Annotated in this window: 105 protein-coding genes, 5 tRNA genes, 1 other RNA gene, 1 pseudogene and 1 riboswitch (2 of these 113 running past the window's edge); of the genes and pseudogenes, 57 read left to right on the forward strand and 55 right to left on the reverse strand. The window is 62.4% G+C overall.

The annotated features are described in order from the left end of the window. Positions 1-432: the end of an anaerobic glycerol-3-phosphate dehydrogenase subunit GlpC gene (glpC, locus tag C3F36_RS00830; RefSeq protein ID WP_104454263.1), read on the forward strand. 771 nt of this gene lie to the left of the window's left edge; the window shows 432 of its 1,203 coding nt (coding positions 772-1,203); the start codon falls outside the window, past its left edge; it ends in the stop codon at positions 430-432. 317 nt (positions 433-749) lie between these two features. Here glpC and C3F36_RS00835 read toward each other — a convergent pair whose 3' ends face one another. Beyond that, a complete protein-coding gene (locus C3F36_RS00835) occupies positions 750-2,135 on the reverse strand; it encodes a type I secretion C-terminal target domain-containing protein (protein ID WP_104454264.1) in 1,386 nt (461 codons plus the stop codon). On the opposite strand from C3F36_RS00835, the pseudogene C3F36_RS00840 reads away from it, so the two are divergent. From C3F36_RS00840 to C3F36_RS00880, 9 genes and pseudogenes are all read left to right on the forward strand, one after another. After that, positions 2,094-2,471: pseudogene (locus C3F36_RS00840) on the forward strand (4Fe-4S dicluster domain-containing protein); the annotation flags it as partial. The gene C3F36_RS00835 and the pseudogene C3F36_RS00840 overlap by 42 nt on opposite strands. Before the next feature lie 87 nt (positions 2,472-2,558). Further along, a complete protein-coding gene (nrfD, locus tag C3F36_RS00845; RefSeq protein WP_052815439.1) occupies positions 2,559-3,512 on the forward strand; it encodes a cytochrome c nitrite reductase subunit NrfD in 954 nt (317 codons plus the stop codon). A 306-nt stretch (positions 3,513-3,818) separates the two neighbouring features. Beyond that, the gene (gene nrfE, locus C3F36_RS00850) at positions 3,819-5,780 is read left to right on the forward strand and encodes a heme lyase NrfEFG subunit NrfE (protein WP_104454265.1); all 1,962 of its coding nucleotides are present in this window, start codon (positions 3,819-3,821) and stop codon (positions 5,778-5,780) included. Next, on the forward strand, positions 5,777-6,376 hold the full coding sequence (locus tag C3F36_RS00855; protein ID WP_104452990.1) for a DsbE family thiol:disulfide interchange protein: 600 nt from the start codon (positions 5,777-5,779) through the stop codon (positions 6,374-6,376). Before nrfE ends, C3F36_RS00855 begins: the two co-directional genes overlap by 4 nt. Then, positions 6,373-7,563 (forward strand): heme lyase NrfEFG subunit NrfF, encoded by a 1,191-nt coding sequence (gene nrfF / locus C3F36_RS00860; RefSeq protein ID WP_104454266.1) that lies wholly within the window; start codon positions 6,373-6,375, stop codon positions 7,561-7,563. Before C3F36_RS00855 ends, nrfF begins: the two co-directional genes overlap by 4 nt. 350 nt (positions 7,564-7,913) lie before the next feature. Further along, positions 7,914-8,834, forward strand: coding sequence for a serine hydrolase (locus C3F36_RS00865; RefSeq protein ID WP_029314613.1), 921 nt, complete (start codon positions 7,914-7,916; stop codon positions 8,832-8,834). Between the two features lie 160 nt (positions 8,835-8,994). Beyond that, positions 8,995-9,135 carry a DUF2256 domain-containing protein gene (locus tag C3F36_RS00870; protein WP_080944260.1) on the forward strand — a complete coding sequence of 47 codons (141 nt, stop codon included), beginning with the start codon at positions 8,995-8,997 and terminating at the stop codon, positions 9,133-9,135. Then, positions 9,135-10,655 carry a cryptochrome/photolyase family protein gene (locus tag C3F36_RS00875; RefSeq protein WP_104454267.1) on the forward strand — a complete coding sequence of 507 codons (1,521 nt, stop codon included), beginning with the start codon at positions 9,135-9,137 and terminating at the stop codon, positions 10,653-10,655. Before C3F36_RS00870 ends, C3F36_RS00875 begins: the two co-directional genes overlap by 1 nt. A 153-nt stretch (positions 10,656-10,808) precedes the next feature. Next, positions 10,809-12,062, forward strand: a complete 1,254-nt coding sequence (locus C3F36_RS00880) for a D-amino acid dehydrogenase (protein WP_042882483.1) — start codon at positions 10,809-10,811, stop codon at positions 12,060-12,062. A gap of 77 nt (positions 12,063-12,139) precedes the next feature. On the opposite strand, the gene C3F36_RS00885 is transcribed toward C3F36_RS00880, so the two are convergent. Further along, positions 12,140-13,264, reverse strand: coding sequence for an HPP family protein (locus C3F36_RS00885; RefSeq protein WP_104454268.1), 1,125 nt, complete (start codon positions 13,262-13,264; stop codon positions 12,140-12,142). Between the two features lie 177 nt (positions 13,265-13,441). Between C3F36_RS00885 and C3F36_RS00890 the strand changes: the two genes are divergently transcribed. Beyond that, on the forward strand, positions 13,442-14,554 hold the full coding sequence (locus C3F36_RS00890) for a glycosyltransferase family 9 protein (protein WP_104454269.1): 1,113 nt from the start codon (positions 13,442-13,444) through the stop codon (positions 14,552-14,554). A gap of 93 nt (positions 14,555-14,647) precedes the next feature. On the opposite strand, the gene metE is transcribed toward C3F36_RS00890, so the two are convergent. Next, positions 14,648-16,912 (reverse strand): 5-methyltetrahydropteroyltriglutamate--homocysteine S-methyltransferase, encoded by a 2,265-nt coding sequence (gene metE, locus C3F36_RS00895; protein ID WP_039041274.1) that lies wholly within the window; start codon positions 16,910-16,912, stop codon positions 14,648-14,650. A gap of 161 nt (positions 16,913-17,073) precedes the next feature. On the opposite strand from metE, the gene C3F36_RS00900 reads away from it, so the two are divergent. Next, positions 17,074-18,009, forward strand: coding sequence for a LysR substrate-binding domain-containing protein (locus C3F36_RS00900; protein ID WP_043156436.1), 936 nt, complete (start codon positions 17,074-17,076; stop codon positions 18,007-18,009). A 73-nt stretch (positions 18,010-18,082) separates the two neighbouring features. Here the strand turns inward: C3F36_RS00900 and C3F36_RS00905 are convergent, their stop codons facing one another. Both C3F36_RS00905 and C3F36_RS00910 read right to left on the reverse strand, forming a co-directional pair. Beyond that, positions 18,083-18,889, reverse strand: coding sequence for a siderophore ferric iron reductase (locus C3F36_RS00905; protein WP_442778394.1), 807 nt, complete (start codon positions 18,887-18,889; stop codon positions 18,083-18,085). A 62-nt stretch (positions 18,890-18,951) separates the two neighbouring features. Beyond that, positions 18,952-21,096, reverse strand: a complete 2,145-nt coding sequence (locus tag C3F36_RS00910) for a TonB-dependent siderophore receptor (protein ID WP_104454271.1) — start codon at positions 21,094-21,096, stop codon at positions 18,952-18,954. A 426-nt stretch (positions 21,097-21,522) separates the two neighbouring features. On the opposite strand from C3F36_RS00910, the gene C3F36_RS00915 reads away from it, so the two are divergent. The 3 genes from C3F36_RS00915 to C3F36_RS00925 all read left to right on the forward strand — a co-directional run bounded on the left by C3F36_RS00915 (position 21,523) and on the right by C3F36_RS00925 (position 24,603). Continuing rightward, positions 21,523-21,819 carry a hypothetical protein gene (locus tag C3F36_RS00915; RefSeq protein WP_104454272.1) on the forward strand — a complete coding sequence of 99 codons (297 nt, stop codon included), beginning with the start codon at positions 21,523-21,525 and terminating at the stop codon, positions 21,817-21,819. After that, the gene (locus C3F36_RS00920) at positions 21,819-22,958 is read left to right on the forward strand and encodes a sensor domain-containing diguanylate cyclase (RefSeq protein WP_104454273.1); all 1,140 of its coding nucleotides are present in this window, start codon (positions 21,819-21,821) and stop codon (positions 22,956-22,958) included. The genes C3F36_RS00915 and C3F36_RS00920 overlap by 1 nt, the downstream gene beginning before the upstream one ends. 76 nt (positions 22,959-23,034) lie before the next feature. Next, on the forward strand, positions 23,035-24,603 hold the full coding sequence (locus tag C3F36_RS00925) for an EAL domain-containing protein (protein ID WP_158656057.1): 1,569 nt from the start codon (positions 23,035-23,037) through the stop codon (positions 24,601-24,603). Here the strand turns inward: C3F36_RS00925 and C3F36_RS00930 are convergent. Both C3F36_RS00930 and C3F36_RS00935 read right to left on the reverse strand, forming a co-directional pair. After that, positions 24,600-25,499, reverse strand: coding sequence for an AraC family transcriptional regulator (locus C3F36_RS00930; RefSeq protein ID WP_104455980.1), 900 nt, complete (start codon positions 25,497-25,499; stop codon positions 24,600-24,602). The genes C3F36_RS00925 and C3F36_RS00930 overlap by 4 nt on opposite strands. Positions 25,500-25,615: 116 nt before the next feature. Next, the gene (locus C3F36_RS00935; protein ID WP_104454275.1) at positions 25,616-26,515 is read right to left on the reverse strand and encodes a LysR family transcriptional regulator; all 900 of its coding nucleotides are present in this window, start codon (positions 26,513-26,515) and stop codon (positions 25,616-25,618) included. 100 nt (positions 26,516-26,615) lie between these two features. On the opposite strand from C3F36_RS00935, the gene C3F36_RS00940 reads away from it, so the two are divergent. The 3 genes from C3F36_RS00940 to C3F36_RS00950 all read left to right on the forward strand — a co-directional run bounded on the left by C3F36_RS00940 (position 26,616) and on the right by C3F36_RS00950 (position 29,864). Continuing rightward, complete coding sequence (locus C3F36_RS00940) at positions 26,616-27,254, forward strand: NAD(P)-dependent oxidoreductase (RefSeq protein WP_104454276.1); 639 nt, start codon at positions 26,616-26,618, stop codon at positions 27,252-27,254. A gap of 331 nt (positions 27,255-27,585) precedes the next feature. Continuing rightward, the gene (locus C3F36_RS00945) at positions 27,586-28,608 is read left to right on the forward strand and encodes an isopenicillin N synthase family dioxygenase (RefSeq protein WP_104454277.1); all 1,023 of its coding nucleotides are present in this window, start codon (positions 27,586-27,588) and stop codon (positions 28,606-28,608) included. Between the two features lie 92 nt (positions 28,609-28,700). Beyond that, positions 28,701-29,864, forward strand: a complete 1,164-nt coding sequence (locus tag C3F36_RS00950) for a trans-sulfuration enzyme family protein (protein ID WP_104454278.1) — start codon at positions 28,701-28,703, stop codon at positions 29,862-29,864. An 84-nt stretch (positions 29,865-29,948) separates the two neighbouring features. Here C3F36_RS00950 and folD read toward each other — a convergent pair whose 3' ends face one another. Next, positions 29,949-30,806, reverse strand: a complete 858-nt coding sequence (gene folD / locus C3F36_RS00955) for a bifunctional methylenetetrahydrofolate dehydrogenase/methenyltetrahydrofolate cyclohydrolase FolD (RefSeq protein ID WP_010674955.1) — start codon at positions 30,804-30,806, stop codon at positions 29,949-29,951. Positions 30,807-31,009: 203 nt separating this feature from the next. Between folD and C3F36_RS00960 the strand changes: the two genes are divergently transcribed. The 4 genes from C3F36_RS00960 (at position 31,010) to katG (ending at position 34,016) form a co-directional block, all read left to right on the forward strand. Further along, a tRNA-Pro gene (locus tag C3F36_RS00960) sits at positions 31,010-31,086 on the forward strand. A 36-nt stretch (positions 31,087-31,122) separates the two neighbouring features. Further along, positions 31,123-31,199: transfer RNA gene (locus C3F36_RS00965), tRNA-Arg, on the forward strand. 46 nt (positions 31,200-31,245) lie between these two features. Continuing rightward, positions 31,246-31,321 (forward strand) — tRNA-His (locus C3F36_RS00970). Positions 31,322-31,841: 520 nt separating this feature from the next. After that, positions 31,842-34,016, forward strand: a complete 2,175-nt coding sequence (katG, locus tag C3F36_RS00975) for a catalase/peroxidase HPI (protein ID WP_104454279.1) — start codon at positions 31,842-31,844, stop codon at positions 34,014-34,016. 100 nt (positions 34,017-34,116) lie between these two features. Here the strand turns inward: katG and C3F36_RS23545 are convergent, their stop codons facing one another. After that, positions 34,117-35,316, reverse strand: a complete 1,200-nt coding sequence (locus C3F36_RS23545; RefSeq protein WP_199769639.1) for a DeoR family transcriptional regulator — start codon at positions 35,314-35,316, stop codon at positions 34,117-34,119. 271 nt (positions 35,317-35,587) lie between these two features. Here C3F36_RS23545 and C3F36_RS00990 point away from each other — a divergent pair, with 271 nt between their 5' ends. Next, the gene (locus tag C3F36_RS00990; RefSeq protein ID WP_104454281.1) at positions 35,588-35,914 is read left to right on the forward strand and encodes a hypothetical protein; all 327 of its coding nucleotides are present in this window, start codon (positions 35,588-35,590) and stop codon (positions 35,912-35,914) included. Further along, positions 35,911-36,426, forward strand: a complete 516-nt coding sequence (locus C3F36_RS00995) for a phosphoribosyltransferase (protein ID WP_042863965.1) — start codon at positions 35,911-35,913, stop codon at positions 36,424-36,426. The genes C3F36_RS00990 and C3F36_RS00995 overlap by 4 nt, the downstream gene beginning before the upstream one ends. A 216-nt stretch (positions 36,427-36,642) precedes the next feature. On the opposite strand, the gene C3F36_RS01000 is transcribed toward C3F36_RS00995, so the two are convergent. Together C3F36_RS01000 and C3F36_RS01005 are read right to left on the reverse strand one after the other, a co-directional pair. After that, positions 36,643-36,730 (reverse strand) — tRNA-Ser (locus C3F36_RS01000). Positions 36,731-36,978: 248 nt separating this feature from the next. After that, positions 36,979-37,434 carry a YbjN domain-containing protein gene (locus C3F36_RS01005; RefSeq protein ID WP_160839247.1) on the reverse strand — a complete coding sequence of 152 codons (456 nt, stop codon included), beginning with the start codon at positions 37,432-37,434 and terminating at the stop codon, positions 36,979-36,981. Positions 37,435-37,589: 155 nt separating this feature from the next. On the opposite strand from C3F36_RS01005, the gene C3F36_RS01010 reads away from it, so the two are divergent. Beyond that, entirely contained in the window at positions 37,590-38,927 is a 1,338-nt protein-coding gene (locus tag C3F36_RS01010) for a flavohemoglobin expression-modulating QEGLA motif protein (protein ID WP_010674988.1), read from the forward strand. 70 nt (positions 38,928-38,997) lie between these two features. Here the strand turns inward: C3F36_RS01010 and C3F36_RS01015 are convergent, their stop codons facing one another. Both C3F36_RS01015 and C3F36_RS01020 read right to left on the reverse strand, forming a co-directional pair. Then, the gene (locus tag C3F36_RS01015; RefSeq protein WP_010674989.1) at positions 38,998-39,579 is read right to left on the reverse strand and encodes a thymidine kinase; all 582 of its coding nucleotides are present in this window, start codon (positions 39,577-39,579) and stop codon (positions 38,998-39,000) included. 85 nt (positions 39,580-39,664) lie between these two features. Beyond that, complete coding sequence (locus tag C3F36_RS01020; RefSeq protein WP_041211545.1) at positions 39,665-41,245, reverse strand: Na+/H+ antiporter NhaC family protein; 1,581 nt, start codon at positions 41,243-41,245, stop codon at positions 39,665-39,667. A gap of 87 nt (positions 41,246-41,332) precedes the next feature. Then, a riboswitch (Lysine riboswitch) is annotated at positions 41,333-41,504 on the reverse strand. Positions 41,505-41,821: 317 nt separating this feature from the next. On the opposite strand from C3F36_RS01020, the gene C3F36_RS01025 reads away from it, so the two are divergent. Beyond that, positions 41,822-42,220, forward strand: a complete 399-nt coding sequence (locus C3F36_RS01025) for an H-NS family histone-like protein (protein WP_010674991.1) — start codon at positions 41,822-41,824, stop codon at positions 42,218-42,220. 79 nt (positions 42,221-42,299) lie between these two features. On the opposite strand, the gene C3F36_RS01030 is transcribed toward C3F36_RS01025, so the two are convergent. The 5 genes from C3F36_RS01030 to C3F36_RS01050 all read right to left on the reverse strand — a co-directional run bounded on the left by C3F36_RS01030 (position 42,300) and on the right by C3F36_RS01050 (position 45,208). Beyond that, positions 42,300-42,863: a cob(I)yrinic acid a,c-diamide adenosyltransferase gene (locus C3F36_RS01030; protein ID WP_104454282.1), complete on the reverse strand. Its 564-nt coding sequence runs from the start codon at positions 42,861-42,863 to the stop codon at positions 42,300-42,302. After that, positions 42,860-43,090: a DUF3820 family protein gene (locus C3F36_RS01035; protein ID WP_039038687.1), complete on the reverse strand. Its 231-nt coding sequence runs from the start codon at positions 43,088-43,090 to the stop codon at positions 42,860-42,862. The genes C3F36_RS01030 and C3F36_RS01035 overlap by 4 nt, the downstream gene beginning before the upstream one ends. A 1-nt stretch (position 43,091) precedes the next feature. Then, positions 43,092-43,763, reverse strand: a complete 672-nt coding sequence (queE, locus tag C3F36_RS01040) for a 7-carboxy-7-deazaguanine synthase QueE (RefSeq protein WP_010674994.1) — start codon at positions 43,761-43,763, stop codon at positions 43,092-43,094. A 61-nt stretch (positions 43,764-43,824) separates the two neighbouring features. Beyond that, positions 43,825-44,532 (reverse strand): 7-cyano-7-deazaguanine synthase QueC, encoded by a 708-nt coding sequence (queC, locus tag C3F36_RS01045; RefSeq protein ID WP_010674995.1) that lies wholly within the window; start codon positions 44,530-44,532, stop codon positions 43,825-43,827. A 22-nt stretch (positions 44,533-44,554) separates the two neighbouring features. Beyond that, positions 44,555-45,208: a tRNA-uridine aminocarboxypropyltransferase gene (locus C3F36_RS01050; protein WP_174722086.1), complete on the reverse strand. Its 654-nt coding sequence runs from the start codon at positions 45,206-45,208 to the stop codon at positions 44,555-44,557. On the opposite strand from C3F36_RS01050, the gene rrtA reads away from it, so the two are divergent. Then, complete coding sequence (rrtA, locus tag C3F36_RS01055) at positions 45,174-45,752, forward strand: rhombosortase (RefSeq protein WP_223915160.1); 579 nt, start codon at positions 45,174-45,176, stop codon at positions 45,750-45,752. The two genes, C3F36_RS01050 and rrtA, sit on opposite strands and share 35 nt — an antisense overlap. Before the next feature lie 86 nt (positions 45,753-45,838). On the opposite strand, the gene pyrF is transcribed toward rrtA, so the two are convergent. The 6 genes from pyrF to cmk form a co-directional block, all read right to left on the reverse strand. Continuing rightward, entirely contained in the window at positions 45,839-46,537 is a 699-nt protein-coding gene (gene pyrF, locus C3F36_RS01060) for an orotidine-5'-phosphate decarboxylase (protein ID WP_052816464.1), read from the reverse strand. A 121-nt stretch (positions 46,538-46,658) separates the two neighbouring features. Beyond that, positions 46,659-47,825 (reverse strand): lipopolysaccharide assembly protein LapB, encoded by a 1,167-nt coding sequence (gene lapB / locus C3F36_RS01065; RefSeq protein ID WP_104454283.1) that lies wholly within the window; start codon positions 47,823-47,825, stop codon positions 46,659-46,661. A gap of 9 nt (positions 47,826-47,834) precedes the next feature. Continuing rightward, positions 47,835-48,119: a LapA family protein gene (locus C3F36_RS01070; protein ID WP_104454284.1), complete on the reverse strand. Its 285-nt coding sequence runs from the start codon at positions 48,117-48,119 to the stop codon at positions 47,835-47,837. Positions 48,120-48,275: 156 nt separating this feature from the next. Then, a complete protein-coding gene (gene ihfB / locus C3F36_RS01075; RefSeq protein ID WP_005299934.1) occupies positions 48,276-48,560 on the reverse strand; it encodes an integration host factor subunit beta in 285 nt (94 codons plus the stop codon). Between the two features lie 92 nt (positions 48,561-48,652). Beyond that, positions 48,653-50,323, reverse strand: coding sequence for a 30S ribosomal protein S1 (rpsA, locus tag C3F36_RS01080; protein ID WP_010675001.1), 1,671 nt, complete (start codon positions 50,321-50,323; stop codon positions 48,653-48,655). A gap of 93 nt (positions 50,324-50,416) precedes the next feature. Beyond that, a complete protein-coding gene (gene cmk / locus C3F36_RS01085) occupies positions 50,417-51,109 on the reverse strand; it encodes a (d)CMP kinase (protein ID WP_041215039.1) in 693 nt (230 codons plus the stop codon). Between the two features lie 263 nt (positions 51,110-51,372). Between cmk and ribA the strand changes: the two genes are divergently transcribed. Next, a complete protein-coding gene (gene ribA, locus C3F36_RS01090; RefSeq protein WP_010675003.1) occupies positions 51,373-51,966 on the forward strand; it encodes a GTP cyclohydrolase II in 594 nt (197 codons plus the stop codon). A gap of 66 nt (positions 51,967-52,032) precedes the next feature. Here the strand turns inward: ribA and C3F36_RS01095 are convergent, their stop codons facing one another. Further along, a complete protein-coding gene (locus C3F36_RS01095; RefSeq protein ID WP_103260270.1) occupies positions 52,033-52,935 on the reverse strand; it encodes a LysR family transcriptional regulator in 903 nt (300 codons plus the stop codon). Between the two features lie 93 nt (positions 52,936-53,028). Here C3F36_RS01095 and C3F36_RS01100 point away from each other — a divergent pair, with 93 nt between their 5' ends. Continuing rightward, a complete protein-coding gene (locus C3F36_RS01100; RefSeq protein WP_104454285.1) occupies positions 53,029-54,282 on the forward strand; it encodes an MFS transporter in 1,254 nt (417 codons plus the stop codon). Here the strand turns inward: C3F36_RS01100 and C3F36_RS01105 are convergent. From C3F36_RS01105 to C3F36_RS01125, 5 genes are all read right to left on the reverse strand, one after another. After that, positions 54,267-54,821 (reverse strand): VOC family protein, encoded by a 555-nt coding sequence (locus C3F36_RS01105; RefSeq protein WP_104454286.1) that lies wholly within the window; start codon positions 54,819-54,821, stop codon positions 54,267-54,269. The genes C3F36_RS01100 and C3F36_RS01105 overlap by 16 nt on opposite strands. After that, entirely contained in the window at positions 54,815-55,579 is a 765-nt protein-coding gene (locus tag C3F36_RS01110; protein ID WP_010675007.1) for a hypothetical protein, read from the reverse strand. The genes C3F36_RS01105 and C3F36_RS01110 overlap by 7 nt, the downstream gene beginning before the upstream one ends. Positions 55,580-55,732: 153 nt before the next feature. After that, positions 55,733-56,458 (reverse strand): oxygen-insensitive NADPH nitroreductase, encoded by a 726-nt coding sequence (gene nfsA, locus C3F36_RS01115; protein ID WP_010675008.1) that lies wholly within the window; start codon positions 56,456-56,458, stop codon positions 55,733-55,735. Between the two features lie 67 nt (positions 56,459-56,525). Beyond that, positions 56,526-58,088 carry an AbgT family transporter gene (locus tag C3F36_RS01120; protein ID WP_042880686.1) on the reverse strand — a complete coding sequence of 521 codons (1,563 nt, stop codon included), beginning with the start codon at positions 58,086-58,088 and terminating at the stop codon, positions 56,526-56,528. Between the two features lie 154 nt (positions 58,089-58,242). Further along, entirely contained in the window at positions 58,243-60,183 is a 1,941-nt protein-coding gene (locus tag C3F36_RS01125) for a putative bifunctional diguanylate cyclase/phosphodiesterase (protein ID WP_039038812.1), read from the reverse strand. A gap of 322 nt (positions 60,184-60,505) precedes the next feature. Between C3F36_RS01125 and C3F36_RS01130 the strand changes: the two genes are divergently transcribed. From C3F36_RS01130 to C3F36_RS01145, 4 genes are all read left to right on the forward strand, one after another. Next, a complete protein-coding gene (locus tag C3F36_RS01130) occupies positions 60,506-61,054 on the forward strand; it encodes a DUF2982 domain-containing protein (protein WP_227263729.1) in 549 nt (182 codons plus the stop codon). A gap of 83 nt (positions 61,055-61,137) precedes the next feature. Beyond that, positions 61,138-62,082, forward strand: coding sequence for a LysR family transcriptional regulator (locus C3F36_RS01135; RefSeq protein ID WP_039038698.1), 945 nt, complete (start codon positions 61,138-61,140; stop codon positions 62,080-62,082). Positions 62,083-62,128: 46 nt separating this feature from the next. Then, positions 62,129-63,151 carry a response regulator gene (locus tag C3F36_RS01140; protein ID WP_042016635.1) on the forward strand — a complete coding sequence of 341 codons (1,023 nt, stop codon included), beginning with the start codon at positions 62,129-62,131 and terminating at the stop codon, positions 63,149-63,151. 32 nt (positions 63,152-63,183) lie between these two features. Then, on the forward strand, positions 63,184-63,615 hold the full coding sequence (locus C3F36_RS01145; RefSeq protein ID WP_039038700.1) for a PAS domain-containing protein: 432 nt from the start codon (positions 63,184-63,186) through the stop codon (positions 63,613-63,615). A 63-nt stretch (positions 63,616-63,678) separates the two neighbouring features. Here C3F36_RS01145 and ltaE read toward each other — a convergent pair whose 3' ends face one another. The 3 genes from ltaE to C3F36_RS01160 form a co-directional block, all read right to left on the reverse strand. Beyond that, positions 63,679-64,695, reverse strand: a complete 1,017-nt coding sequence (ltaE, locus tag C3F36_RS01150; protein ID WP_042016636.1) for a low-specificity L-threonine aldolase — start codon at positions 64,693-64,695, stop codon at positions 63,679-63,681. 86 nt (positions 64,696-64,781) lie between these two features. Further along, positions 64,782-65,489 carry a short-chain dehydrogenase gene (locus C3F36_RS01155; RefSeq protein ID WP_104454288.1) on the reverse strand — a complete coding sequence of 236 codons (708 nt, stop codon included), beginning with the start codon at positions 65,487-65,489 and terminating at the stop codon, positions 64,782-64,784. Between the two features lie 75 nt (positions 65,490-65,564). Further along, entirely contained in the window at positions 65,565-65,972 is a 408-nt protein-coding gene (locus C3F36_RS01160) for a transcriptional regulator (protein WP_104454289.1), read from the reverse strand. A gap of 166 nt (positions 65,973-66,138) precedes the next feature. On the opposite strand from C3F36_RS01160, the gene C3F36_RS01165 reads away from it, so the two are divergent. Beyond that, positions 66,139-67,038 carry an aldo/keto reductase gene (locus C3F36_RS01165; protein ID WP_104454290.1) on the forward strand — a complete coding sequence of 300 codons (900 nt, stop codon included), beginning with the start codon at positions 66,139-66,141 and terminating at the stop codon, positions 67,036-67,038. Between the two features lie 69 nt (positions 67,039-67,107). Here the strand turns inward: C3F36_RS01165 and C3F36_RS01170 are convergent, their stop codons facing one another. Both C3F36_RS01170 and C3F36_RS01175 read right to left on the reverse strand, forming a co-directional pair. Further along, positions 67,108-67,386 carry an RNA recognition motif domain-containing protein gene (locus C3F36_RS01170; protein WP_029314670.1) on the reverse strand — a complete coding sequence of 93 codons (279 nt, stop codon included), beginning with the start codon at positions 67,384-67,386 and terminating at the stop codon, positions 67,108-67,110. Between the two features lie 212 nt (positions 67,387-67,598). Continuing rightward, the gene (locus C3F36_RS01175; protein ID WP_104453025.1) at positions 67,599-68,141 is read right to left on the reverse strand and encodes a hypothetical protein; all 543 of its coding nucleotides are present in this window, start codon (positions 68,139-68,141) and stop codon (positions 67,599-67,601) included. 174 nt (positions 68,142-68,315) lie between these two features. On the opposite strand from C3F36_RS01175, the gene mepA reads away from it, so the two are divergent. The 21 genes from mepA to nuoN all read left to right on the forward strand — a co-directional run bounded on the left by mepA (position 68,316) and on the right by nuoN (position 89,333). Beyond that, entirely contained in the window at positions 68,316-69,059 is a 744-nt protein-coding gene (mepA, locus tag C3F36_RS01180; RefSeq protein ID WP_104454291.1) for a penicillin-insensitive murein endopeptidase, read from the forward strand. 42 nt (positions 69,060-69,101) lie between these two features. Beyond that, positions 69,102-69,707 (forward strand): LemA family protein, encoded by a 606-nt coding sequence (locus C3F36_RS01185; protein ID WP_199769640.1) that lies wholly within the window; start codon positions 69,102-69,104, stop codon positions 69,705-69,707. Then, entirely contained in the window at positions 69,704-70,438 is a 735-nt protein-coding gene (locus C3F36_RS01190) for a TPM domain-containing protein (protein ID WP_041215026.1), read from the forward strand. The genes C3F36_RS01185 and C3F36_RS01190 overlap by 4 nt, the downstream gene beginning before the upstream one ends. A gap of 22 nt (positions 70,439-70,460) precedes the next feature. Further along, entirely contained in the window at positions 70,461-71,078 is a 618-nt protein-coding gene (locus C3F36_RS01195; protein WP_104454292.1) for a TPM domain-containing protein, read from the forward strand. Positions 71,079-71,368: 290 nt separating this feature from the next. Further along, a tRNA-Ser gene (locus tag C3F36_RS01200) sits at positions 71,369-71,456 on the forward strand. A gap of 55 nt (positions 71,457-71,511) precedes the next feature. Beyond that, a non-coding RNA gene (locus tag C3F36_RS01205) (RtT sRNA) lies at positions 71,512-71,640 on the forward strand. A 657-nt stretch (positions 71,641-72,297) separates the two neighbouring features. Further along, positions 72,298-73,056 carry a flagellar motor protein gene (locus C3F36_RS01210; RefSeq protein ID WP_039038709.1) on the forward strand — a complete coding sequence of 253 codons (759 nt, stop codon included), beginning with the start codon at positions 72,298-72,300 and terminating at the stop codon, positions 73,054-73,056. Next, entirely contained in the window at positions 73,034-73,909 is an 876-nt protein-coding gene (locus tag C3F36_RS01215; RefSeq protein ID WP_041211562.1) for a flagellar motor protein MotB, read from the forward strand. Before C3F36_RS01210 ends, C3F36_RS01215 begins: the two co-directional genes overlap by 23 nt. Before the next feature lie 256 nt (positions 73,910-74,165). Beyond that, positions 74,166-74,570, forward strand: a complete 405-nt coding sequence (locus C3F36_RS01220; protein WP_039038710.1) for an NADH-quinone oxidoreductase subunit A — start codon at positions 74,166-74,168, stop codon at positions 74,568-74,570. Between the two features lie 29 nt (positions 74,571-74,599). Then, entirely contained in the window at positions 74,600-75,274 is a 675-nt protein-coding gene (locus C3F36_RS01225; protein ID WP_010675028.1) for a NuoB/complex I 20 kDa subunit family protein, read from the forward strand. Positions 75,275-75,276: 2 nt separating this feature from the next. After that, the gene (gene nuoC / locus C3F36_RS01230) at positions 75,277-77,082 is read left to right on the forward strand and encodes an NADH-quinone oxidoreductase subunit C/D (protein WP_041211563.1); all 1,806 of its coding nucleotides are present in this window, start codon (positions 75,277-75,279) and stop codon (positions 77,080-77,082) included. A gap of 72 nt (positions 77,083-77,154) precedes the next feature. Beyond that, positions 77,155-77,694, forward strand: coding sequence for an NADH-quinone oxidoreductase subunit NuoE (nuoE, locus tag C3F36_RS01235; RefSeq protein ID WP_010675030.1), 540 nt, complete (start codon positions 77,155-77,157; stop codon positions 77,692-77,694). After that, positions 77,691-79,076 carry an NADH-quinone oxidoreductase subunit NuoF gene (gene nuoF / locus C3F36_RS01240; RefSeq protein ID WP_042016644.1) on the forward strand — a complete coding sequence of 462 codons (1,386 nt, stop codon included), beginning with the start codon at positions 77,691-77,693 and terminating at the stop codon, positions 79,074-79,076. The genes nuoE and nuoF overlap by 4 nt, the downstream gene beginning before the upstream one ends. Positions 79,077-79,133: 57 nt before the next feature. Beyond that, complete coding sequence (gene nuoG, locus C3F36_RS01245) at positions 79,134-81,863, forward strand: NADH-quinone oxidoreductase subunit NuoG (protein WP_104454293.1); 2,730 nt, start codon at positions 79,134-79,136, stop codon at positions 81,861-81,863. Then, positions 81,860-82,825 carry an NADH-quinone oxidoreductase subunit NuoH gene (nuoH, locus tag C3F36_RS01250; RefSeq protein WP_010675033.1) on the forward strand — a complete coding sequence of 322 codons (966 nt, stop codon included), beginning with the start codon at positions 81,860-81,862 and terminating at the stop codon, positions 82,823-82,825. The genes nuoG and nuoH overlap by 4 nt, the downstream gene beginning before the upstream one ends. A 90-nt stretch (positions 82,826-82,915) precedes the next feature. Then, entirely contained in the window at positions 82,916-83,458 is a 543-nt protein-coding gene (gene nuoI / locus C3F36_RS01255; RefSeq protein WP_010675034.1) for an NADH-quinone oxidoreductase subunit NuoI, read from the forward strand. A 9-nt stretch (positions 83,459-83,467) separates the two neighbouring features. Then, on the forward strand, positions 83,468-84,007 hold the full coding sequence (gene nuoJ, locus C3F36_RS01260; protein ID WP_069651388.1) for an NADH-quinone oxidoreductase subunit J: 540 nt from the start codon (positions 83,468-83,470) through the stop codon (positions 84,005-84,007). A gap of 79 nt (positions 84,008-84,086) precedes the next feature. Beyond that, the gene (gene nuoK, locus C3F36_RS01265; RefSeq protein ID WP_010675036.1) at positions 84,087-84,395 is read left to right on the forward strand and encodes an NADH-quinone oxidoreductase subunit NuoK; all 309 of its coding nucleotides are present in this window, start codon (positions 84,087-84,089) and stop codon (positions 84,393-84,395) included. Further along, entirely contained in the window at positions 84,392-86,239 is a 1,848-nt protein-coding gene (gene nuoL, locus C3F36_RS01270) for an NADH-quinone oxidoreductase subunit L (RefSeq protein WP_104454294.1), read from the forward strand. Before nuoK ends, nuoL begins: the two co-directional genes overlap by 4 nt. Before the next feature lie 69 nt (positions 86,240-86,308). Continuing rightward, the gene (nuoM, locus tag C3F36_RS01275; RefSeq protein WP_010675038.1) at positions 86,309-87,826 is read left to right on the forward strand and encodes an NADH-quinone oxidoreductase subunit M; all 1,518 of its coding nucleotides are present in this window, start codon (positions 86,309-86,311) and stop codon (positions 87,824-87,826) included. 43 nt (positions 87,827-87,869) lie between these two features. Beyond that, positions 87,870-89,333 carry an NADH-quinone oxidoreductase subunit NuoN gene (nuoN, locus tag C3F36_RS01280; protein ID WP_039038715.1) on the forward strand — a complete coding sequence of 488 codons (1,464 nt, stop codon included), beginning with the start codon at positions 87,870-87,872 and terminating at the stop codon, positions 89,331-89,333. Positions 89,334-89,601: 268 nt separating this feature from the next. Here nuoN and purL read toward each other — a convergent pair whose 3' ends face one another. Further along, positions 89,602-93,495: a phosphoribosylformylglycinamidine synthase gene (gene purL / locus C3F36_RS01285; RefSeq protein WP_104454295.1), complete on the reverse strand. Its 3,894-nt coding sequence runs from the start codon at positions 93,493-93,495 to the stop codon at positions 89,602-89,604. Positions 93,496-93,644: 149 nt separating this feature from the next. Between purL and mltF the strand changes: the two genes are divergently transcribed. Both mltF and C3F36_RS23960 read left to right on the forward strand, forming a co-directional pair. Continuing rightward, positions 93,645-95,138, forward strand: a complete 1,494-nt coding sequence (mltF, locus tag C3F36_RS01290; RefSeq protein WP_029314683.1) for a membrane-bound lytic murein transglycosylase MltF — start codon at positions 93,645-93,647, stop codon at positions 95,136-95,138. 175 nt (positions 95,139-95,313) lie between these two features. Beyond that, positions 95,314-95,439 carry a hypothetical protein gene (locus C3F36_RS23960; RefSeq protein ID WP_267893442.1) on the forward strand — a complete coding sequence of 42 codons (126 nt, stop codon included), beginning with the start codon at positions 95,314-95,316 and terminating at the stop codon, positions 95,437-95,439. 22 nt (positions 95,440-95,461) lie between these two features. On the opposite strand, the gene C3F36_RS01295 is transcribed toward C3F36_RS23960, so the two are convergent. The 19 genes from C3F36_RS01295 to iscR all read right to left on the reverse strand — a co-directional run. Next, entirely contained in the window at positions 95,462-95,692 is a 231-nt protein-coding gene (locus C3F36_RS01295; protein ID WP_039038718.1) for a zinc ribbon domain-containing protein, read from the reverse strand. A gap of 123 nt (positions 95,693-95,815) precedes the next feature. After that, on the reverse strand, positions 95,816-97,312 hold the full coding sequence (gene der, locus C3F36_RS01300) for a ribosome biogenesis GTPase Der (protein WP_010675045.1): 1,497 nt from the start codon (positions 97,310-97,312) through the stop codon (positions 95,816-95,818). Positions 97,313-97,386: 74 nt separating this feature from the next. After that, positions 97,387-98,571 (reverse strand): outer membrane protein assembly factor BamB, encoded by a 1,185-nt coding sequence (gene bamB, locus C3F36_RS01305; RefSeq protein ID WP_104454296.1) that lies wholly within the window; start codon positions 98,569-98,571, stop codon positions 97,387-97,389. Beyond that, on the reverse strand, positions 98,564-99,214 hold the full coding sequence (locus C3F36_RS01310) for a YfgM family protein (protein ID WP_039038720.1): 651 nt from the start codon (positions 99,212-99,214) through the stop codon (positions 98,564-98,566). Before C3F36_RS01310 ends, bamB begins: the two co-directional genes overlap by 8 nt. Positions 99,215-99,217: 3 nt before the next feature. Then, positions 99,218-100,495, reverse strand: coding sequence for a histidine--tRNA ligase (gene hisS / locus C3F36_RS01315; RefSeq protein ID WP_010675048.1), 1,278 nt, complete (start codon positions 100,493-100,495; stop codon positions 99,218-99,220). Positions 100,496-100,633: 138 nt separating this feature from the next. Next, entirely contained in the window at positions 100,634-101,764 is a 1,131-nt protein-coding gene (gene ispG, locus C3F36_RS01320) for a flavodoxin-dependent (E)-4-hydroxy-3-methylbut-2-enyl-diphosphate synthase (RefSeq protein ID WP_010675049.1), read from the reverse strand. 10 nt (positions 101,765-101,774) lie between these two features. Beyond that, positions 101,775-102,695: a RodZ domain-containing protein gene (locus tag C3F36_RS01325; RefSeq protein ID WP_104454297.1), complete on the reverse strand. Its 921-nt coding sequence runs from the start codon at positions 102,693-102,695 to the stop codon at positions 101,775-101,777. Continuing rightward, positions 102,685-103,476 carry a PilW family type IVa pilus biogenesis/stability lipoprotein TapF gene (gene tapF / locus C3F36_RS01330; RefSeq protein WP_104454298.1) on the reverse strand — a complete coding sequence of 264 codons (792 nt, stop codon included), beginning with the start codon at positions 103,474-103,476 and terminating at the stop codon, positions 102,685-102,687. Before tapF ends, C3F36_RS01325 begins: the two co-directional genes overlap by 11 nt. 11 nt (positions 103,477-103,487) lie before the next feature. Next, positions 103,488-104,591 (reverse strand): bifunctional tRNA (adenosine(37)-C2)-methyltransferase TrmG/ribosomal RNA large subunit methyltransferase RlmN, encoded by a 1,104-nt coding sequence (locus tag C3F36_RS01335; RefSeq protein ID WP_041213014.1) that lies wholly within the window; start codon positions 104,589-104,591, stop codon positions 103,488-103,490. Positions 104,592-104,758: 167 nt separating this feature from the next. Next, positions 104,759-105,187, reverse strand: a complete 429-nt coding sequence (gene ndk, locus C3F36_RS01340) for a nucleoside-diphosphate kinase (protein ID WP_045524435.1) — start codon at positions 105,185-105,187, stop codon at positions 104,759-104,761. Positions 105,188-105,464: 277 nt separating this feature from the next. Beyond that, positions 105,465-106,748 (reverse strand): aminopeptidase PepB, encoded by a 1,284-nt coding sequence (pepB, locus tag C3F36_RS01345; RefSeq protein ID WP_039038726.1) that lies wholly within the window; start codon positions 106,746-106,748, stop codon positions 105,465-105,467. Further along, the gene (pepB, locus tag C3F36_RS01350) at positions 106,745-108,046 is read right to left on the reverse strand and encodes an aminopeptidase PepB (protein WP_104454299.1); all 1,302 of its coding nucleotides are present in this window, start codon (positions 108,044-108,046) and stop codon (positions 106,745-106,747) included. The genes pepB (C3F36_RS01345) and pepB (C3F36_RS01350) overlap by 4 nt, the downstream gene beginning before the upstream one ends. Positions 108,047-108,203: 157 nt before the next feature. After that, entirely contained in the window at positions 108,204-108,542 is a 339-nt protein-coding gene (gene fdx / locus C3F36_RS01355) for an ISC system 2Fe-2S type ferredoxin (RefSeq protein ID WP_005299781.1), read from the reverse strand. Between the two features lies 1 nt (position 108,543). Then, positions 108,544-110,391 carry a Fe-S protein assembly chaperone HscA gene (gene hscA / locus C3F36_RS01360; RefSeq protein WP_104453035.1) on the reverse strand — a complete coding sequence of 616 codons (1,848 nt, stop codon included), beginning with the start codon at positions 110,389-110,391 and terminating at the stop codon, positions 108,544-108,546. 28 nt (positions 110,392-110,419) lie between these two features. Beyond that, positions 110,420-110,938: a co-chaperone HscB gene (hscB, locus tag C3F36_RS01365; protein ID WP_010675057.1), complete on the reverse strand. Its 519-nt coding sequence runs from the start codon at positions 110,936-110,938 to the stop codon at positions 110,420-110,422. Positions 110,939-111,128: 190 nt separating this feature from the next. Then, positions 111,129-111,452 (reverse strand): iron-sulfur cluster assembly protein IscA, encoded by a 324-nt coding sequence (gene iscA / locus C3F36_RS01370; RefSeq protein WP_010675058.1) that lies wholly within the window; start codon positions 111,450-111,452, stop codon positions 111,129-111,131. A 15-nt stretch (positions 111,453-111,467) separates the two neighbouring features. Continuing rightward, positions 111,468-111,851, reverse strand: coding sequence for a Fe-S cluster assembly scaffold IscU (gene iscU / locus C3F36_RS01375; protein WP_010675059.1), 384 nt, complete (start codon positions 111,849-111,851; stop codon positions 111,468-111,470). A gap of 54 nt (positions 111,852-111,905) precedes the next feature. Continuing rightward, positions 111,906-113,120, reverse strand: a complete 1,215-nt coding sequence (locus tag C3F36_RS01380) for an IscS subfamily cysteine desulfurase (protein WP_010675060.1) — start codon at positions 113,118-113,120, stop codon at positions 111,906-111,908. A gap of 52 nt (positions 113,121-113,172) precedes the next feature. Then, a protein-coding gene (iscR, locus tag C3F36_RS01385; RefSeq protein ID WP_025327241.1) for a Fe-S cluster assembly transcriptional regulator IscR crosses the window boundary here: on the reverse strand, positions 113,173-113,585 show its 3' portion. Its footprint extends 91 nt past the window's final position; 413 of the gene's 504 nt are visible here — the last part of the coding sequence; its start codon lies beyond the right edge, outside the window; it ends in the stop codon at positions 113,173-113,175.

The raw sequence follows: 113,585 nt of genomic DNA on the forward strand, positions 1-113,585 counted from the left end.
CACCTGCTGGAGCAGGACAACCACAAGGTGCGGGATCGCATCTCCCTGGTGACCCGCTTCCTGTGGAACGAGTTCGATCGGGGCAACAAACCGGCCATGAAGCCCCTCAATCTGCACATCGCCTACCACACCCCCTGCCACCTGGAGAAGATGGGGGGCGTCATCTACACCCTCGAGCTGCTGCGGGCCATCCCCGGCGTCAAGGTGACGGTGCTGGACTCCCAGTGCTGCGGCATCGCCGGCACCTACGGCTTCAAGTCCGAGAACTACGACACCAGCCAGGCCATCGGCCAGGGGCTGTTTGATCAGATAAACCGGCTCAAGCCCGATCTGGTCATCACCGACTGCGAGACCTGCAAGTGGCAGATCGAGATGAGCACGCCGTTTCGCTGCGAACACCCGGTGCACCTGCTGGCACGGGCGCTGGCCTGACCGCCATCCCCCCGGTCCGCCCATCATCCCGGGCACCGGCTTGGAAGCGACACTCCCCGGTCAATGCCTGCGCCCCCTCTGGCCCGGCATTGACCGGGATCGGCGCGGCAAGGCCCTGACGCCGCCCGGGCAGCCCGATGGGAGGCCCGGGCGGCGAATTCCTTTGGTTGTTTGAACCACCCACACAGTAAAAAGCAGCAACAACACCCACTCTGTTAAAAACCATCTCCCATTACCACCACCAGGAAATATCAAGCCAGCATATTCAGCCAAAAAAAGAGCCGGCATTCGCCGGCTCTTTGCATCATCTCACCCCATCAGGGGTGCTGGATGATCAGGCTGTGCTGATCCAGCATGGATTGCAGGATGTCGTGAGAGGAGGAGCCGCTCAGGTTCCAGCCACTCAGATCCACGTCCTTCAGGGTGATCTGCTGGGTGACATTGCCATCCCCCGCCGGGGAGACCGACAGGCTCACGTCACTCAGGCCGTTGCCGGTGCTGGTCACCGATGCCTGGAGATGACCCAGCAGGCCATCCACGCTGCTGTCGGTCACCCCCTTGAGCAGGTCCGCCAGATCGATCCTGTCCCCCTCCTGAGGACGGAAGTCGGTGATGGTGTCTATCGCCAGAGAGGCCGTCGTCCCCTCGTCACCACTGCCCCACACGAAGAGATCGCTGCCGGCGCCACCGGTCAGGATGTCGTTGCCCTGACCGCCCCGCAGCACATCATCTCCCATGCCGCCCAGGAGGCGATCATTGCCGGAGGAGCCGAACAGCCAGTCCCCCTGATCCGAGCCCAGCAGATCGTGACCGCTCTGGCTGTGGATGGTGATGGTCTCCGTGGCCGAGCTCAGGGTGCCGCCACCCAGGCTGGATTCGGCACTCAGGGTGAGGGCATGATCCCCCGCCGGCAGATCCTTGAGGTAGATGGGCACGGACTGGTCCATCGGCAGCAACCAGTCGTTGCCATCCGCGTGGCCGACGCTCTGGCCGTGCTCGTCCACCACCTGGGCGCTGCCGAGGTTCTGGATCCGCACCGACAGCTCACCCGGGGCCGGATTGACCACGCTGGCGCTGAGGTTGAGCGGCACCCAGGCCCCTTGCAACGCAAGGATATCGTGGGTGCCGACCCCCAATTGGGGATCGTCCGGCTCGGCCGTCACCTGGATGGCAATCTGGGCGCTGTCGGTCAGGACGCCACCGGCACCGGTATTGCCCTGATCCGAGGTGGTGATGCTCAGGTTGTCCTGACCCCAGAAGTCCCTGGCTGGCTCGTAGTGCAGGTTGCCTGCCAACAGACCGTTGAGATCATCGAGCGACCCGACCAGGGTCACCACGCTGGTCCCCGCCCCCTGCACCGAGACGGCGCCTGCCGCCCCCAGCAGGGTCAGCACACCGTGCTCCACCCGCAGCACCATGGAGATGGGCGCACTGCCAGCATCCACGTCCTTCACGCTGATCCCGGTGAGCGACAGGGAGCCATCCTCTTTCACCTGCAATGAACCCGGCACCTGGGTGACAGGGGCATCATTGACTGGCTCGACCTCGATGGGCAGCACGTCGGTATCGCTCAGGGGGCCACCGCTGCCGGTGTTGCCAAGATCATTGGTCACCATGGTCAGGGCATCCTGGCCATTGAAGTCCTGCTCGCCCTGATAGGTCACGCCCCCTGCGTGCACGTCTGCCCGACCGGTGCCTCCCATATCCGCAAGGAGGATGGCATCGTCGACGTCAACCCGGATCTTTGCGTCGGCTGCATGTACTGTCTGGCCGCCTGCCCCTATCAGGTGCGCTTTATCAACCCTGTGACCAAGGTGGCCGACAAGTGCGACTTTTGCCGCAGGACCAACCTGGCGGCGGGCAAGGAGCCGGCCTGCGTGGAATCCTGCCCCACCAAGGCGCTGGTGTTCGGCAATCTGGATGACCCGGACAGCCCCATCGCCAAACGGCTGGTAAAGGAGACCACCTATCGCTACAAGCAGGCACTCGGCACTTCGCCCAAGATGTACCGCGTGCCCAAAGGGGAGATAAAGTCATGACGATGCAAGAGGCATTTCACTTCCCTTCCCTTGTGTGGGGATTTGTCCGATCGCCATCTACCGCAGTAACAGAAGGAGGAATGGATCATGTTGCATGACGCATTTCACTTCCCTTCACTTGTCTGGGACTGGCCAATCGCCATCTATCTCTTTCTGCTCGGCATCTCCGCCGGGGCCACCAGCCTCTCGGTGCTGCTGCGCCGCAAGGGAGCCGGCAGCGAGAGCGGCATCATCAAGGCGACCGCCATTCTGGCGCCGGTGAGCGTGGTGCTGGGGTTACTGATCCTCATCTTCCACCTGGCCCGCCCCTGGACCTTCTGGAAGCTGATGTTCCACTACCAGTTCGACTCCGTGATGTCGATGGGGGTCATGCTGTTTCAGGTCTACATGGCGGTGCTGTTTGCCTGGCTGGCGGTGGTATTTCGGGCCGAGATCGAGACCTTGCGCAGTCACCTGCTGCAAGAGAAGTTCGCCTTTGTGGATGGTCTGATTGGCTGGCTCGCCCGCATCGAGCGGCTGCTGGCGCCGCTCTTGCTGCTGCTCGCCGTGCTCTTGGGGGCCTACACCGGCTTTCTGCTGTCGGCGCTCAAGACCTATCCGCTCTTGAACAACCCGGTGCTGCCGGTGCTGTTCCTCATCTCCGGCGTCAGCTCCGGCATCGCTTCCACCATCTTGCTGGCGGTCACCCTGTTCAAGGAGAACCATCACAGCCAGGGGGTGAGCTTTGTCCACCGCTTCGAGCGGCCGGTGCTGGCGGTGGAGGTGTTGCTGCTGGTCTGCTTCTTTACCGGCCTCTACTTCGGTGGCGGCCAGAAGGAGGCAGCCATGTGGGCCGCCATCGGCAGCGGCTTCTGGGCTCAGGTGTTCTGGCTCGGGGTGGTGGGCATCGGCATGCTGCTGCCCCAGTTGCTGGCCCTGCTGGCCCCCGCGCCGCTGCGGGCCAAAAACGGCTATCTGGTACTGGTCTGCAGCCTGACCCTGGTGGGGATCCTGCTGCTGCGCTACTTCGTGCTCTATGCCGGCCAGATGACGGTAGTTTAAAAATCGGTTCACGCTCCTGCTGCGAGGCCGTGATCAAGGCTCATGTGCTGCTCGGAATCCTCATGTATTCACATACACTCCGGTTCCTGCGCTGCTCTTTACCTTGCTGACAACCTCTCGCGACGGATAGTGAACCGGTTATTGAAAGCTGGGGATAAGCGCCAGCCGCCCTTCGGGTGACTGGCGCTTGTTTGTGGCGATGAGTTGTTGCGATTGGTTGTTGCCAGAAGGTGGATGTTATCCCTCAGCGCCGGTACGGTGCAGACGCTGCGGCATAACATAGACAAATGATTGACTGGAGGTTGTGTGCTGGCGGAGCTCGGCTATCTCTCACTGTTGCTGGCGACCGGGCTCGCCCTGCTGCAAGGGCTGCTGCCCTGGCTGGGGCTGCGGCTCGCCTCACGCCCGCTGCTCGGCTGCGCAACACCGCTGGCCATCCTGGTCGCGCTCCTGTTGGTGGCCGCCCTGCTGCTGCTCGCCAGCTGTTTTGGCCAGGATGACTTCACCCTGGTCTATGTGGCCCAGCACGCCAACAGCGCCCTGCCCCTTGGCTTCAAGCTGGCAGCGGTGTGGGGCGGCCATGAAGGCTCCATGCTCTTTTTCGTCTTTGCGCTGGGGCTGTGGGGCGCCCTGGTGGCCCTTTGCTCCAGGCGGGTCGATCCGCTGATTACAATCCGGGTATTGGCCATCATGGGGCTGATCGTCGGGCTGTTTGGCCTCTATACCCTGATCTTCTCCAGCCCGTTTGACCGCCAGTTCCCGGGGCCGCTGGAGGGACGCGATCTCAACCCCATGCTGCAGGACATCGGCCTCATCATCCACCCGCCCCTGCTCTATCTCGGTTATGTCGGCTTTGCGGTCAACTTCGCCTTCGCCATGGCGGCGCTGCACTCGGGTCGGCTCGATGGCGCCGTAGCCCACTGGAGCCGCCCCTGGGCGCTCGGCTCCTGGGTCTTTCTCACCGCCGGCATCGTGCTGGGTTCCTGGTGGGCCTATTACGAGCTCGGCTGGGGCGGCTGGTGGTTCTGGGATCCGGTAGAAAATGCCTCCCTCTTGCCCTGGCTGCTCGGCACTGCCTTGCTGCACGCCCTGGTGGTGTGCGAGAAGCGCGGCGCTTACGGCCACGCCGTGCTGCTGCTCTCCATCTTTACCTTTTCGCTGAGCCTGCTCGGTACCTTCGTGGTGCGCTCCGGGGTGCTCACCTCGGTACACGCCTTTGCGGTGGACCCCAGCCGCGGCCTCACCCTCTTGTTGCTGCTCGGCTTGCTATTGACCTGCGCCCTCACCCTGTTTGCCCTGCGGGCGGACATTCGCGCCCCCTATGCCCGCTTTGGCTTGCTGTCAAAAGAGGGACTGCTCGGCGCCGCCATCCTGCTGCTCAGCGTGGCCTGCACCAGCGTGCTGCTCGGCACCTTCTACCCCATGGTGTTCCAGTCGCTCCATCTGGGTTCACTCTCGGTGGGCGCCCCCTATTTCAATACCATCTTCGTGCCGCTGGCCCTCTGCCTGATGGCGCTCATGACCCAACTGCCGCGCCTTCGCTGGCAGCATCTGGCAGCCCAGCGCCGCATCAAGGTGCTGCTCCCATGCCTGTTCGGCCTGCTGGGGGGCGCCTTGCTGAGCCTAGCCTATCCCGAGCCGCTGCGGGCAAGCTGGCTGGGGCTTGCGGCCAACGTGCTGAGCCTCTGGCTGATGGCCAGCCTGCTGCTCCCGCTCTTGCAACCGGTCGCCCTGCGCGAGCTCACCCTCAATCGGTTCGGCAGCCTGCTGGCCCACCTCGGGGTGGCGGTGTGCGCCCTCGGCATTGCGCAGGTGAGTTACCACAGTCAGGAGGGGGGCGCGGTACTCGCCGCAGGCCAGCCCTATCGGCTCGGCGCCTTCGAGTTTCGCTATGAGGGGAGCGAGCCGATCATCGGCCCCAACTACACCGCCCAGCGCATCACGCTTAGCGTGCACAAGGACGGTAAAGAGGTTGCGCGGCTGACCCCGGAGCGGCGTCACTACAGCGTGCGCACCATGAACATGAACGAACCCGGGATCAAATGGGGAATGCTCGGTGATCTCTACGTGGTGCTTGGCGAGAAGATGGGACCCGGCGCCTATGCCATGCGGCTGCACCATAAGCCGCTGGTGCGCTGGATCTGGCTCGGCGGCCTGTTGATGATGACGGGCGGCGCCCTGCGCCTGCTCGCCCGCCGACCGCTGCTGGCTAGCCATCCTGCGTCAGCGACCGCCCCCTACCCTCGGCTTGAACAGGAGTCCTTATGAACGCCCGTTTGCGCCTGTTCGTGCCGCTCGTGCTCACCCTGGGGCTCGGCGCCCTGCTCTGGCTCGGCCTTGGCAACAACCCCTACAGCCAGGATGAGGCCGTCGCAGGGCGCACTCTGCCAGCCTGGCAGAGTGACGATCTGTTTGGCGGCGTCCCCATCCACACCGCGGCGCTCAAGGGGGAGCCCTTCGTGCTCAACGTCTGGGCCAGCTGGTGCCCCAACTGCCGCACCGAACATCCGCTGCTGGGTGATCTGGCCAGCGCCGTGCCCCTCTATGGCCTCAACTACCGGGACAAGGGAGATGCCGCCCGCGCCTGGCTCACCGAGGCGGGCAACCCCTATCGCGCCGTGCTGGCCGACCCCGACGGCCGACTCGCGCTGGAGCTCGGCGTCTACGGCACGCCGGAAACCTATCTCTTCGCCAGTGACGGCACCCTGCTGACCCGCCACACGGGTGAGCTCACCCGGGAAGTCTGGCAACGCCAGTTTGCCCCCCAGCTTGCAAAGGCCCGCAGCAACATCGCTAGCCAGCCCGAAGTGGAAAGAGAAGCGGAGAGAGAAGTAGAGAGACAAGTGCAGGAGAGCAAGCCATGAGCCGCCTCGGCCACGCCCTGATAGCGCCACTCTTGCTGGCCTTGAGCCTCGGGGCCCTTGCCAGCGGGGTCGACACCTATGAGTTTCGCCACCCCGAGCGGCAGACCCGCGCTCAGGAGCTGGCCCGCGCCCTGCGCTGCCCCCAGTGTCAGAACCAGAACCTGGTGGAGTCCAACTCCCCCATCGCCCGGGATCTGCGGCTCGAGGTCTACCGCTGGGTGGACGAGGGGCAGTCTGATGAGCAGGTGATCGCCCGCATGACGGAGCGCTTCGGCGATTTCGTGCGCTACGATCCCCCCTTCAAGCGCAGCACGGCGCTGCTGTGGGGCGGCCCCGCCCTCTTGCTGTTGCTGGCCCTCAATCGCCTGCGCAGGAGCCTGCATCGCCGGCAACCGGCGCGGGTGCCGCTTGTCGGCGACAGAGCCGAGGGGGTGCTCGCCCACGACCCCAGGGCCGAACTGAACCGGCTGATCATGGCCGAGCAGCAGGCGGGGCTTGCCCCCCACAGCCGCCTCTACCGGGAGCTGGAGCTGGCCCGCCTCGCCAACGCCACCCCAACCGCCGAGCAGGCCCTGCGCGAGCGGCTGGCCAAGGACCGCACCGCCCGTCCGCTGCCCTGGCTGCGCTCCTGGATGCTGTTTGGGGCCTTGCTGCTGGCGCTGATGGCCGGTATTTATGCCGGCACCGGCCGCTATCAGGCGTGGCAGGCGTATCAGGCGCGCCCCGATCCGCTGGCGGGATTGAGCCCGCGGGATCTGCAGGACAAGGAGCTGGGCGCCCTGCACCAGCGTCTGCAAGCCAACCCCGCCGATCTCGACGGCTGGGCGGCGCTCGGCCAGCTCTATCTCTATCGGGACGAGTACGACAATGCCCTGCTCGCCTACCAGCGCCTCGCCCTGCAAGAAGGGGGCGCCAGCGTGGCGACCCAGGCCGCCCAGGCCACCGTGCTCTACTACCAGGCGGGCCAGCAGCTCACCCCGGAGGCGCAGCGTCTGCTTGATAGCGCGCTCAAGCAGGACAAGGGTGAGGTGAGCGCCCTGATGCTGCTCGCCTCCGATCACTTCCTGCACGGCCGCTACTCCCAGGCCATCGCCCTCTGGCAGCAGTTGCTGGACGAGGAGCGCCCACGCATCAACCGGGTCGCGCTGATCAAGGCCATTCAGACCGCGCGAATGATGGGAGGATGACGCGGGGCAAAACGGCGATAATGCAGCGGACCATCTTCCCTGCCGGGCGCCGTTTTTATCGCCATGGTCGCCATTAACGACCCCTTCATCATCCCAAGGCGCCGAAAGGTGCAAAAAGAGTCGTCATCCCGCCCCTCGCCAGCATATAGTGCGCCCCCGTGGTGGCGTGTCTGCCATGGCCTGGCAGGCCTCTATGACTCCCTTTTGCGGGCCCAATAGCCCCGATGCGGGGGATTTCAAGGTGCGCTGGCCCATAAAATGGAAATATCCGGCCACCAGACGTTGTGAAGCGTCAATTACCGTCATATAACTTAGCCAAATGTCCCTGTGAGTCGTAGTAGAGTCAAATCATGAACCTTCGTCCTTTTCTTCCCTTGCTGCTCGGCGCCTTCCTCCTTCCCGCCAGCATGGAAAGCGCCCATGCCAACCCGTTTTCTGCGACCTCTTCTTCCACCAACAGCCTGCTCGAACCCCGCAGCAACCTGCCGCTGAGATCCGATGCCTACGTGGTCGTCAACCCGAAAACCGGCGAGACACTGGCAGAGCGCAACGCCAACCGGGTGATGTCCATCGCCTCCATCACCAAGCTGATGACAGCGCTGGTGGTACTGGATGGCAATCAGCGCCTCAACGAGACCCTCACCGTCACCATGGATGACGTGGACAGACTCAAGGGCACGGGGTCGCGCCTCGCGGTGGGCTCGCGCCTGAGCCGCGCCGACATGCTGCACATCGCACTGATGTCCTCTGAAAACCGCGCCGCCTCCGCCTTGGGACGGCACTACCCGGGTGGCCGCAAAGCCTTTATCGAGGCAATGAATGCCAAGGCCCGCATGCTCGGCATGTGGAGCACCCATTTCGCCGACAGCACCGGGCTCAACCCCCGCAACGTCTCCACCGCACACGATCTCGCCAAACTGGCTGCCGCCGCATCCACCTACCCGCTGATCCGCCAGTACACCGCCTCCGAGCAGCGTCTGGTACGCAACGGCAAGCGCCAGTTGCACTACCTCAACTCCAACCGCCTGGTACGGGAAGGAAGCTGGCCCATTCTGGTCTCCAAGACCGGTTATATCCGCGAGGCGGGGCGCTGCCTGGTCATGGGAACCCGGGTCAACAACGAGCCCGTGGTCATGGTGCTGCTTCACGCCAACACCACGGATGAACGGGTCGCCGATGCCAGAAAGATCAAGAGCTGGCTGGAAACCTCGGGCCGCATGACCCTGACGGCGCAGTCCACTCCCCAGCCCAGGCTCTTCAGCAGCCAGTAACGGCTACGAGAACAAGGGCCCCCAACCGGCAGGTGCGGGGGCCTTTTTCGTGAGTGGCAATCACCCCCTATTGCCTCTTTCTGCTCCCCCAGTGATCCCGACCGTATGGTGCTTCGTTAAGGAGGCAGAGAGAAACCAAGGGCATCAACAGGGCCGCCACATGCACCTCAAACCCCATCTTCCCGAGAAGATCTGTCCCGTCTGCCAACGTCCTTTTGCCTGGCGGCGCAAGTGGGCCCGCTGCTGGCAGGAAGTGCGTTATTGCAGCGAACGTTGCCGTCGTCGAAAGGAGCACCCCTGATGGAGCTGCGCCTCATTCTCGGGGATCAACTGAACGCAGGTCACAGCTGGTTTCGCACGCAGGATCCCGCTGTCTGCTACCTGATGGCGGAGCTGCGCCAGGAGACGGACTACTGCCGCCACCATCGCCAGAAGGTGCTCGCCTTCTTTGCCGCCATGCGCGCCTTCGCCGCCGCCCTCACCAAGGCGGGCCACCGGGTCTGCTACCTGACTCTCGATGAGAGCGCCCCCTGGCCCGATTTGCCGAGCTTGCTGGCGGCCCAGCTCGAAGCGCATCAGGCCGAGCGCTTCGCCTGGCAGAGCCCGGACGAGTGGCGCCTTGCAAGCCAGCTGACCCAGTGGGCCTCAGGCCTTGCCATCCCGACCGCTGAGGTGGACAGCGAACATTTTCTCACCCCCCGCGATGGCTGGCGACGCTACCCCCACAGCCGGATGGAGTTCTTCTACCGCGCCCTGCGAAAGCAGTACCGGGTATTGCTCGATGAGCGCGGCCAACCCCTTGGGGGGCGCTGGAACTTCGATGCCGAGAATCGCGCCAAATTGCCGGCGAGCCAACCCATCCCGGCGCCCCTCACCTTTGCCAACGAGGTGAGCGACATCGATGCCATGCTGACCCGCCACGGCGTCGCCACCATTGGCAGTGCCGATGCCGACGCCCTGCCCTGGCCCGTCACCCGGCGCCAGAGCCGCACACTGCTTGAACACTTCCTTGCACACTGCCTGCCCCACTTCGGCCGCTATCAGGACGCCCTGAGCGAGCGGGGCTGGAGCCTGTTCCACAGCCGCTTGTCGTTTTCCATGAACAGCAAGATGCTCCATCCCCTCGAGGTGATCCGCGCTGCGCAAGCTCACTGGCAGGCCAATCAGGCCACCATTTCCCTGGCGCAGGTGGAGGGGTTCATCCGCCAGATCCTCGGCTGGCGCGAGTTTGTCCGCGCCCTCTACTGGGAAAAGATGCCCGAGTATCGGCGCACCAACTTTCTCGGGGCCGAGCGCCCCCTGCCCGGTTTTTTCTGGAATGGAGAAACTAGCATGGCCTGCGTGCGTCACGCCCTTCGACAATCTCTGGAGCATGCCTATGCCCACCATATCCAGCGGCTGATGGTGACCGGCAACTTCGCCCTGCTGGCGGGGATCCACCCTGACGAGGTGGATACCTGGTATCTGGGCATCTATGTGGACGCCATCGAGTGGGTGGAGCTGCCCAACACCCGCGGCATGAGCCAGTTTGCCGATGGCGGCCTGATGGGCAGCAAGCCCTACGCCAGCAGCGGCGCCTATCTCGAGCGGATGGGTCACTACTGCAAGGGGTGTCACTATCAGGTGAAGGCCCGCAGCGGGCCGGACAGCTGCCCCTTCAACAGCCTCTATTGGCACTTTCTCTGGCGCAACCGGGACAAACTTGGCAACAACCCTCGCCTCGCCCTGCCTTATGCCAACTGGGATGGCCAAACCACAGAACAGCAGCAAGCCATCCTGACGACGGCAGAGCATCATCTGCTCCACCTGGAGCGGCTCTGAATCGACCGGATTTCATGCCAGAAAGTGAGCAAATGACAACATTGAGAGCCAGTTAACAAAATGTGAATAGCGATAACCACCAATGACATCGACACCAGTTGAATATCCTGTGGCGGCTGATTAAGGTGGAGGCCCCAGTCAAGGAGAGACAAGATGGACATAGTGGTACTCGGTGGTGGCGTGGTCGGTGTGACCAGCGCCTGGTATCTGGCCAAGGCCGGTCACAAGGTGACCCTGCTGGAGCGGCGTGACGGGGTGGCCCTTGAAACCAGCCATGCCAACGCGGGTCAGATCTCCCCGGGTTATGCTTCCCCCTGGGCTGCCCCCGGCATTCCCCTCAAGGCCGCCAAATGGCTGCTGCAAAAGCACGCCCCCTTCACGGTGCGGCCCACCTCGGACCCCTTCCAGCTGCGCTGGATGCTGAAGATGTTCGCCAACTGCACGCCGGCGGCCTATGCGGTCAACAAGGGGCGCATGGTACGGCTGGCCGAATACAGCCGCGACTGCATGAAGCAGTTGCGGGGCGAGCTGGCGCTCGACTACGAAGGGCGCCAGCTCGGCACCCTGCAACTGTTTCGCAGTCAGGCCCAGCTCGATGCCAGCCAGCGCGATATCGCCGTGCTCGAGGAGTACGGCGTCCCCTATCAGTCTCTGAATGCAGACGGCTGCGAGGAGGTCGAGCCCGCCCTGGCAAGGGTGCGTGGCAAGGTGGTGGGCGGCCTGCGCCTGCCGGGGGACGAGACGGGGGATTGCTTCCGCTTCACCCAGGCCCTGGCTGACGAGGCCCGCAAGCTCGGGGTGAGCTTCGTCTTCAACTGCGCCATCGACGAGGTCGAGATCGCGAAGGGACGCGCCGTGGCGGTCCGTGCCGGCGAGCAGCGCTTCCAGGCCGACGCCATCGTCTGTGCCCTCGGCAGTTATGGCACCGGCTTCCTGCGCCCCCTCGGAATTGAGCTCCCCGTCTACCCGGTCAAGGGGTACTCCCTCACCCTGCCGATGACGGATGCCGAGGGTGCCCCGCGCAGCACCGTGCTGGACGAGACCTACAAGGTCGCCATTACCCGCTTCGACGAACGGATCCGGGTGGGCGGCATGGCCGAACTCTCGGGCTTCAACCTGGCGCTCAACCCCAGACGCCACGATACCCTGGCCATGGTGGTGAGGGATCTCTTCCCCCAGGGGGGAAATCTGGAGCAGGCCACCTTCTGGACCGGGCTGCGCCCCATGACGCCGGACGGCACGCCCCTGGTGGGCCCAAGCCCCATTCCCGGGCTCTGGCTCAATACCGGCCACGGCACCCTGGGCTGGACCATGGCGGCAGGATCGGGCCAGTTGCTCAGCGATCTCATCTCGGGCAATACCCCGGATATCAGCGACGAGGGGCTCACCCTGGCCCGCTACGGCTAGGCATTGGCCACCGTCTGTGCAAGTCTGCGAAATAAAGAGGGCGTGCCTGGCACGCCCTCTTTTTTCTTGCCCCCTGGCTATGACGACACCGGGGTCGCCTCCTCGCTCGTCAGTCCGGGTTTCAGGGCCAGGGTGAACAGGGCCGCCACCATGTCGGACTGGGTGATGATGCCCACCAGCTGCTCCCCCTCCACCACCGGCATGTGGTGCAGCCCCCCGTCGGAGAAGGCCTCCACCAGATCGTAGAGAGGCTGGTAGCGCCGCGCCGTCTGCACCTCCCGGGTCATCAGATCCGCCACCTGCTGCTGCTCAAGGGCCTCCTTCGCCCTCGGCTGGTGACCCGCCCGGTCGATCATCAGGTCGTGCAGGGTGATGATGCCGACCAGCCTCTCCCCCTCATCCACCACCGGCAGCGCCTTGATCTGGTGGTGGGAGAGCAGATGCCACGCTTCCATGGCAAGCGCCTGTGGCGTCGTCACGACGAGATCCCGCGACATCACATCCTGGCAACGCACCGTCCCCACTCGCCCCCGCAGGGCGTGAAGCTGGGCCTCCTGCAGCAGCTCCTGCAGATCCTGGCGGCTGATGTCCAGCAGTTCCTCGTGTTTTTGCAGGGCAAAGTCGATGTCCTGGGTGACGAGTCGGGCACTCGGCTGGGGATCCGCCGTCTGGTGGCGATTGGGCGCCACCTTGCCGCCATGGGGATAACGACGCCCCAGAGCGCGGTTGTAGAGCAAGCCCAGACTCAGCAGCAACAGGGAGTTGAGCAGCACCGGCAGCAGCACGTAGCCGACCCCGAGCGCCCGGATCCCCTCGCCGCCGATGACGGCGGTCAAGGCCACGGCGCCGCCGGGCGGGTGCAGGCTGCGGGTGAGGAACATGGCGGCGATGGCCAGCATCACCGCCAGGGCCGAGGCGATAGCCATGTCCGGCACCAGGCTGGCACTCAATACCCCCATCAGGGCCGACACCCCGTTGCCCACAAGGATGGACCAGGGCTGGGCCAGGGGGCTGGCCGGGGCGGCAAACAGCAGCACGGCGGAGGCCCCCATGGGGGCGATGAGCCAGTGCACCTCGAGCCCCAACCCCCAGCGGCACAGCAAGGCGGTGCCGAGCAAGCCGATGAGGGCGCCAAGGGCGCCGTAACAACTCTCTTTGACGCTGGTATTGGTCGATACCGGCAAAAAATCCCTGAACTGCATGGTGCTCCCGCGGACGATAACATTTATTTCAAATGCGCAATTCTAGCCACTTTCCCCCGTCCCACACCAGCCCCCCGCTCCGCCATGGCCATCATCCGCACGCTTTTTCCCTTCTTAACATTGTCTTAAGAGTCCGCTGGCACCCTTTACGCCATCCCAACACTGGAGCCCAACGGTATGACTCACCTCAACGATGCCCTGCGCCGCTTCGACGGCCAACGCCGGGTCTGGACGGCGGGACTGGAGCGAACCCTGCTCGGCTGGCTTGCCAGTCGCAGCGCATTGCCGCCCTCTTCGCAGGCACCCCGCCGGATCCTGGTCATTCGCAGTACCAACCGCATCGGCAACAACCTCTTCCTGCTGCCCTTCCTGCACCAGCTTCATCGCGCCCATCCCCACGCAGAGCTGGAGCTGGTGTGCAGCCCCACCGCCCTGCTCCCCTTCCTGGCCGATCTGCCCCTGCGGCACATTCATCAGATCCGGTTGCAGGGCAGACACCTGCCGGGCGCCCTCTCGGCACTCTCGCGTCTGCGCCGCCAGCACTACGACAGGGTCTACGTCCCCTTCGCCTCCAGTACGGATCACTTCATCGCCGCCTGGGTACAGGCCCGGGAGAAATGCGGCTTCGACGATGGCCACGGGGATCTCATCTTCCCGCGTCCGCGGGCTGCGGACAGTGAGTGCCACTACGCCCACCAGCCCCTGCAACTGCTCGGCATACCGGGCAATCCGGCCGACCCCATCCCCCTTGGCAGCCTGTTGCAGGGGCCAAGCCCGGCCTTGAGTGCGCTGCGACGAGCCCATCCTGGCCGTCCCCTGATCGGCTTTTTCACCGGCGCCCGCAAGGGCAAGGGGCTCTCCCAGCCCCAGTGGCAGCGGTTGCTTGGGGATCTGCGCCGTCACAGCCCGGATGCCCTGCTGATCCAGCTCGCGGATCCCGCCGCCCCCGAGCACCTGCTCGGGGACGTGCACGTTTCCCTTGGCAACATGGGGGAGCTGGCCCGCTTCACGGGCGGCCTCTCCCTCTTCGTCAGCGCCGACACCGGTCCCCTGCACCTGGCTGCCGCCAGCGGTGTGCCCTGTCTTGGCCTCTTTACCCAGACCGACCCCGCCCGCTACGGGTGCCTGGGTGCCCAGCACCTCAATCTGGTGATCGAGGATCGCAATGCCATCCCCCTCGACCAACAGTGGCTGGCCGAGGCGCTCGCAAGCGCCCCTCACCCGGTGACGATGTCGGTTTCCCCCACCCGCTACCAGCCCGCCTCCCACCCCGCCCTGATCCCCCTCTAGGGAGCGGCCATGCAAAAAAGAGGGAAGGCTGTCGCCTTCCCTCTCTCGTCTTGGTGACACTCACCGGGCGCTCGTCCGGGTGAATGGAAGCCCTCAGGCCAGCTCGGCGCGCAGCGCCCGGGTCGCATCGACCATCACCTTCAGGGCTGCGGTGGTCTCTTCCCAGCCGCGGGTCTTGAGGCCGCAGTCCGGGTTCACCCAGAGCCGGTCTGCCGGGATTTGTTGTGCAGCCTTGCGGATGAGGTCTTCAATCCAGCCCTGGCTCGGTACGTTCGGCGAGTGGATGTCGTAGACGCCCGGGCCGATCTCGTTGGGGTAGTTGAAGCGCTCGAACGCTTCGAGCAACTGCATCTGGCTGCGGCTCGTCTCGATGGTGATCACATCCGCGTCCAGCGCCGCCACCGCCTCGATGATGAGGTTGAAGTCGCTGTAACACATGTGGGTGTGGATCTGGGTGCTGTCCACCACCGGGCTTGCGCTCAGGCGGAAGGCGCGCACCGCCCAGTCGAGATAGGCCTGGTGATCCTGCTTGCGCAGGGGCAGCCCTTCGCGGATCGCCGGCTCGTCGATCTGGATGATCTTGATGCCGGCGGCTTCCAAGTCAGCCACCTCGTCGCGAATGGCCAGGCCAATCTGCAGGGCGGACTGCTCGCGGCTCACGTCTTCCCGCGGGAAGGACCAGCAGAGAATGGTCACGGGGCCGGTCAGCATGCCCTTCACCGGCTTGTCGGTCAGGCTCTGGGCAAACTTCGTCCACTCAAGGGTCATGGGGGTCGGACGGTCGATGTCACGGGTGATCACCGGCGGCTTCACGCAGCGGGAGCCATAGCTCTGTACCCAGCCAAAGCGGGTGATGGCAAAGCCGTCCAGCAGCTCCCCGAAATACTCCACCATGTCGTTGCGCTCGGCCTCGCCGTGCACCAGCACGTCCAGCCCGATGGCCTCCTGGCGCTCAATCGCGTCCTTGATCTGGGCCTGGATGCCCGCCTCGTAAGCCTGGTCATCGATGCGCCCGGCACGCCAATCCTGACGCAGCACCCGGATTTCAGAGGTCTGCGGGAAGGAGCCGATGGTGGTGGTGGGCAGGAGCGGCAGCTTCAGATCCGAGCGCTGCGCGTCGGCACGCACCGGGTAGGCGCTCTGGCGATCGAAGTCACTGTTGGTCAGGCTGGCGAGTCGTGACTGCACCGCCTTCTTGTGAACCCGGCTGTCAGACTCCCGATCCACGATGGGCTGGCTGTAAGCCTCGATTTTGTCCAGGGCGCCGCCGTCCAGGTAGTCGGACAGCAGCCCCAGCTCATAGCACTTTTGCAGGGCGAAGGCGAACCAGCTGCGGGTCTGGGGATCCAGCTCGTGCTCCAGGGTCAAATCCACCGGGCTGTGCAGCAAGGAACAGGAGGAGGCCACCCAGAGGCGCTCGCCAAGCTTTTCTTTCAAGGCCTTGAGGGTCGGCGCCAGCTTGGCCAGGTTGGCACGCCAGACGTTGCGGCCGTTGATGACACCCGCCGAGAGTACCCACTGGGCCGGCAGGTGCGGGACCAGGGTCTCGAGCTGCTCGGGGGCAGCCACCAGATCCAGGTGCAGGCCGTCCACCTTCAGACTGGTGATGATGTCCCGCTGATGGGCCACGGACCCGAAGTAGGTGGTGAGCAGCAGCTTGCAGGGGCCGCTCAGGCGCTCATATGCCTTGAGGTAGGCCAGGCGCCACTCGTCCGGCAGGTCCAGCGCCAGGGCTGGCTCGTCGATTTGCACCCACTCCACCCCCTGGGCCGCCAGTTTGGCCAGGATCTCCTGGTAGACGATCAGCAGGCGATCCAGCAGTTCGAGACGGGAGAAGCCGCTCTCTTTCTCCTTGCCAAGCCAGAGGTAGGAGACGGGGCCCAGCAACACCGCCTTGACCGGCAGCCCAAGGGCCTTGGCCTCTTCCACCTCGTCAAAGAGCTGGCTCCAGCCCAGCTTGAAGCGCTGGTCACGGTAAAATTCCGGCACCAGGTAGTGGTAGTTGGTGTTGAACCACTTGGTCATCTCGGCAGCGGCCGCCGCCGGGCCGGTCGGCGCACGGCCACGGGCCACCCGGAACAGGGTGTCGAGGTCGGTGTCGCCGTGGCGGTGACGGGCAGGCACGGCGTCCACCAGCAGGCTGGTACCCAGCACCTGATCGTACCAGGCAAAATCCCCCACCGGCAGCAGGTTGACCCCGGCGGTACGCTGGGCCTGCCAGTGGCGCTCACGCAGGCTCTTGCCCACGGCGACCAGCTCGGCCTGGGTGGTTTCGCCACGCCAGTAGGATTCAAGGGCAAATTTCAGTTCGCGCTTGGCGCCGATACGGGGAAAGCCCAGGGTGTGTGCGAAGGTCATAGGTTCCATTCCTTATGCTCGTTTATCTGATGAGGATCTGGATTGTTTGGCCATCCAGATGTTTACACATCCAAAATGACAAGATAAGGTGGCCTTGGCTATTGAATCCTCTTCAACTGGCTCTCAAGAATTTCTCAACTGACGCACAAAGGAGCAGTGCCATGGTCGCGCCCACCCCATCCAGCCCCCCTCAGAGCAGCAATCTGGGCATCGATCTCAAACACCTGAAGACCATCAGCGCCCTGGCCGAGCAAGGGTCCCTGGCCGGGGCCGCACTCACCCTCAACCTCACCCAGTCCGCCCTCTCCCACCAGCTCAAGGAGCTGGAGACCCGCCTCAATCTGGAGCTGTTTCTTCGAAAAAGCCGCCCTCTGGTGCTGACGGCGGCAGGCCAGCATCTGCTGGCCCTGGCCCGTCAGGTGCTGCCCGCCCTGGCCCAGACCGAGCGCCAGCTGGTCGCCCTGCACAGCGGCGAGGCGGGCAGGCTGCATCTGGCCCTCGATTGCCACAGCTGCATCCAGTGGCTGCTCCCGCTGTTGCCGGACTTTCGCCGCCAGTGGCCCGGCGTGGATCTGGAGGTGGAGTCGGTGCCGGGTTTCGATGCCATCAGTGCCCTGCTTGGCGGCCAGCTCGACCTGCTACTCACCTCGGATGTACAGGCCCGCGGGGATCTTCATTTCGAGCCGCTGTTCGCCTTCGATCTCACCCTGGTGATGGCGCCGGATCACCCCCTCTGCCAGCAGCGGCGCATCACACCGGACGATCTGCGACCGGAGGTGCTGCTGGTCTACCCGGTGGAGCGGGCACGCATGGATGTGTTCAGCCGTTTCCTGCAACCGGCCGGGGTGGAGCCCGCCCGCTGCAAACCGGTGGACAACACCTCGGTCATGCTGCAGATGGCCGCCGCCGGGCTCGGGCTCGCCGCCCTGCCCCGCTGGGCCAGCGAGGAGTTCGTGCGCCAGGGCCTGCTTGAGGCGCGCCCTCTCGGGGAGGGCATTCGCCGCCACATGTATGGCGCCGTGCGCGCCGCCGACAAAGATCAGGCCTGCCTGCAGAGCCTGTTCGAGCGCATCCGCACCCGGATGGCGGCCCAGTAAGCCGGGCACAAAAAAGCCGCCAGGATCAGGCGGCTTTCATCACGGGTTGCCCGCGCAGACGAAGAGTCGGGTATCAGCATTCATCACCCCTCACCCCACCCAGCCTTCGCGGGCAGTTGCCACACAGTTCCCCATCCCGGCGCTTGTAGTGCAGGCAGCAGCGCTGGCGCACATAGCCCGGGAAGGCCTCGTCCCGGGTCAGGCCTGCTTCGCACCAGCCCGTCAGATGTGCCGACGGCAGGCCACAGGATTCAAGCCAGAGGGGAGCATGGGACCTCACCTCCTCCCGACTCACCTCCCCGAAGAAATCGGGCACCCGCACCAGGGCCGCCAGCAGATCGTCCGCCAGGAGCGGGCGCACGAAACCGGGGCGCAGCCGCTGCGCCGTCCCAAGGAGGGTGAACTGCCCCTGCCAGTGCGCCTGGAGTCGCTCCCCGGCCGTCTTGATCAACACGCCGACCTCCCCTTTGATCATGGGCTCGGCCGGCAGGGTAAAGCCCGACACCACGCCGGCCTCATGCCCCTGTCCCAGCCTGTCGAGGGCAGGCACGGCCTGATGGCGGTAGACGGCCACCATGGCGAGATAGATGGATTGCCAGCAGAGCATGCCCCAGCTGCGGGTGAGCCAGTAGGCGGGTCCCGCCTCCGGGTGTGCCTGCTGCCAGTGCGCATGGAGGGCTGCGGCCACCTCGGCCGACGTCGCTCCGGTGGCATCCGTCAGTGGCGGACGCACGTCACCGGCCGCCACCAGGTTCCCCTTGAGGGACGGGATCAGGCTGGCCGCCGCCGCGAACAGGGCCTGGTGATCCGAGACGAGGGCGCGTTCCGCGTCCGCTTTTTCCCGGCCAAGGCCGTGCTCCCGACCAAGGCTGCGCGGCACACCGCGCGCCCTCTCCTCGCCCATTCGTTGAAAGGGCCCCGGGCGCGTGCCGGGGCGCAAGGTCAGAATGCGTATTTGAGTCGCGCCTCCACGCTTCGTTCGGCCCCGAACCAGCAGTTGTTCTGGTCGTAGCAGGAGTAGTAGGTCTTGTTGAACAGGTTGCTGGCGCCAAGCGATACCCCTACCCCTTTCAGGCTTGCGCTGAGGGCGGCGAGATCGTAGGAGGCGGACATGTCCATCAGGAGGTAGTCCGGTACCTTGTCTGTGTTGGCGGCATCCATCTCGGCCTCCCCCACGTAGCGCAGGCCGGCGCCCACTCGCATCCCCTCGAGGTTGCCGCCGGGGTAGTAGTTGCTCCACAGCGACGCCATCTGTCTGGGGACCCAGACCGGCGTCTTGCCCTGCAACGTGGTGGTATCGCGCGTGATCTCCATGTCCATCAGGGTGTAGTTGAGGGCCAGATCCAGCTGGCTGGTGAGATCGGCTCTCCCCTCAAGCTCGATGCCCCTGGAGACCGTCTCCCCGATCTGCAGCTTGGGCCCGTAGACATTGTCCGGGTCCGTCACCAGGGCATTCTTCTTGGTGATGTGGAACGCCGACAGGGTCGCCGTCTTGCCCATGTCGTCGGAGAGGAACTTGACGCCCCCTTCCCACTGATGACCGGTCGCCGGTTTGAACGCCTGACCCTGCTTGTCCGCCCCCGGCACCGGCTCGAAACTCTCGGCATAGCTCGCATAGGGGGAGAAGCCGCCATCCAGCTCATAGATAGCGCCGACACGGAAGGAGAGGTTGTCCTGATCGATGTGGGCCAGGGACTGGCTGTCCGCCCCCTGATAAAGGGTCCGGCTGTCGGTGTCCATCCGGTAGCGGTCGTAGCGGGCGCCGCCGATGGCCACCAGCCGATCGAGGCGCACCTGATCCTGCAGATAGACGCCGGTCTGGGACTGACGGATCACCTTTTTATCCTGGTAGTTGAAAGTGAGTGCCTCTGGGACTATCTGGCTATGGTTCGGGTTGAAAATGTCGATGCTGGGCGCCGAGTAGTCGAGGGTATCCCGGTAGAGGATATGGGCATCCAGGTACTGGTAATCGACCCCGAGCAGCAGGTTGTGCTGGGCAGAGCCCGTCTGCACCTTGCCCGCCAGCTGGTTGTCGATGACAACGCCGCGAGAGTCTTCATCGGTGAGATAGGCGTTGCGGGCCAGGGTGCGGTTGTCCGCCGCCAGGGCCGCGTTGTAGGTGTTGCGCTGATAGGCGGACGCATCCATGTAGCGGGCATTTTGCAGCACCTGCCAGCGCTCGTTGAAGTCGTGGCTCAGCTTGTAGCCCAACAGGGTCACATCCCGGTTGTACTCGTTCCAGTTCTCGTCGCCAAGGAAGGTGTCGCTGCCAAGCTGCCCCAGGGGGTTGGACTTGGCCGAGCCTCTGGCGGGCACAGTGGTGTAGATCCCGGCCTCGGGATCCTTCTGGTAGTAAAGGTTGAGGTTCAGCAGGGTGCGCTCGCCGAGCTGCCAGTCCAGGGACGGCGCAAAGACATAGCGCTCCTCCTTCGAGGTCACCGCCTGGCCATCCTTCTCCCGGGCCAGTCCCACCAGCCGATAGGCGAGCTGCTCGTTGATGGCACCGGTGCTGTCGAGGGTCATCTCCTTGAGGGTGCCCGTGCCGGTCGCCACGCTCACGTTGTGCTTGCTCTCCCGCTGGGGGCGCTTGGCGATGAGGTTGACCATGCCGCCGGGGGGCATGCTGCCATAGAGCACCGATGTCGGCCCCTTGAACACCTCCAGCTGCTCGATGGCCACCGGATCGATCTGGGGTTGCAGGTTCCAGTCGTTGTACTGGAGCAGCAGGCCGTCATAGAAGTTCTGGTAGTTGTCAAAGCCACGGATGTTGAACAGATCCAGCCGATTGACCGCCCCGCCCCGCAGCTCGGTGTTGACGCCGGGCACGTAGCGCAGCGCCTCGCTCACCGAGCTGACACCGCGCAGCGACAGGGTCTCCCCATCCACCACCGAGATGGCCTGGGGCGTCTCGATGGGGTCGAGCCGGGTCTTGGTCGCGGTGTTGCGATAGGTCTGGCCGAGCACGGTCAGGGTCTCGTTGGCGGTGGCGGTATCCTGGCTTTCGGGCGCGGCGGCCTGTACAGAGCCTGCAAGCAGGGTGGAGATGGTCACGGCGACCAGGGTCAAAGGGGGGTGAACAAGCTGCATCTGATCCTCGATTACTTACTGCATGTGAATAGTAACAAATATCATTTGCATTTTATTGTTCTATTTTGCCCCGATATTAACAATTTGGGGCATGTTGGCGGGGAAGCGGGAAAAGCGAGGGTGGCAGGCATGCCATCTCCTATCGGAGGCAACATGGCAACGCCGTCGAGCCTCTCAGGGAGGGCTCATCATGACCGCCTGATGAAGGACACCGCCTTCACTTGCATCGTCAATCGGCAAGTAACCATCACATATTCAGAACATGACAGCATTTTCACCACCATATTCACACTCATCAGACAAGTATGGTCGCGTTCTCCCTCCCCTTGTTGATCCTGGTCAATCGCTATTGATAAAGGAGGCGATAGCATGCCCACCCTTTTATCAGCCCTGATTGAGACAATACCAAGCCATCAGCACACGCCTATGAATGAGACCGCCCACCAAAACCTGCACTGCGATACCCAGCTCAACGTCACCTTCGGAGTCATCATCCTGACCCTGCTTATCGCCCTGATGGCCGTCAGTGTCAGCATCCGGACCTCCGCCGAGCGCAAATACCACAAGGTGGCGGCCATGTTCGTGCACAACATGGCGACCCAGTCCATCGAGCCACAGTTCAAGTCACTGGAGCATGTCCTCTACGAAACGGGCAGTGTCATCGATGAATCAGGCCTGGATGCCTTCCTCAATGAGGGCAACACACCCCTTGGCATCTCCTGATGCAAACGTTGGCGCTCACCCCCTATGTGAAGAGCATCCTGCTCGCCGATCCACAGGGGCGGTTCAACTCCGTCCCCCATCTGCCGGTCGGGGAGCACGTTGATGCCAAGGAGCGCCCCTGGTTTCTCGCGGCCGCCGTGCGAACCCTCTTCGTGCACTACACCGACCACTACACCAGCCAATTCGATGACAAGAGCCGCAGCGTCTCCGTCTCCCGCCCCCTGATCAACAAGGAGGGATTCTTCCTCGGCACCCTGGCCATGAATGTGGATCTCGAGCAGATGAGCTATCCCCTTCGCCAGCTCATGAGCCCTCTCAAGGGGGAGTTCTACCTGGTCGATCGGGCGGGCGACATCCTGCTGCATTCGGATGTGGGGAACCTGTTTCGCCATCGTCTGGACCGCCGTCTCATCGAGCAGATGACCAACGGCGCCGACCACCTCTTCGATGCAAAGTGCCAGACCCACTTCTACTACCACTCCTTCTCCAACCCGGACTGGTTCGTCATCTATGCCGTCAGCAATGCCAGGTTCAAGGAGGTGAGCAGCAGCGAGTCCCACCAGCTCCAGATCACCCTGGTGGGCTGCATGCTGATCTGCCTGCTCTGCTGGTGGTCCTTGCGTCATGTGCTCAGCAAGATGATCTTCGAGATCATCGCCCTGATGCGCACCGGACGCATCCACGCGGGCAAACCGGGGGATCAGTTGCGCCAGGAGATCCAGAACGGCCATCGCCAGATGCTGGAAGCCGTGGAGGCGTCCAACACGGATGCCCTGACGGGTCTGTTCAATCGCCGCTGCTTTGACAAGGCACTCGACGACCAGCTGATCGCCGGCCGCCCTTTCTGTCTGGGGTTGATCGATCTGGACAACTTCAAATCCATCAATGACACCCACGGTCACCCGGTCGGTGACGAGGTCCTGCGGGCGATGGCCCGGGAAGGGCGGCAGATTGCAGGCAAGGAGGCCACCCTCTACCGCTACGGCGGCGAGGAGCTGGCCATCATCATTCCCGGGGAGGACAGCGTCAGAGCACGGAGGCTGATTGAACAGTGGCGTACCCAGGTGGCACAGCGGTTATGGCGCGAACCGGAACTGGTGGTGACCTTCTCTGCCGGGTTGGGACTGTGGCGACAGTAGTCCGCCGAGCAACTGCTGGCGCGGGTCGATCAGGCGCTCTATCAGGCCAAGGATGCCGGCAAGAATCGGGTGCATCATGCCGACTGATCCCCTGGCACAGCGTCTGCGTCTGGCCATCGTGCTCGGGCTCCTCTTGCTGGTCGGCCTCACCGCCCTCAACCTCCTGCAGGCGGCCAGCGGCCTTCGCAAGGACAACGCGCGCAGCCTGAACCATGCCCGGGCCATGATAGAGAGCGCCATCAACGACAGTCAGGCCCTGGTCGAGGCCGCGCGCCCCCTCGCCATGGGCCGCTGCCAGGATGAGCAACTGGCCCTGCGCGACCTCATCACCGCCTCCCCCTATGCGCGGGCACTCTATGTGCTGGAGGGGCAGCAACTGCGCTGTACCACCCTGCACAGGCCCATCCTCACCCGGGATATTCCTCGCGGCCCGGCGGGCAACCAGACGCTGATCCTCGCCAGACACAGCCCCATCACCGGGCAGACCGCCATCCTCTACCGTCAGCCATCCGGCGATCGCACCCTGCTGGTGGAGCTGGACGGCTTCCACATCTTCGGTGCCTTGCAGGCCGTGATGGGGGAGGACAACCTCTTCTTCCTCCTCGGGGACCAGGCCCTCGATGGCCGCGGCAGGACCCTGCCCGCAGCCCGCCTGCTGGAAGGGGGACAACGTCTGCAACAGAGCGAGCCCACCGCTCATCCCTATCGCCTGGTGGCGCTCAACGGTTACAAGGAAGTGCTGGCGTTTGCCTGGGCGTACAACCAGGAGAACCTGCTTGCCGCCCCTGTGCTGGCGTTGTTGCTGGGGCTGCTCACCTTCTATCTGAGGGGACGCAGCGGCTCCCCCCGCAGCGAACTCGCCAGAGCCATGGCGGCCCGGGAGTTCATCCCCCATCTGCAACCCGTGATGGACAGACAGGGGCGCCTGCGCGGTTGTGAAGTGCTGATGCGCTGGCGTCATCCCACACAAGGGATGATTGCCCCCAACCACTTCATCCCCCTCGCGGAGGAGTGCGGCTACATAGTGCCGATGACCCGCCAGTTGATGGCCCAGACCCGGGATTATCTGGTCGGGATGGCCGACAGGCTGCCCCCCGGCTTTCACGTCGCCGTCAATGTCTGCGCCCAGCACTTCAAAAACCAGGACATCGTCGCCGAGTGCCGCGACTTTCTTCGCGCTTTCCCGGGCCAGGATCTGCGCCTGGTGCTCGAGGTGACGGAGCGGGAGATGGTGGATGCGGACGAGCAGACCCGCGCCATCTTCGATGCCCTGGACGAGCTGGGCGTGCTCATCGCCATCGATGACTTTGGCACCGGCCACTCCAGCCTCTGCTATCTGCAGATGTTCCATGTGGACATCATCAAAATCGATCGCAGCTTTATCAAGGGAATGAAAGAGGAAGGCCCCTCCCGCCATATCGTCGAAAACATCCTGGATCTCGCCCATCGCATGGGGCTGGCTCTGGTCGCCGAGGGGGTGGAGACCCAGGAGCAGGTCGAGATGGCACGCCACTATGGCATCGATTACCTGCAGGGCTTCTACTTCGCCAAGCCGCTGCCACCGGCCCAGTTCACTGATCTCCTGACCAGCGCCACACGCCCGGAGCCATCCAGGCTCCATGCCGGGGTGAGCCTCCTTCCCTAACGGGGGGCGACGGGCAGCCAGTACTCCATGGTGGCGTCGGGCTGCTGGCCGTCAAAGCCGGGGGCATAGCGCTCCAGCTCGAAACCGTCCAGCCCCCGGTATGCCGACTCCGGCAGCCAGTGCAGGATGAACCAGTGCAGGCTCTCCCCCAGCTGGGCAATGGGTCCTTTGTGGGTGAGCACGGCATACTCCAGGGCCGGCACGTCGAGACTCGACAGGCCGGGGGGCGTAGGCGCCGCCGTGGCCACTCCGGCCCAGTAAGGCAGCCGCTCCCCTGCCCCCGACACATCCACCACCCCCAGCCACTCCCTCGACAAGTCCAGCGCCCCCGTCTCGCGCAGCGCTCGCCAGATGGCGGGCACCGTCTGCTGAAAATCCGGTGAGGCATCGAACAACCCCCGGATCGTGCCCCTGACTCCCTGCAAGGTGAACACCGGCAGGCTCTCTATGCGCACCTGCACCAGGTTGGGAGAGGCAGAGCGGGGGACCGCCGCCCGCACCAGGGGCGTGCGCAGCCCCAGCCGCAGGCCCCGCTTGCGATACGCCAGCGGCGAGCAGCCAAATTGCTGCTTGAAGGCGCGGCTGAAACTCACTTCGGAGCCAAACCCGTGATCCAGCGCCACATCCAGCACCCGCAGCCGGGTGGAGAGCAGCGCCTCCGCCGCCATGCTCAGCTTCAGCTCGCGCACATAGTGAGCCACCGTCTGGCCCGTCTCATGCAGGAATACCCGTTGCAACTGCCAGCGGGACCAGCAGCTCTGCCGGGCCAGCGCCTCCAGGGAGAGCGGCTGATCCAGATTGGCATGGATGTGGTCGAGCACTCGCTCGATGCGGGTGAGGTGGGCGCGCGCCTCGGGTGCCGGCTCACGGAGTGGGTGGGGAGAAGTCGGTGTCATGATGCGCTTGAGACCACGCCAGCAGAGGGCGCTCTGGCCCGGGAGGGCCACATTAAACAGGGGTGTCGCGCCGACCGCAAGGCCGGCGCACCGCCTGGCTATTCATCCCGCCCCGCTCAGGGTAGACGGCTCTGGCCATGCTCGGCAAAGTGGCTGCGAAGGGCGCTGATCACCCGCCGCACCTTCTCCGGGATCTCCCGCTGGGGGGTGATGGCATGGATCTCCATGGGAGGGGCCGAAAAACCCGGCAGCAGCACGAGTAACCGACCGGTGGCGATATCTTCTTCTATTTCACCTTCCGGTTGCAGCGAAATCCCCTGCCCTGCCAGGGTAAACTGGCGCAGGGGCAAGACGTTGTTGCACAGCACCCTGGGCTTGGGCTTGATCTTGTGGGCCTCCCCCTTCTCGTCCAACAGCAGTATCCCGCCCCCCAGCATGTCCGAGGCCAGCCAGTCGTGGGCCAGCAGATCTGCCGGGCTGCGCGGCGTGCCCTTGCGTGCCAGATAGGCGGGCGAGGCACACAGCAGCATCCGGGTCTGACCCAGCCTGCGCGCCACCAGGGTGGAATCTTCAAGCGTGCCGACCCGCAGCGCCACGTCGATGCGATCCTTGATGAGATCCCGCTTCTCGTCGTCGGCAATGATCTGGATGCCCAGGCCCGGGTGCGCCTGCAGCAGCGGCGAGAGCGCCCGCGCCAGGGGCTGGCCCGCCATCCCCACCGGCGCGGTGATCCGCACTTCTCCGAGCAGGCTGTCGCGCACCTCCGAGAGGCGCAGCTCGGTGTCGTTCAGGGTCTGCTGCAACGACTGGCAACCCTGCCACACCACCTCCCCCGCCTCGGTCAGGCTGAGGCGGCGGGTGGAGCGGTGCAGCAGGGGCAGACCGAGCTGGCTCTCCAGTTGACTGATATGCTGGCTGACGGCGGACGGGGTCATGCCGAGGGCCTTGGCGGCGCCGGTCATGCTGCCCGCCTCCACCACGGCGGCAAAGATGGCGTAGCGTCTGAGCTGATCCATTATGAAGCCCTGCTTACAAGTGAATACAATTTTAAGTGGATTATTAAATCACACTCGGGGGCGTAGGATAGCCCCATTCCCACAGTGAAGGAGAATTCCCATGAAGATTGCCCTCATCGGTGCCAGCGGTTTTGTCGGTTCAGCCATCCTCCAGGAGGCCGTCAGCCGCGGTCATCAGGTCACCGCCATCGTGCGTGACGTGAGCAAGGTCGCCGCTCACCCGCAAGTCACCGCCGTGGCGGTGGACGCCCAGGACAGCCAGGCACTGGCCAGGGTGCTCAAGGGGCACGATCGGGTGATCAGTGCCTACAACCCGGGCTGGAGTGCCCCGGACATCTACGATCAGTACCTCAAGGGGGCCAGCGCCATCGTGGCCGCCGCCGTCGCGGCCAACAGCTGGCTGCTGGTGGTCGGCGGTGCCGGCAGTCTGGAAATCGCCCCGGGCGTGCAGTTGGTGGACACCCCGGAGTTCCCGGCAGAGTGGAAGCAAGGGGCCCTCGCGGCCCGGGATGGTCTCACCGCCCTTCGCCGGGAAACCACCCTCGACTGGCGTTTCGTCTCCCCACCCGTGTTCCTCGAACCCGGCGAGAAGCGCGGTGGTTACCGCCTTGGCACGGATCAGGTGTTGTTCAGCGGCGAGCAGCCCGCCGGGATCACGGTCGGCGATCTGGCGAACGGGGTGCTGAACGAGGCGCAAGCACCGGCTCACCTGCGCCAGCGTTTCACCCTGGGTTATTGAGGAAAGGCGCGCCAGCAACCCTTCCCATGACAGTCACACGGAGGGAGGCGGATGCCTCCCTCCGTCTATCCCGTCACGCCAATGTCGCTCTCACCCGGTACGGCAGATCGCCGCCTGAGCCGCCCGTTGCTCGTTCCATTCGCTCAAGTCCGAATTCCATTTCGAATTTTGTATATAACTAAGAATATTTTGTTGCTTCCACCTTATAACCTCGAACAGTAGCATCACCCTCAACCCAAACGGCGCCACTCAAGAAGAGTGCGCCCCGGTTTCGCAACACCCCGCACGCCGGGGCACGCAGACCCCGTTCACGGAAAGTGAGGAGATGCCCATGACCACCCCATCATTGCCGATCATCGATCTCGCCGCCCTCAAGGGCACCCCGGCTGCACGCAGCCAGATGCTGACGCAGCTTGGCCAGGCCGCCCGCGAAGTGGGCTTTTTCTATCTGGTGGGCCATGATCTGAGCGAATCGGCGCGCCAGGAGACCCTGGCGCTCGCCGCCCGCTTCTTCGCCCTGCCACTTGAAGAAAAACTGGCGGTGCAGATGGTTCACTCCCCCCACTTTCGCGGCTACAACCAGGTGGGGGCAGAGCTCACCCGGGCACGGCCGGATCTGCGGGAGCAGTTCGATATCATGAACGAAGCCCAGGCCCTGCCTGTGGCGCACATTCGTGAACCCTGGCAGCGCCTCATCGGCCCCAATCAGTGGCCCGCCGCCCTGCCCGAGATGAAAACACGGCTGCTGGCATGGCAGGATCGACTGAGCGACATCACCCTCACCCTGCTGGATGCCTTCGCAGAGGTGCTGGGGCAGCCCGCCGGAGTATTTGACGAGAGCATTCGCGGTGCCCCCTACCAGCACATGAAGCTCATTCACTACCCCGGACAACCGGAAGGCAGCAGTGGTCAGGGGGTAGGTGCCCACAAGGATCCCGGCTACCTGACGCTGGTGATGCAGGACGATCACTCCGGGCTCGAAGTGGAGACGGCGGATGGCTGGATCCCCGCGCCCCCCCTGCCGGGCGCCCTGGTGGTCAACATCGGCGAGCTGCTGGAGCTCGCGTCCGACGGCTACCTCAAGGCCACCCTGCACCGGGTGGTGAGCCCCCCTCCCGGGGTATCGCGCCTCTCCTGCGCCTTCTTCATGGCGGCAAGGCTGGATGCGACTGTGCCACTGCTTAGCCTCTCCCCCGAGCTGGCGGCGCTGGCCGAAGGGCCCCAGAGCGATCCCGCCAACCCGCTCTTTTATCAGGTCGGAGAGAACGTGCTCAAGGGGAGGCTGCGCTCCCATCCGGATGTGGCGGCTCGCCACTATGCAGGCGAGCCGCAGCGCGAGCCAGCGCTAGTCTGACAACCCGCCACTCGACATTAAAAAAGGGGCGCGACGGCGCCCCGGATAACACAAGCAGTCGGGCAACGACCTGACAATGACGGAGTAAAAAAATGAAATTCAAGACCATGAGCGTGCACAGCGGCCAGCGGATCGATCCCCAGACCGGCGCCCTCACCACCCCGCTCTACCAGAGCAGCACCTTCAGCTACTTCAACGCCCAGGCGGGCAAGGAGCGCTTCGCAGGTCAAGCCCCCGGCTTCATCTACAGCCGCTTTGGCAACCCCACCACCGCCGAGCTGGAGCAGAAGCTGGCAGCCCTCGAAGGTGCAGATGAGTCACTGGTGGTGGCCAGCGGCATGGCGGCGGTGAGTGCCATCATGTATGCCCTGGCCGACAGCGGTGATGAAGTGGCCTATATCGGCCCCCTCTACGGCGGCACCGATGCCTTCCTCAAGCAGACCTTCAGCCGCGCCGGCATCAAGATCACCGCCTACGAGAGCGATCAGGCGCTGCTGGCCAACATCCGCCCCGCCACCAAGGTGGTACTGTTCGAAACCCTGACCAACCCCACCCTCAAGGTGGTGGATCCACGGGTGGTGGTGGAGGCGGCCCGCAAGGTGGGTGCCATCACGGTGTGTGACAACACCTTCCTTACCCCCTACCTGCTGCGCCCGCTCGAGCTTGGCATCGACATTGTCATGCACAGCGGTACCAAGTACCTGGGCGGCCACGGCGACATCATCGCCGGGGTGGTGGCGGGCTCTCACGCGCTGATGAAATCGATTCGCACCGTGGCCCTCAAGCACATCGGCTCTCCCATCGGCCCGCAGGAGGCCTACCTGCTGCAACGGGGGGTCAAGACACTACCCCTGCGCATGGATGCCCACCTGCACAACGCCCAGAAGGTGGCCGAGTTCCTGGATGCCCACCCGGCGGTGAAGAAGGTAATCTACCCGGGCCTTGCCAACCATCCGGGCCACGATGCCCTCGGCGCCTTCGCCAGCGGCTTTGGCGGCATGGTGAGCATCGAGCTGGAAGGCGGGTTTGAGCGCTGTGCCACCCTGCTCGACAACCTGCAGCTGTTCGTGCAGGCGGTGAGTCTGGGCGATCTCGAGAGTCTCGCCTGCCATCCGGCCAGCACCACCCACGCCGCCATGGACGAGGCGAGCCGCCTCGCCGCCGGGGTCAATGACGATCTCATCCGCTTCAGCATCGGGGTGGAAGACGCCGACGATCTGATTGCCGATCTGGCCGCCGCCCTGGCCCTCCTCTGATACCCAGTAGCGATCCGGGGGAGTGACGCAATAAAAAAAGGGAAGGCAATGCCTTCCCTTTCTCTTTTCTGCCCGGCGCCCTCATCAGGCGTCGTGGTAATCCTGGCAGGCGCTCAGGGTGTTCTCCATCAGGCTGGCGACCGTCATGGGGCCCACGCCCCCCGGTACCGGCGTGATGAAGGCGGCGTGATTGCGCGCGGTCTCATACTCCACATCTCCCACCAGGGAGCCGTCCGCAAGGCGGTTGATGCCCACGTCGATCACCAGGGCACCGGGTTTAACCCACTCCCCCGGAATGAAGTTGGGCTTGCCCACCGCCACCACCAGCAAGTCGGCCCGGCGCACCTGGGTCTCCAGATCCTGGGTGAAGCGGTGACAGGTGGTGGTGGTGCAACCGGCCAGCAGCAGCTCCAGCGTCATGGGGCGCCCCACGATGTTGGAAGCCCCGACCACCACCGCATGCAGACCATGGGTCTTGACGCCTGTGGTCTCGATCAGGGTCATGATCCCCTTGGGGGTGCAGGGTCGCAGCGCCGGGATGCGCTGGGCCAGACGACCCACGTTGTAGGGATGGAAGCCATCAACGTCCTTGTCGGGACGAATGCGCTCCAGTACCTGGGTGGTATCGCAGTGGGCCGGCAAGGGCAACTGCACCAGGATGCCGTCCACTTCCGGATCCTCGTTGAGCTGGTCGATCAGGGACAGCAGCTCCGCTTGTGTCGCCGTGGCGCTGAGGTCATAGGAGCGGGAGACAAATCCCACCTCTTCACAAGCGCGACGTTTGCTGCCCACATAGACTTGGGAGGCCGGATCCAGCCCCACCAGGATCACCGCCAGACCCGGTGCCCGTTTCCCCTGCGCCAACCGCTGTTGGACTTGCGCGGCGACCTGATTGCGAATCGTTTGCGCAACCTGTTTTCCATCAATGATTTTGGCAGACATCGTTCTTCACTCACCATGTGTTCAACTGCGGCGCATTGTCGCATTTTTTTGGCGCGGGTGTTAGCGGCTCTCGCAGGGAGGGCAATAAGTAGGCACTTGAATTTACTGGCGGAAAAAGTCGTTGACGCTGACTTTGGCGCTTGGGTATGATGCCCGCCCGTTGCCCAGTGGTGCCGCCGAAGGTATGCTGGATGGCGAATTTTCGGTGATTAGCGCAGCCCGGTAGCGCATCTGGTTTGGGACCAGAGGGTCAAAGGTTCGAATCCTTTATCACCGACCAGGTTCATCGGGAAATCCCCGGATTTCTTGATACAACGCGCCCTTAGCTCAGTCGGATAGAGCAACGGCCTTCTAAGCCGTGGGTCGCAGGTTCGAATCCTGCAGGGCGCGCCATCGATACAGATGAGTTTGATTGCTGTATCGAAGGCAGATTTCAGTGGTGGCTGTAGCTCAGTTGGTAGAGTCCCGGATTGTGATTCCGGTTGTCGTGGGTTCGAGCCCCATCAGCCACCCCATTATTCCCCTCCAGGCTGGGATCAGCCTGATGAGACAGCAGCACGCTGTCTGTTTGGACCGGCCACTGGCCGGTCTTTTTGTTTCTGCGCCGCCCGCTTTTTGGCGCAACGCCCCCACCCCATCCTCTGGCGCTCGGCGCCCTGCTCAGGACGCAGTCCGGACCGCCGTCACAAAAATGGGGTTTTCTGCCCCGCTCAAGACAAGCCCTCCTCATGCCATGACCCAGCGCAAGTCCAGGTCTGATCCCTCGTGTTATGGATAAAAAGATTGATAACACGGCTGCCAGGGCGCTCCTTCCTTCTCTTACCCCTTGTCCAGGAGAGCCAAATTCGATGGCACCGATTCATCTTTTCGTAATACGGTCATCCCATCCTTAATCAATTAGCTGAAATATAAGGAGTTATTGATAACCCCCCGATGCCGGTCCAAGGCCCAGCCTGTCACATACCCCGCCGGTTGCAGGAAAAGTTCCCATACTGAGTTGTCTGCATTGCACATGACTGCCAAGGAGAGACAGAGATGAGTGAAGAAAGCAAATGCCCCTTCAACCACACCGCCGGCGTCGGCAGAACCAATCGAGATTGGTGGCCGAACCAGTTGCGGCTGGATCTGCTGCATCAGCATTCCCCCGGCGCCGATCCCATGGACAAGGACTTTGACTACGCCAAGGCCTTCGCGAGCCTGGATTACAAGGCACTCAAGAAAGATCTGGTCAAGCTGATGACGGATTCCCAGGAGTGGTGGCCGGCGGACTTCGGTCACTACGGCCCCCAGTTCATCCGCATGACCTGGCATGCTGCGGGCACCTATCGCACCACCGACGGTCGCGGTGGCGGCGGCCGTGGCCAACAGCGCTTCGCCCCCCTCAACAGCTGGCCTGACAACGTCAACATCGACAAGTCCCGTCGCCTGCTCTGGCCCATCAAGCAGAAATACGGCAACAAGATCTCCTGGGCCGATCTGCTGATCCTCGCCGGCAACGTCGCCCTGGAGACCATGGGTTTTCGCACCTTCGGCTTTGGCGGTGGGCGGCCCGACGTGTGGGAGCCGGATCAGGACGTCAACTGGGGGGATGAAATTGCCTGGCTCGGGGTCGATCCCGATCGGGTCAAGGGCGATCGCGAGCTTACGGCCCCCTTCGGTGCCACCCACATGGGCCTCATCTACGTCAACCCGGAAGGGCCCAACGCCAGCGGTGACTACATGGAGGCTGCCAAGGACATCCGTTCCACCTTCGGTCGCATGGCCATGAACGATGAAGAGACGGTCGCCCTTATCGCGGGCGGCCACACCTTCGGCAAGGCCCACGGCGCCGCGCCCGAATCCCACAAGGGGCCAGAGCCGGAAGCCGCGCCTCTGGAGGCCCAGGGCCTCGGCTGGATGAGCGACTTCGGCAGCGGCCATGGCAAGGACACCGTCTCGAGCGGGCTCGAAGTGACCTGGACCAAGACACCGGCCCTGTGGAGCAACAACTTCTTTGAAAACCTGTTCAACTACGAGTGGGAGCTGACCACGTCGCCAGCCGGCGCCAAGCAGTGGGTGGCCAAGGATGCGCCCGAGATCATTCCCGATGCGCACATCCCGGGCAAGTTCCACAAGCCGACCATGCTCACTACCGACCTGACCCTGCGCTTTGACCCCGAGTTTGGCAAGATCTCCCGCCACTTCTACGAGGATCCTCAGGCCTTCGCCGATGCCTTTGCTCGCGCCTGGTTCAAGCTGACCCACCGCGACATGGGCCCCATCGCCCGCTACCTGGGGCCGGAAGTGCCCAAAGAGGAGCTGATCTGGCAAGACCCCATCCCCGCCGTCAATCATCCCCTGATCGATGACAAGGACGTGGCCCTGCTCAAGGAGAAGATCCTGGCGGCCTCCCTGTCCGTGGCCGAGCTGGTGTCGACCGCCTGGGCTTCCGCGTCCACCTTCCGTGGCTCTGACAAACGCGGTGGCGCCAACGGTGCCCGCATCCGCCTGGCCCCGCAGAAGGAGTGGGCCGTGAACCAGCCTGCCCAGCTTGCGAAAGTGCTTCAGGCCCTCGACGGGATCCAGCAGGCCTTCAACGCCTCAGCCACCGGCGGCAAGCGGGTCTCCCTCGCCGATCTCATCGTACTGGCGGGCAGCGTGGGGGTCGAGCAGGCTGCGAAGAGAGCCGGTGTCGCCGTGACCGTGCCCTTCACTCCGGGCCGGATGGATGCCTCCCAGGCCCAGACCGATGTGGACTCCTTCGCGGTGCTCGAGCCCCTCGCAGATGGATTTCGCAACTACGCGGGCGAGTGCGCGGGCTTCGCGGAGACCATGCTGATCGACAAGGCGCAGTTGCTCACCCTGAGTGCCCCCGAGATGACGGTACTGGTGGGCGGCATGCGGGTGCTCGGCACCAACGCGGGCAACTGCCACGGGGTCTTTACCGCCACCCCGGGCACCCTCTCCAACGACTTCTTCGTCAACCTGCTCGACATGGGCACGGAGTGGAAGCCGGCGGCGGGCAGCCAGGGAGTCTATGAAGGCCGTGATCGCCAGAGCGGCAAGGTGAAGTGGACCGGAACCCGGGTCGATCTGGTGTTCGGTTCCAACTCCCAGCTGCGCGCCCTGGCAGAGGTCTACGCCAGTGCGGATGCCAAGGAGAAGTTCGTGAAGGACTTTGTGGCGGCCTGGACCAAGGTGATGAACCTGGATCGCTTCGACCTCGCCTGAGGACGCTGGCAGGCGCCCCGTTCCCAACGCCCCGGGAACGGGGCGTTTTTTATGGGCCGCTTCCAACCCCCGGCCTCTCCCCACTCTTCTCGCGGCGGCATCAGCCGGCGGTGATGACGGTGCAGCCCTCCCCTTCGAACGTCTTGACCAGGACCGGATCCTGCCGGGTGCAGATCAGGTAGTCGAGATCCGCGGCGTGCAGGAAGGGGTAGGAGGCCAGGGATTCCAGCTTGTCGTCATTGCACAGCACCGCCAGCGAGCCGCAACGCTCCGCGACCCGGCGCTTGAACTCGCTGTCCTGGTAATGTACGGCGCTGAAGCCAAGATCCGAGGACCAGGCACAGACCCCCAGGAAGCCGAGGTCGAAACGGAACTTGTTGATGCCCTCGGCCGCCGTGATGTCGACGGCCCCGCCGACCAGCGGATCCTGCTCGCCACCGATGAGGATGGTCCTGATGCCGGGTCTCTCCAGCAGCCGGCAGGCGATGGCCGGGCTGTTGGTCACCACAGTCAGACCCTGGTGTTCCGGCATGAGGGAGGCCAGTAGCAGGTGGGTGCTGCTGGCATCCAGGAAGATCAGCTGGTTCGGTTTGACCAGGCTCAGGGCGGCCACGGCCAGGGCCTGCTTCTGCGCCACATGCTGGGTACTGCGTTCGGTCAGGGTCCCCGTCTGGGGCGACAGGGAGATGGCGCCACCGTGAATGCGCTTGCAGCGCCCCTCATCGGCCAGATAGCGCAGATCCCGCCTGATGGTCGCCTCCGTGGTGCCCAGCGGCTCCGCCAGCTCCGCCGCCATCACTTTGTGGTGCGCGGCCAGCAGATCCAGAATGAGGAGCCGTCGCTCCTCCGGTGAATACTTGTCCATGGTGTTCCCTTGTAATGGCCGGGCGATCATCGCCCGGCCCGCCTCACGCCCCCTGCCTCTGCAGTGCGAGCAGTTGCAAGATGGTATGCATGACGGCGTCTTCATCGTTCGAGCGGGTGATGAAATGGGCGGCATCCTTGGTCCGTCGTGGCCATTGCGCATGGCGAAACTGAAGTCGGCGCACGCCATCAGCTCGATGTCATTGAGCCCGTCGCCAAAGACCAGGGTCTCATGACGACCGGCGCCGACCAGCTGCTGCAACCTGGCCACCGTTGTCCCCTTGTGCACGCCGGCATTGGCGATGACGATATGCTCGCCCGGCAGACGCTCCAACCGACGGATGATGGCCAGGCCCAGGGCGTTGTCCAGCAGCGCCTCGACCCGATCGACCTGTTTTCCCGTGCAGGGCGCGAAATGTATCCCCTGCTGCGCCATGGCGGCAACCACCTCGGCAAACAGGGCTCGGTTGTTATCCCCCCTGCTATATGAGGAAGGTGCCGTCCATGTCCGTGATGATGAGCGTGATCATGCTGTTACCTCGGATGTATGCATGCTGATCGCGGTCATCATATCGCCACAATGAACACATACAAACAAATACAAGATCATTTTTGTTCACATGAACTCTAAATGATCATAGCATGACCTCCTCGCTCGGAGGATCCCAGGCACCGCCCCTCCTTCGATTGTCATCCAAGGAGACCCCATGTTGTCCACACTCTCCAGCCGGCGGCCCCGGGGTGAGCGGCTCGCCACCCGAGCCACCTTCTTCTGCTCGGGCTTTGCCACGGCGGCCTGGGCCTCCATCATCCCCTTAGCCAAACTGAACGCGCAGATAAGCGACGCCACCCAGGACTATGTCGGCGTGCTCTCCGGCCCCGCCCTGGTCGGCTTTGGCGCCGACGCCTTCGGCCTGCCGGCAGCCCTCCACGGCGTCGTCTTGCTGATGGTGCTGGCCCTGCTCCTCAGCAGAGGCGTGGGGCTGGCACCCCGGGCCACCCCTCTTTCTACAACCTGTCAGGAGCTGCCATGAGAAACCCTGTTTTCGGCGACGTGGTATTAAATACCGAGGACATTGCGCTCGGCGTCGAGGTCATCGCCAAACGGCTCAACGAGCGATTCACGGAGGCGGTGGTGATCACCGTGGTGCCGGGCGGCATGCTGTTTACCGCCGATGTCGTCAGGGCGCTGCGCTTTGATATCGCCATGGACTACATCTCCTGCCCCCACACTCCGGGGGAGCGCCACAATGCCTCTCCCATCGTCTTTCACAACAATGTCGGCATACAGGGCAGAGACGTCATCCTGATGGACGACGCCATCGAATCGGGGGGTACCATGAGGCGGCTGGTCGCGCACCTGCAGGCGTTCGCGCCACGTTCCCTGTCCATCGCGACCCTGTTTGTCAAACCAGGGCGCGTGGCTATCCCCGCCGAGCAGTTTTATGCCTATGAAATGACGAGCGATGACCTGCTGGTGGGCTACGGCCTGCCCTGGGAGCACAAGTACCGGAATATCCCCTATGTCTCCAGGTTGAAGAGATAACGGGATGGGACAAGGTTAGGGAGCGATAAACCGATCAGGATAAACCTGACAGCAAGGGAGGCATTGACCAGACTACATCCCGGTGTCGCCCGGTGTACGGCCTATGCCACTCCAGCAGGGCTAGTCCATCCGCCTGTCGATACCGGGTAGAGACCAGATTGCCGGTTACCGGAAAAACAAAAGGCCCCGTCTTGCGACGGGGCCTTTTGTTTTATTTGGCGGTGAGGGAGGGATTCGAACCCTCGATACGTTGCCGTATACACACTTTCCAGGCGTGCTCCTTCAGCCACTCGGACACCTCACCAAATTTTTACTGCTTGAAGTGGCTTTCGGAGCGCGCTGTGCGTGCATCTTGCCGACTTCGTCGGTGGGCAGCCTCTCGGATACCGCACCAAATTTTTGTCTGTGGTTTAACGTGTTCAGCCAACACGGTGTCCGCTGCGCCGTTGCGCTGGAACGGGGCGTAATTTAGGGGAAAGCCCCGCCGCCGTCAACGGCTTTTTAGCCGCAGCGAACCGTTCGCACATTAAACGCACAGTTCAGGTGCTGAGGTCAGTGAACGGATTCCGGTGCGACCTGGATTTCCGGCAGATTGAGGAAGCCAAGGCGTTCACATTCGGAAACCACTTCATGGGTGGCTGCCGTGGTGCTTTCAACGAACAGCAGGAACTGCTCGACGGTGAGACCCGCCTTGGTAAAGACGGTGTGACCCACAACGAGGCGTGGCAGGTTGTCATCGATGATGTCGAGGAACACCTTGAGGGACGGATATTGCATGTTGAGACGACCCAGTTCGGCCACCAGGGGCAGCAGCGATGAGGGGCGCACTTCCAGCTCGGATGAGAACAGCAGCCCTTCCTCTTCCACGAAGATCCGGCTCTCCTGGATGCCCTCGACGGACTGCAGGGAGACCATGTGGATGCCATGACACTGATCGCACACATAGTGCTCGATCCGGGCCTGTTGCAACCAACGCATTATCATTTCAGAGCTGGGGATATTCATCATTTTCACGACACGGTAGAGATCAAGGGGCGCAGTCTAAACCAATTTTCAGACAACCAAAAGCACACAGGCCGGATCCCCGTCGTCTCGCTTCTTTTTGACAGGCCCTGTGCCTATACTCAGCCATTCTCGTAGCGCACTCGCCTCCAAAGAGCCCGATGACCATCCAAGAAAAGTATCGCCTGCACCTCAAATCCCTCTCGGATGAACTGCTCGCCCTGCAAAAACCCATCCGCATCCTGGATGCCATCAAATGGCCCCGTCACCTGCAAAGCGACTTTCTGGCAAGTGGCGGCAAGGCACTGCCCGCCATCGACAGGCACTTCTATGAATCCCTCCCCCTGGGGTTCGATCCCCGCAACAAGTACCTTGAGCTCAAGGAGCTGAGGGACAGGATCCGCCGGCGCCTCGGCCCCCAGGACGATCTCGGCCGGATCCTGCAAGAGACGGTGGATCAGTACATGGTGGTCATCGAGATGCTGCGCCAGCGCGGGCAGCCGGACTTTCAGCGCTACAGCCAGCGCCTCTACGGCTCGGCAAGCGATCACCTGCGCGGGGATCGCAAGACCCTGAAGGAGCTGGGGGCCAGATTGTGCGATATCTTCTCCCTGCCCGGCGCCCGCCACCTGGTGCGTCCCTACCCCAAGGAGTTCGAGGGGGAAGCCGCGGTGGCGAGGTTGCAGGGCAAGCTGTCGAGCTACTTCAGCGACGGCACAGTCCAGGTCAAGCTCAGCGATGGCATCGTCTCCGATGCCGCCGCCGGGGGGGATTACATCAAGCTCAACTCCCACGCCCGTTTCTCGGAACTCGATCTGCAGGTGCTGGAGGTACACGAAGGCTGGGTTCACGTCGGCACCACCCTCAACGGCCGTCAGCAATCTTACGCCACCTGGCTCGGCGCCGGCTCGCCCCGCATCACCGCCTGTCAGGAGGGGTTGGCCGTACTCATCGAGACCCTCACCTTCAGCTCCTTCCCGGACAGGGCCAAGCGCATCTCGGATCGGGTCATGGCCATCGACATGGCGGAGCGTGGCGCCGATTTCATCGAGGTGTTCCGCCACTTCGTGGCCAAGGGGGCCAGCGAGCACGACGCCTACAAGATCACCCAGCGGGTGTTTCGCGGAGGCATGGTCGAGGGGGGCGCCTGCTTTACCAAGGATCTCTCCTATGTGAAGGGCTATGTGGAGACGGTGAACTTCATTCGCAGCGCCGTGCTGGAGGGGGTGCCGGAGATCCTGCCCATGCTGTTCGTCGGCAAGGTGACCCTGGACGACATCCCCGTGCTCTATCAGCACTATCTGGAGGGGCTCATCGACGCCCCCCGCTACCTCCCTCCCATGTTTCGCGACCTCACCGGGCTCTACGTCTGGTTCGGCTTCGCTTCCGGCATGTCCCTGGTGGACATAGGCCGGGTACAGCAGCATTTTCGCCAGCTCTTCCACCGCCTGCCGGCGGCCGACCCCATCATCGCCCCTGTGGACATCGAGATCGACTGACCCCCACAGACAAAGAGGGCGCCAGATGGGCGCCCTCTTTGGTGTCCAGGCTGCACGAGCCAGCCACGGGTTACTTGAAGGCCCGTCCTTCCAGATAGTGCTTGCGGCAGAGCGACACATAGCGATCGTTGCCGCCGATCTCCACCTGCTCACCGTCGCGCATCACCTGCCCCGCCTCGTTGACCCGCGAGTTCATGTGGGCCTTGTTGCCGCACCAGCAGATGCTTTTTAACTCCTCGAACTTGTCCGCCAGACAGAGCAGGTGGTAGGAGCCGGGGAACAGTTCACCGCGAAAATCGGTCTTGAGGCCATAGGCGATCACCGGAATGTCCTGCTCATCGACGATGCGGGCGAGCTGGTAGACCTGCTCACGGGTCAGGAACTGCGCCTCGTCAACGATGAAGACATCGATGTGCCGCTTTGCGTGGCGCGCCTTGACCATCTCGAAGAGATCGCAGCTGTCGCTGAACACCTCCACTTTCAGCTCAAGGCCGACCCTGGCACTGATGACGCCGGCACCGAAGCGATCGTCGATGGCGGGCGTCATGGCCAGCGGATACATGCCACGCTCCAGATAGTTGAAGTGGGCCTGGATGAGCTGGGTCGATTTGCCTGAGTTCATGGTGGCAAATTTGTAGTGCAGTGAAGCCATGATGAGGTTCCGAAACGGGAGTGATGGGGCGCATGCTAACCAAAGCCCCTGCCAAAACCAAGGGGCCCGCAGGCCCCTTGTTCTCTTATGCGACTGCCACGGCGCTATACGCCCGGGCTTTGCGCAAATGGTAACCGGAGAAGATCAGGAACCAGAGCCCGCTCACGGTGAAACCGGCCAGCGCGGAGTGCATCAGCCCCATCACCAGGTAGCCGAGCGCCGCGCCAAAGGCGATGGCCAGGGCATAGGGCAGCTGGGTCATCACGTGATCGATGTGATGGCAACCGGCCCCGGTGGCAGACAGGATGCTGGTGCTGGAGATGGGGGAGCTGTGATCCCCGAACACGGACCCTGCCAGTACGGCGGCCAGCATGGGCAGCATCAGACTGATGTCGCTGGCGGCCGCCATGTCACCGGCGAGCGGCAGCATGATGCCGAAGGTACCCCAGCTGGTGCCGGTGGCGAAGGCCATGGCGCAGGAGAGCACGAAGACCACGGCGGGCAGCACTTCCACCGGCAGATTGCCATTGGCCAGGGAGGCCAGGTATTTACCGGTTTCCACATCGCGCACCACGGCGCCGATGGTCCAGGCGAACAGCAGGATGTTGATGGCGGGCAGCATGGCCATGATCCCCTGCGGAGCCGCCTTCATCCAGTTGCTTGCACCGAGCTTGAGGCGCATGGCCAGACCGATGGAGACCACCAGGCTGCACAGGGCGCCATAGACCAGGGAGGAGCCGACATTGGTGTTCTCGAAGGAGCCGAGCACGCTGAACGGCAGCCCCTTGTCGGCCAGCACCGCAGCCCCGGAGTCAATCATGAAATAGACGGTGGCCAGGGTCAGGGTCAGGATGGGCAGCACCATGTCAATCATGCCGCCATTGCTCTCCTCCGGGCTCTCCATGTCGAGCCCGATGGGGCGCCCCTTGGACTCGTCCCACAGCTTGCCTTCCAGTGCCCACTGCTCATGCTGGCGCATGGGGCCGATGTCGAGCTGGAAGGCGATCACCACCAGCACCATGATCAGGGTGAACACCGCATAGAGGTTCATGGGGATCATTTCGACGAAGGCAGAGATGGGGCTCTGGTCGGTCAGACCATGAGCCGCCATGATGCCGCCGACGAGGGCGATGATGTAGGCCCCCCAGGAGGAGATCGGCATCAGCACGCAGACCGGCGCGGCAGTGGAGTCCAGCAGATAGGCCAGCTTGGCGCGGGAGATCTGGAAGCGATCAGTCACCGGACGGCAGATGGCCCCCACCGACAGGCTGTGGAAGAAGTCGTCGATGAAGAAGGCAAACACCATCAGACCGGTCAGGGACTTGGCACCCTTGCGGGTCTTGGCGCGGCGCTCCGCCCACTCGGCAAACGCCCGGGTCGCACCGGAGACGCTCATCAGGCTGATGAGGCCGCCCAGCAGCAACATGAAGAGGATCATGTTGACGTTGTCACGATTGAGCGCACCGTCGACCCAGAAGATCCTGAGCACGGTATCGAGCATGTAATGCAGGGACGCAAGGGGAGAAAACTGGTTGAGCAGCAAGCTGCCTGCGACTATGCCCACCCCCAGCGACACCAGGACGCGGCGAGTGATGATCGCCAGCGCAACGGCCAGCAGGGGAGGAACGACGGACCAACCGGAGTCGGCGTAATGAACGATGTCCATGATCTCTTTGCACCTAAAGACAACAGGTGGAGATCTACCGAGAGGATCAAAGAAACAAAACCCATGGGGAGGGTATACTCCTCAGCCCCTTCAGGTAGCGCTCCATAGTGGATGACTATGGCAGTCCTGCACCTATTAGATGCAGAACCAGCAACCCGGTATGATGGCCTGGTCACTTCGGCGCCGACTCCTTTCATCGAGCATCGCAGGCATCACCCTCCGCTCGGTTACTCATAGGCAGCGCGCCTCTACTTAAAGGTATTCGCGGCACATTTTATCGAGCCGCCGGGTGATAGCAAGTTTTTTGATTAAATTTCAAGGTTTCTGAGGCACCCACATCTTCAAAGATAGTCAAATGGTTCATCAAAGACTCCGCTGGCGATATTTTCATCTGACATAAACCCATTCGAAGATGTTGGCCCATCAAACGGATAAAAATATCCTTCATACCTATTTCAAGACTTAATTTATCAGCCTAATTAATTATTTGGGCAGGCTTGACTTGGTGCCAAACACCCCTATAAATTATCGAAAAACCAGTTCTTCCCTTAATATTTTGCTCGCGTGGTAGCCAATATGAACGAATTTCTGAAAGTGCTGTTGAATATCCGTAGCCTGCGTGCAGTTTGCCGCGATTTGACGCTGGAACAACTGGAAGAAGGCTTGGAAAAGCTCTCCGCCATCGTCGATGAACGTCGACAAGATGAATCCGCCGAACGCCAGGCCCGTGAAGAGCATCAAAAGAAAATTGCCGAATATGCCGAAATGCTGAGGGCCGCAGGGATAGATCCCGCCGAATTGGTCAACACCGTGGTTCCCGAGAATACCAAGGTCAGCAAACGTGCGCCCCGCCCCGCCAAATATCGTTATCTGGACAATGGCGTGGAAAAAACCTGGACCGGTCAGGGCCGCATGCCCTCGGTCATTGCCAAGGCCGTTGCCGAAGGCAAATCCGTGGAAGCCTTTGCCATCTGACAGCAATATCAGGCCCCTTTCCACAGCAATAAAAAAACCTCGCAAGGCGAGGTTTTTTTATTGCTGCTTCGAGCGGTTGTCAGCCTCTGTCAGCCGCCTTGACCCAGAGGATCTCCGGGGTACCCGACGATACCAGCAGGTATCGGGCGATGGTGAAAAACCAGTCGCTCAGCCGGTTGAGGTAGGGCAAAACGGCCGGATTCACCCGCTCTACGCGGCTCAACCCAAGCAGCAGACGCTCGCAGCGACGGGTCAGGGTACGTACCACATGTGCCTGGGCCGCCGCCCGCGAACCGCTCGGCAAAATAAAATTGCGCAGCACCGGCAACCCGGCACTGTAGGCATCGATCTGTTGCTCGAGCCTGTTCGTCCAAGCCTCGTTCACCTGCCACAGCGTATCCGTTTGCGATTCACTGGAAAATGCCAGCTCCCCGCCCAGATCAAACAGCTCCTGCTGCAACAATATGAGATCGGCCAGGAGTGTGCTCTCCCCGACGGGTATTTCAGCCATCAACAAGCCTATTTGGGAATTCAGCTCGTCGATGGCGCCATAGGTCTCGACACGTTTATCGTCTTTGGCCAGGGAAGTGCCATCGGCAAGTCGCGTGAGCCCTTTGTCCCCTTGCCTTGTATATATTCTCATTCCGACATCCTGTTAATAATGGGAATAATCATGGACTCGAGTCCATTGAGCTTTATCTCGTAGGCCAGTGCCAGAGATTGGCCCAGGGTACCGGCCGGAAAACCGCTTCGCGCCATCCATACCAGATAGGGCTCGGGAATATCGATGATGCGCCGCCCCTTGTATTTCCCGTAAGGCATCTTGCTGGCCAGCGTCAGCAAGATGCGCTCATCGCTGAGTCCATCCATATCAATCGATATTCAGGTATTTATGGGTCTGGATGGAGAGTCGCCAGTTACGGGCGATGCAGGTCGCCATGGCCAGCTCCGTGGCCCTGGCTTTCTGGCTGATGGGTTGCAGCGCAATCATCACATCGGGGCGCAGCCGGGCGGTGGCCAGCAGGGCATCCAGCTCCTCGATATGGTGCTCGGTGGCCACCGGGTGCTTGATCTCGTTGGCCCGCTCGAGGGCAGAGACCAGCACCGGCAACCCACCCTTCATGCCGATCTTGGGGGAAACAGTCACCCAGGTCTGCTCATGGGTCAGCACCTCGCTGGTCCCGCTGGTTTCGATCTGCACCTGATAACCCGATGCCACCAGGGCCGAAGAGAGCTCGCGCAAGTCGTAGAGGCAGGGCTCACCACCGGTCAACACCACGTGACGGGCTCGGTAACCTAGCCGGGTAAAGCTGGCCAGGATATCTTCCGTGCTCATCTTGCTCCAGCCGTCGGACTCATTGGAACGATCGAGCACCTCGCCAGGGGCCACCTCACGCTCGGGGTCCACCACCCAGGTGTGGCGGGTATCGCACCAGGGGCAGCCCACCGGGCAGCCCTGAAGGCGAACGAAGATGGCGGGCAGGCCGGTAAATACCCCCTCCCCCTGGATGGTCTGGAAGATCTCGTTGATTGGGTAGTGCATCTTGGTCACGACTTGCTGCAAAAGGGGCGGATTATACCCCAAACCCGGGCTAGGCACAGGCTCAGGATCCGCTTTTCTCGCCCAGTCCGCTCTTCTCGTAAAGTCTGGCACGGATGCCGGTCTTGTCAGCCAGATAGTGATCCAGGCCACGGCGACGCAGCTCGCAGGCCGGACAGGCCCCGCAACCATCTCCCTGGATTCCGTTGTAGCAAGTGAGCGTCTGATGACGCACGGTATCGAGGTGACCGTAATGATCCGCCAGCGCCCAAGTTTCGGCCTTGTCGAGCCACATCAGGGGGGTTTCGAAGCGGATGGGGCGATCCAGCCCCAGGGAAACCGCCTGATTGAGCGCCTTGACGAAGTCGTCGCGGCAATCGGGATAGCCGGAAAAGTCGGTCTCGCACACCCCGGTGATCACGGCCTCGGCGCCCACCTGATAGGCATAGATGGCCGCCAGGGTCAGGAACAGGATGTTGCGTCCCGGCACGAAGGTGTTGGGCAGGCCGTTCTCCTGAAGCTCGAAGCTCACCGGTATGTCGTCCCGGGTCAATGCAGAGATGGCCAGCTCCCCGAGCATGGTCACATCCATTACCTTGTGGGCGGCGATCCCGAGCGCCGTCGCCAGATGGCGGGCGGTGTCAATCTCCGCCCGGTGGCGCTGGCCGTAATCGAAGGTGATGGCATGCACTTCGTCATAGCGGGCCTGTGCCTGCACCAGACAGGTGGTGCTGTCCTGCCCGCCACTGAAGACCACGACGGCTTTTTTCATGTTTTTCACTCCTCTGGGCAACTCAACGGCGGCGGCCTTGTGCAAAGTCATGCCACTGCCGGTTCAAATGGGTAAACAGGGTCATCAGCGGGGCGAAGCGCTCAGGCTCTCCTTCCCACCGGGACAACAGATGGTAGCCCGCTTCCAGGGTGGACAATGCCTCCTCAAAGGGCTTCTTGCGAATGGAATATTGCCCGGCAATGGCGCCGAGGGTGATCCGCGGCAACCCGAGCAGTGCAGGCGAGCTGTGCAACATGCGGTAGGCTTTGCGCCAGGTGCCATCGAGGAGGATGAAGTGGGCTCGCACGGTGCGTCCACGCCTCAGGAGATGCTCCCTTGCCTCTATCAGGGTCAGGGCCTCCTCATCGGGCCACAGCACGTAGCACTGGACAGCGGGGTCGGCAAGCAAGGCATTGAGCCCTTCGTCGTCGGAAAAGTCCTCCCCCACATGGATGCGCACATCGGTCAGGGACGCCGCCAGCAACGCAGCCGTCCCCTTGGGGTGACCTACTTCGGCAGGGTGTTGCAGGATATGGAGCGCAGCCAGGTTCGGCACCCGCTGAATATAATCGCACAGGCACGCTTTGAGGGCCCGGGTACAGCGTGTACAGTATCGGCTCTCTTTGTCGTTGGGCTGCTTCATGTTGTCAGGAAAATCGGGTCTGCTCTGGGTCATCGCGCTTTCGCTCGTCACTGCCTTGCTCTTTTTCACCGTGCCAAATCATCAGCTCGCCTTCGATCGCGACCTGATCGCCCAGGGCGAAGGGTGGCGCATCATAACAGGCAATCTGGCACACACCAATGGATGGCACCTGCTGCTCAACCTGAGCGGTCTGGCCGTGCTCTACAGCCTGTTTCAGGAGTACCTGACGGGATGGCGCCTGCCCGTGCTGTTGCTGCTGCTGGGAACGGCGGTCGGACTCGGCATCTGGTGGGGCTGCCCGCAAACCCAGTGGTACATGGGACTCTCCGGCCTGCTGCACGGATTGTTCGTATGGGGTGCCATGCAGGACATCCGCTTTCGCCGTCACTCCGGCTGGCTGATGCTGGCGGGCGTCGCCATCAAGCTCGGTGTGGACTTTTACAGTGCCGGCGAGAGCCCTGTCTCCGCCTTGATAGGTGCCAGGGTACACATCGAGTCACACTTCATCGGTGCACTCGCCGGCCTGCTCCTCGGCCTCTTCCCCATTCGTCTGGACGCCCAGGCCGTTCACTCCTGAGCTCCCCATAGGCAGGGCCAGCCCACGGCCAAAATGCAGCAGGCCGGATCTGGGATCCGGCCTGCGCTCATTCGCCCATGACGCCGTTACCGGCAAAGCTCGGCATTGATCGCCCCAAGCACGGCGGCGGGATCCGAGGACTGGGTGATGGGACGACCGATCACCAGATAATCCGCACCCGCCTCCACCGCTGCCAGCGGCGTCATGACGCGGCGCTGATCACCGGCAGCCGATCCGCTCGGACGAATGCCCGGCGTCACCAGCTTGAATTCGGCTCCCAGCAGCTCCTTCAGCACACTCGCCTCTTCCGCGGAGCAGACCACACCATCCAGCCCGGCCGTCTTGGCAAGGGTGGCCAGGCGGATCACCTGTTCTGCCGGCGTCACATCCAGACCCAGGGGCACCATGTCGGACTGCTCCATGCTGGTCAGCACGGTTACCCCGATGAGCAGTGGCGCCTTGTCGCCGTATGGCAGCAACGCCTCTCTGGCGGCACGCATCATGCGTTCGCCACCGCTGGCATGGACGTTCACCATCCAGACGCCCAGCTCCGCACTGGCCGCCACCGCCTTGGCGACGGTGTTGGGAATGTCGTGAAATTTCAGATCCAGGAAGACGTCGAACCCCTTGGCCACCAGTTGACGAACGAACTGGGGACCAAACAGGGTAAACATCTCCTTGCCTACTTTGAGGCGGCACTGGGCCGGTGAGATCTGCTCAATGAAGGCAAAGGCGTCGGCTTCGTGCTGATAATCCAGCGCGACCAGTACTTTGGGGTCTTGCATGTCACTTCCTATGGATTGTTATGCCACAGCCAGGCGCAGCAGAGCCGGGGCCCGGTTGCACGCTGGCATCTGAAATTCTTGGGTATCCGTGCTCGCCCGGGCGTGTTGGCCTCGCTGGCGTTTACTCCCCATCCAGCCCTCGGATCGGCTTGATGGTGCCCCACTGCCGGCAGGAAGGGCATTGCCAGAACAGCGAATGGGTGGCAAAGCCGCACTGACGGCACTTGTGGGTCGACTTGATCTTGATCTGCTCGCCGACCAGCTGTTGCAGCAGCTCCAGGCTCTCCTTGGCAGGCCCCTCCTCGGCACTGGCCAACTGGAAACCGACCAGCTGATAAAAGCCCTTCATGGAGGGGTGGCGACGCAGTTGGCGCAGCACCAGGGCCCGAGCCTGGCTCAACCCATCGCGGGCCTCCACCAGATTGGCCAGCGCCAGGGTCACGCTGACCCCCGCATGCTCCTCTACCGCTTTTTCAAGCAGCGGGATCAGCTCCTGGCTGCGACCAAGCTGGCGATAGCATTCGAGCAGTTTTGGCATGGCTTCGGAGGCAAAGTCGATATCCTGCTCGAACACCCGCAGGAGCTCCTTGGCCGCATCCTCGAACCTGCCCTCCTCCATCGCCAGATCGGCCAGCCGCAAGCTGGCGCGGGCACAGGCCGGGTGCGCACCGAGCGCACGCTTGAGCTTGGCGATGCCCGCAGGCTTGTCGCCATCGCGCAAGGCACTCTCCGCCTGTTCGCAATAGAAGTGGGAAATGGGCTCGGCCAGCTTCTTGCCCTGGAATTTCTGCAGACGCACCGCCACGGCGATGGCATTGTCCCAGTCACGCAACTGCTGATGAATGATCAGGAGCTGTGCCAGAGCCGTCTCTTCGAAATCGCTGTCATCACACAGCTCTTTCCAGAGTGCTTCGGCCCGATCGAGCAAGCCGGCAGCCAGAAAGTCACGGGCCAGCTCCTGCAAGGCAAGCTGACGCTGCTCACGGGTCAGCTGACGGGCGACCAGGTTCTGATGGATCTTGATGGCGCGATCGACCTCACCCCGTTGACGGAACAGGTTGCCGAGGGAGAGGTGGGTTTCGATGGTTTCGCTGTCGACTTCCAGCAGCTGGATAAAGAGATCCACCGCCTTGTCCGACTCGTCAGAGAGCAAATAGTTGAGGCCCGCCACGTACTGACGGGAAAACTGGTTACTCTGTTGCTGGGTGTCCTGGCGAACACTCCTGCGGCCCATGTACCAGCCATAACCGGCGGCGATGGGCAACAGCAGGAAAAGCAGTTCAAGCATCGAGGGACATTATTCCTTGGTTGTCGACCGGGCAAGCTCCAACTCGCGAGATTGACGACGCATGGTTCGGTTCAGGGTGCGATTTTGCAGTTTGAGACGCAGGAACAGCAGACCAAATACCAGCCAGCCCAGCAGAAAACCGCCGGCGAAGAAGAACCCCAGCAACATGGAGAGCGAGAACTCCCCCTGGGCAATCAGGTAGTTGAACTGCACCAGCTGACTATTTTGAGAACCGATGGCAAGGGTCAGGACAAACACCAGCACCAGTGGAATGAGGGCCAAGATACGCTTCATGGGAGCTCCCTGTCTGTAGCGAATGAGTGACTGATTATCCTTAAAATCACAGGCAGACTCTAGCGCGAATGGGAAAAGAGTGTGAGAAACCCGACAACGGGCAGACTCCAGGCCATAAAAATGAAAAAGGCATACTCAGGTATGCCGTTTTCTGCATTATTCGATGATGTTGACGCGTTCGCGCAACTCTTTGCCAGGTTTGAAGTGCGGGACATATTTCCCGGTCAGTTCAACCTTGTCCCCGGTCTTGGGGTTGCGACCCACGCGGGGCGCACGATAGTGCAGCGAGAAACTGCCAAATCCTCGGATTTCAATCCGGTCGCCGTTTTGCAAGGTCGATGCCATCTGCTCAAGGATCTCCTTGATAGCGGCTTCGACATCCTTGGCCGGCATATGCATGCGGCTGGCTGCCAGTTGTTCGATGAGATCTGATTTGGTCATAAGGTTAAATCTCCTTCCCCGATCACATGCAATAATCATTTTGCCAAGATAAAAAAGGGCGGCGCAATGCCGCCCTTTTCTTGCATCAAGGATTACTCACCCTTGGCGGCTTTGAACGCTTCCATCATGGCATTGCTGAACACAACTTCTTCTTGTTGGTTCAGGCTGTCGATGGCAACACGCTCGTCAGCCTCGTCCTTGGCACGGACAGACAGGCTTACGGTGCGGTTCTTGCGATCAACGCCCATGAATTTGGCTTCAACTTCGTCACCAACAGACAGCACCAGAGTGGCGTCTTCTACGCGGTCACGAGCAGCGTCGGAGGCACGCAGGTAGCCTTCTACGCCGTCAGCCAGTTCGATCACGGCACCCTTGGCATCAACCTCGGTAACCTTGCCCTTCACAATAGCACCTTTCTTGTTGTCAGACAGGTACTTATTGAACGGGTCTTCTTCGATCTGCTTGACGCCCAGGGAGATGCGCTCACGCTCCGGGTCCACTTGCAGAACAACGGCTTCGATTTCGTCGCCCTTCTTGAATTCACGCACGGCTTCTTCGCCCTGGTTGTTCCAGGAGATGTCAGACAGGTGAACCAGGCCGTCGATGCCGCCATCCAGACCGATGAAGATACCGAAGTCAGTGATGGACTTGATCTTGCCGGAAACACGGTCGCCCTTGGCGTGAGTTTCGGCAAACAGCTGCCACGGGTTGGATTTGCACTGCTTCAGACCCAGGGAGATACGACGACGCTCTTCGTCGATGTCCAGAACCATCACGTCAACCACGTCGCCAACGTTGACAACCTTGGACGGGTGGATGTTCTTGTTGGTCCAATCCATCTCGGATACGTGTACCAGGCCTTCAACGCCTTCTTCGATTTCAACGAAGCAGCCGTAGTCGGTCAGGTTGGTCACGCGGCCAGACAGACGGGTGGTCTCCGGGTAACGCTTGGCGATAGCAACCCAGGGATCTTCGCCCAGCTGCTTCAGGCCCAGGGATACACGGGTACGCTCACGATCGAACTTCAGAACCTTGACAGCGATCTCGTCGCCAACGTTGACGATTTCGGAAGGATGCTTAACGCGCTTCCACGCCATGTCGGTGATGTGCAGCAGGCCGTCAACACCGCCCAGATCTACGAATGCACCGTAGTCGGTCAGGTTCTTGACGATACCCTTAACTTCTTGACCTTCTTGCAGGTTGGCCAGCAGGCTTTCACGCTCGGAGGTGTTCTCGGTCTCGATCACGGCACGACGGGAAACAACAACGTTGTTGCGCTTCTGGTCCAGCTTGATGACTTTGAACTCGAGTTCTTTGTTTTCCAGGTGAGCGGTGTCACGGATCGGACGCACGTCAACCAGAGAACCCGGCAGGAAGGCACGGATGCCGTTCAGCTCAACGGTGAAACCACCCTTGACCTTGCCGTTGATGATACCGATAACGGTAGCTTGCTCTTCGTAAGCTTTTTCAAGCTGCAGCCAGGCTTCGTGGCGCTTGGCTTTTTCGCGGGACAGCTTGGTTTCGCCGAAACCATCTTCGATAGAGTCCAGAGCCACGTCAACGGAGTCACCTACGTTGATTTCCAGCTCGCCCATGGCGTTCTTGAATTCTTCAGCCGGGATAGCAGACTCGGATTTCAGACCGGCATCAACCAGTACGAAACCGTTCTCGATAGCAACGACAGTGCCCTTGACGATGGAACCTTGACGGGTTTCAACGGCGTTCAGGGACTCTTCAAAGAGTTGAGCAAAAGATTCGATCATTGTTTATGTCACAAATGAAACATCCACTTGCAATCCGGCACAAGCGGGGTTGTTTTAAATTATCTGCGCCATCCTTGGTGCAGACGACTGACATCAGTTTGCGCTGACATCACCAAGTTGTTGCTCTGCATAGGCAAGCACCGTTGCCAGCACTTCATCTATGGTCATGGACGTTGAGTCTACAACAAGAGCATCTTCCGCGGGTTTCAGGGGAGCGACGGCGCGATTTCTGTCGCGATCGTCACGTTCCCGAATCTCGGTTAAAAGACGCTCAAAGTTAACATCAAAGCCCTTATCTTGCAACTGCTTATAGCGGCGCTGGGCCCGCTCCTCGGCGCTGGCGTCGAGGAAAATCTTCACATCCGCCTCAGGGAAAACCACTGTACCCATGTCGCGACCGTCGGCGATGAGACCGGGGGCTTGGCGAAATGCTCTCTGACGGCGCAGCAGGGCTTCACGTACCCGGGGAAACGCCGCGATTTTGCTGGCCGCGTTGCCCACTTCTTCAGTACGAATGGTGCGGGAAACATCCTCCCCTTCGAGGATCACCTTGACCAGCTCCCCTTCTACCTGGAATTGCACATCCAGATTGGCGGCCAGGGGAACCAATGCGGCTTCGGAATCGAGCTCCACATCGTGATGCAGGGCTGCCAGGGAGAGCACCCGGTAGATGGCACCGGAATCGAGCAGGTGCCAGCCCAGTTTTTCAGCCAGCAACTGGCACAAGGTGCCTTTTCCTGCGCCACTTGGGCCATCAATAGTCATCACGGGGGCCATCTGAGCCATAACGTTTCTCCTGCGCACTCGGCATCTTGACTGGTTGCACACATCCCTGTCGGGATGGGTTAATGGGCGCCGATTATACCCGAATGCGCCGTCGCTGGCAGTTGTCAGGGCACACAATTGCGCAAAAGTCGTCGTGATTGCACCTATTCTGACCAATCGGGTTAACCCACTTCTCACGCAAGGTTTTGTTCTTATGGTTGTTCCGGACAATGCGCGCTAAACTGGCCGCCCTTTTTTAAGCAGCTGTAGTCAGGAGCAACCATATGAGCAGCGTTACCCTCGTGGCCAAATCCAAGTTGCCGACCCCCTGGGGCACTTTCACGCTGGTTGGTTTTCAGGAAACCGGCACGGGCAAGGATCATGCCGCGCTGGTGATGGGCGATATCGCAGACGGCGAACCCGTGCTGGGACGCATTCATTCCGAGTGTCTGACCGGGGATGCCCTGTTCAGTCTGCGTTGTGACTGCGGCTTCCAATTGCAGGCCGCGCTGGAAAACATCGCCAAGGCGGGTCGCGGCGTCCTGCTGTATGTCCGTCAAGAAGGGCGAGGCATCGGCTTGCTCAACAAGATCCGGGCCTATCATCTGCAGGATCAGGGGGCCGATACCGTGGAGGCCAACGTGGCGCTTGGCTTTGCCGCCGACATGCGCGACTACACCATCTGCGCCGACATGCTCAAGGCGCTCGAAGTCAAGTCCCTGCGCCTGATGACCAACAACCCGCGCAAGTTGAAGGCGATGGAATCCTTTGGCATCCCGGTGGCGGAGCGCGTGCCCCTTCAGGAAGGTCGCAATCCCCACAACGAGTTTTATCTCTCCACCAAGGCAAACAAGCTGGATCACCTGTTCAAGAAATAAGGTTGCATCCACCTTGTCAGCATACGCCTCCAGATTGGAGGCGTTTTTATTGGTGATACCACTGAATCATTCAGTATCTGTAGCGTAATGATGAGACACATCCCCTTGCGCCAGCAAAAAATCCCGCAACGCTCGGTTCGCCATGGAGAGCGGATCCCCCCGTCGCCAGGCTACGCAGAGATCCAGGAAGATGGGGGGTGAAAAAGGGATGCCGGTGAGGGCTGGCTCCTCTTCCAGCGCCATGCGCAGGAAGGTGGTCACGGCGAATCCCTGACGCACCACCGCCTTGAGCAGCGGGATGAGATTGCTTTCGAACGCGATGTCAGGCTCTACCCCCAGCCCCTGCGCCAACACCTCCATGTGTTCCCTGTGGTAGAAGCCTCGTCGGAACATGGCGAGCTCCTGGCTGAAGAACTGTGGCAGCGAGACCGCCTCAGCGCCGCGCAGGGGGTGCTCCTCCCCCACCACCATCAGCATCTCTTCCCGCAGCAGTTGCGCCCCCTCGAGGGCCGGTGGCAGATCGCTGGTGATGAGGATGGCGAGATCCAGACTGCCATCCACCATGCGGCTGAGCAGCTCCCGGGTGCCCGCCTCCTCCACCCGGATCTTCAAGCCGGGATAGCGATGCTTGAACGCCATCAGGATTGGCGGGAAGTAATAGGATCCCATCATGTAGGGGATACCGATGCGCACCTCCCCCCGCTCCAGCCCCTTGAGCTCGGCCATCTCGGCCTCGGCCTGGTGCATCTGGCGCAGCAGCCGTTCGGCGTGGCGACAGAGGACCTCTCCCTCCGGGGTGAGGCGCACGCTGCGGTCCTGCCGGTCAAACAGCCGCAGATCGAGCTGCTGCTCCAGCTTGGCGATGGCCATGCTGACGGCAGGCTGAGCCACGTTCAGCCCCTGGGCCGCCCTAGTGAAGGAGCCGGCATCGCGCACCGCCAGCAGGTATCCGAGCTGTTTCAGATCCATATCAATTTAATTTATCAGGGTGATAACTTAAATATATTATATTTATACGTCTCGTCGCACTACCCTGCACAAAAGTCGTCGGGACAACTCCATATGATCGAAGTAGGCAGTCGCGAATGGATACGCGCCACCCTGGCCCTCAGCCTGGGCTCCTTCCTGGTATTCCTCAATCTCTACCAGACCCATCCCCTGCTGCCACTCCTGGCAGAGGTTTTCTCGGTCAGCGCCCTGTCCGCCAGCTGGACGCTGGCAGGCTGCACCGCAGGGCTTGCAGGCTCCCTGCTCGTCTGTGCCCGTCTGGCTGATCGGTTCGGACGGCGGCGGATCATGCTGTGGACCCTGGCGGCCGCCATCCTGCTCTCCCTGTGCATCCCCTGGGTCACCCACTTTGATGTGCTGGTGAGCCTGCGCATCCTGCAAGGCGTCCTGCTGGCAGGGCTGCCCGCCACCGCCATTGCCTACATGGGGGAAGAGTTCAGCAAACGTGCCCTCATCGTAGCCGTCGGCGTCTATATCGCGGCCAACTCCCTGGGGGGCATCGCGGGCCGGGTGGTCGGCGGTCTGCTGGCTGGCTGGTTTGGTGACTGGCAGCACACTTTCCTCGGTATCGGGATCATCAGCCTCGCCCTGCTGCCACTGGTCATCTGGCTGCTGCCCGCCCAGCGCTGCTTCGTGGCCGTGGAGGCAGCGCCTGGGCAACTGCGCCGCGCCATCCAGAGTCACCTTGGCAATCCCCTGCTGGTGGGGGCCTATCTCATCGGCGGCCTCAACTTCATGGTCTTCCTGAACCAGTACAGCTATCTCACCTTCCTGCTGGCCAAGGCCCCCTTCTCCCTGCCGACCCAGTGGCTCGGCATGCTGTTTCTGACCTACCTCACCGGCACTGTCGCCTCTTCACTGAGCGGCCGCGGGGCCCATCGCTGGGGAGCACATCGTCTGCTGCTGGCGGGAATAACCTTGATGGCACTCGGCAGTCTGGCCCTGCTGCAGGGGAGCCTTGTCGCCATCATCGGGGGATTGCTTGTCTCAAGCTTCGGCTTCTTCCTCGCCCACGCCTGTGCCAGCGCCTGGGTCGGCCAGCACGTGGAGCACAACCGGGCGCTCGCCTCGTCGCTCTATCTGGTGGGGTATTACCTGGGAGCCAGTCTGGGTGGGCTTTATCTGCACCCCTTCTGGGAGCAAGGGGGGCTCTGGGGTCTGGTACTCGGCATCGAGCTGGTGTTGATGATCACCGCGGGGTTGAGCCTCTGGCTCGGTCACTTGAAAGGACGTGTGGCGCCCGCTTGTGCGTTGACGCCACAGGGTCTGGCTCCCGTCAACGGGCCCTCCCCTCACAGACCGCCATAATAGTCTGCCGGTACCGGCACCACGGCGCCGGTGCAGAGCTCTTCGTCTATCACCTCGTCAAGCGAGCGCAGATGAAACTTGATCTGCCCAGAAGGCAGCATCAATCCTATATCCGGGTTGCGTCTGTCATCGATGTTGCCGGTCTTGAAGGGGACATCGGGATGCGTCGCCACCAAGGCCGTGAGCGAGGGCACTACCAACTCGATATGTTCGAGCCCGGCCTGATGGCTTCGGCCCGCCTTGGGGGCGGCCAGTTCGATGCAGGGGACGGTCACCTGCTCCCAGCAGACGGGCTGGTGCAGGCGATAGGTGGCGATGGGACGACCGCCTATCATCCCCTCCACCAGCAAGACTCCGTGGGCGGCCAGCACCACTTTCAACTCCAGATATTCCGGCAGGGTGGCGGCGCGGTAGCAGAGGTGATCCACCACGGGGGAGCCATTGACTCCCATGACGGCACGCATTTCCGTGAGCAGTTGGCAAACAAATGGGGCCATGGGCCCCAGTGTGGAATCCAGGGGATGTGACATGATCACCATTTCTTCTTGGGTTGGAACAGGACGTCCAGTTCGTCCGTCTCTTTGTCCTTGATGTTTTGCAGCTCCTTCTCGCTGTGCTGCTGCAGGTGTTCTTCCAGCTGGCGCATCCCCTGACGCATGTCCTCTTCCCGCGCCAGCAGGTAGGGATCCTTGTCGGTGACATTGGCCAGCGCCCCCAGTCCCTTGGTGTAGAGCTGGCGGCAGGTGCCGTACTGCCCCTGGATCTGGGCATCCATGGCACGCTTGAGCAGGTTGGCGATGTTGATCTTGAGCTGCATCAGCTCGAGGCGGCGATCCTCCTGGGCAAAGCCCTGGGGATCTATCTTGCCCTTGTTGTGCTCGACCCGCAGCACGGCCCGCATCTTCTTGGCCAGTTGCAGCATCTGGATGGCCTGGCGGTCGGACTCCGGCGTCTTGAAATGCCCCTCGTCCTGGCTGCTGTAGTTCTCCTGCACGTTCTTGATCTGAAGCTGGACGTCGGCGATGCGCTGCTTGACCTGCGCATTGGGCATCACCAGCGCGATGGCACGGTAGGCATCCAGGATCCGGTGTTGCAACAGCAGCACCATGTTTTTGGAAAAGGGCACCAGGTTGACGTTCAGCAACACCTCTTCGGTCTCGTCTGCCACCGCCTTGTGACGGGCAATGGCCTGGCGCTTGTCCGATTCGGCCTTCTGCTTGTATTGCTGCACCACGTTATAGGCGATGACCAGAAACAGGAGTGCGCCGATTGACAGCAATATCAGGGTTAAAATCATAGGGTGTTCACACTCCAGTCCCAATCCAATTGCGAGATCCTACAACAGCTTAGCCTCATAGGGTAGCGCCCAGATCCCGTATTGCCTCACAAGAACGCTCGCAGGCGGTGACCGCATCCGGTGCGTCATGCTCCATATCGCCCGCCGCCCCCATTACTTGAGGCAAAAACCCTTCGACTGCAGGAATCCCAGCATGAAGGGCCTCGCCTCCTTGCCCAGGATCCCCCTGATCTGCCCGCTCCAGGTCTGATCCTTGTTGTTGCTGCTGCGGGCCTGGTAGTAGTCGTGGATCTGCCCGTCGTACCGGGCAAGCAGGGCGCGGTCCAGGGTGGCAGGATAGCGGTTCTCGTGCACCACCAGCGCCCGGGGCAGCCGCGGTTTTTGCTCCGGCCGCTGGGCGGGATGGCCCAGGCAGAGGCCAAACAGCGGGATCACCTGATGGGGCAGACCCAGCACCTCGCTCACCTCGGCCGGATTGTTGCGAATGCCGCCGATATAGACCCCGCCCAGCCCAAGTGACTGGGCCGCCAGCAAGGCATTTTGCGCCATCAGGGCGCCGTCGATGGCCCCGATCATGAGCTGCTCCACAAAGCCGGTGCGGGCCTCCGGCACTATCTGGCTGTGCCGATGGTAGTCGGCGCAAAACACCAGAAACTCCGCCGCTTCGACCACATAGGCCTGATGGCCGGCCAGCTCCGCCAGGGTGGCCCGCAGCCCCTTGTCGGTGACCCGGATGATGCTGTTGGCCTGGAGGAAGCTGGAGCTCGCGGCGCTCTGGGCGGCGCTCAGGATCTGATCCAGCTGCTCTGCGCTGACGGGCTCTGGGGTGAACTGGCGAATGGAGCGATGGGAAAGAATGAGATCGATGGTCGGGTTCATGGTACCTCCGGGATGAAGGGCACACTCTACCCAAAAAAAGCGGGGGGCCCAAGGCCCCCCGTCACCCTCAAGGGGCAGGATAGACATAGGGGGCCTGCAACCCAAGCGGGAACCCCAGCGCCCAGTAGATCAGCAGGAAGCCCGTCCAGCTCACCAGGAAGGCCAGGGAGTAAGGCAGCATCATGGAGACCAGGGTGCCGATGCCTGTGCTCTTCACATACTGCTGGCAATAGACCACCACCAGGGGGAAGAAGACCATCAGCGGGGTGATGATGTTGGAGGCGGAATCCCCCACCCGATACGCGGCCTGAGTCAGCTCGGGCGAGATCCCCACCGCCATCAGCATGGGCACCAGGATGGGGCTGATGAGGGCCCACTTGGCGGAGGCCGAGCCCACCACCAGGTTGACGGTGGCCGTCAGCAGTATGATGCCGACGATGGTCACCTCTCCCGGCAACGCCAGGGCGTGAAGCACCTCGGCACCGGAGAGCGCCAGCAGGGTACCGAGGTTGGAGTCCCCGAACGCCTTGATGAAGAGGGCGCAGAAGAAGGCCATCACCATGTAGGAGCCCATCTTGTTCATGGTGGCCGACATGGCGTCGATCACATCCTTGCCACTCTTGAAGCTGCCGGCGACAAAGCCATAGACGATCCCGGGCAGGATGAAGAGCAGGAAGATGAGGGGCACGATGGACTTCATCACCGGTGCGGCGAAGGTGGTGAGGGAACCGTCCGGTGCCCTCATCGGCGAGTCGCCGGGGGCCAGCGCCAGCCCCAGCAGCACCACGGCCGCCAGCATGGCGAACCCGGCCCAGTTGAAGGCCCGGCTCTCCTGGGCGCTGTAACGACCCATCTCGTCGGCGCTCTCCAGATCCTCGTTGAGGGGCACTTGCTTGAGGCGCGGCTCGACAATCTTCTCGGTGACAAACCAGCCCACGCAGATGATCAGCAAGGAAGAAGCGCCGGTGAAGATGATATTGCACAGGGTGTTGACCATGTAGTCAGGGTCGAACAACTGGGCTGCAGACTGGGTAAAACCCTGAAGCAGCGCATCCCCGCCGGAGGGCAGGAAGTTGGCGGCAAACCCGCCGGAAACCCCGGCAAAGGCTGCGGCAATCCCCGCCAGCGGGTGGCGACCCGCCGCATGGAAGATGATGCCGCCAATGGGGATCACCAGCACATAGCCGGCATCGGCGGCGGTATGGCTGACGATGGCCACCAGGATCAGCATGGGGGTCAGAAAGCGCGCCGGCGTCACCTTGAGCAGCTTCTTGAGCCCGGTGTTGATGAAACCGGACTGTTCAGCCACCCCGACCCCCAGCATGGCCACCAGCACGATGCCAAGGGGAGCAAACCCGGTGAACGTGGTGACCATGCTGGCGAGAAAGTCCGCCAGCCCTGCCCCGGTTAACAGGTTGTTGATGACCACGGCCTCTCCGGTGCGGGGATTGACCAGATCGAAGGAGAACTGGGAGCCTATCCAGGAGCCGACCCAGACGATCAGCAAGGCATAGAGGAAGAGCATGGCGGGATCCGGCAGCTTGTTGCCCGCCTTCTCCACCCCGTTCAGAAAGCGGTTCAACCAGCCGTTGGGAGGGGCCGGACGCTCGTTCACTGCAGCTTGACTCATTATGGTGATACTCCATTACCAAGGAATGAGCGCGCATACTAGCGATAACGTCTAATGGATCCCATGATATGAGACAAAAATTCGATTAATTATGTTTAATTTGGCATCTCGCACTTCATAAATGGGAGATGCCGCACATTTATCAACAACTTGCTCAATGGTTTGCGAGGGGATAGCGGCCCAGCCGGCACTGTACAGCGAACCCCGCCGCCGCCACCTCTTCCGGGGTCATGGGACGGCTGAACAGAAATCCCTGGAAAACGTGGCAGCCCTGAGTCTGCAGGGCCGCAAGCTCGTGCTCCTCCTCCACCCCTTCCGCCAGGATCCCAAGCCCCAGACTGGTGGCCATGGCCACCGTCGCCCGGATCACCGGCAGGTTGAGCCCCACCACGAAGGAGCGGTCCAGCTTGATGGTGTCGATGGGCAACCGGTTGAGGTAGGCAAGCGACGAGTAGCCCGTCCCGAAGTCGTCGATGGCGATCTTGATCCCCTGCTCGCTCAGGGCGTCGAGGATCTCGATGCACCCCTTCATGTCGAGCATCAGCACCGTCTCGGTCAGCTCCAAGGTCAGCAGTGCCGCCTCCACCGAGAATGCCTCGAGCAGTTGGGCCACCAGCTCCGGCAAACTGGCAGAGAGCTGGAAGCCCGAGAGATTGACCGACACCGGCACCCTCACCCCGTCCTGTCGCTGCCACTCCCCCATCTGGGCCAATGCGGTGGAAAGCACCCAGCTTCCAATTTCCCGGATGAGCCCCATCTCTTCGGCCAGCGGAATGAACTCCGCCGGCGACACATGGCCGAGCACGGGATTGTACCAGCGTACCAGGGCCTCGAAACCGATGACCCGACCTTGCGCCACATCCACCTGGGGCTGATAGCGCAGGCTGAGCTCCCCCCGACCGACGGCCTTGGCCAGAAACTGCTTGAGGGTCAGCTTGCGATGCAGGCTTTGCTGCATGCTGGGGGTGAAGCGCTGCCAGCGAAGCCGCCCCATCTGCTTGGCCTGGTACATGGCCATGTCGGCACGGGTGATGAGGTTGTCGCCGTCATCCGCGTCGTCCGGGTAGATGGCGATGCCGATGCTGCCGCCGATGGTGACCTCGGGGACACCACTCAGCTGCAGTGGCTTGCTCATCTGGGAGAGCATGAGATCCGCCACCTCCTGGGCCCGATCGCTCGCCTGGTTGAGGGGCACCAGGGCGGTGAACTCGTCCCCGCCAAGGCGCGCCAGCTCCACATCCCGCGGGCAGATCTGCTTGAGCCGTCCGGCGACCCGCTCCAGCAGGCGATCCCCGGCCTTGTGGCCGTAGTTGTCATTGACCAGCTTGAAGTTGTCCAGATCCATGAACACCAGGGCAAAGCGCCCCCCGAGGCCGCAATAGGCTTCCAGGGATTTCATCAGGCCGTAGCGGTTGAGCAGCCCGGTGAGGGAGTCGTGCCAGGCCAGGTGGCGATGCTCCAGCTCTTCGAGCTTGCGATCCGTGATGTCCCGCATGGTCAGCAGGATCCGTGCCCCCTGCTGGATATGGCGAAACTGGTACTGGAACCAGCGCATCCCCTTCTGGGTGCGACACTCCCCTTCAGCCACCACTTCGTCCAGACGGGAGAGGCGACGATAGAAGGCCTCGTCCGCACCGGAGAAGATCTGGGGCAGCGTCAGAATGCCGGTGCCAAAGCACATGTCGAAGTGATGGTTGCCGCTCTCGAGGCGCCCCTCGTTGTCAAAGAGACAGGCCAGGGTGTCGCCGGTGGCGAGGGAGGACTCCTGATAGAGGGTGTCGGCATCGATGACCGCTTCCGCCATCATCATCTGCCGTCCGGCAAGCTGGATTCCGGAAAGACGCAGATAGACCTGCTTCTTGACCCCCTTGGGTGAGAGGGTCCACCACTCGTTGTAACTGCGCTCCTGCTGGAAATCGCCGAGATAACGCTGCAGCAGCAGATCGATGGCGGCGGCCATGTCGGCGGAGAAATCCCGGGACTTCAGCTCGGCCAGGGAGCTCGCCTCCCAGAGCCCGAGGGCAGCATCGTTGGCCCAGTAAATATGATGACGCTGGATGTCATAGACCCAGACAGGCGTGTGGAGGACATCCATCACGGTGAGCAGGCGTTCGTCTAGCGTATTCATGTTGAGTGATGATTCATGCTGAAAGCTCATGGTCGAACCAGTCGCTTGCGCCCCCTGACAGGAGCATTCACGCTGGTACAAAATCTGTTCCGGCCCATAATCGGATAACAAACGGATGAAAAAAGGCCGAAATCATATGAAAACGCTACATGTGATCCCCATGGTACGAAGAAATGGACTCACACTGGTATTGTTGGGCATGGTGATAACCATTGCTATGATTTTTATACTTTTTTTTCTTCGTGAACAACTACTAATCCCCGCCATTTCCCTCCTCCTGGCGGGCCTGATGACAATTCTTGTCGGGGTTTGGAAACTGGGTGAGCCTCATTTTAGTCTCTCTTTGTGTCAGGACTGCCTGCAATACCATCACAAGTACGGCGGCTGGATCCTGAAATGGAGAAATATTCAGCGAATTGACCAACCACGTATCCATTTGGGGTGGGATCTGGTGGAGCTGCCCTACATCGGTTTGAAAATAAAGGATTACGACGCTTTTTTGACGCTGATCACACCCCGGCTCGCCGTCCGTCTGCTCACTGAGCAGCGCGCCGTGCTGATGCAGGCCATGCGAAGCGAGCGCTCCAACTGCCCGACCGGAGGGTGCGGCAGTGGGCTCCTGGGAGAGGGACTGCTGGAGGAGAGCCGCTTCTGCTCACCCTCCGGCCAGCGCTATGAGGGGGTGATCGCCATGCTCGGCAACCGCATGGCACGGCTGCGTGATCTGCTGGGGTACGATCTGCTGGTGCCCGACAACAGCCTGGACAGATCCCCGGAAGATTTCGTCCATCTGCTCCAGCAATACCAGCGCGAGTCGAATCTAATCCAGATCAATTAAACGCCGGATTGCGCTTGCCAAGCCCGGTGACTCTTCATAAGGTCACTGGCTTGTTACAGCCAGAACACCCCCTAAAACCGCTTATGAAGTACATCGAAGAGTTCTATCTGTTCGTCAAGGTGGTGCAAGAGGGCGGTTTCTCCCACGCCGCCGCTGCGCTGGGCATGCCGACCGGCACCATCAGTCGACGTATCTCCCAACTGGAAGAGCAGCTCGGATGCAGCCTGCTGCACAGATCCACCCGCAAGCTGCGTCTCACGGACGAAGGGCTGCGCTATTACGAGCGCCTCTGTACCCCCCTTGCGGAAATAGAGCAGGCCACCGGCGAAATCCGGGGTGAGGAGACGGACATCAGCGGCCTCATCCGCCTCGCGGCCCCCATCGCCCTCTCCAACACCATCCTGGTCGACATGCTGGCGGACTTCGGCCTGCGCTATCCCGGGGTACAGTTTGACATCCGCCAGTCCAACGACCATGCCCTCCAGGCGGATCAGGACAGGGACCTGGTCTTTTTCAACGGCGAGCTTCCCCAGACCCTGCCCAACGCCCTCTGTCTGGGTCACATCCAGTACGGTCTGTTCGCCTCCCCCCTCTATCTGGAGAAGATGGGAGTGCCCTCCCACCCGACCCAGCTGGAAGAGCACGATCTCATCTACTGCTGGCCCCACCAGCACTGGCAACTGAGCGGGCGGGACGAACAGACGGTCTGCATAAAGCGCACACCCCGCCTTTGCATCGACCAGACCCAGGCCGCCGTGCGGGCAGCCCAGCGCCACCTCGGCATCGTCAACGCCCCGCAGCACTACGTGCACCCCTTCCTGCAAGATGGTCAGCTCGTCCCCGTCCTGCCGGACTGGCAGTCGGGAAAACGTCCCTTCTACATGCTCCATTGCCAGCCCCGGTTCACCCCGTTGCGTGTTAAGATGTTCGCCGATTTCGTCGAGAAGCACTCCGAGCGCTATCGCACCCGTCAGCAGAACGATCAATTTTCACCGGCGCAGCCGCTGCCCGTTGCATCTGACGGCTGATGACCCACACTTAGCGCAATCCTCGTTGCATAGGTCGGCTAACACTATGAATGTATTGATATGTGATGACTCCGGGTTCGCGCGCAAACAGCTGGTGCGCGCCCTGCCCGCCGATTGGGATGTCACCTTGCACCAGGCAGCGGACGGGCTGGAAGGGGTCGAGCAGATCCTGATGGGGCACGGGGACCTGATCTTTCTCGATCTCACCATGCCGGAGATGGACGGTTATGGCGTGCTCGAGACCCTCAAGCGAGAGGGGGTGCGCAGCAAGGTGATCGTGGTCTCCGGCGACATCCAGCCGGAAGCCCATGAGCGTGTCATGGCCCTTGGCGCCCTCGATTTCATCAAGAAGCCGGCCTCCCCGGACACCCTCCTTGCCTTGCTCAAGCGCCACGGACTGTGGCAATCGGCCACCCAGGTGACGGCCATCCAGCCCCAGCCCGTCGCCAGCCACCAGGCTGCCCAGAGCAGCATCCAGTTCACCCCCGAGCTGCGGGATGTCTATCAGGAGCTGGCCAACGTCGCCATGGGCCAGGGGGCGGATCTGCTGGCCCGCCTGCTCGGCGCCTTCGTGCTGCTCCCCATCCCCAACGTCAACGTGCTGGAGGTCTCCGAGCTGCACATGGCGCTCTCGGCCGCCGCCGAGTCGGAGACGCTCTCTGCGGTCTGTCAAGGCTTCATCGGGGCCGGGATCGCCGGGGAGGCCCTGCTGCTGTTCCACGATGCCAGCTTCCAGGACCTGGCCCGCCTGATGAACCATCAGGGGGAGCTGGATCACGGCGCCGAGCTGGAACTGCTAATGGACACCGCCAACGTGCTGATCGGCGCCTTCCTGCGCGGCTACGCCAACCAGCTCGACACCCCTTTTAGCCAGGGTCACCCCGTGGTGCTGGGCCAGCACAGGCCCATTCAGGATCTCATTCGGACCAACCAGAGCCGCTGGCGCCGCACTCTGGCCATCGAGATCAACTATCGGGTGCAGGGCTATGCGGTGCAGTGCGATCTCTTGCTGCTGTTTACCGAAGATTCCATCGCCACCATGAACAACAAGATCATGCACATGCTCTGACCGTCCCGCGGCAGCAACCACCAGGAGTGACCATGGACATTCGGGAATTTCATTGGCTGATGAACATCGTCCAGAATCTGGACGTGGGGCTGGTCGTGCTCGACAGGGAGTACCGGATCCAGGTGTGGAACGGCTTCATGGAGAGTCACAGCGGCCGGTTGGCAGGCGAGGTGCGCGATCAAGGGCTGTTCTCGCTCTTCCCCGATGTGGACAAGGCCTGGTTCGAGCGCAAGGCCAACATGGTGTTCAAGCTCAACAACCGTGCCTTCAGCACCTGGGAGCAGCGCCCCTACCTGTTGCGCTTCTCCAACTACCGCCCCATCACGGGATCGGCCCCCTACATGTACCAGAACCTGACCCTGGTGCCGCTGGCCGACTTCGCCGGAGAGGTCACCCACCTGGCCATCATGATCTATGACGCCACCGACGAGGCCATGCTGATCACCGGCCAGCGCCAGGGATGACCGACCCTGCCATGACAACAAGGGCGCCCGATGGCGCCCTTGTTGTTGCGATGGGGAATGGCGTCAGCCACTCAGGTACTCGGTGAAGGCGTCGATCACCTCGTCGATGTCATCGTCGGTGATCTGCAGGTGGGTCACCAGCCTGAGCTCCCCGTAGCCGGAGAAGAGAATACCGCGCTCCTTCATGAAACCCAGCAAGGTGGCGGGATCTCCCTGGGTCAGGCGCAGGAATACCATGTTGGTCTGCACCTCCCCCAAGTTGAGTGCGATGCCTGGCAAGGCGGCCAGCCCCTCTGCCAGACGCCTAGCGCGGCGATGATCATCCGCCAGCCGGGCAACGTGCTGATCCAGCGCGAACAGGGCGGCCTGGGCCAGGATCCCTCCCTGGCGCATGCCGCCCCCCAGCATCTTGCGCAGCCGTCTGGCGCGGGCGATGAACGCAGCCGATCCCACCAGCAGGGAACCCACCGGTGCCCCCAGTCCCTTGGAGAGGCAGACGGAGATGCTGTCAAAAGGCGCCGCGATGGCGGCCACCGGTTCCCCGCTCGCCACCACCGCATTGAAGAGGCGAGCCCCGTCCAGGTGAAGCTTCAGCCCCTTCTCGTCGACGAATTCGCGCATGGCGCGCAGGTAGGTCAATGGCAGCACCTTGCCGTTATGGGTATTTTCCAGGCAGACGAGGCGCGTCTGGACGAAATGGGGATCATCGGGAGCGATGGCCCCCCGCACATCCTCGATGGCCAGGGTGCCGTCCGCCTGCATGGGGACGGATTGCAGGGCCACCGAGCCCAGCACGGCAGAGCCCTGAGCCTCATAGCGATAGATGTGGGAGGCCGCCCCCAGCACGGCCCCTTCCCCACGCTGGCAGTGACTCATCATGGCCAGCAGGTTGGACATGGTGCCGGAGGGCACGAACAGGGCCGCCTCCTTGCCAAGCAGTTCGGCGCCGCGGCGCTCCAGCGCATTGATGCTGGGATCTTCCCCATAGACATCGTCTCCCACCTCGGCATGCAGCATGCTCTGGCGCATGGCTTCCGTGGGTTGGGTCACGGTATCACTTCGTAAATCGATATAGCGCATGTCATCCTCCTGATGCAGGACGATGACATTAACCAGCCGACACCCGGCTGGCAAGAAACGGCAAGCGGGAATGTGAGCCCGGCGGCTCACCAGGGCAGCGACTGACCCTGCAGATCCACGAAACGGCCCGAGTGCGCGGGCGTCAGTGTGGCCATCAGATCCAGCAGGCGGACGGCGACCTCGGCGGGATCCTGCAGCAGGGCGGGATCCATCTCCTGAAGAAAAGGTTGCTGCATGGGGGTATTCATGAGGCCGGGATGCACGGTGATGACACCGGCGCCGGGAAAACGTCCGGCCCACTCACCCGCCAGGATCCGGGATCCCATGTTGAGGGCGGCCTTGCTCATGCGGTAGCTGTAATGGCACATGGCCTCCTGGCCCCCCTCCTCCAGGCATCCCGCCCGATCCGAGAGGGTGCAGAGCCAGAGCGTGCTCTGGGGTATCATGCGCCGGCTCAGATTGGCACCAAGGGCCAGGTGGGGCCAGGCATTGGCCAGCAGACTCTCTTCGAGCCATTGGGGGGTCACCTCCTCCACCCGCCGCTCCGGCATGTGGGCAAGATCATGGAGCAGGCCTATGGTGTTGATCACCACCGTCGGCAGGGTGGTGCTGTCATAGAGGGTGAAGAGGGCTTCAAAGGAGAGCGAGTCCACCTCCTGCAGCGGAAAGTAGCAGGCGGGATCCAGCCCCCTGGGCAGTTGCCTGCCCGCCAGCAACCACTCTTCGCCCCGTCTGGCCAGCTCCCGTGCCAGCGCACTGCCCAACCCGCCACTGCCCAGGATCAGATAGCTCATCTGCGTGTCCTTGGATTTGATCACTGCTTAGAGGGTATCAGAAGAATGGCGGACTGCCGGGAGCCCCCGTCAGGCTCAGGCCTCGGCCAGATGGCGCCCAAACTCCCGCGCCCGGGCCAGGTCCAGAAAACCGTCCGCCTGCTTGTGGCTGCGCAGGAACTGGTAATAGGCGAGCAGGGTCACCAGTTGCTCCTCGTCCGGCATGGGATTTCCCGAACGAGTCTCCTGCACCAGCGCCCCCGCCGCCGCCAGCGCGTCCCTGTCCACCACCTCGGCCTGACGATAGAGATACCCGCAACCGGTGGCGAGCCACTCCAGCGAGCAGTTGGCCCCCATGGCAATCTGGTTCGCCTTGCCAAGGCCGGGCTCGGCCCCTTTCAGATACTTGCGGATCAGGGCTTCACTCAACCCCACCTTGCGGGCAAAGGCGCTCACACTCCCCTCCCCGATCAGGCTTTGCAGCCTGGCGGCAAATCCTTCCATCACCCCTTCTCCTCTCACTGACACCGGGATCTTGACCCGTCGGAGTCAGAACCATAGTTCGAATTCGCGAAGGGGGCATTATTGCCTTGTCCGCCGGAAGAGACCAAGATGCTGGCACATGATTTTGCCCCTTTCTTTTCGCATTTTTATGTCCAGAGGAGTCACCATGTCCGTATCCCGTCTGGCCCTGCACGAGCAAGGCCCCACCTTCTCCCGTCTCATCATGGGCTACTGGCGCCTGATGGAGTGGCAGCTCTCCCCCGCCGCCCTGCTGGACCTGATGAAATATCACCTTGATCTCGGGGTCACCACCATCGATCACGCCGACATCTACGGTGGCTACCAGTGCGAGGAGGCCTTCGGCCATGCCCTGCGCCTGGAGCCCTCCCTGCGCGATCGCATGGAGATCGTCAGCAAGTGCGGCATCGCCCTCACCGCCAATCCGGCCCACGCCCTGAATCACTACAACACCGGCAAGGGACACATAGTCGCCAGTGCCGAAGCCTCCTTGCAAAAACTCGGCACCGATCACCTGGATCTGTTGCTGATCCATCGCCCCGACCCCCTGATGAACGCCGACGAGGTGGCCGACGCCTTCATCACCCTCAAGCAGGCAGGCAAGATCAAGCACGCCGGGGTCTCCAACTTCACGCCCCACCAGTTCGCCCTGCTGCAATCCCGCCTGCCCTTCCCTCTGGTCACCAACCAGCTGGAGATCTCCCCACTCCATCAGGAGGGGACGCTGGATGGAGCCCTGGATCAATGCCAGCAACTGCGCATCAAGCCCATGGCCTGGTCCTGCCTTGGCGGCGGGCGGCTGTTCCATGCCCCCGACTATGCCCCGCTGCGGTCGGAACTCGAGCAGATCCGCCAGGAGGTGGGCGCCGACTGTCTGGAGCAGGTGGTCTACGCCTGGGTGATGATGCTGCCGAGTCAGCCGCTGCCCCTCATCGGCTCCGGCAAACGGGAGCGGATCACCGCCGCCGTGGCAGCCGAGTCCATTGAGCTCACTCGCCAGCAGTGGTTCCGCATCCGCAAGGCCGCTCTGGGTTATGACGTTCCCTGAGTCTGCATCAGACCCTGAAAACAAAAACGGCATGGAGGATTCCATGCCGTTTTCCGTTATCGAGACGATTCAACGATGGCGCTGGGGGCGACCACGGGGTGCATCCGTCTTCGGTTTGGCCTGATTGACCGTGATGGTGCGGCCGCCGACCTCGGTGCCGTGCAACTCGGCGATGGCCTTCTCGGCCTCACCATTGACCGGCATTTCAATGAAACCAAACCCCTTGGACTGACCGGTATCGCGGTCGATGATGATATCGACCTTGTCTACCTGCCCAAATTGGCTGAACACGGTTGTCAGTTCGTCGGCCGTCATCCGGTACGACAGATTACCTACGTAAATCTTCATGCCATCCACTCTCGATTCAAGGTGCCTTATCTATGCATCCACCGACCTGGGAGTAAGGGCACAACCCCCCTGCCGGACCAGCCACGGCATCATGCCATGGCACTTCCAGCTTCGTATCCCAAGTCCTTGATCTCTTGGGTTATCAGAGCAGGAAAGATCAAATCGAATCAGAGGCAGTATCTGAGCATTGGGATGAATTGTCGAGAAAATAGTCAGGCCGGGTGCAGCTCGGCCAGCAATGTGCCGAGGGCACGACGCCCATGCCAGGCACGTTTGAACCCGAATCGATAAACCCCGGGGGCCACTTCGTGAGTCCCTTCCCGGGACAACCCGAGCAGGCTGGTGGCCGTCGCCAGGGTCACCTCATCCAGCCCGAGATCCAGGCTGAAATCGAGCCACTGGCCATCGTGTCCCACCTTTCGATCCCGCTCCATGCCCACCAGCACGGCTCTGGGCAGGGCCAACGCCCGGTCTTCGCCACCATTGAGCAGATAGAGATGGCGTTCATCCCAGGCAAGCTCCGCCAGACGCCAGCGCTGCCAGTTGCGCGGCAACACCATCATCACCAGCACGATACCGCCAAAGACCACCCCGACCCAGGGCAGCAGGCCCATGTCGGGATATCCCAGCCAGAGGGCGGCCACCACAGTGGCGAGACTCCCCAGCAACAGGCAGATCATGACCCCGTAAAACCGCCGGGCCGGGGGCATCAGCCAGCGCACGTTCTCTTGCGCTGCCAGCTCACTGACTCTCATCTTCTCTTCTCCTTCTGTGATGCGAACGGCCTTGCCGTCGCTGCGTTGCCGCGCATTGTGCGCGAGCGACGCGCCGCGATGCAACCGCCACCGCGACACGGATGACGGCCAGCCGCCACTCTTGGTATGCTTGGGGCTGTCTGAGCCCGCACTGGGCGCCATCCCGGGAGTCCCATGTTCGCCACCGCCCTGCTCTTGTCCGCGAGCACACTCTATGCCGAGGCCATCGGCGGCTACTCCGCCGGCTGCCTGAAAAATGCCGTGGCCCTGCCCCTCGAAGGCCCTGGTTATCAGGTGATCCGCACCAAACGGCTGCGCTATTACGGTCACCCCGACCTCATCCATTACCTGCAGCATCTGGCCAACCAGACCAGACTGGCCGGCATGCCGGATCTCTATATCGCCGACCTCGCCATGATGCACGGGGGGCCCTTTACCTCAGGTCATCGCAGCCACCAGACCGGCCTGGATGCCGACATCTGGTTCAGGATGGCTGACAGGCCCATCAGCCGCTGGGAGCAGGATGCCCCCAGGGAGTGGGCGCTGATCGACGAACCCAGCTACCGGATGCTACCCGGCCGATTCGGTCCCAGGCAGCTCAATCTGCTGCGCCTTGCGGCTGATCGCCCCGAGGTGGCGCGCATCTTCGTCAACCCCGTCATCAAGGCCGAGGTGTGCAAACAGGCACCCGGTGAAGCCTGGGTCGGCAAGCTGCGCCCCTGGGTCGGCCACTTCAGCCACTTTCACGTCCGCCTGCGCTGCCCGGCAAACAGTCCGGACTGCCAGTCCCAGGCTCCCATTCCCCCCGGCAATGGCTGTGGGGAGGAGCTGGCCTCCTGGCTCAAGGACAAACCCCAGTTGCCCAAGGTGTCGATGAACTACCGCGCCCCCCTCTTACCCAGGCGTTGTGAGGGCTGACCACAAGCTGTTATGGTGAACCTATTTCCGAGAGAAATATCAATGGAGAACAACAAGATGGCCACTTCACTCTGGCAGCGTGGTACCCGTGCCCTGCTGACCCTGACCCTGCTGCTGGGTTTGACCGGCTGCGGCATGAACACCATTCCGACCCTGGATGAGCAGGTCAAGGCGAGCTGGGGACAGGTCGAGAACCAGTACCAGCGCAGGGCCGATCTCATTCCCAACCTGGTGGCCACCGTCAAGGGGTACGCCAGCCACGAGCAGGAGACCCTCAAGGCGGTCACCGATGCCCGTGCCCGAGTCAGCAGCGTGCAGGTGAGTGACCCCTCCCAGCTCAAGGCGTTCGAGGCGGCTCAGGAGCAGCTCTCCAGCGCCCTCTCCCGGCTGATGGTGGTGGTCGAGCGCTACCCGGATCTGAAGGCCGATCAGCAGTTCCTGACCCTGCAGGCCCAGCTGGAAGGCACCGAGAATCGCATCGCGGTGGCCAGACGGGATTACATCGAGGCAGTACGCCAGTTCAATACCGAGATCCGTACCTTCCCCGGGGTCATCTGGTCCAAGCTGCTTTACTCCGATCTGGAAGCCAAACCCACCTTCAGCGCCAAACCCGGTGCCGATGAGGCGCCCAAGGTCAGCTTCCAATGAACGTGATGAGACGCTGGCTGGCGCTCTGTCTGCTGCTCTGTGCCACGGCACTGCATGCCGCCCCCGATTTCCCGGCCCTGACCGGGCGGGTGGTGGACGAGGCCAATTTGATGTCCCGCAAGCAGGCCCACCAGCTCGCACAGCAACTGGCCGTCTTCGAGAAGCGCAGCGGCGTCCAGCTGGTGGTGGTCTCCATCGACACGCTGGCGGGGGATACCATCGAAGAGTACGGCTACCAGCTCGGTCGCCACTGGGGCATCGGCCAAAAAGGCAAGAACAACGGCGTGCTGCTGATCATCGCCCAGGACGAGCGCAAGGTGCGCATCGAGGTGGGTTATGGCCTGGAAGGTGCCCTGCCCGACGCCATCGCCGCCAATATCATCCAGACCCGGATCCTGCCCGCCTTCAAGCGCGGTGACATGGTGGCCGGCATCCTCGCCGGCAGCCAGGGCATCATGCAGGCCCTGGCCGGGGAGTATCAGCCCGTGGACCACGCCAGCAAGGCCGACAAGCAGGGAGGTCCCTGGCTCTTCATCCTGGTGGTGATTGCGATGATCGTGCTGCACAACCTACGCGGCGGCGGCGGTGGGCCGGGAGGACGTCGCCGGGCCGCCTACATGGCCGGTGGATTCGGTGCCGGCTCTTTTGGCGGCCGCACTGGCGGTGGTGGTGGCGGTTTCAGTGGTGGCGGCGGCAGCTTTGGCGGCGGCGGTGCATCTGGCGGTTGGTAATCAGGGAAAAAGAGACAACAAGATGATTTCGAAACAGTTTTTCCACACCTTGCAGGCCAAAGTTCGACAGGCCGAGCAGGCCACGGATGCCGAACTGGTCACCGTGCTGGCCCCGGCCAGCGATGGCTATCGCTATATCCCGACCCTGTGGGCCGCCCTGCTGGCCATGCTCACCCCCCTGCTGGTCTTCCAGCTCGGCTTCTGGCTTGGCTGGTACGAGATCCTGCTGGTGCAGTGGTCGGTCTGGTTGCTGCTGAGCCTGCTGTTCCACTGGACACCCATCAAGATGCGGCTCATTCCCAACAAGGTACGCCGTCACCGGGCCGCCCTGATGGCCCGCCTGCAGTTTGTCGAGCAGGGACTTCACCGCACCCGGGACCGGCTCGGTGTGCTTATCTTCGTCTCGGTGGCGGAGCACTATGTGGAGATCCTGGTAGACGACGGGATCGCCCAGCACATCGACAACACCCAGTGGCAGCAGATCATCGACGACTTCGTGGTTCGGGTACGCAACAAGGAGGTCGAGCAGGGGTTCCTGGAGTGCGTGGAGCGCACCAGCGCCATTCTGACCGACGCCTTCCCCGCCACCCGGGATCAGAACGAGCTGCCTGACAGCCTGATCATTCTCGACAAGCCTTGAACGGGATTAAAAAACCGGCATTCTGTTCAAGGGATAGGCACTCGATAAAGATTATGAAAAATAAGGGGAAAAGTGGTTGACCCAGGCAGCCCTTTCCCCTAAATTACGCCCCGTTCCAGCGCAACGGCGCAACGGCGCAACGGCGCAACGGCGCAACGAACAGCGTGTTGGCTGAACACGTTAAATCACAGACAAAAATTTGGTGCGGTATCCGAGAGGCTGCCCACCGACGAAGTCGGCAAGATGCACGCGGAGCGTGCTCCGAAAGCCACTTCAAGCAGTAAAAATTTGGTGAGGTGTCCGAGTGGCTGAAGGAGCACGCCTGGAAAGTGTGTATACGGCAACGTATCGAGGGTTCGAATCCCTCCCTCACCGCCAAATTGTAAAAACCGACCTCAGGGTCGGTTTTTTGCATCTGGTGACATGGCAACATCCGATGCCGATGGAGAGAAGGTGAGAAGCCTCGTCGGGTTCGAGCAGAGCAGCTTGCTGCGATGAACGACCGCAGGCCGCCCCGAAGGGGTGTGCCACGCAGTGGTGAATCATCCCTCCCTCACCGCCAAATAAAGTAAAAGGCCCCGTCGCAAGATGGGGCCTTTTACTTTTTCCGATGATGGGCGGCTCGGTTCAAACCCTGTCGACAGGCGGGCAGGATAGCCCGACTGGACGGCCAGAGGCCGCCCGCAGGGCGAGCGCCAGGGATGACGCGAGTCAATCCCGATCCAGCGTACAGCTTGAAGAACCGACCTTAAGGTCGGTTTTTTGCTTCAAGGCGTCTGCCAACCCCCTGGCAGGAGAAACCCGTCATCGGCGGGGGCCAGAAAAAACGGTTTGCCGCGATACCTGGCCGAGTGCCGCCCAGCCAATCCTATCCCTTCCGCCTCTCTGCTCTCTGCCGACAGGGGATATGCCCCGAGGGCAGCCAGCCCTCTCTCGTTGACAGATCATTACACCAAGAAAAGAGAAGATTGCAATACAAACAACCAACACCCTCTCACAGATAGCACAGTATATTGTGATATCACTTGGATAACCGCCTCGTCCTGCCATGCCGGCACCGTCAACCTGCTCTGCTGACCAGGCGGCACAGGCCGATGCCACCGGACAATACCGGGTCTGCGCAACCTCTCGGATATTGCTCACCGATTGGATATCGTTTTGAAAAACTGATAGTTAAATGGCTACACTAGCCTCACACATCGCATAGGGATATGGACAAATGAGTCTTATTGGCTTGCTGCTGGCCCTGGCAGCCATTCTGGGTGGCAACATGATAGAAGGGGGGCACCCCAGCGCCCTGCTCGATCTACCCGCCTTTCTCATCGTGATCGGCGGTACCGTCGGTGCCGCACTGACCCAGTTTCCCTTCTCCGTGGTTGGTAAAACCCTCAAGCGCTTCAAGTGGCTCATCACTCCCCTGCGCCTCGACATGCTGGAGCAGGCCCAGCTGCTTGAAACCCTGGCGGGCAATGCACGGCGCAGTGGCATGCTGGCACTGGAGGGCATGATCGACGACATCAAGGATCCCTTCCTGCAAAAAGGGGTACAGATGATGGTCGATGGCTACGAGAAGACCAAGATCCACGAGGTACTGGAAAACGAGATCGAGTTCGAGCAGGAAGATATCGAACAGACCGTCAAATTCTACGAGGCCATGGGGGGCTACTGCCCGACCATGGGGATCGTCGGGGCCGTATTTGGCCTCATTCACGCCATGGGCCTGCTGGATGCCCCCGACAAGCTGGGGGGCGCCATCGCGGTGGCCTTTATCGCCACCATCTACGGGGTGTCGGCCGCCAACCTCATCTTCCTGCCCTTCGGCAACCGCTACAAGTCGTTTGCCCACCAGATCCGCCACTACAAGGAGATGACCCTCACCGGCATCCTCTGCATCGTGGACGGCGAATCACAGCAACGGCTGCAAGTGACCCTTGAGCCTTACCTCGGAGGCCACAGTGGCGAAAAAGAAAAAGGCTGAGGCGCCGGAGAACCACGAACGCTGGCTGGTCTCCTACGCCGACTTCATGACACTGCTGTTCGCCCTGTTCGTGGTGCTCTACTCCTTCGCCATGGCCAAGCAGTCGGAGACTCGCGTGCTCATTCAGGGCTTTATCGAATCTCTTGGCAAGATAGGGCTGGTTTCCCTTCCCGCCGGCTCCCCCGTGATGCAGGGGGGCACAGGCATACTGGAACCCGAGTCCAAGACCACCCCCAATACCTCCCAGAAAGAGCAGGTGCTGGATACCCAGACGCCCGCAGCGGCGGCCGACCCTTTCAACGAGACCATCGGCTCCTCGGAGAAACCTACGGCCACGGAGTCCTGGCCCCACAAGACCAAGGAGCAGGATTGGGTCACGGTCACCAAGCAGAAGCTGGATCAGCAGCTCAAGAGCCAAATCGAGTCCAAAGAGATCGAGGTGGAGCAGCTTGGCAGCCAGCTAGTCATCCGCATCGGCGAAAAGACCTTGTTCCCCGCCGACTCCGCCTTCTTGCAGCCCCAGTTCATTCCGCTGGTCAACAAGGTCTCGGACGTGCTGGCGGACATCCCCGGCATGGTGGTGGTCACCGGTCACACCGACAACTCCCAGGCGCCGGTGGAGCTCTATCGCAACAACTGGGAGCTGTCGGTGCTGCGGGCGGCCACCATCACCCACACTCTGCTGACCAACCCCAAGCTGGATTCACGACGGCTGATCGCCCAGGGGGTGGCGGATACCCAACCCCGTTATCCAAACGATACCACGGCTCACCGCCAGGCCAACCGCCGGGTGGAGATCGTGCTCTCCCAGGGCAAGGCGGCAGAGCAGAGCCTCCCCGTTCTCCAACCCTGAAACAGACCCCGCCATGCGGGGTCTTTTGTTTCCTGCCATCCACCGGATTTTCAAACTATCCGGTTTTTTTCTGCTAAATAAAAACGATTGAAAACAATTCTCAAACGAGAAAGTTGACCCCGCTAGCAAAACACAATTTTCATCCCGTTGATTAATAATTAATCCTTTGAAATGACATGTAAATCAGTACGAAAGTGGCATACTACGTAACGTCATTGTTAAGTCACATGATTAATTTGGTTAGGGAAAAACCTATATGTTTGCTGATATTGCCGTCCAGCACTGGGCTTTTGCTGTCTATGTCATTGGCGCCATCTGTATCTGCTTGACCATGATAGGCCTGGCGGCCTTGCTGGGGGGACGCGCCTATGGCCGTGCCAAGAACAAACCCTTCGAATCCGGGGTGGATTCCGTCGGCAACGCCCGCCTGCGCTTCTCCGCCAAGTTCTACCTGGTCGCCATGTTCTTCGTCATCTTCGATGTCGAAGCCCTCTATCTCTTTGCCTGGTCCGTCTCCGTTCGGGAGAGCGGCTGGGTCGGCTTCATCGAAGCCACCATCTTCATCACCCTGCTGCTGGTAGGCCTCCTCTACCTGTGGCGCATTGGTGCCCTCGACTGGGCCCCGAAAAAGCGTGTCCTGACTGACAAGAAACCAGACTGAACTACCGATTATCTCTTTGAGGTTGCACCATGAAGTACACCCTGACCCGGATTGACCCGGATGCGCCCGTTGAGCGCTACCCCCAGGAACAGCGCCAGACCGTCGATGATCCACTGGCGCAACAAGCGACCCGCGGCATCATGATCGGGCGCCTCGAAGAGGTGCTGCAAGACACCGTCAACTGGGGCCGCAAGAACTCCCTCTGGCCCTACAACTTCGGCATCTCCTGCTGCTACGTGGAGATGTGTACCGCCTTCACCTCTCCCCACGACGTGGCTCGCTTCGGCGCAGAGGTCATACGAGCCTCCCCCCGTCAGGCCGACTTCATGGTGATTGCCGGCACCCCCTTCATCAAGATGGCCCCTGTCATCCAGCGGCTCTATGAGCAGTTGCTCGAACCCAAGTGGGTCATCTCCATGGGGGCCTGCGCCAACTCCGGCGGCATGTATGACATCTACTCCGTGGTACAGGGGGTGGACAAGTTCCTGCCGGTCGATGTCTACATTCCGGGCTGCCCGCCCCGCCCCGAGGCCTTCCTGCAAGCCCTGATGCTGCTGCAGGAGTCCATCGGCAAGGAACGCCGCCCCCTCTCCTGGGTGGTGGGGGATCAGGGGATCTACCGTCCCCAGATGCAATCCGAGAAGGAACGCAAGCGCGGCGAGCGGATCAACGTGACCAACCTGCGCACGCCGGATGAGATCTGATCATGAAACTGACTCGAGAATTCCCAAGCAATTACACCATGGCCCAGTGGCAAACCGCCGATCACGCCGATGCCCAGGTGGTCGGCGAGCTGTTCGCCCACTTCGGTGCCGAGCGCTTCACCGTGCAGAGCACCCGTACCGGCGTGCCGGTCATCTGGCTCTCCCGGGATCTGCTGCTGGACGTGATGGGCTTCTTGCAAAAGCTGCCCTCCCCCTTCGTGATGCTGTTCGATCTCAGCGCCACCGACGAACGGATGCGCAGCCATCGCCACGGCCTGCCAGAGAGCGACTTTACCGTCTTCTATCACCTCATCTCCATCGACCGTAACGCCGACGTGATGCTGAAGGTGGCGCTCAAGGAGAGCGATCTCCATCTGCCCACCGTCAGCCGCCACTTCCCCAACGCCAACTGGTACGAGCGGGAAGTGTGGGATTTGATGGGGATCACCTTCGATGGCCACCCCCATCTGACCCGCATCATGATGCCCAAGAGCTGGCAAGGGCACCCCTTGCGCAAGGACTACCCGGCGCGCGCCACCGAGTTTGATCCCTTCATGCTCGATGCGGTCAAGCAGGATCAGGAGCAGGACAACCTGCTGTTCAAGCCGGAAGAGTGGGGCATGGCCCGCGGCAACGAGAACGAGGACTACATGTTCCTGAACCTCGGGCCGAACCACCCCTCCGCCCACGGCGCCTTCCGCCTGGTGCTGCAACTCGACGGGGAAGAGATCCGCGACTGCGTGCCCGACATCGGCTATCACCACCGCGGCGCCGAGAAGATGGGCGAGCGCCAGTCCTGGCACAGCTACATCCCCTACACCGACCGGGTCGAATACCTGGGCGGCGTGATGAACAACCTGCCCTATGTGCTGGCGGTCGAGAAGCTGGCCGGCATCAAGGTGCCGGCGCGGGTCGACATGATCCGGGTGATGATGGCGGAGCTGTTCCGCATCCAGAGCCACCTGCTGTTCCTTGGCACCTACATTCAGGACGTGGGGGCCATGACCCCGGTCTTCTTCACCTTCACGGACCGCCAGAAGATCTACACCATCATCGAGGCCATCACCGGAGCCCGCATGCACCCGGCCTGGTTCCGTATCGGCGGCGTGGCCCACGATCTGCCTGCCGGCTGGACCCGCCTCATCCAGGACAACCTGTTGAGCTGGCTGCCCAAGCGGTTGATGGAGTATGAAAAGGCGGCCATGCGCAACAGCATACTGCGGGGCCGCACCATCGGCGTCGCCGCCTACAACACGGCCCAGGCCCTGGCCTGGGGCACCACGGGGGGCGGTCTGCGGGCCACGGGGCTCAACTTTGACGTGCGCAAATGGCGCCCCTATTCCGGTTACGATCAGTTCGAGTTCGAGGTGCCGGTGGGCAGCAACGGGGACGCCTACGACCGCGCCACCGTGCGCATCGAGGAGATCCGCCAGAGCCTGTCCATTATCGAGCAGTGCATGAAAAACATGCCTGAGGGCCCCTTCAAGGCGGATCACCCGCTCACCACGCCACCGCCCAAAGAGCGCACCCTGCAGGACATCGAAACCCTGATCACCCACTTCCTGCAAGTCTCCTGGGGGCCTGTCATGCCGGCCGCCGAGTCCTTCCAGATGATTGAGGCGACCAAGGGGGTCAACAGCTATTACCTGACCAGCGACGGATCCACCATGAGCTACCGGACCCGGATCCGCACCCCGAGCTTTGCCCACCTGCAGCAGATCCCCTCGGTGATCCGCGGCCAGATGGTGTCGGATCTTATCGTCTACCTGGGCAGTATCGATTTCGTTATGTCAGATGTGGATCGTTGAGTCCTCTCGCCCCGGCAGCCGGGGCGAAGGGCAAGACGCGCAGTAAAGGGACAAGCCACAAAAGGTCAAGTCATGAGCCAATGTCAGTGTCACAATAACCAGACCCCACAAGGGCAAGGGGCATGCAGCAGCCAGCAGGGAGATTTCGTCCTGAGCCAGGCTGAGCGCGATGCCATCGAACACGAGAAACACCACTACGAAGATCCCCGTGCAGCCAGCATCGAAGCGCTCAAGATAGTGCAACAGGCCCGTGGCTGGGTACCTGACGGCGCCATTCACGCCATCGGCGCCGAGCTCGGCATCCCCGCCAGCGACGTGGAAGGGGTCGCCACCTTCTACAGCCAGATCTTCCGCCAGCCGGTGGGTCGTCACATCATCCGCGTCTGCGACAGCATGGTCTGCTACATCAACGGCCACGAGCAGTTGCTTGCCGGTCTGAAAGAGGTCGTCAATCTGGCCCCCGGTCAAACCTCCCCGGATGGCCGCTTCACCCTGTTGCCCGTCTGCTGCCTCGGCAACTGCGACAAGGGGCCGGCCATCATGATCGATGACGATACCTATGGCGGACTCGATGCCGTCAGCCTGCTGAAAACCCTGGAGGCTTACCCATGAGCATTCAGCCAGGCAAGACGCTTGCCTCCCTCGGCACCGCCAATCGCATCCCCCGCACCGCCGAGACTCACCCTCTCACCTGGCGCCTGCGAGACGACGGCCAGCCGGTGTGGCTCGAGGAGTACCAGGCAAAACAGGGCTATGAGGCCGCCCGCAAGGCCCTTGGCCAGATGAGCCCGGATGACATCGTCAGCACCGTCAAGGATGCCGGCCTCAAGGGACGCGGCGGCGCCGGTTTCTCCACCGGCGTGAAGTGGGGCCTGATGCCCAAAGACGAGAGCATGAACATCCGTTACCTGCTCTGCAACGCCGACGAGATGGAACCCAATACCTACAAAGACCGCATGCTGATGGAGCAGCTGCCTCACCTGCTGATCGAGGGGATGATCATCAGTGCCCGGGCTCTCAAGGCCTATCGCGGCTACATCTTCCTGCGCGGCGAGTACGTGGATGCCGCCATCCACCTGCGCCGCGCCGTGGAAGAGGCCAAGGCCGCGGGGCTCCTTGGCAAGAACATCCTGGGCTCGGGCTTTGACTTCGAGCTGTTCGTCCACACCGGCGCAGGTCGCTACATCTGCGGCGAAGAGACGGCCCTCATCAACTCCCTGGAAGGACGGCGCGCCAACCCGCGGGCCAAACCCCCCTTCCCCGCCGTCTCCGGCGTCTGGGGCAAGCCCACCTGCGTCAACAACGTCGAAACCCTGTGCAACGTCCCCGCCATCATCGGCAACGGTGTGGCCTGGTATCAGGGGCTGGCACTGCCGGGTTCGGAAGATCACGGCACCAAGCTGATGGGCTTTTCCGGCAAGGTCAACAATCCCGGCCTGTGGGAGCTGCCCTTTGGCATCACCGCCCGCGAGCTGTTCGAAAACTACGCCGGCGGCATGAAGCCCGGCTATCGCCTGAAAACCTGGCAACCGGGCGGCGCCGGCACCGGCTTCCTGCTGCCCGAGCACCTGGATGCCCAGATGTACGCTGGCGGCATCGGCAAGGTGGGCACCCGCATGGGTACGGGCCTTGCCATGGCGGTGGATGACAGCATCAACATGGTCTCACTGCTGCGCAACATGGAGGAGTTCTTTGCCCGCGAATCCTGCGGCTGGTGCACCCCCTGCCGCGACGGCCTGCCCTGGAGCGTCAAGATCCTGCGGGCGCTGGAGAGGGGCGAGGGCCAACCCGAGGATCTCGCGACCCTGGAACAGCTGGTCAGTTTCCTGGGCCCGGGCAAGACCTTCTGTGCCCATGCCCCCGGCGCCGTCGAGCCCCTTGGCAGTGCGATGAAGTATTTCCGATCCGAGTTCGAGGCCGGGGTCAAGGCCCCCCATGACAATCACAAGCTGTTCAAGGGTATCCAGCCCAACCTGCTGGGCGAGCGCTGGTAAGCGCCAGGACGCATCGGGCAATAGCCGATTTCATAAAACAGGTTTCAGGGAAGTTGTATGGCAACCATTCATGTAGACGGTAAAGAGTACGAGGTAGACGGGGCAGACAACCTGCTGCAAGCCTGTCTGTCGCTGGGTCTGGACGTCCCCTATTTTTGCTGGCACCCGGCGCTGGGTAGCGTCGGTGCCTGCCGCCAGTGCGCGGTCAAACAGTATCAGAATGCCGACGACAAGCGCGGCCGCCTGGTCATGTCCTGCATGACCCCTTCCACCGATGGCACCTATATCTCCATCGAGGATGAAGAGGCGAAGGAGTTTCGCAAGACGGTGGTGGAGTGGCAGATGACCAACCATCCCCACGACTGCCCGGTGTGTGAAGAGGGTGGCGCCTGCCACCTGCAGGACATGACGGTGATGACGGGCCACAACAGCCGCCGCTACCGTTTCACCAAGCGCACCCACCAGAATCAGGATCTGGGCCCCTTCATCAACCACGAGATGAACCGCTGCATCGCCTGCTACCGCTGCGTGCGCTATTACAAGGATTACGCCGGTGGCGAGGATCTCGGGGTCTATGGCGCCCATGACAACGTCTACTTCGGCCGGGTCGAGGATGGCACCCTGGAGAGCGAATTCTCCGGCAACCTGGTGGAGGTCTGTCCCACCGGCGTCTTCACCGACAAGACCCACTCCGAGCGTTACAACCGCAAGTGGGACATGCAGTTCGCCCCCAGCATCTGCCAGGGGTGCTCGGTCGGCTGCAACATCAGCCCGGGTGAGCGCTACGGCGAGCTGCGCCGCATCGAGAACCGTTTCCACGGCGCCCTGAACCACTATTTCCTCTGCGATCGCGGCCGCTTCGGCTACGGTCACGTCAATCTGACCGACCGCCCGCGCCAGCCCTTGCTGCAGGATGGCAGTGACAAGCTGGCCATCACGGTGGATGGTGCCCTGAACCGGGCGGCGGATGCGCTGCGCACCGCCAGCGGCGTCATCGGCATCGGCTCACCCCGCGCCTCCTTGGAGAGCAACTTCGCCCTGCGCGAACTGGTGGGGGCCGCCAACTTCTACTCCGGGGTCGAGCGGAGCGAATGGGAATGCCTGCAGAAGATGCTGGACATTCTGGAGCACGGCGGCGTGCGCACTCCCAGCCTGCGCGACATGGAAGAGGCCGACGCCGTGCTGGTGCTCGGGGAAGATGTCACCCAGACCGCCGCCCGCATCGCCCTGGCCCTGCGCCAGGCGGTGAAAGGCAAGGGGCGCGAAATTGCCCGCAAGCTGAAGGTGGATCTCTGGCAGGTCGCCGCCGTGCAGACCCTGGCCCAGAACCAGCGCTACCCCTTGCTCATCACCAGTCTGGATGCCACCCGCCTGGATGACGTGGCGAGCAGCACCCTGCACGCCCCCCACGCGGATCAGGCGCGCCTCGGGTTTGCCATCGCCCACCTGCTGGACGCCAGTGCACCTGCACCAACGGATCTCTCCCCCGAACAGCAGGCCCTCGCCGCCCAATGGGCCGACCTGCTTGGCAACGCCAAAAAGCCCCTCATCATCGCAGGCAATGGTGCCCGCAGCCAGGCGCTGATCGAAGCGGCCAGCAACATCGCCCGCGCCCTCAAGGGCCGTGGCCAGGCCGCGGAGCTTGCCCTGGTGGCTCAGGAAGCCAACAGCCTGGGGCTGGCCATGCTGGCCCGGCATGCCGCCCCGCTGGAGGCAGCCCTCGAGCGCATGGAAGGGGAAGAGAGACTTGCCTTGGTCGTTCTTGAGAACGACCTCTACCGCCGAGCCCCCCGCAGCCGGGTGGACGCCGCCCTGGATCGCCTGCAACACCTGCTGGTCATCGACCATCAGGAGACGGCCACCGCAAAGAAGGCGGATTTGGTGCTACCTGCCGCCAGTTTTGCCGAAGGCGATGGCACCCTGGTCAACATGGAAGGCCGCGCCCAGCGCTTCTTCCAGGTCTATGCTCCCGCCTTCTACAACGCCGATATCCAGGTGCGCGAGAGCTGGCGCTGGCTGGGTGCCCTGCAAGGGAGCCAGCAACCGCGTTCGGTTCGCTGGAACACCTTCGACGATGTGAGTCGCGATTGCGCCGCCAGCGCCCCGCTGCTCACCACCATGGGGGAAGCTGCACCCAACGCCAGCCTGCGCATTCGCGGCATGAAGCTCGCCCGGGAGCCGCACCGCTACAGTGGTCGCACCTCCATGCTGGCGAACCAGAACGTGAGCGAGCCCAGAGTCGCCCAGGATCCCGATTCACCGTTCGCCTTCTCCATGGAAGGCTACGCCGGTGCCCGCCAGCCCCTCTCCCAGGTACCGTTTGCCTGGGCGCCGGGCTGGAACTCCCCCTCCGCCTGGAACAAGTTCCAGGACGAGGTGGGTGGCAACCTGCGTGCCGGGGATCCCGGTCGCCGCCTGCTGGAGCCGGGCGAAGGCAACCTGGGCTGGTTTGGTGCCATTCCGGCTCCCTTCCAGCCCGCCGCATCCCTGCAGGTGGTGAGCTATGACCAGCTGTTCGGTGGCGAGGAGCTCTCCGCCAGAAGCCCGGTCATCCAGGCTCGCATGGGGGAACCCACCCTGGTACTGAACCCGGCGGATGCCGCGCGCCTGGCACTGTCCCCTGACGCGCTGGTGGCCGTCTCCTGGGGTGGCAACCACTGGCGCCTGCGTCTGCGCCTGAGCGATGCACTGGCTCCGGGCCTGGCAGGGTTGCCACTCGGGGTGAACGGCCTGCCGACCGCCCTGCACCACGCCCTGATCGATAACCTGCAGGAGGTCATCGCATGAGCGACTCTCTGATGGATCTGCTGATCGAGGTCGGCAAGGCACTGGTCGTGCTCGTGGGGATCGTGGGGGCCGGCGCCTTCATGAGCTTCATCGAGCGCCGCCTGCTGGCACTGTGGCAAGACCGTTACGGCCCCAACCGGGTTGGCCCCTTCGGCCTGCTGCAACTGGCGGCCGACATGGTCAAGATGTTCTTCAAGGAGGACTGGATCCCGCCCTTTGCGGATCGCCGGATCTTCGTGCTGGCCCCCATCATCGCCTTCACCGCCTTCATCCTGGCGTTTGCGGTGGTGCCCATCACCCCCACCTGGGGCGTGGCGGATCTCAACGTGGGGCTGCTCTATATCCTGGCGATCGCCGGGCTGGCGGTCTATGCCGTGCTGTTCGCCGGCTGGTCGAGCAACAACAAATACTCCCTGCTCGGCAGCCTGCGCGCCTCGGCCCAGACCCTCTCCTACGAGGTGTTCCTTGGCCTCTCGCTCATGGGCATCGTCATCCAGACCGGCAGCTTCAACCTGCGTGACATCGTCGAGGCCCAGGCCGGCATGTGGAACGTGATCCCCCAGATCCTGGGCTTCGTCACCTTCCTGTTTGCCGGGGTCGCCGTCACCCACCGCCACCCGTTTGACCAGCCGGAGGCCGAGCAGGAGCTCGCCGACGGTTATCACATCGAGTACGCGGGCATGAAGTGGGGTCTCTTCTTCGTGGGGGAGTACATCGGCATCGTGCTGATCTCTTCACTCATCGTGACCCTCTTCTTCGGTGGCTGGCACGGCCCCTGGCTGCCGCCCTTCATCTGGTTCGCCCTGAAGACAGCCTGTTTCATGGTGTTCTTCATCCTGCTGCGGGCCTCCCTGCCCCGCCCGCGCTTCGACCAGGTGATGTCCTTTGGCTGGAAAGTGTGCCTGCCCCTGACCCTGCTCAACATGCTGGTCACCGCTGCCGTGGTGCTGATGAATGCGTGAGCAAAACGAGATGGACATGACGATGATTCGGCCGTCTGCGGCAAGGAAACGCCCAGGCGCCAGTGCTGATAAATGTGCAGTGAGGCACCTATGAAAATTACGAGCATTATCAAGGGTGTTGGCACCCAGTTGCGCAGTCTTGGGATGGTCTTCTCCCATGCCTGGCGCCCCCGTGAAACCCTGAGCTACCCGGAGCAGCCGGTCTACGCCGCCCCCCGCTTTCGCGGTCGCATCGTACTGACCCGGGATCCCGATGGCGACGAACGCTGCGTGGCGTGCAACCTGTGTGCTGTTGCCTGCCCGGTCGGTTGCATCTCCTTGCAGAAGTCGGAGCGGGAAGATGGCCGCTGGTACCCGGAGTTCTTTCGCATCAACTTCTCCCGTTGCATCTTCTGCGGCCTGTGCGAGGAGGCCTGCCCCACCACCGCCATCCAGCTTACGCCGGATTTCGAGATGGGGGAGTATCGTCGCCAGGATCTGGTGTACGAGAAGGAAGATCTGCTGATAAGCGGCCCCGGCAAATACCCGGACTACAACTTCTACCGCATGAGCGGGATGGCCATCGACGGCAAACCCAAAGGGGATGCCGAGAACGAAGCCAAGCCCATCGATGTCAAGAGCCTGCTGCCCTAGGAGTCAATCATGGAACTGGCATTCTATGTCGCGGCCCTGGTCGCCGTTTACAGCACGCTGCGGGTGATCAGCACCAGCAACCCCATGCATGCGCTGCTCAATCTCATCATCTCCCTCATCGCCGTGGCCATGATCTTCTTCTGCCTGGGCGCCGCCTTTGCGGGGGCCCTGCAGGTGATCGTCTACGCCGGCGCCATCATGGTGCTGTTCGTGTTCGTGGTGATGATGCTGAACCTGGGGAGCGCCCAGGATCAGGAGAAGAAGTGGCTCACCCCCATGACCTGGGGTGGCCCGGCCCTGCTCTCCCTCATTTTGCTGGGCTTTCTGGCCCACGGCATTCTCGGCGTGACCGGCGGTGAACTGGGTCTGACCGAGGTCAGCGCCAAGGAAGTCGGTATCGCCCTGTTCGGCCCCTATGTGCTGGCGGTGGAGCTCGCCTCCATCCTGCTGCTGGCGGGTCTGGTCACCGCCTATCACCTGGGCCGCGAGGACAAGAGCGGGGAAGTGCTCTCCGTGCCTCGCACCACACAGGAAGGAGGTCAGCAATGAGCGACATCCCCGTGGTGATGCATGGCTCGCTGCCGGCAGCCTGCCCCCTTTCCATCCAGCAAGCACAAGGAGCATGGCGATGAGTGGAATTCCCATGGAGCACGGCCTCCTGCTGGCGGCCATTTTGTTTGCCATCGGCCTGTGCGGCCTGCTGATACGCCGCAACCTGTTGTTTATCCTCATGAGTATCGAAATCATGATGAACGCGTCCGCCCTGGCATTCGTGGTGGCGGGTAGCCGCTGGGCCCAGGCCGACGGCCAGATCATGTACATACTGGTGATTTCTCTGGCGGCAGCGGAGGCCAGTATCGGCCTCGCCCTGTTACTGCTGCTCTATCGTCGTTACCACACCCTGAACGTGGACACTGTGAGCGAGATGCGCGGATGAGCCTCCTATATCTGACTTTCCTGTTCCCGCTGCTGGGATGGCTGCTGCTGGCCTTCTCCCTCGGCCGCCTCGGCGAGCGCACCTCGGCGCTCATCGGTGTCGGCAGCATCGGTCTCTCGGCCCTCACTACCCTGTGGGTCGGCATCGATTTCCTCAATACCATGCCGGAAGGCGGCGTCTATACCCAGACCCTGTGGCAGTGGATGACGGTGGGCGAGTTCCAGCCCGCCTTCCGTCTCTCCCTGGACGGGCTGTCGCTGACCATGCTGGGGGTCGTGACCGGGGTGGGCTTCTTCATCCACCTGTTCGCCTCCTGGTACATGCGCGGGGAAGAGGGGTATTCACGCTTCTTCACCTACACCAACCTCTTCATCGCCAGCATGCTGTTCCTGGTGCTGGCCGATGACCTGCTGTTCGTCTACCTGGGCTGGGAAGGGGTGGGGCTGTGCAGCTACCTGCTGATCGGCTTCTACTACAAGGATCGCAACAACGGCGCCGCCGCCCTCAAGGCGTTCGTGGTGACCCGGGTCGGCGACGTCTTCCTCGCCATCGGGCTCTTCGTGCTCTATCGCGAGCTCGGTACCCTCAACATTCACGAGCTGCTGGTGCGAGCCCCTGCGATGTTTGCCGACGGCTCCCCTGCCCTGTCGTTTGCCTGCCTGATGCTGCTCGGCGGCGCGGTCGGCAAGTCAGCCCAGCTGCCGCTGCAGACCTGGCTGGCGGACGCCATGGCGGGTCCGACCCCGGTTTCGGCGCTGATCCACGCGGCCACCATGGTGACTGCCGGCGTCTACCTGATAGCCCGCACCCACGGCCTCTTCCTGCTGGCTCCCGAGATCCTCCATCTGGTAGCGCTGGTTGGTGCCATTACCCTGGTACTGGCGGGCTTCGCCGCCCTGGTACAGACCGACATCAAGCGGATCCTGGCCTACTCCACCATGAGCCAGATTGGTTACATGTTCCTGGCCCTGGGGGTCGGTGCCTGGGAAGGGGCCATCTTCCACCTGATGACCCACGCCTTCTTCAAGGCGCTCTTGTTCCTCTCCGCCGGGGCCGTCATCGTTGCGACCCACCACGAGCAGAACATCTTCAAGATGGGAGGTCTGCGGCATCGCCTGCCGCTGGTCTATGCCTGCTTCCTGGTGGGGGGCTCGGCCCTCGCCGCACTGCCACTGGTGACCGCCGGTTTCTACAGTAAAGACGCCATCCTCTGGCAGGTGCAGGCCAGCGGCCAGAGCGCCCTGCTGTGGGCCGGTCTGGGTGGTGCCTTCCTCACCTCCCTCTACACCTTCCGCCTCATCTTCATCGCCTTCCACGGCAAGGAGCAGACCCAGGCTCACGCCGGACAGGGCCTTGCCCACCATCTGCCACTGCTGGTGCTGCTGGTGCTCTCCACCGGGGTGGGTGCATTGATAGTGCCGCCGCTCGCCGGAGTACTGCCGGCAGGCCCCGGTGATCACATCGAAGAGGGACGCCATGGCCTCGAGATCCTCTCCGGCGTCATCGCCGTGGCAGGCATTGCGCTGGCCGCCTTCCTCTTCCTCGGCGAACGTCGCCTGGCGAAGGGGATCGCACAGAGTGCACCGGGGCGGGCTCTGTCCACCCTCTGGTTCAATGCCTGGGGCTTTGACTGGCTTTATGACCTGATTTGGGTCAAGCCCTACCTGCTGGCGACTCGCCTGCTCGGCAAGGATCCGCTGGACAGGATGATGAACCTGCCCGCCGTGCTGGCCCAGGGGGGGCATCAGCTGCTGGCCTGGACCGTCTCCGGCAAGTTGCGCTGGTACGCAGCCTCCATGGGGATGGGCGCCGCCCTGATACTGGCCCTGCTGCTGCTCGGCTGATCCATGAGCCCAATATTGTGTGGCAGGCTCAGCGCCTGCCCGACTAGAACCTAGATGAGAGCTGATATCGTGACCTTACTCTGGATCTTGCTAATTCCCTTCATCGGCGGCTTGCTCTGCTGGCAGATGGAGCGGCTCGGCGGACAGTTTGTCCGCTGGGTGGCCCTCGCCTCCATGAGCGCCTGTCTGGTGCTCTCCAGCGCCATCTGGCTCGGTGGTGACTTCACCCTCGCCAACCCCGGCCTCCCCGTCTGGGCAGCCGAGTGGCAACAACCCTGGATCCCCCGCTTCGGCATCTCCCTGCACCTCGCCGTGGACGGGCTGTCGCTCCTGATGGTGATCCTCACCAGCTTCATCGGCGTGCTGGCCATCCTCTGTTCCTGGAAGGAGATCGTCCAGCGCATCGGCTTCTTCCACCTCAACCTGCTGTGGATCCTGGGGGGCGTGCTCGGCGTCTTCATGGCGGTGGATCTGTTCCTCTTCTTCTTCTTCTGGGAGATGATGCTGGTGCCGATGTACTTCCTGATCGCGCTCTGGGGCCACTCGGTCACCGATGGCAAGTCGCGCATCAACGCCGCCACCAAGTTCTTCATCTACACCCAGGCGAGCGGCCTCATCATGCTGGTGGCCATCCTGGGCCTGGTACTGACCCACCACGCCGCCACCGGAGTCTTCACCTTCAACTATCAGGAACTGCTCAACACCCCCATGAGCAGCACGGTACAGTGGCTGCTGATGCTGGGCTTCTTCATCGCCTTCGCGGTCAAGATGCCCCTGGTGCCGCTCCATGGCTGGCTCCCTGATGCCCACAGCCAGGCGCCCACCGCAGGCTCCGTGGATCTCGCGGGCATCTTGCTGAAAACCGCGGCCTACGGCCTGCTGCGCTTTACCCTGCCGCTCTTCCCCGAGGCGTCCGCCGAGTTTGCCCCCTACGCCATGGTGCTCGGCCTCATCGGCATCGTCTATGGCGCCCTGCTGGCCTTTGCCCAGACCGACATCAAGCGGCTGGTTGCCTACACCAGCATCTCCCACATGGGCTTCGTGATGATCGCCATCTACTCGGGCAGCGAGCTGGCCCTGCAAGGGGCAGTAGTACAGATGATTGCCCACGGGCTCTCGGCCGCCGGCCTCTTCATCCTGTGCGGTCAGCTCTACGAGCGTCTGCACACCCGGGATCTGCGCCAGATGGGCGGTCTCTGGGGACGGCTGCGCTACCTGCCCGGCGTGATGCTGTTCTTCTCCGTTGCATCCCTCGGGATGCCGGGGACCGGCAACTTCGTCGGCGAGTTCCTGATCCTCATCGGCAGCTTCCAGGTGGCCCCCGTTATCACCGTCATCGCCACCTTCGGGCTGGTGCTGGCCTCGGTCTACTCCCTCATCATGCTGCAGCGGGCCTGCTTCGGGACGCCCCGGGAGGAGAGCATGCTCAAGGGGCTGGATACCCGGGAGCTGACCATGATGCTGACCATCGCCGGCCTCTTGGTGCTGCTTGGTCTCTATCCCCAGCCGGTGCTCGACACCGCCAGCAGCAGCCTCCTGAGCGTGCTGCACTGGTACGCGCTGCCGGGCACGGGGGCGCTGCAATGATGCTTTCTCTTTCGCCTTCCTTGTCCATGTCGGGAGCACTGTCATGACGTTTACTGTTTCTCAACTGCTGGCCCTGCTGCCCCTGTTGCTGACCACGGGGGCCATGGTGGCCCTGATGCTGGCCATCGCCTGGAAGCGCTGTGACGACACCGCCTTCGTGGTCACCATCATCGGCCTCAACCTCGCGCTCTTCTCCCTGCCCATCGTGATGGCCCAGGGGGATCAGGGGGTCACTCCCCTGCTGCAAGTAGACGCTTACGCGGTCTTCTACATGGGGCTGGTGCTCATCGGGGCCCTGGCCACCTGCACCTTCGGTCGCACCTGGCTCAAGGGCTATCCGGACAACCGGGAAGAGTTCTACCTGCTGCTGCTCATCGCCACCGCCGGTGGTCTGGTGCTGGCGGCCTCCCGTCACCTCGCCTCGCTCTTCATCGGGATCGAGATGCTGACCCTGCCCATGTTCGGTCTGGTGGGGTATGCCTATCGCGAGCGGCACTCGCTGGAAGCCAGCATCAAGTACATGGTGCTCTCCGCCAGTGCCACCGCCTTCCTGCTGTTCGGCATGGCACTGCTCTACGCCCAGGCCGGAAGCCTGAGCTTCAGCGATCTCGGTGTGACCCTGGCCCAAAGCCCGGCTCACCATCCGCTGCTGATGGGGGGCTTTGGCCTGATGCTGGTCGGCTTTGCGTTCAAGCTGTCCCTCGCCCCCTTCCACCTCTGGACCCCGGACGTCTATGAAGGGGCGCCGGCACCGGTGGCCACCTTCCTCGCCACCGTGAGCAAGATAGCCGTGTTCTGCGTGCTGCTGCGCTTCTACCTGGCGGTACCCGCCACCTCGGATCCCATGATCCACTGGCTGCTGGCGGCCATGGCAGTCATCTCCATCGTGGTCGGCAACCTCCTGGCGCTGATCCAGACCAACATCAAGCGGATGATGGGTTACTCCTCCATCTCCCACTTCGGCTATCTGCTGGCAGTGGTGGTGGCAAGCCGCCTCGGCGAGATGCCGGTGGAAGCGGCGGGTGTCTACCTGCTGATGTACCTGTTCACCAGCCTGGGGGCCTTCGGCGTCATCAGCATGATGTCCAGCCCCTATCGCGGCAAGGATGCGGACTCCCTGCACAGTTATCGCGGTCTGTTCTGGAAGCGCCCCTATCTGACGGCGGTGATGACGGTGATGATGCTCTCCCTCGCGGGTATCCCCATGACGCTGGGGTTCATCGGCAAGTTCTACCTCATCGGCGTCACCGTCGATGCCAAGCTGTGGTGGCTCAGTGGCGCCATCGTGCTCGGCAGTGCCCTGGGGCTCTACTACTACCTGCGGGTCATGGTCACCCTCTACCTGCGTGAACCCGGCATGCAACTGCGCGATGCCAGGGCCGACTGGGCCTTCTCCTCCGGGGGCCTGGTGGTGCTGCTCTCCGCCATTCTGGTGGTATTGCTCGGCATCTACCCCCAGCCCGTCATCAGCCTGGTGCAGGGCTTCCAACACGTGGTGCTGCGCTAGCCTCAGGTTCAGCTCACACAGCAAAACCGGCCTCCATGGCCGGTTTTTTTTATGTCCTCCAAGGCCCGGTCCGGCTTGCCCGTCTGGCAGGCGATACCAGATCCCTCCCCTCAATCCATCCCATATCCTCCAGCAAGCAGCTGGCGGAGCAGCGAGCTGAAGACGGCCTTGCCCCCATCGTGCTCGCCTCCTCCTGCCCTCCCCATTCTCAGACACATGCCCATAAAAAACCGGCCACTGGGGCCGGTTTTTGGTTTCTTGCTGGCGCTTAACCCAGGCGAACCCGAGCATTGCGGAACATGCGCATCCAGGCGCCATCCTCTCCCCAGTTGTCCGGGTGCCAGGAGTTGGCCACGGTGCGGAATACCCGCTCCGGGTGCGGCATCATGATGGTGGCGCGGCCGTCCGTACTGGTCACCGCGGTGATACCGTCAGGGGAGCCGTTGGGGTTGGCCGGGTATTGCACGGTGACGTTGCCGCGGTTGTCCACGAAACGCAGCCCCACCAGACCGCTCTGTTGCAGCGCAGCCAGGTGAGCGGCATCGCGCACTTCCACGCGCCCTTCCCCGTGGGAGACGGCAATCGGCATCACGGAACCCGCCATCCCGGCGAAGAAGGCGGACGGGGAGTCCTGCACTTCCACCAGGCTGAAGCGCGCCTCGAAGCGCTCGGAGCGGTTGCGCACGAAGCGCGGCCAGAGATCGGCCCCCGGGATGAGGTCACGCAGGTTGGACATCATCTGGCAGCCGTTGCACACCCCCAGGGAGAGGGTATCGCCGCGCTCGAAGAAGCGCTGGAACTGCTCACGGGCGTTGTCGTTGAACAGGATGGACTTGGCCCAGCCTTCGCCCGCCCCCAGCACGTCGCCGTAGGAGAAGCCGCCACAGGCCACCAGGGTCTGGAAATCTTCCAGCTTGATGCGCCCCTCGAGGATGTCGCTCATATGCACGTCCACCGCAGTAAAGCCGGCGCGGTCAAACGCCGCCGCCATCTCCACGTGGGAGTTGACCCCCTGCTCGCGCAGCACCGCCAGACGGGGAGAAACCCCGCGAGCGATATAGGGCGCGGCCACGTCGTCGGACGGGTTGTAGGTGAGCCTGGCCTGCAGACCCGGATCGGTGGCGTCCTGGCGGGCGGCATGCTCCTGATCGGCGCATTCCGGGTTGTCGCGCAGGCGCTGCATCTGCCAGCTGGTCTCGCCCCAGATGGTGCGAAGGGCGGTGCGGCTGGCGCGATACACTTCGCTGCCGGCACGCTGGAACAGAATGAGGTCGTCTTCGCGTACCGTGCCCAGCACATGGGAGCAGGCTGCCAGACCGTGACCGGCCAGCAGGGTCAGCACCGCTTCCTTGTCTTCGCGACGAACCTGGATGACGGCACCCAGCTCCTCGTTGAACAGGGCCGGCAGCAGGTCGCCACCCACGCGATCGAGCTGGATGTCGAGGCCGCAGTGACCGGCAAACGCCATCTCGGTCAGGGTGACGAAGAGGCCGCCGTCGGAGCGGTCGTGGTAGGCAATCAGCTTGCGATCCGCCACCAGCGCCTGGATGGCGTTGAAGAAGCCCTTGAGCTGAACCGGGTTGTCCAGATCCGGGGCGCTTTGCCCAAGCTGGCGGTAAACCTGGGCCAGGGCTGAGGCGCCGAGGCGCTGCTTGCCGTTGCCAAGGTCGATGAGGATAAGGTCGGTCTCACCGAGATCGGTGCGCAGTTGCGGGGTCACGGTATTGCGCACGTCCTCGACCCGGGCAAAGGCGGAGATGAGCAGGGAGAGCGGCGAGGTGACGCTGCGCTCTTCCCCGTCCTGCTGCCAGCGGGTCTTCATGGACATGGAGTCCTTGCCCACCGGGATGGTGATGCCAAGGGCCGGGCAGAGCTCTTCGCCCACCGCTTTCACGGCTTCGTAGAGACCCGCATCTTCCCCCGGGTGGCCGGCTGCGGACATCCAGTTGGCGGAGAGCTTGACCCGCTTGAGGGAGCCGATATTGGCCGGTGCCAGGTTGGTCAGGGCCTCGGCCACCGCCATGCGGGCGGAGGCGGCATGAGAGAGCAGCGCCACCGGGGTGCGCTCGCCCATGGACATGGCTTCACCGTGGTAGCTGTCGTAGGTCGCGGCGGTGACGGCGCAGTCAGCCACCGGGATCTGCCAGGGGCCGACCATCTGGTCGCGGTTGACGAGGCCCGTTACGGTGCGATCGCCGATGGTGATGAGGAAGGACTTCTCCGCCACCGTCGGCAGGCGCAGCACGCGCTCGGCGGCGTCGCTGAGGGTGATGCCGTCCAGTTGCAGCGCCTTGCCCTGAGCGGGCAGGCTCTGCACGTCGCGGTGCATCTTGGGCGCCTTGCCAAGCAGCACGTCCAGCGGCAGATCGATGGGCTGGTTGTCAAAGTGATCATCAGAGAGACTGAGATGCTTCTCTTCGGTGGCGGTGCCGATGACGGCATAGGGGGCGCGTTCGCGCTCGCACAAGGCCTTGAACAGAGGCAGCTTGTCCTGGGCCACGGCCAGCACATAGCGCTCCTGGGATTCGTTGCACCAGACTTCCAGCGGGCTCATGCCCGGCTCGTCGTTCGGAATGGCACGCAGGTCGAAGCGACCACCGCGATCCCCGTCGCTCACCAGCTCCGGCATGGCGTTGGAGAGACCACCGGCGCCCACGTCGTGGATGAAGACGATGGGGTTGTCGTCCCCCAGTTGCCAGCAGCGGTCGATCACTTCCTGGCAGCGACGCTCCATCTCGGGGTTGTCACGCTGCACGGAGGCGAAGTCGAGATCTTCGGCAGACTGACCGGACGCCATGGAGGAGGCTGCGCCGCCACCCAGGCCGATGTTCATGGCCGGACCACCCAGCACGATGAGGGCCGCCCCCACCGGGATCTCCCCTTTCTGGACGTGCTCGCTGCGGATGTTGCCGATGCCACCCGCCAGCATGATGGGCTTGTGGTAGCCGCGCACCTCGACGCCGTTGTGGCTCGGCACCTGCTCTTCGAAGGTACGGAAGTAACCCAGGATGGCAGGGCGACCGAATTCGTTGTTGAAGGCGGCGCCGCCAAGGGGCCCTTCCTGCATGATGTCAAAGGCGCTGACGATGCGGCTCGGCTTGCCGAAGTCCTGCTCCCATGGCTGCTCGAAACCGGGGATGCGCAGGTTGGAGACGGAGAAGCCCACCAGGCCCGCCTTGGGTTTGGCGCCACGGCCTGTCGCACCCTCGTCGCGGATTTCGCCGCCGGAGCCGGTGGCGGCACCCGGGAAGGGAGAGATGGCGGTCGGGTGGTTGTGGGTCTCCACCTTCATCAGGATGTCGACGCGCTCCTGGTGATACTGGTACTCACCGTTGGCGGGGCTCGGGAAGAAGCGGCCACCCTGGCTGCCTTCCATCACCGCGGCGTTGTCTTTGTAGGCAGACAGGACATGATCCGGCGTCTGCTCGAAGGTGTTCTTGATCATCTTGAACAGCGACTTGGGCTGCTGTTCGCCATCGATGGTCCAGTCGGCGTTGAAGATCTTATGACGGCAATGCTCGGAGTTCGCCTGGGCAAACATGTAGAGCTCGATGTCGTTGGGATTGCGACCCAGCCGGGTGAAGTTGGTCACCAGGTAATCTATTTCGTCATCGGCCAGGGCCAGACCCAGGGTCACGTTGGCCTCTGCCAGGGCGGCGCGACCACCACCCAGCACATCTACCTGGGTAAAGGGGCGCGGCTCGTGGTGAGCAAACAGGGCGGCGGCCTCGTTCATCTCGGCAAAAACCACTTCCATCATGCGATCGTGCAGCAGGGCCGCGATCTCGCTACGCTGGGCCACGCTCAGCTCACCCTTGGCCTGCACGTAATAGGCAATGCCGCGCTCCAGCCGCTTGACCTGTTTCAGGCCGCAGTTATGGGCGATGTCGGTTGCTTTGGAAGACCAGGGGGAGATAGTGCCGGGGCGGGGGGTAACGAGGAACAGCTGACCGCTGGGGGTGTGTTCCGGGATGGTCGGGCCGTAGCGCAGAAGCTGGCCCAAGGTCGCTCGCTCGGGGGGCGACAGCGGGCTCGTCAGCTCGGCAAAATGCACGTATTCCGCATAGACGCTTGCTATCTCTACTCCTCTCTGTGCGCAGCTCTGCAGCAGCTTGTGGACACGAAACTCAGACAGTGCTGGGGCACCACGCAAGATTTCCATATACCTTTCTCACCAAGTTTTAGAGTGTGGGGGGATTTGAGACGCGCGTATTATAGGGATCAGGCCCATCCTGAACAAACGTTTTTCTCATCTCGCGCGGTGTGACTCCCTTCATACTCTCTGGTATAAAGGTGCCTCTTTTTTGACAAATGCCGATTTTTTCAACAAGGGTACTCACCTACTTGCGCTGCATTTTTCGACTGTTCATCGGGATGATGTTGACGCTGGCCCTGGCCGGTTGCGACTTCTACCACCCCTCCAGCCAACTGGAGCAAATACGCCAGCGAGGCGAGATCCGGGTTGGCACCCTCTATGGCCCCACTTCCTATTACCAGCGTGACGACACCGCACTGGGGTTCGACTACGAGCTGGCGCAGCTTTACGCCGACTGGCTGGGGGTCAAACTGACCATAGTACCGGCCTACAGCACCGCCGAGCTGGTCGAGCAACTGCAAAAGGGCAAGCTGGATCTCGCCGCCGCCGCCATCGTCGTGACCCCGGAGCGGCGCAAGCTGTTCCGCTTCGGCCCAGGCTTCTACCAGGTCTCCCCCAAGCTGGTCTATCGCAACGGCTCCCCCAGGCCCAAGAACCTCGGTGACATCAAGGGCAGCATAGTGGTGCCGGCGGGCTCCACCGGCGAGGACCTGATGAAGGAGCTGGCCAAGCAGTACCCCAACCTGAAGTGGAGCACCAATCGGGATGCGGACGTGGAAGAGCTGCTCAAGCAGGTGGCCGACGGCAAGGTGGACTACACGGTGGTGCAGGACACCATACTGGCCCGTACCCAGCGCTACTACCCCGAACTCACCGAAGGCTTGACCCTCGCCAGCAAGCAGACCGTGGCCTGGGCCATGACCAAGCTGCCCGACGACAGCCTCTACGCCAGCATCATCGACTTCTTCGGTCAGCGCTTCATGGATGGCGCCATCGCCAAGCTCGACGAGAAGTACTTCGGCCACGTGCAGAACTTCGACTTCGTCGACACCCGTACCTTCCTGCAACGGGCCAAGAGCCTGCTGCCCAAGTACCAGGCGCTGTTCCAGACCCACGCCAAGGATATCGACTGGCGGCTGCTGGCCGCCATCAGCTATCAGGAATCCCACTGGGATCCCCAGGCACGCTCCTACACCGGGGTGCGTGGCATGATGATGCTCACCGGCCCGACCGCCAAGGCGATGGGGGTAAACGATCGCACCCACCCGGAAGAGAGCATCAAGGGGGGCGCCCGCTACCTGCAGGAGATGATGGCGAAGGTGCCCGACTCGGTCCCGGCGGACGAGAAAGTGTGGTTTGCCCTCACCGCCTACAACATCGGCTACGGCCACATGATGGATGCCCGCCGCCTGACCAAGGAGCTGGGCAAGAACCCGGACGCCTGGAGCGATGTGAAAGAAGTGCTGCCCCTGTTGCAGCAGTCACGCTGGCATCGCAAGGTGCGCTATGGCTATGCCCGTGGCGGCGAGGCGCGCAACTATGTCAACAACGTGCGCCAGTACTACCAGAGCCTGCTCTGGCTCGACAACGAACAGCAGAAGGCCCATCGTCGGGAGGAGCTGGACGAGGACGACAGCAGCGAGCCGGACGTGCCGGCACAGCGTCCGGCCATCATCGCCGAAGTGGTCAAACAGATCATCACCCCCTAGCCTCGCCGGGGGGTGTGTTTTCCTGCCCTGTTCTCTGTTACCATCCTTGGGTATACGAGGGGCGCTGGAGCGAACTTATTGCAATGTATTCATTGCGTTGCAGTTCCTGCCAAGGGCCCTTTCGGCCCCACGCAAGACCAGGGAGGAGAACAGGATGCGAGCACGCAGAAGAGCCATGTTGGCCCGAAAAACCAAATGTGCCTGGAGCCCGAGACGCAAGCTCAAGCTGGCCGACATGAAACGCAAGATCTGGCACAGAAACCGCTCCTTCACGCTGCTGATAGCGGAGCACACAGTATAAACCCGGCATCAGCCGGGTTTTTTTATGCCTTGTCAGGCTGCGCTTCAAACAGAACGGTGCGTTTGGAGACCAGGGTGTTGCAGTGGTTGCAAAAATAATCCACCGCGCCGCAAGCCCGAAGTCGCTCCAGCTCCTGCCCGCAGGCAGGACACAGGGCCCGGATGCGATAACGGGCCTGACACTGGCCACACGTCGTCTCGCGGCTGCGGCTGTCCAGTTCGCCCTGACAGGCAGGGCAGGTCAGCGTGTTCATTCTCTTCTCGACTCCTCTTTAGGTCACTGTGCACCGGCATTACCCGCAGCCCCTCCCCCGGTTTGTCTGCCCTGAAGAGGGCCACCAAGAAAAACGGCTGCCGGTAAGGGCAGCCGCAGGGCTTTATTTCTTCGCTTTGGCCTTGAGCAGGCGCTTGCGCTGGCGTTCCTGGCTCAGGGTCAGGGTGTTCTTCTTGCCCTCGAACGGGTTGACCGACTCCTGGAACTCCACCCGGATCGGGGTACCCATGATCTTCAACGACTTGCGGAAGTAGTTGATGAGGTAGCGCTTGTAGGAGTCAGGCAGGTCGTTCAACTGGTTGCCGTGGATCACGATGCGCGGCGGGTTGTAACCACCGGCGTGGGCATACTTCAGCTTGACCCGGCGACCGTTCACCATGGGCGGCTGGTGATCTTCCTGTGCCATCTGCATGATGCGGGTCAGCATGGCGGTGCTGGTGCGGCGAGTCGCGGACTCGTAAGCCTCGTTGATGGATTCGAACAGGTGACCGACGCCACTGCCGTGCAAGGCGGAGATGAAGTGCACCCGGGCGAAGTCGATGAAGCCCAGGCGTCTGTCCAGCTCGTTCTTGACGTCCTCTTTCACCTTCTGATCCAGGCCGTCCCACTTGTTGACCACCAGTACCACGGAGCGGCCGCTGTTGAGCACGAAGCCGAGGATGCTCAAGTCCTGATCCGTGATGGTCTCCCGGGCGTCAATGACCAGCAGGCAGACGTTGGCATCTTCAATCGCCTTGAGCGTCTTGATGACGGAGAACTTCTCCACCGTCTCGTGCACCTTGCCACGGCGACGCACGCCGGCGGTGTCGATGACCACGTATTTCTGATCGTCGCGCTCCATGGGGATGTAGACGGAGTCGCGGGTGGTACCCGGCATGTCGTAGACGATGACCCGATCTTCACCCAGCATGCGGTTGGTCAGGGTGGATTTGCCAACGTTGGGGCGACCGACGATAGCAAATTTGATGGGCAGGTCGGCGAACGGCGTCTCCTTGGTGTCTTCCCGGGTGTCGAGCTCACCAGCGGCCACCATGCGCAGCAGGGCCTCTTCGTCGAACTCCTCCAGCTCCTCTTCCTCTTGTGCCTCGGTGGCAGAGCCGACCAGGGTCTCGAGGTGAGGGGCTAGGGCCAGCTCCAGCAGGCTCAGTACGCCACGGCCGTGGGCGGCCGCCATCTGGTAGACCTCGCCCAGGGCCAGACCGTAGAACTCGGACACCGCGGAGTCACCGTCGATGCCGTCGGTCTTGTTGGCCACCAGAAACACCTTCTTGTGGGTCTTGCGCAGGTGCTCGGCGATGGCCTGATCCGCCGCGGTGAGACCGGCACGGGCATCCACCATGAAGAGCACCACATCGGCCTCTTCGATGGCCAGCAGGGACTGCTCGGCCATCTTCAGCTCGATCCCCTCCTCGGTGCCATCGATACCGCCGGTATCGACCACGATAAATTCCAGCTCGCCCAGCTTCGCCTGGCCATATTTGCGGTCCCGGGTCAGGCCGGGGAAGTCGGCAACCAGGGCATCCCGGGTACGGGTCAGGCGGTTAAACAGGGTGGATTTCCCCACGTTGGGGCGGCCCACCAGGGCAACTACAGGAGTCATAAAAGCCTCATTCTCAAGACGACAAAGGCTCCGGGTCCGAAGACCAGGAGCCGGATATTCACATTATCGGACGATCAAGGACGCTTGAGGGCGTACAACTTGCCGTCACGGCTCTGCACATACAGGGTGTCACCCTCCACCAGCGGAGCGGCATAGAGACCACTGCTGTCGAGCTGCTGCATGGCCTTGATGATCCCGTCGGTACGGTCCAGCCAATACAGGTAACCTTCCACATCTCCGACCACCACATAGTCACCCAGGATGACGGGGGCGGTCACGGTGCGGTTTTCCAGCTGGGTGTTGGACCACAGCTCGAGACCGTTGCGACGATCGACCGCAAACAGATGGCTGCGGCTGTCGGTCAGCACGATGGCATTGCCGGTCACCGCCATGTCGCGATAACCGGAATACTTGCGTTTCCACACTTCGTCGCCGCTCATCAGCTTGCGCGCCATCAACTGGCCGTTGTAGGCGATGGCGTAGAGCTCATCACCGGCAATCAGCGGGCTGGCATCGACGTCCACCATCCGATCCAGTTCGGTGGCGCCGCGCGGGTCAGCCACCTTGGATTGACGCACCGGCTGGCCGTTGCTCAGCAGGGCGATGCCCACCTTGCCATCGGCGCGGCCATAGATGACGGCACCGTTGGTGATGATGGGGGCACCGGCACTGCGCAGGGTCAGGGGCGGCTGCTCTTCGGACAGGGTCCACTGCAGCTTGCCTTCGTCGGTATCGAGCGCCACCAGGCGACCGGAGGTGGTCAGCACCACCACGCGGCCATCCTCGACGGCGGGGCTCGCCACCACTTCCCCAGGCACCGTGGTCTGCCACAGCACTTCGCCGTTGGCCTCGTTCAGGGCGTAGATCACCCCGTTTTCGGACCCGAGGAACAGCTTGCCGTAGCGGGAGACCAGACCACCGGAGAGACGGGCGCTGCGCTTGTCGGCGTTGATGGGCAGATCTGCCAGATCCACGCTCCACAGCTCCTTGCCGCTCTCGCGCTCGAAGGCGGTCACATCGCCATCGCGGGCCGCTGCATAGATGCGGTCCTCTTCCACCACCGGCTTGAGCTGGGAGTAGAAGTCGCCGATGCCATCCCCGACCGAGGAGGACCAGGCGGTATCGGCAGTGAACGCGGACTCGACCTTGGGCAGGGGCGCCATGGGGTTGAGATCCTCTTCCGAACTGAACAGGGAGCAGCCCTGCAAGGCGAAGGAGACAGCCACCCCCAGCGCCATTCGCTTGTACAGATTACGCATCCGGTGCCTCGCCCGCAGTGACGGCTGGCAGCGCCAGATCATCCATCTTCAGCTTGAGTTCGGCGCTGCTCTGCAGGCCGCCAGCATCCGCCGCCGCCTGATAGGCATCGCGCGCTTCTTCGGCCTTGCCCTGCTTTTGCAGGATATCGCCGCGCACTTCCGCCACCTGGGCCTTGAAGGCGTCGTTGTTGATCTTGCCAAGCTGGGCCAGGGCCTCGTCAGCCTTGCCCTGATCGCTCAGGACCCGTGCCAGACGCAGGGCGGCGATGGGCTTGATGCTGTCGTCGCCACTGGCGGCCACCTGGGTCAGCTGCTCGGCAGCCAGATCCAGCTTGCCCGCCTTGACGGCGGCCGCGGCCAGTTGCAGGGCGGCCAGCTCGGCATAGGCGTCACCCTTGTGAGCGGTAATGAAGCTCTTTGCCTGCTCCAGGGCGGCGTCGTCCCCCTTGGCGAGCTGGGCGGTCATCTCGTTGTAAGCCTGGGAGGCGGCTTCCTGGTTGTTCTGCTGCATCTCGTTGTAGTAGCGCCAGCCAAAGAGGCCGACCAGACCGATCACGGTCCCGGCGATCACCGAGGTACCGTTCTCTTTCCACCAGCTCTTGATGACCTCAACCTGTTGTTCTTCAGTGGTATACACTTCCACAGCTTACTCTCCTTTCGCTGCCAGCAGGGCGATGGCGGCATCGACCGAGACGGTCTGTTGCTCGGCCTGGCCACGCAGATATTTGATGGTGATCTCCCCGCTTTGCACCTCGGTCTCCCCAAGGATCAGGGCAATGGCCGCGCCGCTCTTGTCGGCACGCTTGAGTTGTTTCTTGAAATTGCCGCCGCCGCAGTGGCTCATGAGGCGCAAGTCCGGCAGGGCATCGCGCAGGCGCTCTGCCAGGGCAAAGCCAGCCTGTTCGGTCCCCTCACCCACCATGCAGAGATAGACATCCACCGCCGGGCGGATGTCAGCATTGAGCTCGAGGGTTTCAAGCATCAGCACCAGACGCTCCATGCCCATGGCAAAGCCCACCGCCGGGGTCGGCTGGCCACCGAGCTGCTCCACCAGGCCGTCGTAGCGACCACCGGCACAGACGGTGCCCTGGGCACCCAGGCTGTTGGTCACCCACTCGAACACGGTCAGGTTGTAGTAGTCGAGGCCGCGCACCAGACGCTCGTTCACCTCGAACTGGATGCCGGCCGCCGTGAGCAGGCGCTTGAGCCCTTCGAAGTGAGCCAGGCTCTCTTCGCCAAGGTGATCGAACAGACGGGGGGCACCCGCCAGGATGGCCTGCACTTTCTCGTCCTTGGAGTCGAGCACCCGCAAAGGGTTGCTGTACATGCGGCGCTGGCTCTCTTCGTCCAGCTCGCTCTTGTACTGTTCCAGATAGGCGACCAGGGCATCGCGATAGGCGGCACGTTCGTTGCTCTGGCCGAGGGTGTTGAGCTGCAGGGTCACGTGATCGCTGATGCCGAACAGGCGCCACAGGCGGTGGGTCAGCATGATGAGCTCGGCATCGATGTCCGGCCCGTTGATGCCGAACAGCTCGACCCCGAACTGATGGAACTGGCGATAGCGACCTTTCTGGGGACGCTCGTGGCGGAACATGGGGCCCATGTACCACATCCGGCGTTCCTGGTTGTAAAGCAGACCGTGCTCGATGCCGGCACGGACGCAACTGGCGGTCCCTTCCGGACGCAGGCTCAGGCTGTCGCCGTTGCGGTCTTCAAAGGTGTACATCTCTTTTTCGACCACGTCGGTCACTTCACCGATGGCACGCTTGAACAGATGGGTCTGCTCGACGATGGGCATGCGCACTTCGCTGTAGCCATAGCTGGCCACGACCTGGCGCAGGATCTGTTCTACTTTCTGCCATACCGGGCTCTGCTCCGGCAGGCAATCATTCATACCGCGAATAGCTTGGATCTGTTTTGCCACGTTGATACTCGAGAAAAAGAGGTAAAATTTGGCCGCATTATAGGGATTTTCGACCCCGAGGTAAAATCGGGTGCCCGGATGCGGGATGTAAAATCAACAACCTAAAGCCGGGGCCACCCCAGGTGGCCCCGTCATGGTTCAACCTTTGTCCACCTGGATCTGGTTGGCCGGATCCAGCATGGCGGCCCTGGCACGGATGCGACGCTCCAGAGTCGGGATCAAATCCTTGTTGTCGAGTCGGTCGACCCGCTGGCCCCCCTCGTAGAAGGCACTCTTGTTGGCGGCGCCCGCAAGGCCGAGATCGGAGACCAGCGCCTCCCCCGGACCGTTCACCACACAGCCGATGATGGAGACATCCATCGGGGTGATGATGTCTTCGAGCCGCTCTTCCAGGGCGTTGACCGTGCCGATGACGTCGAACTCCTGACGGGAGCAGGAGGGACAGGCGATGAAGTTGATGCCGCGGGAGCGGATGCGCAGGGACTTGAGGATGTCGAAGCCCACCTTCACCTCTTCCACCGGATCGGCGGCCAGGGAGATGCGCAGGGTGTCGCCAATCCCTTCGCTCAGCAACATGCCAAGGCCAATGGCGGACTTGACCGCGCCGGCGCGAAAACCGCCCGCTTCCGTGATGCCCAGATGCAGGGGTTGATCGATCTGCTTGGCCAGCAGGCGATAGGCACCGACCGCCAGGAAGACATCGGACGCCTTGACGCTCACCTTGAAGTTCTGGAAGTCGAGGCGATCCAGATAATCCACGTGGCGCATGGCGGACTCCAGCAGCGCCTCCGGGGTCGGCTCGCCGTATTTCTCCTGGAGATCACGCTCAAGGGAACCGCCGTTGACGCCGATGCGGATGGGGATGTTGTAGTGACGGGCGCAATCCACCACCGCACGCACCCGCTCTTCGTTGCCGATGTTGCCCGGGTTGATGCGCAGGCAGTCGGCCCCGTACTCGGCCACTTTGAGGGCGATGCGGTAGTCGAAGTGGATGTCGGCCACAATGGGGATGCGGGTCTGCTGTTTGATGAGCTTGAACGCTTCCGCCGCCTCCATGGTGGGGACGGAGACCCGGACGATGTCGGCGCCGACCCGCTCGATCCGCTGGATCTGCTCGACGGTAGCGGCCACGTCCGTGGTCTTGGTGTTGGTCATGGTCTGTACCGTGATGGGGGCATCGCCCCCAACCGGCACGTTGCCGACCATGATCTGTCTGGATTTGCGACGAACGATGGGTGATTCGTGTGCGGGCTTTTCGTGAACAGACATGGCGGACTGATTACTCCTGCGGCAGTGAGAAGCGGGCAGTCCGGCCGTTGTTGTAACGGCTCATGTCGAAGGACTTGCCCTGATATTCGAGATTGACCGCCATGGGCGCGCCAATGATGAATCTGAGTGGCTCGGGTCCTTCCAGTACCAGTTCGTCGTTCGCCTTCTTCAGACCGCTGAACAGGGTCTTGCCGTTGGCATCCTTGACATCCAGCCAGCAATCGGCGGTGAAGCTCATCTTGAGCTGGGGCGCCTTGGCGGGCTCGGTGGTCGTGCTCTCGGCAGTCGAGACCGCACCGGAAACGTCCGTCGGGACGGCTGCGCTGGCATCCGTAGCGACCACAGGCAGGGTCGCGGTGGCACCGCTCACCACAACCTGGGTGGACACGGCATCGGACGCTACGGGCAGCACGGGCTCGGCGACCTCCACGGCGGGGGCAACATTCGCTTCCGGCGTATTGACGGTCGCGCTCATCTCGGTCGCCGCCAGGGCGTCGTCACCGGCAGAGCGGCGCGCCGTGCTCTGCCACCACCAGGCGACGGAGAGCCCGATCAGCACCAGGATCACCAGCCAGGTCACCACCTTGAGCCGGCTGTCATTGGCCTGCTGGCGGGAGCGACGGGAGAAGCTCTGCATGTCGATGTTGTCGGGGGGAGTCAGCCCCAGCTTTTCGTAGGCGGCGAGGATGGTCTCCTCGGGGATGCCCACGAGCTTGGCATAGGCCCGCAGATAGCCACGAATGAAGGTATGGGACGTGTGCTTGTCATAGGTATCCGCTTCGATGGCGGCGATCAGGGTCAGACGAAGGTGAATGCGGGACGCAACCTGTTCCCGGGTCCAGCCGAGCTGTTCACGGGCGTTGCGCAGCAGCTGGCCTGGGCCCGCTGCCTGGGAGTCGTCTTGGAAATCGTGTGGCTGTTCAGTAGTCATTGGCTAAGTAACGCTTGGCTTGTTGCGAAGTGGGATATTGCCTTACCAGCTCAGTCCCGAATTGGTGAAGTAATGCCGGTTTGTCCATGGCCTGGGCCAGCCGCAGCCGGAGCCAGAGGCTCTCCTCGTTCTCCTCTGCCACATCGGCAAAGCGCGCGAGGTAAGACTGGACATCAGGAAGCTTGCCATCTTTCATGGAAAGCTCGGCCATGTCCAGCAATAACCTAGGATTGCGGGAATTATACCCCAAGGCCAGACGATAATACTCGCTGGCCTTGTCATTTCTGTGATTTTGCATCGAGCAGAGCGCCGCATTCTCGTAGGTATCGGCGATCTTCACGTAATCGGGCTGGCTGACGGCCTGCAAGAACGCCTTTTCCGCTTCGTCGAAGCGGCCACGGTTGCAGAGGAAGGCGCCATAGTTGTTCATCGCGTCAGCATTGGACGGATCCATGGCCAGCGCTTTCTTGTAGCTCGCCTCGGCGGCCTTGAAATCCGACACCTGCTGGTAGAAATAGGCAAAACCGATGTAGACCTGAGGATTGTTGGGATCGTACTGAAGGGCGCGGTCGAGATTGAATTTGGCCTGCTCGGCATTGCCCTGGCGCAGATACTGGATACCCAGATCGAGACGAGTCTGGGCGGCGGCCTTGAGGTCGGGACCCACTTCACGCTGGGTCGAATTCTGGCCAGCGTAAGTGGTCTCTGTGACACAGCCTGGCAGCGCACAGAGCGCTGCCACTACGATCAATGTACGGATATCCATTTCCTGTCTATACAATGGCTTAGGAGTTAAACCATTTTGACGGAAATCCCATCCTGTTGCATCCGATTTTTCATGGTGCGCTTGGTGCGGTCGATCACCTCCCCCACCAGCTGCCCACAGGCGGCGTCGATGTCGTCACCACGGGTCTTGCGCACGATGACGGTCAGGCCGTATTCCATCAACACCTTGGAGAAACGGTCGATACGGCTGTTGCTCGGCTTGCCAAACGGGTTGCCCGGGAAGGGGTTGAACGGGATCAGGTTGATCTTGCAAGGAGTTTCCTTGAGAACCTTGGCCAGCTCATGGGCATGCTGCATGTCGTCGTTGATGTGATCGAGCAGCACATACTCCACGGTCACCCGGCCGCCGTTGGCGTTGGACTTGGCCAGATAGCGGCGTACCCCGGCAAGGAAGGACTCGATGTTGTACTTGTCGTTGATCGGCATGATCTCGGAACGCAACTGGTCGTTCGGCGCATGCAGAGAGATGGCCAGGGCAACGTCGATCTGGTCCCCCAGCATGTCCAGCGCCGGCACCACACCGGAGGTGGAGAGAGTGACGCGGCGCTTGGAGATGCTGAAGCCGAAGTCATCCATCATCAGCTTCATGGCCGGTACCACGTTGGCGAGGTTGAGCAGCGGCTCACCCATGCCCATCATCACCACGTTGGTGATGGGGCGCTTGCCGCCCACCACTTTGGCGGCACGCCACACCTGGCCGATGATCTCGGAGACTTTCAGGTTGCGGTTGAACCCTTGCTGGGCGGTGGAGCAGAAGGTGCAGGCCAGGGCGCAGCCCACCTGGGAGGAGACGCACAGGGTAGCGCGGTCCGCTTCCGGAATGTAGACAGTCTCCACCTCCTGATCGCCCACCTGCAGCGCCCATTTGATGGTGCCATCGGCGGAGCGCTGTTCACGGCTGATCTCGGGGGCTCGGATCTCGGCAATGGCCTTGAGCCGCTCGCGCAGCGCCTTGTTGACGTTGCTCATCTGATCGAAATCATCACAACCGAAGTGATAGATCCACTTCATTATCTGGTCTGCCCGGAACGGCTTCTCGCCCAACTCGACGAAGAAGGCACGCATGGCATCCCGGTCGAGATCCAGCAGGTTGGTTTTTGTTTCGCTCATCAGGGGCCTCAGCTCACACACTTCATAAATTATCGGCTGACCTACGTCAGGGGGCGGCATTGTACAAATAATGGGTCTGGCTTTCCACCTGGAGAATAAGTGGATATTGGCAGGATGACCAAAAAACAAAAGGGAGCCGAAGCTCCCTTGGTCACCAGCAGACAACATCAGCCGCGCGGGCAGATCTCGTCGTCGGAGAAGAAGTAGGCGATTTCACGGGCGGCAGAGGCCGGGGCATCGGAGCCGTGGACGGCGTTGCGATCGATGCTCTCGGCGTAGCAGGCGCGCAGGGTGCCGGCCAGCGCCTCTTTCGGGTTGGTGGCGCCCATGATTTCACGGTGACGGCGGATGGCGTCTTCACCTTCCAGCACCTGTACCATGACGGGGCCAGAGGTCATGAAGCCGACCAGACCATCATAAAACGGCTTGCCCTGGTGCTCGGCGTAGAAACCGGCGGCCTGTTCGCTGGTCAGGTGCAGCATCTTGGCGGCGATGACTTTCAGGCCGGCGCTTTCGAAGCGGCTGTAAATGGCACCAATCAGGTTTTTGCTGACCGCATCCGGCTTGACGATGGAGAAGGTACGTTCGATAGCCATTGAGTTCTTTCCTTAACTACAGAGTTTTATTGTAGGAATCCATGTTCGGCGGCGATTATACGTAAACAAAAAACGAAATAACACACAAAAAATCAACTTTTTGTTAAACAAAAGAATCCTTGAAACAACATGGTGACTCATCTTGTGCCAGGACAGAGAGAAAAAATGTGCGCTTGCGCACGATCGGCATGCTAATGCCTCAAAACCGTATTAATTGCTCAGCAAAGCAGCACTGGAAAGGGCACCCTGAGGTGCCCTTGTGATGCCGTTCACTGACTCAGCGCGTCTCCGCCATCAGGGTATGGGCGATGGTGCGCATCCCCAGGGTATTGGCCCCGGGCGCCCACAGACTGTCGCCGTTTTCGCTGAAGCAGGCGGCGAGATCGACATGCAGCCAACCTCTTCCCTCATCAGGGACAAAGCGGGAGAGGAAACCTGCCGCATTGGAGGCCCCCCCCGGTCCGCCGCCCGGCACGGGGCGGCTATTGGCGGTGTCGGCATAGTGGGACGGGCACTGCTGGCGATGCCAGGGCTCCAGCGGCAGCGGCCATGCTGGCTCCTGCTCCGCATCCGAATAGGCCATGGCGCGGCTCACCAGCCCCTTGTCCAGTCCAAACAGGGCGTTGTAACGCCCCCCCAGCGCCATCACGGCCGCCCCGGTGAGGGTGGCGGCGTCGATGATGAGCGGCGCACCAGACTCGCCGGCCAGTTGCAAGCCGTCGGCCAGGATCAGACGCCCTTCGGCGTCGGTGTTGACCACCTCCACCGTGGTGCCGTTCTTGTAGGTGAGGATGTCACCCAGCTTGTAGGCATGGCCGGATACCAGGTTCTCGGCGCAGCAGAGGATGAGCTTCACCCGCTTGTCGAGGCCACGCAGAATGGCCAGCGCCAGCGCGCCGGTGACGATGGCGGCACCGCCCATGTCGTGTTTCATGGTCAGCATGCCCTGGGAGGTTTTCATGGAGTAGCCGCCGGAATCGAAGGTGATCCCCTTGCCCACCAGGGCGGCCGCTACCGGCGCCTTGGGATCCTTGCCCGGATTGAAATCCAGCTCCAGCATCACGGGCTCGCGGTCACTGCCACGACCCACTTGATAGAGACCGACCCAGCCCGCCTGTTGCAGCGCCTCTCCCTTGAGGATGCGATGGCTGATCCGGTCCGGTGCCAGCTCGGTGAGGAAGGCGGCGGCTTCGACCGCCAGCTCCAGCGGCCCCAGCTGCTCCGGGGTGGCGTTGGTCATCTCCCGCACCCAGCGCCCGCACAGCCAGCGCGCCTCCAGCTCCTCCCTGTCCTCCTCGGACGAAGTGGCCCACTGCAACCCCACTTCCGCCTTGGGCGTCTGCAGCCCCTGGGCAAAGGCCCACTGCTGCTCCCGCTCCCAGTGGCCAGCCAGGACCACCTGCTGGATCCCCTGGCTGCACAGGCGCCGCGCCGCCTGCTGGATATCCAGCAAGGGAGTGGCGCTCACCAGATGGATCACCATGCCGTCGGCACGGTGGGAGAGCAGTGCCCCCTCCCCCCACTCGGCCGGTGCAAACTCTCGGCTCAACCAGACGTTCATGCGCACACCTCCTGCAGCCAGCGGGCAATCGTGCGAAGACCATGGCCCTTGGCCCCGGTCGCCCAGAGATCATTGCCCGACTTCTGATAGGAAGCGGCCAGGTCCAGGTGCACCCAGCCCTTGCCTTCGTCACGGACGAAGCGCGACAGGAACGCCGCTGCCGTGGTGGCGCCGGCAGTACCTTCTGCGGACGCCACATTGCCCAGCTCGGCAAAGGCCGAGGTGAGCTGGCCTGCGTGCCAGGGTTCGAGCGGCAGCGGCCAGGCCTTCTCGTTTTCGGCGTTGGCGGCAGCCAGCGCGCGCACCTGCTCCGCCTCATCGATGGCAAACACGGCATTGTAGTCGCGGCCCAGCGCTGTCTTGGCGGCGCCGGTCAGGGTGGCAGCGTCGAGGATGTAGGCAGCCCCGCTTTCGCTGGCGGCCAGCAGGCCGTCTGCCAGCACCAGGCGACCTTCCGCGTCGGTATTCTGGATCTCGACCGAGATGCCGTTGCGATAGGTGAGGATGTCGCCGAGCTTGAAGGCGTGGCCGGAGACCAGGTTCTCGGCGCAGCAGAGGATGAGCTTGACCCGCTTGTTCAGGCCACGGCTGATGGCCAGCGCCAGGGCGCCGGTCACCATGGCGGCGCCGCCCATGTCGGACTTCATCGGCAGCATGTTGTCGGAGGACTTCATGGAGTAGCCGCCGGAATCGAAGGTGATCCCCTTGCCCACCAGCGCCGCGACCACAGGGGCGTTGGCATCCCCGGTCGGGTTGTAGTCGAGCTCCAGCAGCACCGGCTCGCGCTCGCTGCCACGGCCCACCGACCAGACCCCGATATGACCCGATTCACGCAAGGCTTCGCCAGCGGTGATGCGGGCGGTCACCTTGTCACCGCCGAGGCTGCGAATGAGCAGCAGAGCGGACTCCGCCAAGCTCATGGGGTAGATGGCTTCCGGGCAGCCGTTGGTCACCTCGCGCACCCAGCGGGTCGCTTTGAGCAAAGCCGCCAGCTCGGCAGCCTCCTGATCGCTCTGCTCGCCGAAATCGAGCTCGCGATCCCCCTTGGCGGCATAGAAGCCCTGGGCAAAGGCGTAGCGACGCTCCCCATTCCAGCCCTCACCCACCAGTTTGACGCGCTTGATGCCGCTCGACTCGAGGCGTCTGGCCCCCCGCTGGATCGCGCGCAGCGCCTCCTTCTCCTGGCCAGCGGCCAGATGGAGATGGGCCTCGTCGCCGTTGAAACTGAGCAGGGCACCCTCGCCCCAGTGGGCGGCGGCAGCCTGGGACGACAACCTTACGTTCATCATGTCAGCCATGTTCTCTTGCTTCCTTTTTATTGGCACTTTCATCAACGAATAGGGAAATCACGGGCACAAAAAAGGCCGCTCCCTCAAGGGTCACGGCCTTCACCATATCATTACTGCACCATGAGATGCTGCACGCGCAATTCACTCATGTGTAATTAAGGGGTCATCAGTGGCGCTCGGACGCCAGATTCAGGGTGTACTTGGGCAGTTCCACCACCAGATCCTCGTCCGCCAGTCTGGCCTGGCAGCTGAGACGGGATTCCGGCTCCAGCCCCCACGCCTTGTCCAGCATGTCGTCTTCCAGCTCGTCGCTCGGCTCGAGGGAGTCGAACCCTTCCCGCACCACGCAGTGGCAGGTAGTACACGCACAGGACTTCTCGCAGGCGTGCTCGATCTCGATGCCATTGCGCAGCGCGATATCCAGAATGGTTTCACCGGTCGCACCTTCGAGGGCCGCGCCGTCCGGACAGAGCTCAGGATGGGGCAGAATAATCAGTTTTGGCATATCACACCTTGTTGACGTTTTGTCCGGTCAGCACCTTGCGGATGGAGGCATCCATCCGGCGGGCTGCAAATTCGCCACTGGCAGCGTCCGCCGCCTCGATGGCCTCTTTGATCTGGTTGGTGGTGCCCGTGCTGCGCATGGTCAGCAGATGGGCGATGGCGGCATCCAGCTCGGCCCGTTCGGCGGGGCTCAATAAAGCCTCGCCATCGGCTGCCAGGGCGGCGTTGAGACTCTCGACCACCCGGTCGGCCTCGACCTGCTGCTCCGCCAGCATGCGGGCGTCCATGTCCTGCTGGGCATTGGCGATGGAAGCGCTCAGCATGTTGAGGATGTCATCTTCCCCCAGCCCGTAGGAGGGCTTGACCTGGATCTCGGCCTGCACGCCGGAGGATTTTTCCATGGCGCTGACCGACAGCAGACCGTCCGCATCCACCTGGAAGGTGACGCGAATGTGGGCGGCGCCGGCCGCCATGGGCGGAATGCCGGTCAGGGTGAAGCGGGCCAGGGAGCGGCAATCCGCCACCAGCTCGCGCTCCCCCTGCACCACGTGGATGGCCATCGCGGTCTGGCCATCCTTGAAGGTAGTGAACTCCTGGGCGCGGGCCACCGGAATGGTGGTATTGCGCGGGATCACCTTCTCGGCGAGGCCGCCCATGGTCTCCAGACCCAGCGACAAGGGGATAACGTCCAGCAGCAGCATCTCGGCATCGGGCTTGTTGCCCACCAGGATGTCGGCCTGGATGGCGGCACCGATGGCCACCACCTTGTCAGGGTCGATGCTGGTCAAGGGGGTGCGGCCGAAGAACTCGCCCACCCGCTCGCGCACCAGCGGCACCCGGGTCGAGCCACCGACCATCACCACTTCCAGCACCTCTTCCTGCTCAAGACCCGCATCGCGCAGGGCGCGCCGACAGGCCTGCAGGGTGCGCTTGACCAGGGGCTGGATCAGCTCGTCAAACTGGCTGCGGGTGACGGTACCCTGCCAGCCGGCAAAGGTGCAGGCAACGGCATCGGCATCGGTGAGGCCGTGCTTGATGCTGGCCGCCGCATCCAGCAACTCGCGCTGGGTACGGGCATCGAGCTGACCGGACAACCCGGCTTGCTCTTTGAGCCAGTCCGCCAGCAGATGGTCAAAATCGTCACCACCGAGTGCCGAGTCGCCGCCGGTGGCCATCACCTCAAACACCCCGCGATGCAGACGCAGGATGGAGATATCGAAGGTTCCGCCACCCAGGTCATAGACGGCGATCACCCCTTCCTGACCGGAGTCGAGGCCATAGGCGATGGCGGCCGCCGTGGGTTCGTTGAGCAACCGCAGCACGTGCAGGCCGGCCAGTCTTGCCGCGTCCTTGGTGCCCTGACGCTGGGCATCGTCAAAATAGGCGGGCACCGTGATGACCACGCCGTCGAGGTCTCCCCCGAGGGACGCGGCACCGCGCTCGGCCAGTTTTTTCAGGATCTCGGCCGAGACCTGCACCGGATTGACCAGCCCCTGGCGGGTCCGCAACTGGGGCATGCCCGTCTCGGTAGCCACGAACTCGTAAGGCTGCTGGCGGGTATCGATGTCGGCCAGCCCCTTGCCCATCATCCGCTTGACCGAGACGATGGTGTTGTGGGGATCGAGGGCCGCCTCACGCTTGGCATCGAAGCCAACCCGGATGGTATCGGCCTGGTAATGGACCACGGAAGGCAGCAGATCACGCCCCTGCTCGTCACAGAGGGTGTCGGCCTGGCCGCTGCGCACGGCGGCGACCAGGGAGTTGGTGGTGCCAAGATCGATGCCGACGGCACGTTTATGCTGGTGAGGCGCGGCGCTCTGGCCTGGCTCGGCAATTTGCAGTAATGCCATGGGTAATCACAATTCCTGCGTTAGAGGGTCAAGACTCGAACAGCGAGTCTTCGAATCGTTCCAGCTCCTCGAGGAGCTTGTCGACAAATTTGAGCTTGCGAACGCAATCCGCCGCCTGCAGATCCTCACCCCTGGTGAGAGAGTCGGTCAGCCGTTGCATCAACGCCTGGTGATCATGCCTGATCTCCTGGCGAAAATCCTTGATGGCCCCCTCAGGGTCGGCGTCGCCCTTGAGATCAGCCAGCCGCTCTCGCCACTCCAGCTGTTGCATCAGAAAGGCGGGATCTTGCAGTGTCTGCTGCTCGCCGCGAATATCGGTGCCCCGCAAGGAGAGCAGGTACTCGGCTCGGCGCAAGGGGGCCTTGAGGGTGGTAAAGGCATCGTTGATCTGGGCAGCACGCTGCACGGCAGCCAGTTGCTCCCGCTCGGGGGCAGTCGCAAAACGATCGGGATGGAACTGGGTCTGCAGCTGACGATAGGTGTCAGCCAGTTGGCGAGTATCGAGCTCGAAGCCCTCAGCCAGCCCGAACAGCTCGAAATGATTCATCCTTCGTCCTCAGACAATAACGCTGGGAGTGCAACCACACTCGTCTTGAACTTGAAAGCAGTGGCATGGACTGGCGTCCACACCACTGTGTTGATGAGCAAGGTGTTGATCACAAGAGACTCGCCGCAACAGGGCTCACCCTTGGGGCTGCGAGGCGTTGCAAACATGGGCGATCGGTCAATCGAACCACTTACACGCTGAAGCTTTCGCCACAACCACATTCGCCCTTGGCATTCGGGTTGTTGAACTGGAAGCCCTCGTTGAGGCCTTCCTTCACGAAGTCCAGCTCGGTGCCATCCAGGTGGATCAGGCTCTTGGCATCCACGATGATCTTGACGCCTTTCTGCTCGAACACCTGATCCTCGGCAGCCAGCTCATCCACGAACTCGAGCACATAGGCAAGGCCAGAACAGCCGGTCGTCTTGACGCCGAGGCGCAGGCCGATGCCCTTGCCCCGGTTGATCATGAAGGAGGAAACCCGCGCCGCTGCGGCATCTGTCATGGTTATGGCCATACTGCTCTCCGGACCTTAAAGACCTTTCTTCTGCTTGTAATCGGCGATGGCGGCCTTGATGGCATCCTCCGCCAGAATGGAGCAGTGGATCTTCACCGGCGGCAGCGCCAGCTCTTCGGCGATGTCGGTGTTCTTGATACCGGCCGCTTCGTCCAGGGTCTTGCCCTTGACCCACTCGGTCACCAGGGAGCTGGAGGCGATGGCGGAACCACAGCCGTAGGTCTTGAACTTGGCATCTTCGATGATGCCATCGTCGCTGATCTTCAGTTGCAGCTTCATGACGTCACCACAGGCCGGTGCACCGACCATGCCGGTGGCGACGCTGGGATCGTTCTTGTCAAAACCACCGACGTTGCGGGGATTCTCGTAGTGGTCGATTACTTTTTCACTGTAAGCCATATCTAACTCCTGCTAATTCCGTTGTTCACCAGACCCTTGCCATGCTGGCAAGGATCAGTGATGTGCCCATTCGACCGTGTTCAGATCGACGCCATCCTTGAACATCTCCCACAGGGGGGACATCTCACGCAGACGACCGATGGAGTCGCAGATGAGCTTGATTGCGTAGTCGATCTCTTCTTCGGTGGTGAAGCGACCGATGCTGAAACGGATGGAGCTGTGTGCCAGCTCGTCGTTCAGACCCAGGGCGCGCAGCACGTAGGAAGGTTCCAGGCTGGCCGAGGTACAGGCAGAACCGGAAGAGACCGCCAGATCCTTCAGTGCCATGATGAGGGATTCCCCTTCCACATAGGCGAAGCTGACGTTCAGGTTACCCGGTACACGCTGATCCAGATCCCCGTTGATATAGACTTCTTCGATGTTCTTGATGCCATCCCACAGACGCTGGCGCAGGGCCATGATGTGCTGGCTCTCGCTCGCCATCTCTTCCTTGGCGATGCGGAAGGCTTCCCCCATGCCGACGATCTGGTGGGTTGCCAGGGTACCGGAGCGCATGCCGCGCTCGTGACCACCGCCGTGCATCTGGGCTTCCAGACGAACACGGGGCTTACGGCGCACATACAGGGCGCCAATGCCTTTCGGGCCGTATACCTTGTGGGCGGACATGGAGAGCAGATCAACCTTGAGCGCTTCCACGTCGACCGGGATCTTGCCCACGCTCTGGACGGCGTCCACGTGCAGCAGGATCTTGCGGGAACGGCACAGCTCGCCGATGGCAGCGATGTCTTGCACCACCCCGATCTCGTTGTTGGCGTGCATGATGCTGACCAGGATGGTGTCATCACGCAGGGCGCCTTCGATCTGCTCAAGGGTGAACAGGCCGTTGGGCATGGGCTCAAGGTAGGTCACCTCATAGCCTTCACGCTCCAGTTGGCGGCAGGTATCCAGCACAGCTTTGTGCTCAGTCTTGGAGGTGACGATGTGCTTGCCCTTGCCGGCGTAGAAATGGGCGATGCCCTTGATGGCCAGGTTGTTGGACTCGGTCGCACCGGAGGTAAAGACGATCTCGCGCGGGTCCGCGCCGATCAGCTCTGCCACTTGATTACGGGCCAGATCCACCGCCTCTTCGGCCTGCCAGCCGAAACGGTGGGAACGGGAGGCTGGGTTGCCGAACAGGCCGTCCATGGTGAGGCACTGCATCATTTTTTCTGCGACACGCGGGTCCACCGGACAGGTTGCCGAATAATCAAGGTAAATAGGCAGTTTCATCTTTTTCTCCGTTACGACGGGGTCACACAGCGACTCGTCGTGGAAAGCACGTTTATAGTTGGACTTTCAAGCTCACATCACCGCGTTCGGCCCGATCAACCAGGGACAACACGGTCTTCATTTGTTCATCTTGCTTACCGGCGATACGGCGCACATCGGCCTGACCAACCAGCTCGGCCAGGGTGATATCCCCCAGGAAACTGGAGATGCGTTCGCTCAGATCCCGCCACAAGGAGTGGGTCAGGCACTGGGTACCACCGTGGCAGCCCCCTTTGCCGAGGCACTTGGTCGCATCGACCGATTCATCGACCGCGGTGATCACCTGACCGACCGAAATCTCGCCAGGGGCCAGACCGAGGCGATAGCCGCCACCGGGGCCACGTACGCTGCTCACCAGACCATGTTTGCGCAGACGAGCAAACAGTTGTTCCAGATAGGACAAGGAGATGCCCTGGCGCTCTGAAA

Source organism: Aeromonas sp. ASNIH2 (genome assembly GCF_002934795.1).
GTDB lineage: Bacteria > Pseudomonadota > Gammaproteobacteria > Enterobacterales > Aeromonadaceae > Aeromonas > Aeromonas caviae.

Coding starts and splice junctions, on each gene's coding strand:
- C3F36_RS00835 (WP_104454264.1), bottom strand. CDS start 2,135: ATGGGAGGCACCGGTCGGGCAGACGTGCACGCAGGGGGCGTGACCTAT.
- nrfD (WP_052815439.1), top strand. CDS start 2,559: ATGTTGCATGACGCATTTCACTTCCCTTCACTTGTCTGGGACTGGCCA.
- C3F36_RS00855 (WP_104452990.1), top strand. CDS start 5,777: ATGAACGCCCGTTTGCGCCTGTTCGTGCCGCTCGTGCTCACCCTGGGG.
- nrfF (WP_104454266.1), top strand. CDS start 6,373: ATGAGCCGCCTCGGCCACGCCCTGATAGCGCCACTCTTGCTGGCCTTG.
- C3F36_RS00865 (WP_029314613.1), top strand. CDS start 7,914: ATGAACCTTCGTCCTTTTCTTCCCTTGCTGCTCGGCGCCTTCCTCCTT.
- C3F36_RS00870 (WP_080944260.1), top strand. CDS start 8,995: ATGCACCTCAAACCCCATCTTCCCGAGAAGATCTGTCCCGTCTGCCAA.
- C3F36_RS00875 (WP_104454267.1), top strand. CDS start 9,135: ATGGAGCTGCGCCTCATTCTCGGGGATCAACTGAACGCAGGTCACAGC.
- C3F36_RS00880 (WP_042882483.1), top strand. CDS start 10,809: ATGGACATAGTGGTACTCGGTGGTGGCGTGGTCGGTGTGACCAGCGCC.
- C3F36_RS00885 (WP_104454268.1), bottom strand. CDS start 13,264: ATGCAGTTCAGGGATTTTTTGCCGGTATCGACCAATACCAGCGTCAAA.
- C3F36_RS00890 (WP_104454269.1), top strand. CDS start 13,442: ATGACTCACCTCAACGATGCCCTGCGCCGCTTCGACGGCCAACGCCGG.
- metE (WP_039041274.1), bottom strand. CDS start 16,912: ATGACCTTCGCACACACCCTGGGCTTTCCCCGTATCGGCGCCAAGCGC.
- C3F36_RS00900 (WP_043156436.1), top strand. CDS start 17,074: ATGGTCGCGCCCACCCCATCCAGCCCCCCTCAGAGCAGCAATCTGGGC.
- C3F36_RS00910 (WP_104454271.1), bottom strand. CDS start 21,096: ATGCAGCTTGTTCACCCCCCTTTGACCCTGGTCGCCGTGACCATCTCC.
- C3F36_RS00915 (WP_104454272.1), top strand. CDS start 21,523: ATGAATGAGACCGCCCACCAAAACCTGCACTGCGATACCCAGCTCAAC.
- C3F36_RS00920 (WP_104454273.1), top strand. CDS start 21,819: ATGCAAACGTTGGCGCTCACCCCCTATGTGAAGAGCATCCTGCTCGCC.
- C3F36_RS00925 (WP_158656057.1), top strand. CDS start 23,035: ATGCCGACTGATCCCCTGGCACAGCGTCTGCGTCTGGCCATCGTGCTC.
- C3F36_RS00930 (WP_104455980.1), bottom strand. CDS start 25,499: ATGACACCGACTTCTCCCCACCCACTCCGTGAGCCGGCACCCGAGGCG.
- C3F36_RS00935 (WP_104454275.1), bottom strand. CDS start 26,515: ATGGATCAGCTCAGACGCTACGCCATCTTTGCCGCCGTGGTGGAGGCG.
- C3F36_RS00940 (WP_104454276.1), top strand. CDS start 26,616: ATGAAGATTGCCCTCATCGGTGCCAGCGGTTTTGTCGGTTCAGCCATC.
- C3F36_RS00945 (WP_104454277.1), top strand. CDS start 27,586: ATGACCACCCCATCATTGCCGATCATCGATCTCGCCGCCCTCAAGGGC.
- C3F36_RS00950 (WP_104454278.1), top strand. CDS start 28,701: ATGAAATTCAAGACCATGAGCGTGCACAGCGGCCAGCGGATCGATCCC.
- folD (WP_010674955.1), bottom strand. CDS start 30,806: ATGTCTGCCAAAATCATTGATGGAAAACAGGTTGCGCAAACGATTCGC.
- katG (WP_104454279.1), top strand. CDS start 31,842: ATGAGTGAAGAAAGCAAATGCCCCTTCAACCACACCGCCGGCGTCGGC.
- C3F36_RS23545 (WP_199769639.1), bottom strand. CDS start 35,316: ATGGCGCAGCAGGGGATACATTTCGCGCCCTGCACGGGAAAACAGGTC.
- C3F36_RS00990 (WP_104454281.1), top strand. CDS start 35,588: ATGTTGTCCACACTCTCCAGCCGGCGGCCCCGGGGTGAGCGGCTCGCC.
- C3F36_RS00995 (WP_042863965.1), top strand. CDS start 35,911: ATGAGAAACCCTGTTTTCGGCGACGTGGTATTAAATACCGAGGACATT.
- C3F36_RS01005 (WP_160839247.1), bottom strand. CDS start 37,434: ATGATGAATATCCCCAGCTCTGAAATGATAATGCGTTGGTTGCAACAG.
- C3F36_RS01010 (WP_010674988.1), top strand. CDS start 37,590: ATGACCATCCAAGAAAAGTATCGCCTGCACCTCAAATCCCTCTCGGAT.
- C3F36_RS01015 (WP_010674989.1), bottom strand. CDS start 39,579: ATGGCTTCACTGCACTACAAATTTGCCACCATGAACTCAGGCAAATCG.
- C3F36_RS01020 (WP_041211545.1), bottom strand. CDS start 41,245: ATGGACATCGTTCATTACGCCGACTCCGGTTGGTCCGTCGTTCCTCCC.
- C3F36_RS01025 (WP_010674991.1), top strand. CDS start 41,822: ATGAACGAATTTCTGAAAGTGCTGTTGAATATCCGTAGCCTGCGTGCA.
- C3F36_RS01030 (WP_104454282.1), bottom strand. CDS start 42,863: ATGAGAATATATACAAGGCAAGGGGACAAAGGGCTCACGCGACTTGCC.
- C3F36_RS01035 (WP_039038687.1), bottom strand. CDS start 43,090: ATGGATGGACTCAGCGATGAGCGCATCTTGCTGACGCTGGCCAGCAAG.
- queE (WP_010674994.1), bottom strand. CDS start 43,763: ATGCACTACCCAATCAACGAGATCTTCCAGACCATCCAGGGGGAGGGG.
- queC (WP_010674995.1), bottom strand. CDS start 44,532: ATGAAAAAAGCCGTCGTGGTCTTCAGTGGCGGGCAGGACAGCACCACC.
- rrtA (WP_223915160.1), top strand. CDS start 45,174: ATGTTGTCAGGAAAATCGGGTCTGCTCTGGGTCATCGCGCTTTCGCTC.
- C3F36_RS01050 (WP_174722086.1), bottom strand. CDS start 45,208: ATGACCCAGAGCAGACCCGATTTTCCTGACAACATGAAGCAGCCCAAC.
- pyrF (WP_052816464.1), bottom strand. CDS start 46,537: ATGCAAGACCCCAAAGTACTGGTCGCGCTGGATTATCAGCACGAAGCC.
- lapB (WP_104454283.1), bottom strand. CDS start 47,825: ATGCTTGAACTGCTTTTCCTGCTGTTGCCCATCGCCGCCGGTTATGGC.
- C3F36_RS01070 (WP_104454284.1), bottom strand. CDS start 48,119: ATGAAGCGTATCTTGGCCCTCATTCCACTGGTGCTGGTGTTTGTCCTG.
- ihfB (WP_005299934.1), bottom strand. CDS start 48,560: ATGACCAAATCAGATCTCATCGAACAACTGGCAGCCAGCCGCATGCAT.
- rpsA (WP_010675001.1), bottom strand. CDS start 50,323: ATGATCGAATCTTTTGCTCAACTCTTTGAAGAGTCCCTGAACGCCGTT.
- cmk (WP_041215039.1), bottom strand. CDS start 51,109: ATGGCTCAGATGGCCCCCGTGATGACTATTGATGGCCCAAGTGGCGCA.
- ribA (WP_010675003.1), top strand. CDS start 51,373: ATGAGCAGCGTTACCCTCGTGGCCAAATCCAAGTTGCCGACCCCCTGG.
- C3F36_RS01095 (WP_103260270.1), bottom strand. CDS start 52,935: ATGGATCTGAAACAGCTCGGATACCTGCTGGCGGTGCGCGATGCCGGC.
- C3F36_RS01100 (WP_104454285.1), top strand. CDS start 53,029: ATGATCGAAGTAGGCAGTCGCGAATGGATACGCGCCACCCTGGCCCTC.
- C3F36_RS01105 (WP_104454286.1), bottom strand. CDS start 54,821: ATGGTGATCATGTCACATCCCCTGGATTCCACACTGGGGCCCATGGCC.
- C3F36_RS01110 (WP_010675007.1), bottom strand. CDS start 55,579: ATGATTTTAACCCTGATATTGCTGTCAATCGGCGCACTCCTGTTTCTG.
- nfsA (WP_010675008.1), bottom strand. CDS start 56,458: ATGAACCCGACCATCGATCTCATTCTTTCCCATCGCTCCATTCGCCAG.
- C3F36_RS01120 (WP_042880686.1), bottom strand. CDS start 58,088: ATGAGTCAAGCTGCAGTGAACGAGCGTCCGGCCCCTCCCAACGGCTGG.
- C3F36_RS01125 (WP_039038812.1), bottom strand. CDS start 60,183: ATGGATGTCCTCCACACGCCTGTCTGGGTCTATGACATCCAGCGTCAT.
- C3F36_RS01130 (WP_227263729.1), top strand. CDS start 60,506: ATGACAATTCTTGTCGGGGTTTGGAAACTGGGTGAGCCTCATTTTAGT.
- C3F36_RS01135 (WP_039038698.1), top strand. CDS start 61,138: ATGAAGTACATCGAAGAGTTCTATCTGTTCGTCAAGGTGGTGCAAGAG.
- C3F36_RS01140 (WP_042016635.1), top strand. CDS start 62,129: ATGAATGTATTGATATGTGATGACTCCGGGTTCGCGCGCAAACAGCTG.
- C3F36_RS01145 (WP_039038700.1), top strand. CDS start 63,184: ATGGACATTCGGGAATTTCATTGGCTGATGAACATCGTCCAGAATCTG.
- ltaE (WP_042016636.1), bottom strand. CDS start 64,695: ATGCGCTATATCGATTTACGAAGTGATACCGTGACCCAACCCACGGAA.
- C3F36_RS01155 (WP_104454288.1), bottom strand. CDS start 65,489: ATGAGCTATCTGATCCTGGGCAGTGGCGGGTTGGGCAGTGCGCTGGCA.
- C3F36_RS01160 (WP_104454289.1), bottom strand. CDS start 65,972: ATGGAAGGATTTGCCGCCAGGCTGCAAAGCCTGATCGGGGAGGGGAGT.
- C3F36_RS01165 (WP_104454290.1), top strand. CDS start 66,139: ATGTCCGTATCCCGTCTGGCCCTGCACGAGCAAGGCCCCACCTTCTCC.
- C3F36_RS01170 (WP_029314670.1), bottom strand. CDS start 67,386: ATGAAGATTTACGTAGGTAATCTGTCGTACCGGATGACGGCCGACGAA.
- C3F36_RS01175 (WP_104453025.1), bottom strand. CDS start 68,141: ATGAGAGTCAGTGAGCTGGCAGCGCAAGAGAACGTGCGCTGGCTGATG.
- mepA (WP_104454291.1), top strand. CDS start 68,316: ATGTTCGCCACCGCCCTGCTCTTGTCCGCGAGCACACTCTATGCCGAG.
- C3F36_RS01185 (WP_199769640.1), top strand. CDS start 69,102: ATGGAGAACAACAAGATGGCCACTTCACTCTGGCAGCGTGGTACCCGT.
- C3F36_RS01190 (WP_041215026.1), top strand. CDS start 69,704: ATGAACGTGATGAGACGCTGGCTGGCGCTCTGTCTGCTGCTCTGTGCC.
- C3F36_RS01195 (WP_104454292.1), top strand. CDS start 70,461: ATGATTTCGAAACAGTTTTTCCACACCTTGCAGGCCAAAGTTCGACAG.
- C3F36_RS01210 (WP_039038709.1), top strand. CDS start 72,298: ATGAGTCTTATTGGCTTGCTGCTGGCCCTGGCAGCCATTCTGGGTGGC.
- C3F36_RS01220 (WP_039038710.1), top strand. CDS start 74,166: ATGTTTGCTGATATTGCCGTCCAGCACTGGGCTTTTGCTGTCTATGTC.
- C3F36_RS01225 (WP_010675028.1), top strand. CDS start 74,600: ATGAAGTACACCCTGACCCGGATTGACCCGGATGCGCCCGTTGAGCGC.
- nuoC (WP_041211563.1), top strand. CDS start 75,277: ATGAAACTGACTCGAGAATTCCCAAGCAATTACACCATGGCCCAGTGG.
- nuoE (WP_010675030.1), top strand. CDS start 77,155: ATGAGCCAATGTCAGTGTCACAATAACCAGACCCCACAAGGGCAAGGG.
- nuoF (WP_042016644.1), top strand. CDS start 77,691: ATGAGCATTCAGCCAGGCAAGACGCTTGCCTCCCTCGGCACCGCCAAT.
- nuoG (WP_104454293.1), top strand. CDS start 79,134: ATGGCAACCATTCATGTAGACGGTAAAGAGTACGAGGTAGACGGGGCA.
- nuoH (WP_010675033.1), top strand. CDS start 81,860: ATGAGCGACTCTCTGATGGATCTGCTGATCGAGGTCGGCAAGGCACTG.
- nuoI (WP_010675034.1), top strand. CDS start 82,916: ATGAAAATTACGAGCATTATCAAGGGTGTTGGCACCCAGTTGCGCAGT.
- nuoJ (WP_069651388.1), top strand. CDS start 83,468: ATGGAACTGGCATTCTATGTCGCGGCCCTGGTCGCCGTTTACAGCACG.
- nuoK (WP_010675036.1), top strand. CDS start 84,087: ATGAGTGGAATTCCCATGGAGCACGGCCTCCTGCTGGCGGCCATTTTG.
- nuoL (WP_104454294.1), top strand. CDS start 84,392: ATGAGCCTCCTATATCTGACTTTCCTGTTCCCGCTGCTGGGATGGCTG.
- nuoN (WP_039038715.1), top strand. CDS start 87,870: ATGACGTTTACTGTTTCTCAACTGCTGGCCCTGCTGCCCCTGTTGCTG.
- purL (WP_104454295.1), bottom strand. CDS start 93,495: ATGGAAATCTTGCGTGGTGCCCCAGCACTGTCTGAGTTTCGTGTCCAC.
- mltF (WP_029314683.1), top strand. CDS start 93,645: ATGCCGATTTTTTCAACAAGGGTACTCACCTACTTGCGCTGCATTTTT.
- C3F36_RS23960 (WP_267893442.1), top strand. CDS start 95,314: ATGTTGGCCCGAAAAACCAAATGTGCCTGGAGCCCGAGACGCAAGCTC.
- C3F36_RS01295 (WP_039038718.1), bottom strand. CDS start 95,692: ATGAACACGCTGACCTGCCCTGCCTGTCAGGGCGAACTGGACAGCCGC.
- der (WP_010675045.1), bottom strand. CDS start 97,312: ATGACTCCTGTAGTTGCCCTGGTGGGCCGCCCCAACGTGGGGAAATCC.
- bamB (WP_104454296.1), bottom strand. CDS start 98,571: ATGCGTAATCTGTACAAGCGAATGGCGCTGGGGGTGGCTGTCTCCTTC.
- ispG (WP_010675049.1), bottom strand. CDS start 101,764: ATGTCTGTTCACGAAAAGCCCGCACACGAATCACCCATCGTTCGTCGC.
- C3F36_RS01325 (WP_104454297.1), bottom strand. CDS start 102,695: ATGACTACTGAACAGCCACACGATTTCCAAGACGACTCCCAGGCAGCG.
- C3F36_RS01335 (WP_041213014.1), bottom strand. CDS start 104,591: ATGAGCGAAACAAAAACCAACCTGCTGGATCTCGACCGGGATGCCATG.
- ndk (WP_045524435.1), bottom strand. CDS start 105,187: ATGGCTATCGAACGTACCTTCTCCATCGTCAAGCCGGATGCGGTCAGC.
- pepB (WP_039038726.1), bottom strand. CDS start 106,748: ATGAACGTCTGGTTGAGCCGAGAGTTTGCACCGGCCGAGTGGGGGGAG.
- pepB (WP_104454299.1), bottom strand. CDS start 108,046: ATGGCTGACATGATGAACGTAAGGTTGTCGTCCCAGGCTGCCGCCGCC.
- fdx (WP_005299781.1), bottom strand. CDS start 108,542: ATGCCAAAACTGATTATTCTGCCCCATCCTGAGCTCTGTCCGGACGGC.
- hscA (WP_104453035.1), bottom strand. CDS start 110,391: ATGGCATTACTGCAAATTGCCGAGCCAGGCCAGAGCGCCGCGCCTCAC.
- hscB (WP_010675057.1), bottom strand. CDS start 110,938: ATGAATCATTTCGAGCTGTTCGGGCTGGCTGAGGGCTTCGAGCTCGAT.
- iscA (WP_010675058.1), bottom strand. CDS start 111,452: ATGGCCATAACCATGACAGATGCCGCAGCGGCGCGGGTTTCCTCCTTC.
- iscU (WP_010675059.1), bottom strand. CDS start 111,851: ATGGCTTACAGTGAAAAAGTAATCGACCACTACGAGAATCCCCGCAAC.
- C3F36_RS01380 (WP_010675060.1), bottom strand. CDS start 113,120: ATGAAACTGCCTATTTACCTTGATTATTCGGCAACCTGTCCGGTGGAC.